The sequence below is a fragment of the Pseudomonas sp. FW215-R2 genome (genome assembly GCF_058789255.1).
The window spans coordinates 1-114,217 of the sequence record NZ_JBYTBO010000022.1 but is presented as its reverse complement, the minus strand read 5'-3'; the positions used below and the strand labels follow the sequence as shown (position 1 = coordinate 114,217).

The following is a 114,217-nucleotide window of genomic DNA, read 5'->3' as shown; positions in this document are numbered from 1 at the left end:
CACGGGGTGGCGAGGAAGGTGTTGCGGTAGCCCTGGTGGAAGTCGTCCTTGTTGTCGGTGGTGTCGCTGGTCACCGATTCTTCGAGGACTTGCGGCTGTTTGCCTTCGTGGAAGATTTCGGTGAGCAGCCACAAGTCGTTCCACTCACTGCGCGGGTGGTCGGACATTTCCATGAAGTGGCCGCTGACCAGTCTGGTCTGGTCGCCGCGACCTTCGGCCTGACGGTAGTCGGCGCGGTGGCGTTCGAGGGCGCGTTGGCTGAGGAACTTGCCGCGTGCGCGGTCGATGAAGCGGCCGGGGTAGTCATAGTCTTCGAGATCCGGTTCAGCGTCTTTGCTATCGAGAGCGCCATCCGGCTTGTACGCTGCTTCCATTTGCAGGCGCGGTTTTTCGAAGTCGTAGTCGCGGCGGGTGGTACGGCTGGTGCGGGTTTCCAGGCGCAGCCGGAAGCCTTTGATCACCGGCTCTTCGGCGACCATGCCGCTGCCCTGTACGTACGCAGTGGGCTGGCCGAGATTCGGGAACACGGTCTGGTCATCGCCGAACACCAGCAGGTGGCCTTTCGGGTTGTGCTGGAAGTGGTAGTGAATGCCTTCCTCTTCGCACAGGCGCTGGACGAAGTGCAGGTCGGTTTCGTCGTACTGCACACAGTAATCGCGATCCGGGCAAGGCTGGCTGAGCTGGAAGCTGTAGGCGTTGCCCTTGATGCCGTGCTCGTCGAGGATCAGTGCGATGATTTTCGGCGCCGACATCTGCTGGTAGATGCGCTGGTTGGTGCGGTGATGCAGGTATTGCAGCTGCGGCACCAAGGAGACTTTGTAGCGAGTCAGGCGCTTGCCGGCATCGCCCTGGGCGACGCGGTAGATCTGGCCGTGGATGCCCGAGCCTTGTGGATCGAGGGCGAGGAACGCCTGTTTGTGCAGGAGTTTTTCCAGGTCCAGATCCGGGTTTTCGCTGACCAGTTCCAGGTCGAAACGGAACGGCTGGCTGATGCCTTCGGTGCCGGTGAACGACAGGACTTGCAGGTCGCCCACGTAGTCTTCAACGGTCAGGCTGAAGTGCGTTTCGTTAGCTGGGTTGAACATAAAGTGCTCCCTGTTCGAATGTCATCCGTTACGCCCGCAGTCGCAAACGCTGCAGCCAGGACGAGGTGGCGCCCAAGGCGTCACGCAATTGTTCAGCAGAAATCGTGCGTTCTGTCGCGTCAAAGGCCAGCGCGGTACGCAGCGCGGGCCAGCAGTGTGTCGGCAGATGTGCCGGGGCTTGCAGTTCGCGATCCAGATGTTCGTCACGGGCCTGGGTCGAGGACAAGCGGCGGAACGGGTGTTTGCCGCCCGCCAGTTCATAGATCACGCAGGCCACGCCGTACACGTCCGCGCTGGCCGACAACGGTTGGCCCTCAAGCAGTTCGGGGGCAGCGTAGCCCGGGGTCCAGGCGTTGAAGCGCTCGCGGCTCAGGTGCGGCAGGCCGGGCAGGATGCCCTCCTCGGCTTGCCCGAGACCGAAGTCGAACAGGCGCACGCCGTCTTCGCAGAGCATGACGTTGCTCGGCTTCATGTCACCGTGCAGCACGCCGCGACGGTGGGCGTAGGCCAACGCGTCGAGCAGCGGCAGCGCGATGTCGCGCAGTTCTTTCCACGGCAGGCCCAATGGCCGCTCGCAGAGCAGTTTGTCCAGGGTCAGGCCACGCATGAGTTCCATGGTGATGAAGGCCCGCTGGCAATCGGTGTCCACTTCGAACGTGTGCGGTCGCAGCACGTTGTCGTGGCGCAGGCGTCGGGTCAGGGCGAACTCGCTGTAGAGCAAGGCACTGGCGTCCGGCGACTCGGCAAATTCTTCGCTGAGGATTTTCAGCGCAATGTAAGGATCGGGATCGCCGAACTGTTCGTGCAGCAGATCCCGGGCCCGGTAAACCGCACCCATGCCACCGGCCCCGAGCAGACGCTCGAGGTGATAGCGGCCGGCAAGTACGTCCGGCAGTGCACCGATGCTGGCCTTGGTTGGCGCCAACAGAGGCTCTGCCTTGTTTTCCTTGGCGAAGGCGAAATAGGTCAGGTTGTTGGCCTGCTCTTCACTCATCAGCAAATCATCGACTGAGGATTCGAGTTCAGTCATTGGCGGATCACCACGGCAGTCAGATTGTCGCGAGCGGCACCCCGCAGGGCGCCGTCGAACAGACGTTCCAGCGCCACATGTGGCGCCGCCAGGCTGAGAGCGTTGCCGAGGGCATCGCTGCTCAGGCCTTGATACAAACCATCGCTGCACAGCAGGAACACATCGCCCGGATAGACTTCGAGCTCCAGCACATCCAGCGTCAGTTGTTCCGCCGCGCCGACCGCCCGGGTCAAGGCCTGGGCTGCCGGGTGCGCCGCTGCCTGTTCGACGCTCATCTGTTGCTCGTCGATCAGTTGCTGCTGCAGCGAATGGTCCTTCGACAGCTGATACAGACGCTGCCCGCGCCACATGTAGCAACGACTGTCGCCGGCCCAGATGCAGGCCGCGCGATTGCCGTCCACCAGCAGCGCCACGACGGTGCTGCCCATGATGCTGTCGTGACGCCCGGCGGTGACGGTCAACTCTTGCCCCAGGCGCCGGTTCAGCCAGTGCAGGCACTGGCGGATGGCTTTGAGGCGTTCGTCGAAGTCTTCGTGCTGCGGCAGTTCAGCCAGGCTGGCGACGATCAACTGGCTGGCGATGTCGCCACCCTGATGACCGCCCATGCCGTCCGCGACCACCCACAGCCCATGCTGCGGGGTGTCGAGGAAGGCATCTTCGTTGCGCGACCGCACCTTGCCCGGGTCGGTTCGCGCCGCGCTGCGCCAGGGACTGGCCACCAGCATCAGAGCTGCACCGGCATACGGAAGGTGCGCATCACGCCCATGTCGAACGGGTTCGGTGTGCGCTGGCTGGTCAGCAGGTAGTTGGCGCGCAAGCCACCCACATCGGCTTTCAGCACCAGCACATCGCGACCGGTCAGGTACTCGGTCTGCATCAGGTCGAACAGACGGAACAGCGACCACGGGCCGGAGTTCTTCTCGATGCCGATCGGACGACCGGCCATCTTGTCCATGACCAGGCTGGTGCGACCGTCTTCAGCATCGGTCGGCCACTTGAAGTTCATCGGCAGGATCGGACCGTGGCGGTATTCCATGGTCTTGTCGCCGAACTTGAACTCGGAACGGCTGACGGCCGGATCGAGGGTGTACGGCTCCAGCTTGAACTGCACGGTCGGCTCGGCCGGGTTGATCGAGAAGAAGCTCTGGCGAATGTTCAGCGCCGCAGCCATCTGATCGAGGAAGACCTTGGACACCGGCAGGCTGCGACCGTCGATGCTGCGCATCCGGTAGCTGCCCGGATCACCGCTGACGAATGGACGCATGTAGCTGTCGAAGAAGCGGTCGATGGTACCTTGAGCCCGGAAGAACTCGCGGAAATCGCTGATCGCCACGTCGCTGGTGCTCGACGCGCTGAACGGGTAACGCTGGTTGATGGTCTTGCCATACACGCTGTACAGCTCGCTCTGATAACGGCCGTTCAGGTATTGGTAGGCATCGTTGAGCACCAGGCGCCACGAGTCTTCGGCCAGCACGTTGAACCACACGCTCAGCGGACGCGGCAGACGACCCGACGCATTGCGCAGGTTGGTCAGCGCATCACGCTGGCCGCTCATGCGGGTCTTGGCCAGTTCGAACGCGGCTTGCTCCGGCGTGCTGGAACGGGCAAGGCCCGCCAGTTGCAGTTGCAGGTCGTTGAGCGCGGCGAATGCCGGAGTCAGGTCAGCGGCCGGGCCGTTGTTGTCGTCGAGCAGCTTGTGCAGCGGTTCGAAGCGACGTTGCAGCGACTTCTTGGCGGTGTCCGGCAGATTCTTCGCCACGTTCATGGCCGAAGCCTTGTCCGCGACGGCGGAAGCGAGTTTGCCGACCTTGCCCAGTTTGCCCTTCTGCCCCGCCAGCGCATCGGCGGCGTCACCGGCTTCATCCACCGGCTCAGGGGCTGCCTGGAAACGGGTGTTTTCGCGCACTTCGGTCAGCAGCGCCAGCACCGGCGAGTTGGCCGACGTCAGGCCCGCCAGTTGCTCGGCGCCTTCACCGGCATCGCTGATCGGCGGCAGTGCCACCTGGCCAACGGCCTCGCTCCAGTAGTTGGCGTAGTCGCGGAAGTACAGCTGCTCCAGCTCGACCATCAGGCGACGCAGATCCATGTCGCTGATGCCGGCGCCTTCGCCCAGCACCCAGTTGTCACGCAGGATGTCGGTCACCAGCGCCGAACCCTGCACAGAGAAATACTGCTGATAACCGGTCTGGGTGTAGAAGCCCGGGATCACGTATTCGGTGCCAATGAACAGCGAGCCCTGCGGGCCGAGGTGCTGGCTGAAGCGATAGTCCGGCAGGTTGCGCGCCTGCTCACGGAGCATGCGGTAAACCACGTTTGCCAGCGATTCACTGCGCAGAACCTGACGCGCCTGAGTTACCAACTGCTCGTTGAGCGGGTAGATAAACGGCAGCTTCAGCAGACGCTCCAGGTGCGCGTTCAAACCGTTCTGCACGGCGGTGTTGCCGGTGTAGCGCTGCGACCAATCGGTGGCGACCCAATCCTTGAGCCAAGCCGCGTCACGACGATCCTTCATGTTCAGCATCAGGTACGCGCGCAGGCTGTTGATCAGCTTTTCGCGGTCCTTCATGTTGGCGCGGATCTGGCCTTCGAGCATGGTGGCGACGCGCGGCAGCAGTTGCTTTTCAAGCTCGCGCTCGTACGCCTCCTTGACCACTGGATTGACGTCCTGGCCCTGATACAGACCGACGCGCTCGTGGTACGCGGCGTCGCCCTTCTTCGGGAACACCTGAGTCGCGGCGTAGCTGGTGTCGAGGGTTTTCAGCGTACCCATGGCGTCATCGCGCGGCGACAGTGCCGTGCGTTGCTGGGTCCAGTTCTGCGCCAGATTGCGCAGGTTTTCCAGACGCTCATAGTTGGCCGAGAAACCGCCAGCCCAGAGCATGCCGAACAGCGCCAGCGCGCCCAGTGCACCGACGTACAACGCACGCTGGCCCCAATGGATACGGCTGCGTTCGCGCTTGTCCAGACCGGCCAGATCGGCCTCCGGGAAAATCACCCGGCTGAGCAAGTGGTGGATGAAACGCGAACGACCGCTGCGCAGGGTCGGCAGCACGCCGGCGCTCATGCCCAGACTTGCGCCGATACCGGCGGTGGTCGAATCCATTTCGTGGGTCAGGTGCGGAGCGCTGGTCAGGTAGAAACCACGCAGTTGCGTCGCTCGCTGATAGCGGTTGCCGGTGAACGCCATGTCGACGAACAGGCACAGGCGCTCGCCGATCTGTCCCATTTGATGCGGGAAATCGAGGATGCGGCCACGGCGCTGGGTGTCGCGCTCGGAGTGCATGCGCATGATCACCTGGCTGTTGAGGCGACGCAGCAGCTCTTCGAACTCGCTGCGCAGTACAGCCACGTCGGTGCCGACCTGATCCTTGCGGAAACTGGTACCCAGCACCTGATCGCTTTCTTCGCGGGTCAGTTGGTCGAAGAACTCGTCGAAGCCCAGCAGCTTGTCAGCCTTGCTCAGCACCAGATACACCGGCACGTCGACGTGCAGTTTCTGATAGACGTCTTGCAGACGTGCACGTACCTGGCGAGCCAGAGTGTCGATGTCCTGCTCGCTGCCACTGGTGAGGGTTTCCACCGGAATGGTCACCAGCACGCCGTTCAGCGGACGGCCACGACGACGCTTGCGCAGCAGTTCCAGCAGAGTGGTCCAGGCGCTGCCGTCGACTTCCGAATCCGGCTGGGTCAGGTAGCGGCCGGCGGTGTCGATCAGCACACCGTGGTCGGCGAAGTACCAGTCGCAATGACGGGTGCCGTGGGTGTCGCGGGTCAGCTTGCGGTCGATCTTGTTGATCGGGAATTCCAGCCCGGAGAAATCCAGCAGGCTGGTCTTGCCGCTGGCCTGCGGGCCGATCAGCAAGTACCACGGTAGGTCACTGCGCCAGCGCTCGCTGCGGCCGCGATACAGGCTCGAAGTCTTGAGGGTTTTCAGGGCGTCCTTGAAACGCTCCTTCAACTCTTTCTGCTCTTCTTCGATCAGGTCGTCACGACGGATACGGTCCTGGCCGTCTTCGGTTTCTTCGACGGCTTTCTTGCGGATACCGGCGCGCCAGCTGACGAAGACCATGGTCAGGCCCCAGATCAGGAACAGCACGCTGATGGTCAGCAACCGGGAGGTCGAACCTTCCCAGAACTTGTAGTCATCCACCGCCAACAGCGGGCCGACGAACCACACCAGCAGCGCCACGAACAGCACCAGCAGCAGGGTCCAGACCCAGGTCTGGCGCAGGAAGGCGCCGACTTTCTTGAAAAACTTTTTCATCACACGTCCCTGTTTACGGCTGCGACTGCGGCTGGACCGCGGCCGGATCAAGCGGCTGATAAGGTTGCAGCACGGTGTCGCGCTGCTCGCCCAAGACCCAAGCGAAGCCCGAATACATCATCACCAGGCAGACGAAGGTGAACAGCACCACCATCCACGCCGGCACGATGCGCACCAGGTTGCGGCGCTGATCGTTGAGGCCTTCCCACTGCGGCGACAATTCGCGCGGCACGTCACCACGCAACTGACGGATCTGCCGGTACAGGGCGTCGCGGATGCCTTCGAGTTCCAGCATGCCGCGCGCCTGTACGCGGTACTTGCCCTCGAAACCGAGGGACAGGCACAGGTACATCAGCTCCAGCATCGGCAGGTGCTTGACCGGGTTTTTCGACAGCCGATCGAGCAGCTGGAAGAACTTCTCGCCACCGAAGGTTTCGTTGTGGAAGCTGCTGAGCAGGCTCATCTGCGACCACTCGCTTTCGTTGCCCCACGGCGTGGTCACGACGGCTTCGTCGACCACGGTGCAGAGCACGTAACGCGCGGCCATCACCTGGCTGCTTTCGGCGCCGTTGTGCAGGGCGCGCACTTCAAACAGCTTGAGCCCGGCGGTCAGGCGCTCGTTGAGCGCGTAGAGGTCTTCGCGGGTTTCGCTGTGCTTGAGGCGCACCACTTCCGACAGCAGTTCGGACGACGCGGCCACCAGCGAATTGAGGCTGATGTTGAAGGCTTCCGCCGGGCGCAGGCGCGCGGCGTAGATCATCCGTTCTTCCAGTTGTTCGAAGCGCGGTGGCGCAGCGAAGTCGGTCAGCGGACTCGCCGCCGGGCCATGGCCCTGACGGTCGAGCAGGACGGTTTTGTCGTCCTGGTTGTGTTCCATGTCCTTGATCATGTCGGTCAGTTCCTGATGGCCCAGAATTTCAGTTCAAGCTCGGCGAATTCGCCGGACACATGGAACGCGAAGCCGCCGGAGCGCTCGAGTTGTGCCAGGTCTTCGGAACTGAGTTCGAGGATGAAATAGGTTTTGTTCGAGTGGAACGCGATCTGCCGTGGGGCCACCGGCAACGGTTTGACCTTGATCCCCGGCAAGTGCAGGTTGACCAGTTGGCGGATGCGCTCCACCGGGCCGACCTTGAGGTGCGCAGGCAAGCGGTTGCGCAGTTCTTCGGAGTCGCAGTTGGCACTGGCTGCCAGCACGAACGACGCCGAGCCCAGCAGTTTGTGGTCGTGCAGCGGCGACACGATGATCCCGTACTGACGTGCTTGCAGGATCAGCTCGATGGCGTGTTGTTCCAGCACCATCGACAGCACCTGACGGATCGACTCCATCAATTTGCGGAAGCTCGCACCCTGGTCGGCGTGGGAGTAGCGGCTGTCCAGACGCGGGCGTTTGCTGTCGCTGGAGAAGGTCGCCAGATCGCCGAGCATGGTCAGCAGCGTGCGGTACAACTCTTCCGGGTGAACCTGCTCCAGGCCCAGGTAGTGGCGCAGCAGCAGTTCGGTGCGGTTGATCAGTTGCAGCATCATGAAGTCGCCGATTTCCGCGCCGCCGACCTTGCCGTTCGAACGAATACGCTCGGCAATGGTGTCGCCCCGGTGACCGAGCATGCTGATCACTTCTTTCAGGCACGACAGCAGGTAGCTGGAGGCGTGGGCCTGAATGTAGGTCGGCACGAAGTCCGGGTCGAGGCTGATCACGCCGTCCGGCGTGGTGTCGAGCACGTCGCAGATCTTCAGCTTCACGTAGGCCTGGTCGCTCTGCTGCTCGCCGAGCAACAGCTTGAAGTCCGGGCGACCGCATTTGACCTGGCTCGCCGAATCGTCGCCGGCGTTGGAGTCGGCCACTTCGGTTTCGTAGGCGGTATAACGCGCGAGCACGTCGGACTGCTCCGGGCGACGGGCCTCGATGTGGTTACCGGTAACCAATGGCAGTGCCAGGTAGATCGGCATGTTGCCGGTGTTCGGCGGCACGTCCAGCGCCAGCGGTTCGGTGTTGCCACCGAGTTCGAACAGGCTGCCGTCCGGCAGGATCCCCGAGGCTTCACTGATCACCAGTTTGCCCATGTTGAGGAACTGCAAGTCGATCTCGAGATTCAGGAAACCCCAGGTGTAGCCGCCCAGCAACTGGGTGCGGGTCTTCATCTGGTGATCGTAGTAGCGGTCGTTGTGCTGGAAGTGCTGCGGACGCAGCAGCATGCCTTCCTGCCAGATAACTTTATGGGTATTCATGATCAGTCATCCGCCTTGGCGAGCACTTCGTTGGTTTTGCGGATACCGGCCTGGTCCAGCGTCAGATCGGCTTCGGTGACTTCCAGCGGCGTGATCGGGAACGTGTGGCGCCACTTGGTTTCCGGCAGGTCACGGTAGGCGGCGAGGATGCCGATGTAGCGGCTGCCCTCCTCCACGCTGAGTTTCAGTTCCACGGTTTCACCCGGGCGCAGTTCGAGTTCTTCGCTGGCAACCAGGTCCGGGTTGAGGGATTCCTTGGCGCGCTCGTAGAGGCTGAAGAAATCGGCGTTCTCGAAGGTCACCGGGTGCTTGAGTTCGAACAGGCGCACCACGATCGGCGACGGACGCCCGTTGAGGTCCGGGTTCAGTTGATCGCTGCCGGTGATCTTGAGGTTGATCTTGGTCACTTTCGAATACGGCGACATCGACGAGCAACCGGCGAGCAGCACCAACAGGGTGAGCGCGGTCAGCGTCTGGAAAAAAGCGGTCGAGCGGCGAGACATGCGCATCATCCTTGGTGGTCGGTGTGGAGGGTGGAGATCAGGCGGATCTGTTCTTCGTAAGCCTGGGCGAAGTCGCGGGCCAGCAGGCGCTCGCTCCACTCATCGTCCTGACGCAGCGCGTGGTGGTAGCGGTTGAACGCTCTCCAGCGGCCACCGGAAGTGGCGAGCAACGGCTTGTTGTCGCGCTCGAAACGCAGGGTCAACTGCTCCGGCGAGAAGTGCTCCAGGGTGCCGCGCACCGCCGCACGGCTGGCGGTCAGCAGCGCCACCTGATGCGCCTGCAAGTCGCGGAACGCACGAGAGATTGCCTGCTCGGCCGGCAAGTGGCCCGGCTTGTGCGGCTGCAACAGGATGTCCAGCGCTTCGCTCGGATCGACGGCGAATTTCAGCGGATTCTTGTTGGTGCCTTGCACGGTGGTCTGGGCCAGACGCAGTTCGTTTTTCAGCTCGGAGCGGGTGCGCAGGCTCTGTTGCAGACCGCCGATGCTCTGGCGCAGCAGGCGTGCGGCATTGACCGCCAGCGCCTCGCGCTCGTCATGGCTCAGGCCTTTCAGATCGACACCCAGCGCTGCACCGAAGTGATCCCAGAAACCCTGTGGCTGACGCTCGACCTCTTTCGGAGCCGGCGCAGGTTCAGGCTTGGGCTCGACGATCAGCTCCGGCACCATCAGGCTTTCCATGTCGATGCGCGCATAGTCGGCGCGCTGACGGGAGTCTTCCGGGTCAGTGACCGGCGCGAGCATTTCCTCGAATTCCGAGTACACGCGCTCTTGCTGCTCCAGCGACTTCAACGGATCGAGGTCGAGGAACGCGTCGTCCGGAATGATGGTGCCGGCGGCCCGTGGCAGGCCCGCTTCACCGTCAAAGGTCGCCGGGTCGCGCACCAGACGCGCGCGAATCTCGAAGTCGCCCAGCACGTAGGTGCTGCCGTGCTCGATGCGCACCGGTTCGCCCTTGTGCAGACGAGCGCCGCTGTCGCCGTCCTGAACACCGTTGCTGCTGGTGTCGGTCAGGAAGAACGTGCCCTCGCGATAACTCACGATCGCGTGGTGGTTGGACAAGTGACGCTTGCGGTCAGGGATGATCCAGTCGCAGTCCTCGCCCCGCCCGATCACGCCGCCGGCCTGTTTGAAGGTCCGCTGGCACAGCTCGGTGGGCACGAACTGCTTGGTGTTCAGCATTTCGAAAACCAATTCCATGTTTGATGCTCCTTGCGGTCACTTGCCGCGATTGACCGCCTGCGGATCACCCAATGGGCGGTAATCGTTATCGTTGAATTTGTAATTGCCGCTACAGCCGCCGAGGCCGCATAGAACGACGAGGGTCAGCAGGACAGCGTGCCAGTGACGAACAGACATCAGAGGGTCTCCAGGTGTAGACAAAGCACAAAGCGCCGACCCTTTCGGGCGGCGCTGATATAAGCGGACGAGGTGAAACCGACGGACTTTTGCCTACCCATCGAAGTCACCCAGATTGATGTTCAAACGGCCAAGCCGGTAAAGCAGCGTGCGCCGGGGCAAGCCCAGTTCCCGGGCGGCGAGCGTCTGATTGCCGTCGTTCTTGCGCAGGCAATCGAGAAGCAGATTGCGTTCGACCGCTTCCAGTCGTTCGCGCAGATTGAGGCCGCAGTGGTCTTCCGGCGCCGGTGCCGGTTCCAGTCGCAGCGAAAAATGCTCGGCCAGCAACTCACCGCCCTCGCACAACAGCACTGCCCGTTCGACCAGACCTTTGAGTTCGCGCACGTTGCCGGGGAAGGTGTAACCGGACAGGTGATCCAGCGCCGCTTCCGACCAGCGCACCGGGTCTCGTTGCAGAAATGCGCAGGCCTTGTCGGCGAAGTGCTTGGCCAGATCGAGGATGTCGCCTTCGCGCTGACGCAGGGCCGGCAACTCGATCGGGAATTGCGCGAGGCGGTAGTACAAGTCCTCGCGGAATTTGCCTTCGCTGACCAGCACCGACAGATCGCGGTGCGTTGCGGCGATGATGCGCACGTCGATCTTGTGGGTGTCGTTGGAACCCAGCGGACGAATCTCGCCTTCCTGCAACACGCGCAGCAATTTGGCCTGCAACGCCAGCGGCATGTCGCCGATTTCGTCGAGCAACAGCGTCCCGCCATTAGCCGCGTCGAACAGCCCGGCGCGGTCGCGATCGGCGCCGGTGAACGCGCCTTTGCGGTAGCCGAACAGCTCGCTTTCCAGCAGGTTTTCCGGGAACGCCGCGCAGTTCTGCACGATGAACGCCTGGGACCGGCGCGGGCCGCAATCATGGATCGCCCGCGCGACCACTTCCTTGCCGGTGCCGGTCTCGCCGCGCAACAGCACGGTGTACGGGCTGTGCAGGACTTTGCTGATCAGCGAGTAGGTCTGGCGCATGGCCGCGCTCTTGCCGATCAGGCCGTAGCCGCTGGCACTCGGCAGGCTGCGCACGATCGGCGCCGCTGCATCCTGCGGTTGCCGCAGACGTTGCAGCAAATGCAACTGACCGAGCACGAACGAGCCGAGCTGACCGAGGGAATCGGCAAACCCTTGCAGGTTGATGTGGCGACGGCTGGCGCACAGCAACAGGCCTTCGACCGCCTTCTGCCCGTTGACCAGCGGCACGCACAACAGCGACTGCCACGGCGTGGACGACGCCGGCAGAAAACTGGTTTCTTGCAGGCTGCCGCCCAGGTCGTCGAAGCACACCACGCGGTTCTGGCACAGGGCGAACTGCAACAGTTGCTCGCCGTTGTAATCCGCCGGCAGGCTCGCCGCACCACGCGGTTGCAGCAAGCCGTCGAGGCACTCGGCGTTCATTCCGAGGCTGGTGTGCGTGGCGTCGAGCAGGTACAGCTGCGTCAATTCGCAACCGCTCAACCCTGCCACGCCCCGCACGAAGTCACCCAGCAGCGCAGCACCGTCCGCCGAGCGCGACAGGCCGGCGAACTGCGCCAGCAAGGCTTCGGCATAGAGCAGTGGCTGCGGCACTTGAGTGAACATCACACTCACCTCAGGCGAACTCGCAGGTCACGCTGGCGTCGCCGTCGAGCGTCGCATGCACGCGCTTGAGGCTTTCACCGGTGGCCATGGCGTCGAGCAAGCGGTCGGCCACCAGCGGCAACACGTGCTGGTCGAGCAAGTGGTCGATCAGGCGCGCACCGCTTTCGCTCTGGGTGCAGCGCTCGGACAGGTGATCGACGAGGTTCTGGCACCAGCTGAAATCCAGCTGACGACGGTTCAGGCGCTCGCCCAGACGACCGAGTTTGATCTCGATCAGCTCGCGCAGCACCGGGCCACCGACCGGGTAGTACGGCACCACTTTCATCCGCGCCAGCAGCGCCGGTTTGAAGTGTTTGCTGAGCACCGGGCGAATGGTTTCTTCCAGCACTTCGGCGGTCGGGCGCGCGCCGTCTTCGCAGAGGTCGCTGATCTTGTCGCTGCCCAGGTTCGAGGTCATCAGGATCAGCGTGTTGCGGAAATCGATCTCGCGCCCTTCGCCGTCGTTGGCCACGCCTTTGTCAAAGATTTGGTAGAACAGGTTGAGCACGTCCGGGTCGGCCTTCTCGACCTCATCGAGCAGCACCACCGAGTACGGCTTCTGGCGCACAGCTTCGGTGAGCATGCCACCCTCGCCGTAACCGACGTAGCCTGGCGGTGCACCGATCAGGCGGGAAACAGTGTGCTTCTCCTGGAATTCGGACATGTTAATGGTGGTGATGAAACGGTCGCCGCCGTACAACAGGTCGGCGAGTGCCAGAGCAGTTTCGGTCTTGCCGACGCCGCTCGGGCCCACCAGCAGGAACACGCCGACCGGTGCGTCAGGCTTGTTCAGACCGGCAGCGGTGGCGCGCATCGAGCGATCCAGTGCGTGGACGGCTTGTTCCTGACCACGGATGCGGGTGCGCAGGTCAGTGGCGAAGCTTGCGACTTTGGCGTTGTGTTCGCGGGCCAGTTGCGCCAATGGCACGCCGGTCCAGGCGCTGATCACTTCGGCCACCAGACGCGGGCAGACCTCGAAGCTGACCAGACGCTCCTTGACCTGAGCGGCGGTCAGAGCGCTGTGGGTTTCGTTCAATTGTGCTTCCAGCGCTTCGACGCTGAGGGCTTCGTCGACTTCGGCGGCGTGGGTTTCGATCACGGTGCCTTCGGCGTCTTCCTCAACGGTGACAACCGGCTCGACCGCAGCGGCTTCACGGGCCTTGGCCAGTTGCTGACGCAGTTCCAGCAGGCGCTCGGCCAGTTGTTTCTGCTCGGTCCACAGGGTTTCCAGTGCGACCATTTCGTCTTCGGCTTCGTCCAGACGCGCTTCCAGTGCATCCAGCGCTTCGTGGTCGATCAGCAGACCGGCTTCGGCATCGCGGCGCAGGGCCTGGCGCTGACGGCCACCTTCAGCCAGTTCGCCACGCAGGCGCTCCAGGCTTTCCGGGGCAGCGGCGAGGCTGATGCGAACGCGGGCGCACGCGGTGTCGAGCACATCGACCGCTTTGTCCGGCAGTTGGCGACCGGCCAGGTAACGGGCGGACAGTTCCGCTGCCGACACCACCGCATCATCGCGCAGGTAGATGCCGTGGCTCTTCTCGTAGACCTGAGCCAGGCCACGCAGGATGGTCACTGCTTCGCTCACGGTCGGTTCGTGCAGCTGAACCGGTTGGAAACGACGGGCCAGTGCCGGGTCTTTCTCGAAGTATTTCTTGTACTCGGCCCAGGTGGTCGCAGCGATGGTGCGCAGTTCGCCACGGGCCAGCGCCGGCTTCAGCAGGTTGGCCGCATCGGAACCACCGGCATTGCCACCCGCGCCGATCAGGGTGTGGGCTTCGTCGATGAACAGGATGATCGGCTTCGGCGAGGCTTTGACCTCGTCGATCACGCCTTTCAGACGACGCTCGAATTCACCTTTGACACTGGCGCCGGCCTGCAACAGGCCCATGTCCAGCGACAGCAACTCGACGCCCTTGAGCACTTGCGGCACTTCACCGGCAGCGATGCGCGAGGCCAGGCCTTCGACGATGGCGGTTTTACCGACACCGGCTTCACCGACCACGATCGGGTTGTTCTTGCGGCGACGGGCGAGGATGTCGACCATCTGGCGGATCGCGCCATCGCGGCACAGCACCGGGTCGAGTTTGCCGTCGCGGGCCTGTTGGGTCAGGTTGTGGGTGAAGCGCTCCAGCAGCGATTCGCCTTGGGCAGCCGGTTTACCGTTGGCCGCTGCTTGCGGCTGTTGCGACAGGGCAAATTCTTTCAGGCGATCGATGTTCAGTTTGGCGAGCAACGGCTGGTAGCGACTGCCGGCGTAGCGCATCGGGTTGCGCAGCAGCGCGAGGATCAGCGCCGCATCTTCGACCGAGGTCTGGCCCAGTTCAAGGTTGGCCACCAGCAGCGCGTCTTGCAGCCACTGCACCAGCTCCGGCGCGAACACCGGGTTGCGCGAAGCGCTGTGTTCAACCCGCGATTGCAGGGCGGCGCTCAGTTCGCCAGCGTCCACATCGGCATCTTGCAGCGCGCGGGAGAGCAGACCGTTCGGGCGCTCCAGCAGGCCCAGCATCAGGTCTTCGACCAGAATCTTGCTGCCGCCACGAGCGACGCAGCGCTCGGCCGAACGCTCCAGATCGCGACGGGTTTCGGCGTCCAGCGCCTGGATGAGTTGTTGCAGGTCTACGTTGATCATGGCTCACGTCCTTAATGAATTTTGCTGCCGAGTGTCACCACGCCGTCTGCTTTCTCGCAGCCCAGCCAACTGGTCCACCCCAGGCGACAGTCGTTCTTCTCGCCAATGCGCAGTTCGCGGATTTCTTCCGGGCGCAGCACCAGGCGAATGTCGTAATCGAGCGGGTCACGCAAGGTGAACCGCACCAGCGCGCAGAGCGGCTGGTAACCGAAACCGATGGGCAGGAATTCGTGGAAGCGTTCCCAGTCGAGTTCGGTGATGTGAATGCGGAACTTGCCGCTGCGGTCGCGCACGTGTTCGCCCAGCACCAGGTCTTCACCCAGCACGCTGTTGGCGAAGCCGAGGCGGTTGCGTTGCTCTTCGAGGATTTCCACGCGGCGCTCGATGCACTGCTCGATGACCAGGTCTTCGTGCTTGAAGTAGTAACGCAGCACCGCTTCGATCAGCGCCGCCGAGTGCGCCCGCAGGCTGAGCAGGCCGAGGTACGGCAGCAGGCGTTTCCAGTTCAGTTCCTTGGCCCGGCGGATCTCGTCGCCGCCGAGGCCGATCAGGGCGAACAGCTGCGACGAGAACGGGTCAACCGCACCGCTCTGGAAGCTCGCGCGATAGCGATACTTGCGCCAGATCGGCAGCAGCAGGCGTTGCAGGCGATGGTGGAACAGGTCGAGGAAATTGCGCGTCGGGTTGCCGTCTTCACTGTCGCCCAGGGCTTGTTCGCCGTAGAACGCCGGCAGCGGCGAACCGGAACCGACCAGGCCGATCAGGTTGAAACGCAGGCGCGCGCGCATCTGCCCGTGTTCTTCGAAAAACTCCACGCGATCGACGTCGCTGCCGGGAAATCCCAGGCTCGGGTTGGCCTGGAATTCCAGCTGGTCGTACAGATCGTCTTCGCTCAGGTACGGGTGCGCGTCGCGCAGCCGGTCGATCACCAGCAGCACGGCCTGAAACAGCGAGTACTCGCGTATTACCCGGGTCAGCCCGCTTAAAGCAGGGGCTGCAGACCCATACGTGGTGTCCATTGGTACACCTCTCCCTGTGTGCTTTTTACCCGCAGCTCGTGGAACGAATTGAGACTGGCGTAAAGCGCGAAAAACTCGTTGAGAACCGAGGCGAAGACGAACAGGTCGCCTTCACCGATATACCCTTCCGGGTCGATGGTCAGTTCGGTACGCAAACCGCGCACCGGCAGACCACGGTGCAGCCGGTCCACGTGGTGATGCTTGATCAGTTTCAAACCGCCGAGCAGGCGCTTGCTGACCTTCTCCGCGTGCTGGTCGTAGTAGCGCGGCAGGTCGTAGGTTTCGAGAATAACCTTCAGTGCATTGACGTCGGCCAGCGACAGATAGTTAAGCGACATGTTGCTGATCAGCTTCCACAGGAAGTCACGGTTCAGCGGCGGCGCGAAACTGGAAGTGGCCGGGGTGATGTTGCGGAAACTCAGGAACTCCGGCGTTTCTTCGCAGGCCATGCAGATCTGCCCGAGCTTGAGTTTGCGCGGCAGGTTCTGGTTGGTGCAGACCAGCTCGATCGACAGGGTTTCGTGGGCTTCGGTGTGGCGGATACCGAAGCTCAGATAGGTGTCGAGGCCGTCGTGCAACAGCGACGAACGCTGGCGGATGCTGTAATGCGGACGGCTGTTGGGCACGTCAAAACTCGGGTCGTGCTCGAAGGATTCGAACGGCACGTATTCTTGATAACCGAGGCCGCCGGGCTTCCAGCCGGTCACGGTTTCCACCGAAAACACGCCGCAGTTTTCCAGGTCGAATTCCGCCGGCAGCAGCAGGTATTCATCCTGTTTGCCGTCGAGGCGGATCGGCAGCGCGTCGTGCTTGAACAGGTTGACGATCGGCGTGCAGAACAGCTTCACGTTATCCAGGGTCGGACGCATGCGCATGATGCCGCTCTTGCGGATGTCGAAGCGCAATTCCAGGCCGCGCATCTGCTTGAGGGTGTCTTCCGGCAGCGCCTTGAGAATGTCCAGACCGTGGACATCGACGAACAGGAACTTGTCCTGGAAGGCGAAGTATTCCTGCAGGTAGCGATAGCCCCGGAAGGTGTTCAGCGGATACGGGATCAACGCTTCTTCTTCGGCAAAACCCACTGGCTTGACGCGGTCGCCCGGAATCTTGAACGCCATCGGCTTGCCGCTCACGCCATCGATTGGCTTGCCGGCACCGTCGAGCGGGATCAGTTCGATGCCATCGAGGTTGCGCAGCAGGCTCAGGTAGAGCATCTGGCTGATGTAGCGCTCGCCGGCAAAGTGCAGGCGCAGCTTGCTCAGCTCCAACTCGCCGAGGTGGCCGTCGGCACTCATCTCCAGGCGCAGGCTGAGCAGCGAACCGTCGCCCTTCACCGAGTAGTTCAGCGCGGCCAGATCCAGCGCCATGACTTCGGTCGGGTAGCAGGTGCGAAAGCGGCAACGCACGTCTTCGATCGGCACGCTCTCGATCGGCGTATCACGCTCGACCTTCAGCGCCGGCCCGGAACGCTTGAGCGGATCGAACTGCAGAATGCTGAACGCCGGCAGCGGGCGCATGTAGTTCGGCCACAGCAACTGCATCAGCGAATGGCTGAGCTCCGGCAACTCGTCATCGAGCTTCTGGCGCAGCCGCCCGGTCAGAAACGCAAAGCCTTCCAGCAACCGCTCCACGTCCGGATCCCGCCCGGCCTGCCCCAGGAACGGCGCCAACGCCGGACTACGCTCGGCGAAACGGCGGCCCAGTTGGCGCAGTGCGGTGAGTTCGCTTTGGTAGTAGTGGTTAAAGGACACGGGTTACCTGCCTGGTAGTGGAACTCATCAAAAAAATATCCTGTAGAGCGCGACCGTCACGCCGGCACAGCAGTAACCGGCGATCAGGAGGTACGGCACGAGCAGAATCCAGCCGTAGGCCATGAAAGCATCGTTGAACGGCCCGGCGACCAGACTGCACAAGCCATAAAGCATCCAAGGCACCGCGTAGAAAGGGATGAACTTCAACGGCGCCAGCCAGACTATCCGCAGCGCCTGCTGCTCATTGCGGCTCTTCGCGGCCCGCGATACCCACAGCGCAAACAACAGCAGCCCGGGCATACCGAACCACAACAGATACACCCAGTGGGTCTCGGACGAATCGAATGTCGAATATTCGCCAATCCACAGGCCATAGGATGAAAACGCCAGCATGAGCAGCAATGGCGACCACAAGGCAGCCATGAAGAAATTCAGTTGCGCGCGGCTAAGCAGCATCAGCGATGTATTCATGCGGGAGGCACCGATGAGTAGTAACCGCCGGCGATTTCGATTGTGACCAGCGAAACCAGAACCATGAACGTCAGTGCTCGATGCAACCATGACTGGCGCAGACGTTTGCTGATCGCCGTGACGATCAACATAAAACTCAGGATCGCGATGCCGCCGAACAGATTGCTGTCGGCGATGAACATCAGATACATGCGCATCTCGTCGGATACCGCGATCATGGGCAAAACACTCCATCCTTGAGAATCCAGCTGCGTTGCAGTCCATCGCGCTCGCGTTTGGCACCGAGCAAGGCGTGGCGCATTTCATCTGCGCTGACGAGGCGCTCACGCTCCGGCCCTTTCACAGAGAGCGAATAGCGACCGCTGATTTGCTCGTCGACGTCTTCACCGTAGGACTTGTAGCTGGCAACACTGACTCGCTCGCCCGGTGCAACCAGACGCGGCGTGATCGGCGGCAACCAGTTGGTCGAATGCTGCGGTTGCACTTCAAGCGGTACGCCACAGGTGTTGACGAGGTAAATGTCGTTTATATAAACCAGCTGCGTCGTGCAGCCCCCGAACAACAGGCCAACCGCCGACAGCGATGTCATGCAGGCGCTGAATTTCACTGAACACGCCCTCCCTTGCTCGTCGTGACCGGCACGTACGAATCAACGAAGAGGTATTCACCGTCGAAAGCGCTGACCCGATTCATCGTCAACGGTTTGCCATCGTGAGTGGCGAAGCGCACCCAGCCTTCCTTGACGAGACTGCCGCCCTCTGAGCGCACCTCAATGAAGTAGTCCGGTGGACTCGACCGGGTAATTTCGATGAAGTCGCCACCATCCTCGGCACCACGCCAAACCGCGTCGGGATGACCGGGCAATACCGGTTTTTTCGAGTGACTCCAGCTCAATTTGCTCACGACCATCACGACCGCGATGATTGCCAATGCTCCGATCAGGCTCAGCAGGTGGTTGAGCCATTTCCATACGCGCGGCCAAGGCATCATGGCGTGCACCATGTACGCACATCGCGCTTGTCGAAGCCTGTGCACTGGTTGTTTTTGGCGATCAGGCGCATTCCGGCACCCACCAGTCTTCATAACCCTGCGTACCTGGATACAGCACCGTCGCGCCTCTGAAATCCGGAGGCTCAACAAAAACTTCAGTCACCCGAAAATTCCATTCGGACGATTCCAGCAGCGTGCCGTCAGCGGTGTACACGCGGAAAAAGTACTCACTGGCGAACAACTCGAACACACTCCCGATCAATCCCAGCTTGTGATAGCCAGGCGCGTAGGTTACGAGATAGCACTCGCCCGAATCGTTCGAGTGCCGGGTGATGGGCTCTGCCGTTACACCACCGAAAATCTTCAACCCAAGCAAAACAGTACAACTGCACACACCGACCAGCGCGGCCACCAACAGCATTCGCGATGTCGCTCGACGCGGATGAATCGTAAGCGGTTGCGCCCCAGTCTGCCGGCGCCAGCGGGTGTACACCGAATTTATGGCGCTGGTCAGCAGGATCGCGCCAACCGTCAAACCACCCGTAAGTGCGCAGTACGCCAAACCTCGGATGGGATACTGCGGCAGCAGGTAAAACAGGATCGTCAGCATCATGAAAATCACCAGGCCAAACGCAATGGCCTGGCGCTGAATGAAGACCAGAATCAGATTCAGAGAAACGAAAAAGTAGAAAATCAGGTACATCGCCATGCCAATGGCAACGCCACGCGAGGTCAGCCCACCGACCAGCTGTTTATAGGCGGGCACGGCATAGCCATTCAGGACGATATAAATCACGCAGGCCAGCACATGCACGGCCAGACCGATGACTCGACGGCTATTCATACGCAACCCCGGCCATGGCTTTATCAGCACTCAGAATCTGCGTTTGCTGAAGGTAAATAACGCCTTCACCGGCGAAGAACATCACGCTGTCGGCAGTCAGTGGCTGGCTGTTCTGGTCTCCATATTTCAGCCACCCCTGATCCCACAACGAGCCGTTTTCATTGCGGATCTGCACGAAATAATAGGGAGGTTCCGATCGGCTGATTTCTACGAACTGGCCACCGTCGGCACCCCCGCGCCAACGCGCGTTCGGGTGTTCGCTTAGCACACGCGGCTGCGCTTTGGAGAAATCCATGTAGCTGACAATCATCCCGAGCGCCACGCAGGCGAGCGCGCCCATCACCATGAGGAGGCGCTGCAGCCACATCAGTGCGAGGCGGCCTGAGCGGGTCATGCGACCACCTCCTGCGAAGGACGGGCAGGCAACGTCCGCCCCGTCAGCAGGCGGTTTTCCCAACGCAGCTCAATGACCTGCGTGAGCAGAATCGCCAGCAACGTGACGCCACCTTGGGCCACGGTGTAGAACAGCGCACGCAAGGGGTTGTGGGGCACCATCATGAACAAAATCCAGGCAACCATCAGCGCGAGCAAAGCGAGTTTGCCCCACAGGCTGGGGAGAACGGCGGCCAGTGCATTCACCCCGAAAAAAATATAAATGAACGTGTAATGCGCGATACCGATGCCCACGCCACGCGTGGTAAAGCCGCCATTGAAGGCTTTATAGGCATCGACCACAGCGTCGTTCAGGAACGTGTACGCAACACATCCTGCGACGTGGAAAGCCAGGCACATGGCAACGCGGACGTAGGTGTTCATTCCGGTTTCATGTTCCCGGAAAAAAACAGCGACAGTCTCCCCGCCGAACGACCCGCCACCGACGCCAAGGTCACACCCCTGAACTCATCATGTAATAAACCCCGATGGCAAACATCAGCGGAATAGCCATCACACACAGAAAATTCAGCACTTGATGAATCCTGTTGTTGCGAAACTTCGGAAACAGCCCCAGCAAACCAACAACAAAACAAACAAGGGCGAGATCGCCAAAATAGTTATCATCGATTAAATCAAGGAAATACCTTTCCATCTCTTTACTCCTTATTGAACTCGAGAAAATTCCAACGATAAAGTTCAAAGATGGAAAGATAATTCTCCTTCACGACTCCCGTACCTGGATTATGGTAGGTCCAGGATTCCCCAGTCTTTTCAAAGTACCCTTTTTGAACGGGAACACCTGCATACAGGATGCTCTGAGGATCAGCCATATTCATCCCGAGGGCGGTCACAATCCAGGTGAATGGTCGAACGATGGGCAAAGCGGCGTTGCCCTGACGGATATCAATCCTGTCATCAGCTACTTCAAGGGCTAGCTGAATGTGGTGAGCGATGCCCTTATCTTTGTCTTTTGCCTGAGCCAGAATATCGCCTGACATCAGCTCTGTCGGAGACGCGACTACAACGGTGTTGACATCGACTTTCTGCATGTCGCGAGCGCCATAGCTCTTCATCACCATCTCAGCGAAACCATACTGATCGGAGGTGTAATCGGAATGCTGACCTGGATTGTAATTCTCCATATTCCGGTATGTTCTAACACCCGTTGTCAATTTAACGGGAAGTCCGTACTTCTGCGCAAACTCCGACAACACCCTGATCGCAAAATCCTCACAGGTGAATTCATTATTTCTCGTCTCTCCGGCCGAGTTCTTATATTGGGAACTCATTAGCCGCTCAACGATTGCAGGTACTTCTTTATGGTAGTTGGCGATGTATGTTTCATCCCAATGCTCAGTGGTTGCCCAAAAAACCTTGAGAACAACTTCCTTGCCTGCCTGTTCGGCTTTCGGAGTGAGCGCCACCGACCTCATGGTCAACATCGAAAGTACTTCAGCACTCACTTTTCGAGCTCCTTGACTGCCGGGTGAAAATCAAAACTTTCACCTTCTTTACCACCGACCAGTTGGCTTCTACCCATTGCATCGGTTCTACCCGTAATGACTTCTCCTTTGGCGTTTCGGATGCAGTAAGGGATACCTTGCAATGGATTGCCGTCCTGATCTTTCATCACTACGTGTTGTGTGTGAGAGAACAGCATCAGCGGCAACGGCGGCACAAACGGCACCGGCGAATGCGAGTTACCAATAATCACCGTGCCGGAACCCGCCGTAACCTTGTTCCCATGCGTACCTTCGGAATCGACGGTAGCAGCTGACTTGCCGTTGATTTTTACAGTTGTGGCCAAACCGCCGACCAGCGCACCACCACACGCGGAGGCATCGCCTTCGCGGGCGGCCGCGAGGCCGTCGAAGAACACGTCGCCGGAACCGGCGGCGATCGGGTTGGTGCCGTGGCCGGGAAGCGGGCAAGCGGTGGGGTCGGATACGCGTGCTGCAGGTTTGCCAGACATCGGTGTTCTCCTTAGTTGACCTTGGCTTGATGACTGTTCATTTCTTGACCACACGCTGGAATATTCCAGCCTTCGTAACCCGTCGCTGTCGGGTAGATCGCGTGACCGTACACCCACTGCGAGCGTTCATCGGTGGTGAACTCGTTCTGCCAGAGCAACCATTCGGACGATTTCAGCAGCGTGCCGTCTTTTGCGTAGACCCGGAAAAAGGCTTCGCTGGCAAACAGCTTGAAGATCATTCCCGGTATGCCGACGGCCGAATACTGCGGAATGTAGGACTGGATGTAGCAAGTACCGGCGTCGTTCCAGTCCGTGGAGTACACGTGTGCAAGCCGAGACGCCGCCGTTTTCACGTAACAGGCAGCTGCAACCAAGGCAACGAAAGCCAGGGCAAGCAGCAGCAACGCGCTACGCCCCCACTTCACCCACGAGGAGGAACTCACGGCGCTTCCTGCCAAGGTCGCGAAATCTGCTGTTCGACCATCCAGCGAACGCTCAACGCCAACAGGCTCATGACACTTGTCAGGGCGCTATAAGCCATCGCTCTCACCGGGTTGTCAGGCAGGAAATAAAGCATGATCACGCCCACCATCACCGCGATCAAACCAAGCTTTATCGAATGCCAGGGCATAAAAAAAACTGCAGCATTGACCACAATAAAAAAATAAAACGTCAGCTCAGCAGTGATGCCAGTCCCGACACCTCGATCAGTAAAACCGCCCATATGCGCTTTATAAAAAACAACACCAAAATCATGGACGAAAAAATACAGCGCACCGACCAGCAGGTAGACAGGCAAACCCACGATGACTTTTCTCACCGGCATTCTGGAATTACCCAACTTTCCCAGCCCTCAGAGCCCGGATATAAAATCATCTCGCCTTGAAACTCCGGGGCAGCGCCTGGGTCGCCTTCCCTCATCCACAGATACCACTCCGACGTTTTCAAGAGCCGACCGTCTGTTGCGTAAACACGGTAGAAAAACTGACTGCTGAACAGTTCGAAAATACCGCCCATCACGCCCAGGAACGCGTAATCAGGTGCATATCGGGAGATATGGCATTTACCGGATTCACTTTCATAGATTTTCAATGGCTTTGCAGTCAGCGAACTGAGCACTTTCAATACGATGAACATCACCAGAAACAAGGGAACCGCCATCAGGAGAACGAACCCGGATTTTCTGGTGGAACGTGCAGCGGGTTTGCCAGACATCGGGGTTCTCCTTAGTTGACCTTCACTTGACCGCTGCCATCCAGGCGCGCGGCGAAACTGACCTGACGCTTGAAACCCTCGACTTCCAGCAGGCCTTCGATGCTGAAGGCCAGGCGAAGCTGATCGTGGTCACGCGGCAGGGAAATGACACGCACGTTGCTCAGGCGCGGCTCGTAGGCTTCGATGAAGCTTTCGATGGCCAGGCGGGCCTGACTCAGGGAGTCGTGCAGGCTCAGGCGCATGTCATTGAGATCGGGCAACCCGTAGTCGGACAGCGTTTGCACGCTGCCGGCCCGGGTGCTGAGCATTTTGGCCAGATGGGCAGCCACCGACGCCATGGCAGAAGCCTCGAGGCTCCTGCCCTTGCGTAGTTCCGCGTCGCCGTTGAGGCGTTCGAAAAGGCTGCCGTATCCGTCCATGAGTCGCTCTTACTCTTTGTCCAGCTTGCCAACCAGCGACAGGGTGAAATCGGCACCCATGTACTTGAAGTGCGGGCGCACGTTCAGGCTGACGCGGTACCAGCCCGGCTCGCCTTCAACGTCGCTGACGATCACTTGCGCAGCGCGCAGCGGACGACGGCCACGCACTTCGGCGCTCGGGTTTTCCTGGTCGGCCACGTACTGGCGGATCCACTTGTTCAGTTCCAGCTCGAGGTCGGTACGCTCTTTCCACGAACCGAGTTGCTCGCGCTGCAGCACTTTCAGGTAGTGAGCCAGGCGGTTGACGATCATCATGTACGGCAGTTGGGTGCCGAGCTTGTAGTTCAGCTCTGCAGCCTTGCCTTCTGCGCTGATGCCGAAGAACTTCGGCTTCTGCACCGAGCTTGCGGAGAAGAACGCCGCGTTGTCGGAGCCTTTACGCATGGTCAGGGAGATGAAGCCTTCCTCGGCCAGTTCGTATTCACGACGGTCGGAAACCAGAACTTCGGTAGGAATCTTGGTCTCGATTTCGCCCATGCTTTCGAAGTGGTGCAGAGGCAGGTCTTCAACGGCGCCGCCGCTCTGTGGGCCGATGATGTTCGGGCACCAGCGGAACTTGGCGAAGCTGTCAGTCAGCTTGGTGCCGAACGCGTAAGCGGTGTTGCCCCACAGGTAGTGCTCGTGGCTGTTGGCAACGTTTTCCTTGTACACGAACGATTTGACCGGGTTTTCTTCCGGGTCGTACGGGTTACGCAGCAGGAAACGCGGAACGGTCAGGCCAACGTAGCGGGAGTCTTCCGAGGTACGGAAGCTCTGCCATTTGGTGAATTGCGGGCCTTCGAAGTGATCTTTCAGATCTTTCAGGTCCGGCAGACCGGTGAAGCTTTCCAGGCCGAAGAATTTCGGGCCGGCAGCGGCGATGAACGGCGCGTGGGACATGCAAGATACGCTGGCCACGTACTGCATCAGTTTCACGTCCGGCGAGCTTGGGGACAGGTAGTAGTTGGCGATGATCGCGCCAACCGGCTGACCACCGAACTGGCCGTATTCAGCGGTGTAGATGTGCTTGTACAGGCCCGACTGCATCACTTCCGGCGAATCTTCGAAGTCGTCCAGCAGGTCGTCCTTGGAGACGTTGAGGATTTCGATCTTGATGTTTTCGCGGAAGTTGGTGCGGTCGACCAGCAGTTGCAGGCCACGCCACGACGATTCCAGCGACTGGAAGTCCGGGTGGTGCAGGATTTCGTCCATCTGACGGCTGAGCTTGGCATCGATCTCGGCGATCATGCGGTCAACCATGGCTTTCTTGACCGGCTCACCGTTGTTCTGCGGCTTGAGCAGCTCTTCGATGAACGCCGACACACCGCGCTTGGCGATGTCGTAGGCTTCGTCGTCCGGCGTCAGGCGGGTTTCGGCGATGATGCTGTCGAGGATGCTGTATTCGCCGTTTTCGGCGGCGTTCTGTTGTGCTGCGCTAGTGCTCATTGTGTTGGCTTCCTTGGCTGCTGGAGTCTCAGGCGTCCGGGGCTGCGGCGTTCAGGCCCAGCTCACCGAGTACGCGACCGCGGGATTCATCGTCGGCGAGCACGCCTTCGATGGCTTTACGGAACGCAGGTGCGTTACCCAGCGGGCCTTTGAGGGCCACCAGCGCGTCGCGCAGTTCCATCAGCTTTTTCAGCTCGGGCACTTGCTCGACCAGGCTGGCCGGGTTGAAGTCCTTCATCGAATTGACGCGCAGTTGCACGGCCAGTTCGTCAGCTTCGCCATCTTCCTGCAGACGGTTCGGTACGCTCAGTGTCAGCTGCAGCTCTTGCTTGGCCAGCACTTCGTCGAAGGTCATCTTGTCGATGCTGATCGGCTTGCGATCCTCGATCTTGCGATCGTCCTTGCGGTGGGTGTAGTCACCGATTGCCAGCAGCTTCAGCGGCAGTTCAATCTCTTCCTGAGCACCGCCGGTGGCGGGTTTGAAGGTGACGTTGATGCGTTCCTTGGGGGCTACCGAGCCTTCTTTGGCCATGGCTTTTCTCCTTGCGGTTGTGGCCCTGGGGCCTATTCGAGTACCACTTCGAGATCGAGGTGGCACAGCCTGCGATAAATCTCTTCCTTGCGTTCACGTACGGCATGGTTCTGCGGTAACAACTCGCAGCAACTGTGCAGCAGGTGCAGCACTTCCAATGCAAGATCGGGCTCCCAGGCGTGCAGGCCTGAGTCCTGTAATGTCTGATCGAGGGTTTCGAGCTGGTTCTTGGCGAGTTCGTATTTCTTGGCCAGGAAGCACAGCCGCGCGAGGGCGAACTGCCAGAAGAAGCGTTCGCGGCCGCCGTGCGCCGACTGCAGGCCCTGCTTGAGGATCTGCACCGCCGGTTTTAGGCCTTCCTTGCGCAGGATCGGCTGGACTTCTTCCAGCGCCTTTTCCCAGGCCGGCTGAGTCTGGACGTCATCGGACTCGACCTTGCGCGGCGCGCTGGCGCTTTGCAGGTGCGGCATGACGTTGCCGGCGATCCACGCCCGGGTGGACGGATCGGCGAACGGCGCGCCGTCATGGAATCGCAACTCGATGATGCCGGGCAGGCGCTGAACCAAAAGCGCGAAGTGGATTTCCACTTCGCGCATGGCGAGCTCGGCGTTGAGGTTCTGGAGGCATTCCCAGACCATTCGTTGGCCATCGAACCAGAACGGCGCCTTCGCCAGGCTCGCCTCCAGTTCCACCAGCAGGTCGGCGTATTTGCCCTGGTCAAAACGGTCCTGATACTGCTTGAGCTTGTCGACCGGCAACCCGCGCAGCATGGTGATCTGCTCGGCGTTGCGCTCGGGCACCGCGTCGATCGTCATCCACAGCAAGGTGCGGTTGAGGCGCAGGGCGCGCAGGTCGGTAGCCTTCTGCTTGAGCCACCAGGCGCACAACGGACGGGCGCTTTCCTGCTGGGCACGCAGGGCCTTGTGGGCTTCTTTCTCGTTGTCGATCGGCGCGCCGGGCGCCAGCAACTGGCTGGCGGCCTGTTTGACCTGCGCCACCGCCGCGCCCACAACACCGGGGGCCGGCTGGTTGTCGGCGGCGCGCTGGATCATGGTTTTCAGGCGGCGGGAGAGCGGCAGCAGCAGCGGCGCATCATCGCCCAGATGTTCGGTACAGGCCGCATCGAGACCGGACAGATGCTCGGACAACTGCCGGAACATCGGCAACTGTTCCTTGATCGCGATGTTCTCGGTGATCACCTGCTCCAGACGCGGCACCAACCAGCCGATGGCAGCAGCCCGGGTGCGGGGTTTGAGCGGATGGACCTCGGCCCAATTATTTTCCGACAAGTGGTGCAGCAAACCGAGGCCGGCGAGCAGCCCGGGGAAGGATTCACGCTGGTACAACGACCAGGCGAGCCAGGCCCCAACGCGCAAATCCTTGGATTGGGTACGCAGCAGGTTTTCGCTGTTTTCGCGGATTTTCAGCCAGTCGATCTGCCCGCTTTCGTGCATCGACGAGGCTTTGGCCAGCTCGCTTTCCAGGGCCTCGAATTCGCTCGAAAAACGAACGTCTTCGCCCGCGAAATTCTCTTTGGAAACAGAGACTTTAGCGAGTTCGAGGTAATGGGCGGAAAGTTTGCTTGAGTAGGACATCCATGGCCTTTATTTGGATTACGGTCGTGCGCCTATTGGAGTTGCTGCGGCGCGGGGACAGTATCGAAGAGCAGTGAGAAGACTCATCCAATTGAGTGTGTGCTCTTTCAAGTGCGCGCATCGTAATCACAATGATGGCCACTAGCAAGCATCCGATTAAACAACAAGACGAACTGTTCATTGGGGTGTGTAGGAGATCGCCCTATATGTGACAGGGGTTTCCCCGATATCGGTTTATATTTCACATTTTCGGCCTCCAACCCCGTAAGCATTGATCTAGAGCGCCCAGCAAAAGCCAGCAACAGTGATGGCACGCCCGTTCCATAAATACGGATGAAAGCATGACAAAACCGGAAAAAATTTGAAGTAGGACGCTTCCGAAAATACACCCTCATCTATTAACAAATGAATGGCGACAACTGCGGACAATAAAAGTGCCATCAAATTGATGGCAATTCATATGTTGAATATTGTTGGAATACCTGCTCAGACAGGATTATCGCGCGGGTTCTTTATCGCCTGGAATCACTTTCCCACAGGCATTTCCCACAACCCTGAGGTTGTTTTACAACACGGAATACTCCGACTTAATCCAGGGACTCTTCTTACATAAATTTGTTTCATGCCTTGTTAGCGTGCCGGGCAATGTTCGCGTGCGCAGACCAGGGAGGGTTTTGACATCACGCCAAATTTCCCTCTCTGCTTAAGGACAAGCGTATGTCTGGAGCTGTCAGTTCTGCGCGCTTTACGCTGCAGATCCCCGCCGTTCGCAACGACTTCAAGGTACTGGCTCTCGAAGGCTCCGAGGCCGTCAGCACGCTTTATGCCATCAAGGTTGAACTCGTCAGCGAGGTCCCTGACTTCGACGTGGAAAGTTTGCTGGGGCAGCCGGCGTTCCTGCGATTCGGGCTGGACGGCGAAGGTATTCATGGGCGCATCGAGAATGTGCAGGCCGGTGAGTCGGAAAAGCGACTGTCGCACTATGGCCTGACACTGGTTCCAGAGCTTCACTATTTGCAGTTCAGTCACGACCAACGGATTTTCCAGAACCAGACTGTCCCGCAGATCATCACGCAAGTGCTCAAACGGCACGGCATCCTTGCCGATGCGTTCAGGTTCCATGTCCAGACCTTGCCACCACGTGCGTATTGCACCCAGTACGGTGAAACCGATTTCGAGTTCATCCAGCGGTTGTGCGCCGAAGAAGGTATTGCGTGGCATCACCAACACTCGGCCGAGGGGCATCTGCTGCTGTTCACCGATGACACGGTGTTCCTGCCAACTCTGCGTGCGACTCCCTATCGGCAGGATTGTGGGATGGTGCCCGAGCACCCGGTGGTCAGCCGGTTTTCGCTGCACGCCCGAACACGCACCAGTCATGTCACACGCCGCGATTACGACCTGAAACGCCCGCATCTCTTGCTGGAAAGCCGCTTCAGCGCCGGGTTCACGCCGCGACTTGAAGACTATCGCTACCCATTAGCGATGGAGAACGAAAAGCGCGGCAAACAACTTGCCCGTCAGGCCCTGGAGCGCCATCGCGCCGACTATGAAACGGCCGAGGGCCAGAGCAACCAGCCGACCCTGCGCTGTGGTTACTTGTTCGAGCTGACCGAACACACCCGCAAGAAATGCAACGGCCTTTGGCAGTTGCTTGAAGTCACCCACACCGGGCGACAACCTCAAGTGCTGGAGGAATCGGCCACTAACGAACTCAAGCCCACCGACGGTTTCACCCAGGGATACCGCAACAGCTTCCGCGCCATTCCTGCCGATGTGGTTTTCCGCCCGCCTCTGCCTGCACACCGGCCACCGCTGGTGAGCCAGACCGCGCGGGTGACCGGGCCAAAAGGTGAAGAGATCTACTGCGATGAATTCGGTCGCGTGAAGATCGAATTCCCCTGGGACCGGGCCGAATTGAACAGCGAACGCAGCAGTTGCTGGGTACGCGTGTCGTCGAGCTGGGCTGGAAACGGCTTCGGTGCCGTCACCCCTCCCCGTGTCGGGATGGAAGTGGTGGTGACCTTTCTGGAGGGCGACCCCGACCATCCGCTGATTACCGGCTGCGTGATCAACAGGGTCACGCCCGCGCCTTACAAGCTGCCCGAGCACAAGACCCGAACCGTGCTGCGCAGTCGCAGCTCACCCGACACCGGCGGCTACAACGAACTGACGCTTGAAGACCGTGCCGGCCAGGAACTGGTTTATCTGCGCGCCCAACGTGACATGGAGCGGCAGATTCTCCATGACAGTCGGCTGGAGGTTGGGCGGGATCGATGGGAAAACATCCAGGGCAGCAGCCAGACGACTGCCGGAAAAATCATCGCCGTCGAGGCGGGCCAACAGGTGCAGATCAAGGCCGGCGCCAGCGTGGTACTGGATGCGGGCGCCTGCATCACGCTGAACGCGGGCGGTCATCACATCGTGATCGATGAGGGCGGGATCTTCAGCAGTACCGAGATTGTGACGGGTGGAAAGTTATCCGCAGGTGAAGCAACTGGACTTCCAGCGGCCGAAATGGCGGCGGCCCTGGCCGCTGGACAGGCGGCTGCCTCTACTCAAGCTCCGGAGAACGGCGAACTCGAAGAAGAGGAAGAAGAAGTCGAGTTGGAGGATGAAAAGCCTGCCGGGATTACGTTGCGGATCGGCGTGTTTTTCGATGGGACGGGGAACAATCTGTTCAACAGCGAGCAGGTGAAAGGTTGCTATGCGCGGGATGTGAATCTTGAAGAGGAAGCCGAGGACATTCAACAGTTCTGCCAGATGCATGGGTATGACGGACAGGGCAATGTGCCGGATAGCAGTTATGGGAATGACACTAGCAATGTGGCGAAGTTGTATAGGTTGTATCGCGATGACCAAGGACGGCGACTGGCAGAAGAAGAAACCATCTGGCACCTACCGATTTACTTTGATGGCATAGGTACGAGTGCCAATGAGGACGACTCGGTGTTTTCGCAAATGACCGGCACAGGTGCACAAGGTGTATTGGCGAGAGTCAAGCAAAGCCCAGCGAGCATCATTGCCGGGATTCGCGTTTTTGAGCTGGCAAACCCGACCTTGAAAGTGGAATCCGTTCAGTTCGACATCTTCGGCTTCAGCCGCGGTGCCGCTGCTGCGAGACACTTCGCCAATGAAGTAATGAAAGGCGAGCAAAGCCCGCTGGCGCAATTACTTCCCGCGGGCTCGTCACTGTTCCTTGAGAGCTTCTCCTGGCGGGCCAACATCGATGTCAGCATCAACTTCATCGGCATCTTCGACACCGCTGCCGCCATAGGAAGCATGGCTGACGGCGATTTCAGCGTCCATGACGCCAACAACCCCGGAGTCAATCTGTATCTGGCGCCGGACATTGCAAAGAAAGTTGTGCACCTGGTTGCCCGGGACGAACGCCGCCACAACTTTTCGCTCAACAGCGGTGGAAGCGCCGACATTGTGTTGCCGGGCGTCCACTCCGACTTGGGCGGCGGGTACTTACCGAATCTTGTTGAACGGGTACTGCTGAGCAAGCCGCGCTGCAGTCGCGACGTGGATTTTGATACCCCCTCGTCGTCGACCAATGCTTATCGATTGGCCGAGCAAGAACTCGGCAGGCTTCAGGACCAACTGCATCTCTATGGGCTGACGCTTCAAGTCAAAACCTGGGCGGTGGAAACGGTCAGCAACGTCAAGGGCGATCGGCGCAAATCAAAGAATGTGTATGCGGCGGTTTACAGCGAACGAGTCGTGCGCAATGACCTGTCCCTGATATACCTGCGAATCATGCGGGAGCTGGCGAGCCGGCACGGGGTCGAGTTCGAAACGATTAGCCAAGAATCTCAGAGTTACCCGTTACCGGAAGAGCTCATAGGTATCGCTCGAAAAATGATGACGTTTGCGCTGGGTGAATCCCGCAGTCTCGATCTGAGCCTGAACGAGCATGCGCTACTCGCTCAACGCTACATTCATCTGTCATCCAACTGGAATGCTGCGAAGGGACTCAACGAAACCGGGCTGAGCATCCTGTTTATCAACCGCCCCGCCGATCAGTCTGTTCGTGTGGTGCACCCCAATGCGTGAGAACTCGTACATGCTCAAGATTGGCTTTGCATTGATATTCATTGTGTTGCTGGGCGGCTGCACATCCGGTGGTACAAGATCGCTGCCTTATGACGGCTGGATGCTCAGGTTTTTCACACCCGACTACATGGAGGCCTGGATCGAAAATGCTGACGTCGTGGACGTCAACAAACGCGTGTTTCTGGACGCAGCCGGAGGAGTTCCAGCCTTTGCCTATCCTCGACCGTACAGCAAAGGCGTGCCCACCACTTTCCGTGGGCAGGCACCAGGATGGCCGGAACATCCGGTAGGCAAAGGTCGACGTGTCACGGGGGCCGCGCTGCCCTATCTGGTCTTCGTCCGCTGGCAGTCTATGGCCGAACCACAGACTTACAAAGCCTTCATAAAAATCCCGGACTCAGTGCGCCAGATCATGCTCAAGGGTGAGAGAGTTTTCTGTCGGGCTGACGGCAAGTGGATCACGGATTACCGAAATATGATGGTCATCGGCCTCGCGCCAGGCGGCATCGCCAAGGTCTGGCTGGGCGGCCAGTGTCTTTTGTCGACCGAAGTCATGCGGGTCCAGGGCAAGATCGATCCCAAAGGTCCCTACGGTGGCAAGACCAACGGAAGACACAGGCAGCTCTATGAAGAATCCAAAGCCTACATCGAAAAATACGGCATCCCCTACGATTCCTGGTGACCACCCGATTGTCAGGCACCGTCTACCGCCAGCGACCACAATAAACTCACTGCAACTCATCACTGATACGGACATTGGCAAATGGATGAAAACAGAAGGCCCATCAAGACGCGCTCGGCGGGCTGGGCGAAACGCTTCACGGATGAACTGGTCAAGCGGGACATTTCCCCCAACCAGATCTCTGTCATCAGCATGCTCTTCGCGCTGTTCGGTGCCGTGACGCTGAACATCGATAACGGCGTGGCCGGTTCGATCCTGTGCATCGTCGGCATTCAATTGCGGCTGTTGTGCAATCTGTTCGACGGGATGGTGGCGATCGAGGGCGGCAAGCAGTCGGCCATTGGCAGCCTGTACAACGAGTTTCCGGATCGGGTGGCGGACAGCCTGCTGATCGTCGGGCTGGGTTTTGCCATCGGGCAGTCCGATCTTGGCTGGTTTGCCGCGCTGGCCGCCGCGTTGACGGCGTATGTCCGGGTCTTCGGCGGTTCACTCGGGCTCACGCAAAGCTTCATGGGGCCGATGGCCAAGCAGCACCGGATGGCAGTGATGACGGTGGCCTTGGTGTTGAACGTGTTCGAAACCAGTTACTACGCGACGCACTACGCTTTGCTGATCGCGCTGGTGATCATCGCCCTTGGCTCAGTCGCCACCTGCGTGACGCGAACCCTGGCCATCGCCAGACAACTGAAGGGGAACGCCCATGTGGATCAGTAATGCACTGATTTCGGTGTTGCGCTTCTTGATCGGCGTGACCGCCCGCTGGGAAAGCCCACCGGACCTCTCGCGCCAGCGCATCTATTTCGCCAACCACACCAGCCACATGGACACCCTGGCGATCATCGCCGCGCTGCCTCCGGAAGCCCGGGTGAACGTGAAGCCGGTGGCCGCCGCCGACTACTGGGGCAAGAACCGCTTCCTGTCGTACATCTCGCAGAAAGGCCTGAATGCGGTGCTGATCGAACGCAATCCGGCGCCGGGCGTCAACGTGCTGGAACCGATCTTCGACGTGGTGCGCGCAGGTCATTCGATCATCATCTTCCCCGAAGGCACCCGCTCGACGCAGGCGTTGCCCGGTGAGTTCAAATCCGGAATCTTCCGTTTGGCCGAGACCTTCCCCGAGGTCGATCTGGTGCCGATCTACCTGGAAAACCTGCATCGCTCGATGCCAAAAGGCAAACACGTACCTTTGCCGATCATTTGCACGATCCGCATCGGCGACCCGCTGCAACGGATTGCAGGCGAGGAGAAACAGGTGTTCCTGGAGCGGGCGCGTGACGCCATCGTGAGGTTGTCGAAATGAGTCTGGAAACCAAGTTCCTGTGGTTCTTCGCGGCAATCGCCGGGTTGCTGGCGGTGGCTTCGCTGATTGGCGGCGTACTGGCCAGACGCGCAAAGAGCGAAAGCTCGATCGCAACCATCGAAAACCTCAACCAGCGTGTAAATGCCTGGTGGGGGATGGTCATTATTTTCTTCGTGTCCTGGCTGCTCGGCCCCAATGCGACGGTGGTGTTGTTCGGTTTCATTTCGCTGTTTGCACTGCGTGAGTTCATCACGCTGACGCCCACGGCGCGTGGTGATCATAACGCGCTGTTTTCGGCGTTTTTCATTCTGATCCCGCTGCAATACCTGCTGATCGGCACTCATTGGTATTCGATGTTCACCCTGCTGGTACCGGTGTACGCCTTCCTGCTGCTGCCGGCGATTGCCGTGCTGAGCCAGGACACCGAGGGTTTTCTGGAGCGCACGGCGAAGATTCAGTGGGGCGTGATGATCTGCATCTACTGCATCAGCCATGCGCCCGCGCTGTTGTTGCTGGATCTGCAGGGATTCCAGGGCCAGAACGCACTGCTGCTGTTCTACCTGGTGTTCGTGGTGCAGATGAGTGACGTGCTGCAGTACGTGTTCGGCAAGCTCTTCGGTAAACGCAAGGTGGCGCCGCTGGTGAGCCCGTCGAAAACCGTAGAGGGGCTGGTCGGTGGCGGGCTCTCCGCCACGCTGATCGGTGGCTGCATGTTCTGGATGACGCCGTTCAGCTTCTGGCAATCGCTGCTGATGTCGCTGGTCATTGTGGTGATGGGTTTCCTCGGCGGCCTGGTCATGTCCGCGATCAAGCGCAGCCTGAGCGCGAAAGATTGGGGCACGATGATCAAGGGCCACGGCGGGATGCTCGACCGGATGGACTCGATCTGCTTCGCCGCACCGATTTTCTTTCACCTGACCCGGTACTTTTTCTCGGTCTGAGCCGTGCAATTGCTACAGGCACAAAAAATGGGCACCCGACCGCAATCGGTGTGCCCATTTTTTCATTACGGTTCTCCCCGTGATTCAGGAGTGCGCCGCAATTATGGATTGACGCTGTCTTTCAACGATTTGCCTGGCTTGAACGCAACGGTGTTGCTGGCCTTGATCTTCACCGGCTCACCGGTTTGCGGGTTTTTGCCGGTGCGGGCACCGCGATGGCGTTGCAGGAAGGTGCCGAAGCCCACCAGCGTGACGCTGTCCTTGCGATGCAGGGCGCCGGTGATTTCTTCGAGGACGGCGTTGAGAACGCGGTTGGCCTGCTCTTTGGTCAGATCCGCTTTTTCAGCGATTGCAGCGGCGAGTTCTGGTTTACGCATTAGTGAAGCCCCTTTGAGTCGGTTTTTTGTTGTTATGTCCGTGCTGTTCTCGTTGGAACAGCGCCCAAGGCGCCGCAGGCTCTACTCTGCGGCAGACGGGAGTGAGGATGGCACGCGGTTAAGGGCGGCGCCAGTCTCCCCGCGACCTTTGTGGGGGCAAAAGCGGGGTGATTCCGACAGAACGACCAGTATTTACGCCAGCAAGGCCGGAAGCTGTTTGTTCAGCGCGAGTTTTTCCATCACCGCCGCGCCCGTCAGTGCATAACCGAGCAATTGCCCTTCTGCGTCGTGACACAGCGCCTTGACGTCGCCGCCCTGCCCTTCGACCGTCCAGACGCCTTCGCGGCCCCGTGGCGGCGGCGAAACCACCAGCGGGCAGACCGGCGTTTTAACCGTGATCGGCATCGGTCCGTAGTTGACCGCCGTCGGGTTGCCGGCCAGGGTCTGTGCCAGCGCTCGCGCACAACTCATGAGGGGCATTACGTACAAAAGATTCAGCCCGTCGACCTCGGCGCAGTCGCCCAAGGCGTAAATGTTGGCGTGAGAGGTTTGCAGATGGCGGTCGACCATCACGCCGCGATTGGTCTGGATACCGGCGGCTGCCGCCAGATCGATCCGCGGGCGCAGACCGATGGCCGACACCACCACATCGCAAGGGACAACCTGGCCGTCGGACAGGTGGGCTTCCAGTCCATCGGCGACTTTTTGCAGTCGGGTCAGCACCGGGCCGAGGTGGAAACGCGCACCGAGGCTTTCCAGCCCGGCCTGCACCGCTGCCGCAGCGGCCGGGTGCAGCAGGGTCGGCATCACTTGCTCGCACGGCGCAACCAGTTGTACCTCATAACCGCCGAGGATCAGGTCGTTGGCGAACTCACAGCCGATCAGGCCGGCACCGAGCAGCAACACCCGACGCTTGCCCGCCGCCGCCGCGCGAAACCGTGCGTAGTCTTCGAGATCGTTGATCGGGAACACAAGATCCGCGCCATCGCCTTCAATCGGCACACGCACGGTTTCGGCGCCCCAGGCGAGGATCAGGTCGCGATAGCTCACCGCTTCCTCACCGATCCACAACCGCTTGTGGCCCGCGTCGATACCGCTGATGCGGGTGTGGGTGCGAATCTCGGCCTTCAATTGCTCGGCCATGGCGCCAGGTTCGGCCATGCTCAGGCCGTCGGCGTCCTTGTTCTTGCCAAAGCCGGTGGAGAGCATCGGCTTGGAGTAGGAACGACCGTCATCGGCGGTAATCAACAGCAGCGGGGTTTCGCCATCGAGTTTGCGAAACTCGCGGGCCAGGTTGTAACCCGCCAGCCCGGTGCCGACGATTACGACAGGTGCGCTCATGCCTTACTCCTTGTGGGTTCTCAGTTGATTTCGATCATTTCGAAGTCCATCTTGCCGACACCGCAGTCCGGGCACAGCCAGTCTTCCGGCACGTCCTGCCACAGGGTGCCCGGCGCGATGCCGTCGTCCGGCCAGCCATCGGCTTCGTTATAGATCAGGCCGCAGACCACACATTGCCACTTCTTCATTCAGGTACTTCCTCAGGGTTCAGGCTTTAGCCGGCGCGGACGGTCGATGGTGCAGCGCTGCCGTCCGGCTCAGGGCGTTTTGTACTGATCGTACCGGCCAGATGCAAGCCTGTTCGGCGCAATGGCGGCCCGGATCAATCAAACTCGCGGTTCGCCATGGTAAGCTCGCCGCCTCATTTGCTGCCAATAATGACTCATTGTGCAACTCAAAAACGCCCCGCTGTGGCGCCTGCAAAGCCACCTGAACCCCCTCCCCGACACGTCCACGCTCGACTGGCTGTTCGACGAAGGCTCCCTGACCCGCCGCCTGACCCGCCTGTCCGATGACGGCTTCAGCGTCACGCCGCTGTTCGAAGGCTGGCAGACCCTGCGCGACGACGAATGCGCGGCGCTGGAGCTGGCCGAAGGCAGCGAAGGCTGGGTGCGCGAGGTGTATCTGCGCGGGCATGGCGAGGCCTGGGTGTTCGCCCGCAGCGTGGCGTCGCGCAGTGCCTTGCAGGGCGATGGATTGCATATGGATGAGTTGGGCAGCCGCTCGCTGGGCGAACTGCTGTTCTGCGATCACGCGTTCCAGCGGCGCGCCATCGAAGTCTGCCATTACCCGGAACACTGGCTGCCCGAGGATTCCCGGGCTCCCGGACTGTGGGGCCGCCGCTCGCGTTTCGACCGTGGTGCATTGAGCGTACTGGTGGCGGAGATTTTCCTGCCTACGCTGTGGGAAGCCGTCCGCACCCGTCCGGAGAACTGCTGATGTATCAAAGCCTGCTCAAATCCCTGAATCGCCTGAACCCGCGTGCCTGGGATTTCATTCAGTTGACCCGGATGGACAAGCCGATCGGCATTTACCTGCTGCTGTGGCCGACGCTCTGGGCCCTGTGGATTGCCGGCAAAGGCTCGCCGTCGCTGGCCAACATCGTGATTTTCGTCCTCGGCGTGGTACTGACCCGCGCCGGCGGTTGCGTGATCAATGACTGGGCCGACCGCAAGGTCGACGGCCATGTGAAGCGCACTGCCGAACGCCCGCTGGCCGCCGGCCGGATCAGTTCGAAAGAGGCGCTGGTATTCTTCGCCCTGCTGATGGGCGTGAGTTTCCTGCTGGTGCTGTGCACCAACGCCGCGACGATCTGGTTGTCGCTGGGTGGCCTGGCGCTGGCGTTCACCTACCCGTTCATGAAGCGCTACACCTATTACCCGCAGGTGGTGCTGGGCGCGGCGTTTTCCTGGGGCATGCCAATGGCGTTCACCGCCGAAACCGGTGAACTGCCGGCGACGGCCTGGCTGCTGTGGATCGCCAACCTGCTGTGGACGGTGGGTTACGACACCTATTACGCGATGACCGACCGCGACGATGACCTGAAGATCGGCGTGAAATCCACGGCGATCCTGTTCGGCGAAGCGGACCGGGTGATCATCCTGACCTTGCAGGCCCTGTCGCTGGGCTGCCTGTTGCTGGCCGGGTCGAAGTTCGAGTTGGGAATGTGGTTCCACCTCGGCCTGCTGGTGGCGGCCGGGTGCTACGCCTGGGAGTTCTGGTACACCCGCAATCGCGACCGGATGCGCTGCTTCAAGGCGTTTTTGCACAACCACTGGGCCGGACTGGCGATTTTCGTCGGGATCGTGCTGGATTACGCGTTGCGCTGACCTCAAAGCATCGCGGCCCGAGGCAATGCCTGCGGGCCGCGATCCAGCTCACTGCCAATGGCTTACTTGTGCTCGTGAACCACGTGCCACACGTCCTTCATGCCATCGCCTTTCATCTCTCCAGGCTTCTCGTCCTTCATGAAGGTGTACAACGGCTTGCCGTCGTAGGCGTATTGCATCATGCCGTCATCACGTTTGATGACCGTCCATTTGCCTTCGGCCTTGGCGCCCGCCGGAGCCATCATCGGTGGCCAGTTCTTGGCGCAATCGCCGTTGCACATCGACTTGCCGCCAGCGTCCTTGTCGAACGTATAAACGGTCATGCCTTTGTGATCGACCATCATGCCGTCTTTCATCATGGCCGGCTCGGCCGCCATCGCCAGTCCAGGAAGAGTCAGGGCGGCAGCCATCAGCAAAGCCTTAAAGGAAGCAGTCATTTGAGTCATGGAAACCTTCTTTTGTGGTTGTCAGGATTCGGACTTAGAGCTTAGTTCAGGATCTGCACAATCGCCGCTGGACTAAAATACTGTCACACGACTGCAATAATTCCGTTATCTAATGCGGCGCAAGACAGTTAAATGACAAGAGGATTAAGGCATGGTTGGCAGGAGCATTCTGATCGTCGACGACGAAGCGCCCATTCGCGAAATGATCGCCGTTGCGTTGGAAATGGCCGGCTATGACTGCCTCGAGGCAGAGAACTCGCAGCAGGCGCACGCCATTATCGTCGACCGCAAACCGGACCTGATCCTGCTCGACTGGATGCTGCCCGGCACCTCCGGCATCGAGCTGGCCCGCCGCCTCAAGCGTGACGAGCTGACCGGGGACATCCCGATCATCATGCTCACCGCCAAGGGCGAAGAAGACAACAAGATCCAGGGTCTGGAAGTCGGCGCCGACGACTACATCACCAAACCGTTTTCCCCACGCGAACTGGTAGCACGCCTCAAGGCCGTGCTGCGTCGCGCCGGTCCGACCGATGGCGAAGCGCCAATCGAAGTCGGCGGCCTGCTGCTCGACCCGATCAGCCACCGCGTGACCATCGACGGCCGTCCGGCCGAAATGGGCCCGACCGAATACCGTCTGCTGCAATTCTTCATGACCCACCAGGAACGTGCCTACACTCGTGGCCAGTTGCTGGACCAGGTCTGGGGCGGCAACGTCTATGTTGAAGAGCGAACGGTCGACGTGCACATCCGACGCCTGCGCAAGGCGCTCGGCGACGCCTACGAAAATCTGGTACAAACCGTGCGCGGCACTGGCTATCGGTTCTCCACCAAGGCCTGAGCCGAGCGCCCTCCCCGCAGACAAGGACCGCATTTTCCGTGAACCAAAACTGGCATGGCACCCTGATTCGCCACATGCTGTTGCTGGTCACCGGCTGCCTGGTGATCGGCCTGATCACCGGCTACTACGGCTGGAGTCTGGCGGCGGGACTGGGCCTGTACCTGGTCTGGACGCTCAAGCAACTGCTGCGTTTGCACGAATGGCTGCGCCTGCACCAACCCGATGAAGCACCGCCCGACGGCTATGGCCTGTGGGGTGAAGTATTCGACAGCATCTACCACCTGCAACGCCGCGACCAACGGGTACGCGGACGCCTGCAAGCGGTGATCGACCGCGTTCAGGAATCCACCGCCGCGCTGAAAGACGCGGTGATCATGCTCGACAGCGACGGCAACCTGGAATGGTGGAACCGCGCCGCCGAAACCCTGCTCGGCCTGAAAACCCCGCAGGACAGCGGCCAACCCGTGACCAACCTGGTTCGCCATCCGCGCTTCAAGGAATACTTCGAGCAGGAAAGCTACGCCGAACCGCTGGAAATCCCCTCGCCGACCAACGATCGCGTACGCATCCAGCTGTACCTCACGCGCTACGGCAACAACGAACACTTGATGCTGGTGCGCGACGTCACGCGCATCCATCAGCTGGAACAGATGCGCAAAGACTTCATCGCCAACGTCTCCCACGAGCTGCGTACCCCGCTGACGGTGATCTGTGGCTACCTGGAAACCCTGCTCGACAACGTCGAGGAAGTGAACCCGCGCTGGAGCCGCGCCCTGCAGCAGATGCAGCAACAGGGCGGCCGCATGCAAACCCTGCTCAACGACTTGCTGCTGCTGGCCAAACTGGAAGCCACCGATTACCCGTCGGACAACCAGCCCGTGCACATCGACACCCTGCTGCAGTCGATCAAGAGCGATGCGCAGCAGTTGTCAGGCTCGAAGAATCAGCGCATCACCCTGGAAGCCGACACCAGCATCCTGCTCAAGGGCAGCGAGGCGGAACTGCGCAGTGCGTTTTCCAACCTGGTGTTCAACGCCGTCAAATACACCCCGGCCGAAGGCAATATCCGCATCCGCTGGTGGGGCGACGACCAGGGCGCGCACCTGAGCGTGCAGGATTCGGGGATCGGCATCGACAGCAAACACCTGCCGCGCCTGACCGAACGCTTCTACCGCGTCGACTCCAGCCGCAACTCCAACACCGGCGGCACGGGCCTGGGCCTGGCCATCGTCAAACACGTGTTGCTGCGCCACCGCGCACGGATGGAGATCAGCAGCGTGCCCGGCCACGGCAGCACATTCACCTGCCATTTCGCCCCGGCGCAGGTCGCCCAGGCACGGGTCATCAGCGCCGCTGAGTAATGCCGGACTAGGCAATCGCCAGGTCAGCCGCTACATTGGCTGACTTGCGCCTGCCTTTCAGGCGCGATTTCTTCTCTCTTACGAATCACACGGAACCCGCAAAACTCCATCATGGACCCTTCCCCTGGCTTGTCCCTCGCTACCATTTTCGCCGATTTCGGCATGATTCTTTTCGCTCTGATCCTGGTTCTGCTCAACGGCTTCTTCGTTGCGGCGGAGTTCGCCATGGTCAAACTACGCTCGACCCGGGTCGAAGCCATCGCTGAACAGCACGGCTGGCGCGGGCACATCCTGCGCACGGTGCACAGTCAGCTCGATGCTTACCTCTCGGCGTGCCAGCTCGGTATCACCCTCGCCTCCCTCGGCCTGGGCTGGGTTGGCGAGCCGGCGTTCGCGCACATTCTCGAGCCGCTGCTGAGCGCGGTCGGCGTGCAGTCGGCCGAAGTCGTCAAAGGCATTTCGTTCTTCACCGCGTTCTTCATCATTTCCTACCTGCACATCGTGGTCGGCGAACTCGCACCCAAATCCTGGGCGATCCGCAAACCCGAATTGCTGTCGCTGTGGACGGCGGTGCCGCTGTACCTGTTCTACTGGGCCATGTACCCGGCGATCTACCTGCTCAACGCCAGCGCCAACACCATCCTGCGCATCGCAGGGCAAGGTGAACCCGGCCCGCATCACGAGCACCATTACAGCCGCGAAGAACTGAAACTGATCCTGCACTCCAGCCGTGGCCAGGACCCGAGCGACCAGGGCATGCGCGTGCTGGCCTCGGCGGTGGAAATGGGCGAGCTGGAAGTGGTCGACTGGGCCAACTCCCGGGAAGACTTGATCACCCTGGAGTTCAACGCCCCGCTGAAAGAAATCCTGGCGATGTTCCGTCGCCACAAGTTCAGCCGTTATCCGGTGTACGACAGCGAGCGCCAGGAGTTCGTCGGCCTGCTGCACATCAAGGATCTGCTGCTCGAGCTGGCGGCGCTGGATCACATCCCCGAGTCGTTCAACCTCGCCGAACTGACCCGTCCGCTGGAGCGCGTATCGCGACACATGCCGCTGTCGCAGCTGCTTGAGCAGTTCCGCAAGGGCGGCTCGCACTTCGCCGTGGTCGAAGAGGCCGACGGCAACATCATCGGCTACCTGACCATGGAAGACGTGCTGGAAGTGCTGGTCGGCGATATCCAGGACGAACACCGCAAGGCCGAACGCGGCATCCTCGCCTACCAGCCGGGCAAGCTCTTGGTACGGGGCGATACGCCGCTGTTCAAGGTCGAGCGCCTGCTGGGGATCGACCTGGATCACATCGAAGCCGAAACCCTCGCCGGGCTGATCTATGAAACCCTGAAACGGGTGCCGGAAGAGGAAGAAGTGCTGGAAGTCGAAGGTCTGCGGATCATCATCAAGAAGATGAAAGGCCCGAAGATCATTCTGGCCAAGGTACTGATGCTCGACTGACGGGGATTACCGCTTGCCCAACGCAAAGTTGGGCAACGCCCCCAGCGGCTGGTTGAACTGATACGGAATCGACACCAACCCCCCACCTGTATTGCGCTGCACCACGAAGTGCAGGTGCGGGCCGCTGCTGTTGCCGGTATTGCCGGACAGCGCCAGCGGACTGCCCACCGCCACTCGCTGCCCTTCCCGCACACCCACCGAACCTTGCTTGAGATGCAGATACACGCCCATCGTGCCGTCGTCGTGCAGCACCCGCACGAAATTGCCGGAAGGATCGGTGCCGCGCCCGCTCTGGGAGTTCTCGGTCTTCACCACCACACCGGCCCGCGCCGCGATGATCGGCGTACCGACCGGCATGGCGATGTCCATCGCGTATTTGTTCTTCGGCCCGTAATGGCTGTAGTCGCCATTGGCACCCTGACTCAGACGGAATGGCCCGCCCCGCCACGGAAACGGATAGCGATAACTCTGAGCCGCGCCAGCGGGGTCACCGAGGGAATACTGGAACATCGGGGTGTACACCAGCGGCTTGCCGCCGGACACCGCCGTCAGCAACGCCAGCCGCGTATTGCTGCGCGCCGGCAACACCCGACGGATCGTTTCCGCGGGAGCGCCACGCACATTGCTCATCCCGGTAAACGCCAGTGCAACCTCGACCGGCGCATACAGGTCGTTGCGCACGAACACCACGTCCGTGCCCTTCTGCTTCTTGATGTCGAGATAGACCTGGCGTTCGAGGCGCTCGACCATCCGGTCCTGAAACACGAACACCTGGGAGCCTTTGCTCGGACGGTCGCTGTACGAAACCACTCCGTTGGCATCGGTGGATTTGTAGATCGTCATGGCCACAGTCGAGGTGGAGGCCATGAGCAGACCACAGAAAAACAGCAGGCGCAGGGGCATGGGCAAAAGTTCTGTCGAGTAAGGCCTGGGAATGAGCCTAGCAGCTGAAGCAGACCAGGCTAGTCGACAGATGTTTCAAATTTGGCACAGCACAAAACAAAAGGTCGCAGCCCAGGGCAGCTCCCGCATCGGAATACCATCCTTTGCGGGGCTGCCCCAGGCTGCGACCTTTTTGGCCGCGACGCTTACGCGCCCGGAACGAAGTGCTTCTGCGCCGTGCCGCGTGCGATCAGGCGGGAGATGTAGTCGAGCTTCTGCGCGTCCTGGTCGACGAAACGGAAGGTCAGTTGCAGCCAGTCGCTGTCGGCTTTCTGCTCATGCGCCACGATGGCGTGCAGGTAGCCGTTGAGGCGGGCGATTTCGGCGTTGTCGCCCTGCTCCAGATCGAGCACGGCGCTGTCGAGGATCTGCGGCAGGGTGTCGGTGCGTTTCACCACCAGCAGCGCTTCCTTGATGCTCAGGGCCTTGATCACGCATTGCTGGGTGCCGCTTGGCAGGCGCAGCTGGCCCTGACCACGACCGCTGGCCGGAGCGGCGGAGGCTGCCGGTGCTTTCACGGGCGGGCTGTTGAGCAGGCCACGCTGTGGCGCGGCGGCAGGTGCCGGGGCCGCGGCAGCAGGCTTGGCGAATGGATTCACAGGTGCTGCCGCCGGTGCGGAACCGATGACCGCGGCCTTGCCGCCCGTCAACGCGCTCAGGGAGTCGTTGCCGAACGCCGAGTTCATCTTGGTCGGGGCGCTGTTCATCAGAGTGTCGAGCTTGCCGACCTTGTTCAAGGCCTGCTTGACCTTGGTCAGCAGTTGCTCGTTGGTGAACGGCTTGCTGACGTAGCCGGAAACGCCGGCCTGAATCGCCTGCACCACGTTTTCCTTGTCGCCACGGCTGGTGACCATGACGAACGGCATGGTCTTGAGATTGTCCTGCTCACGGCACCAGGTCAGCAGTTCGAGGCCGGACATTTCCGGCATTTCCCAGTCGCACAGAACCAGGTCGAACGCTTCCTTGGCCAGCATGGCCTGAGCCTTTTTACCGTTGACGGCGTCCTCGGTGCGGATCCCCGGGAAGTAATTACGCAGGCACTTTTTCACCAGGTCACGAATGAACGATGCATCGTCCACGACCAACACACTGATCTTGCTCATCCAACACCCCTATTAAAATCCCGGCAAGCATAACGCTGGCTGATGGCACATTGCCAAAACTCTTCAGTCACGCCGGGACTTTTCGTTCGCGGGTGCTGCTTTTTAATTCGCTTTTTAACTCGGTTCTGCCTTCTGAAAAGCAGAAACAAAAACGCCCGGCCAAAGGGCCGGGCGCTTTTCTCAGGCAATCTTACTTATCGTCAGCATCGCCCGGAACATTAGCGGTTTCACCACTTGTTCCTTCAACTTCTTCCTTCATGCGCTTGAGGCCCATGTGGCGCACGTCGGTGCCGCGCACCAGGTAAATCACCAACTCGGAGATGTTGCGTGCGTGATCGCCGATCCGCTCCAGCGAACGCAGCACCCAGATAATGCTCAAGACCCGCGAGATAGAGCGTGGGTCTTCCATCATGTAGGTCGCCAGCTCGCGCAGGGCAGTCTTGTATTCGCGGTCGATGATCTTGTCGTACTGCGCCACCGACAACGCCAGATCGGCGTCGAAGCGGGCAAACGCGTCCAGCGCATCGCGGACCATGTTGCGCACCTGGTCGCCGATGTGACGCACTTCGACGTAACCGCGCGGCGCTTCACCTTCTTCGCACAGCTGGATCGCACGACGGGCGATCTTGGTCGCTTCGTCGCCGATGCGTTCCAGGTCGATCACCGACTTGGAGATGCTGATGATCAGACGCAGGTCGGACGCCGCCGGTTGACGACGGGCCAGAATGCGCAGGCATTCTTCGTCGATGTTGCGTTCCATCTGGTTGATCTGGTCGTCGATCTCGCGCACTTGCTGGGCCAGACCCGAGTCGGCCTCGATCAGCGCGGTGACCGCGTCGTTGACCTGCTTCTCGACCAGCCCGCCCATGGCCAGGAGGTGGCTGCGCACTTCTTCCAGTTCGGCGTTGAACTGCGCGGAAATGTGGTGGGTAAGGCCTTCTTTACTAATCATGTTGGCGTCCTTGGAGCGTCCGGTAAGGTGCGGCGGGCCGCAGCGTCAATTCAGTGAGCGACAACCAGTGTCTGCTAGCCGTAACGACCGGTGATGTAGTCTTCGGTCTGCTTCTTGGCCGGATTGGTGAACAGGGTATCGGTGTCGCCGAATTCCACCAGTTTGCCCATGTACATGAACGCCGTGTAGTCGGACACCCGCGCCGCCTGCTGCATGTTGTGGGTCACGATGACGATGGTGAACTTGGACTTGAGCTCGTAGATCAGCTCTTCGACTTTCAGGGTCGAGATCGGGTCGAGGGCCGAGCACGGTTCGTCGAGCAGCAGCACTTCCGGCTCCACGGCGATGGTACGGGCGATCACCAGACGTTGCTGCTGACCACCGGACAGGCCGAGTGCCGAGTCATGCAGACGGTCTTTCACTTCGTCCCACAGGGCCGCGCCTTTCAACGCCCACTCGACGGCTTCGTCGAGGATGCGTTTCTTGTTGATGCCCTGGATGCGCAGGCCGTAGACCACGTTCTCGTAGATGGTCTTCGGGAACGGGTTAGGCTTCTGGAACACCATGCCGACGCGGCGACGCAGCTCGGCCACGTCTTCGCCCTTGCGGTAGATGTTGTTGCCGTAGAGGTTGATCGCGCCTTCGACGCGGCAGCCATCCACCAGGTCGTTCATGCGGTTGAAGGTACGCAGCAGCGTGGACTTGCCGCAGCCGGACGGGCCGATGAAGGCGGTCACGCGCTGTTTCGGAATGTTCATGCTGACGTCGTACAGCGCTTGTTTCTCGCCGTAGAACAGGCTCAGGCCCGGCACTTCGATGGCCACGGTTTCCTGTTCGAGGTTCAGGCTCTGCTTGTCGCGGCCCAGGGCAGACATGTTGATGCCGTGGGTATGTGTTTCGTGCTGCATGGGAGGCTCCCTGTGCTAACAAATTCGGTTCGGTTGGCTGCCGGGAATCAGGCCGGCAGCCCTTCAATTCTTGTAACGGCGATCAGCTGTCCAGCGCCTTGTACTTCTCGCGCAGGTGGTTACGAATCCACACCGCCGACAGGTTGAGCACGGCAATCACCAGCACCAGCAGCAACGCGGTGGCGTACACCAGCGGTCGTGCGGCTTCGACGTTCGGGCTCTGGAAGCCGACGTCATAAATATGGAAGCCCAGGTGCATGATCTTCTGGTCCAGGTGCAGGTACGGGTAGTTGCCATCCACCGGCAGCGACGGCGCCAGTTTCACCACACCCACCAGCATCAGCGGCGCCACTTCACCGGCGGCGCGAGCCACGGCGAGGATCATGCCGGTCATCATGGCCGGGCTGGCCATCGGGATCACGATCTTCCACAGGGTTTCAGCCTTGGTCGCGCCGAGGGCCAGCGAGCCCTCACGCACGGTGCGAGGAATCCGCGCCAGACCTTCTTCGGTGGCCACGATCACCACCGGCACCGCCAGCAGCGCCAGGGTCAACGAAGCCCACAGCAGACCCGGCGTACCGAAGGTCGGTGCCGGCAGCGCTTCCGGGAAGAACAAGCGGTCGACCGAACCACCCAGCACGTAGACGAAGAAGCCCAGGCCGAACACGCCGTAAACGATCGCCGGAACACCCGCGAGGTTGTTCACCGCGATCCGGATGATCCGGGTCAGGGCGTTCTGCTTGGCGTACTCACGCAGGTACACCGCCGCCAGCACGCCGAACGGGGTCACGATCATCGCCATGATCAGGGTCATCATCACGGTGCCGAAGATGGCCGGGAAGATCCCGCCTTCGGTGTTCGCTTCACGCGGATCGTCGGACAGGAATTCCCAGATCTTGCTGAAGTAGAAACCGACCTTGGTGAAGGTGCTCATGGCGTTCGGCTGGTAGGCGTGAACCACCTTGCCCAGACCGATTTCGATTTCCTTGCCGTTGGCATCACGAGCGGTCAAAGCGTCACGGTTGAACTGCGCGTGCAGGTCGGCCAGACGGGCTTCAACGTCTTGATAGCGGGCGTTCAGCTCGGCGCGCTCGGCATCCATGTCCGCTTGCGCGGTGGCGTCGAGTTTGCCTTCCAGCTCCAGTTTGCGACCGTGCAGACGAATGCGCTCGAGACCGGCGTTGATCGCGCCGATGTCGGTTTTTTCCAGCGACTTCAGCTGCGCGGCCAGGCCGTTCACACGGTTGATCCGCGCTTGCAGTTCAGGCCAGGCCGCTTCGCCTTCGGCGATGACCTTGCCGTCCTGTTTGACGTTGACCAGGTAGCCGTAGAAGTTGCCCCACTCGCGACGCTCGATCGCCATCAGCTCTGGCGGCGTAGTCTGGTTGGTCAGCCACTCGCCGACGATCCAGGTGAAGTCGTTGCCGTTCAGGTCACGGTTGCCGACCTTGATCAGCTCGCGAGTCATGAATTCCGGGCCGGCGTCCGGCACCGGCAGACCGGCGCTCTTCAGACGTGCACGCGGCACTTCTTCCTTCTGCACCACTTCGCCGATGACCAGGTGATTGCCCTGGCCCGGGACGTCGTAGCTGGCGTGGATCAGATCCGCCGGCCAGAAGTGACCCAGACCGCGCACGGCAATCACCGCCAGCAGGCCAATGGTCATGATGACCGCGATGGACACCGCGCCACCGCTGATCCAGACGCCCGGGGCGCCGCTCTTGAACCATCCATTCAGGGAGTTCTGTTTCACAGACTTCTACCTTTCTTAAAGCGACGAGTATTTCTTGCGCAGACGCTGACGAATCAGTTCCGCGAGGGTGTTCATGACGAAGGTGAACAACAGCAGCACCAGCGCCGAGAGGAACAGCACGCGGTAGTGGCTGCCGCCGACTTCCGACTCCGGCATTTCCACCGCGACGTTGGCTGCCAGGGTGCGCAGGCCTTCGAACAGGTTCATTTCCATGACCGGGGTGTTGCCAGTGGCCATCAGCACGATCATGGTTTCACCGACCGCACGACCCATGCCGATCATCAGTGCCGAGAAGATGCCCGGGCTGGCGGTCAGGATCACCACGCGCGTCATGGTCTGCCACGGCGTGGCACCGAGAGCCAGCGAGCCCAGGGTCAGGCCGCGCGGCACGCTGAACACGGCGTCTTCGGCGATCGAGTAGATGTTCGGGATCACCGCAAAACCCATGGCCAGACCGACCACCAGTGCGTTGCGCTGGTCGTAGGTGATGCCCAGGTCGTGGGAGATCCACATGCGCATGTCACCGCCGAAGAACCAGTTCTCCATGAACGGGCTCATGTACAGCGACAGCCAGCCCACGAACAGGATTACCGGGATCAGCAGCGCACTTTCCCAGCCATCCGGGACTTTCAGGCGGATCGACTCAGGCAGGCGGCTGAAAGTGAAACCGGCGACCAGGATGCCGATCGGCAGCAGCATCAGCAGGCTGAAAATGCCCGGCAGATGCCCTTCCACATACGGCGCGAGGAACAGGCCGGCGAAGAAGCCGAGGATCACCGTCGGCATCGCTTCCATCAGCTCGATCACCGGTTTGACCTTGCGGCGCATGCCCGGGGCCATGAAGTACGCGGTGTAGATCGCAGCAGCAACGGCCAGTGGCGCAGCCAGCAGCATCGCGTAGAACGCGGCTTTCAGGGTGCCGAAGGTCAGTGGCGACAGGCTCAGTTTCGGTTCGAAATCGGTGTTGGCAGCGGTCGATTGCCAGACGTATTTAGGCTCGTCGTAGTTCTCGTACCAGACCTTGCTCCACAGCGCGCTCCACGAGACTTCCGGGTGCGGGTTGTCGAGCAGCAGCGGTTGCAGCTTGCCGCCGGCCTCGACGATCACACGGTTGGCACGCGGCGACAGACCGAACAGGCCCTCGCCTTCGACCACTTGATCGACCAGCAAGGTGCGGTGCGCGGTGCTGTGGAACACGCCGAGCTTGCCGCTGGCATCCAGGGCCAGGAAGCCCTTGCGACGTTCTTCAGCGGTGATTTCAACGATCGGCGTCTTGCCCATCTGGAAGGTACGGATCTGCTTCAGGCGCAGTTCGCCATCGGTGTCACGAGCCATGAACCACTGGGCCAGGCCACCGGTGGAGTCACCGACGATCAGCGAGATACCGCCCACCAGCTGGGTGGAAGCGGTAACTTGCGCGTCGGCGTTTTCCAGCAGTTTGTAGCGACCGTTGAGGCTCTTGTCGCGCAGGCTGAACACGTCGGCCTGGGCACGGCCGTTGATCACGTAGAGCCATTGCTGACGCGGATCGACGAAGATGTTTTTCACCGGCTCGGTCATCTGCGGCAGATCGATACGCTTCTGCTCGTTGGTGACTTCGCCGGTCATCATGTTTTCTTCGCTGGTCAGCGACAGCACATTGAGTTGCGAACCGGTGGAGCCGACCAGCATCAGGGTCGAGTCGGTGGCGTTGAGGCTGACGTGCTCCAGTGCACCGCCGCTCTCGTTCAGCGCAATCGGCGTCTCGCCGTACGGGAACTCGACCGCCGGGGTGATGGTTTTCTTGCCATCCGGGTAGCTGACTTTATAGGTGTGACGGAACACCAGCGCCTGACCGTTGGACAGGCCCACGGCCACCAGCGGATGACCCGGCTGGTCTTCGCCGATGGAGGTCACACTGGCGCCTGCCGGCAAAGGCAGATCGACGCGCTTCAATTCAGCGCCGCTGTCGATGTCGAAGAACAGCGCCTGGCCCTTGTCGGAAACGCGCATGGCCACCTGATTCTGCTCTTCGAGCGAAATCATCAGCGGCTTGCCGGCGTCCTGCATCCAGGCCGGGGTGATTGCATCTTTCGCGGTCAGGTCAGCGCCCTTGAACAGGGGCGCGACGACGTAAGCGAGGAAGAAGAAGATCAGGGTGATGGCTGCCAGCACCGCCAGACCGCCGACGAGGACGTACCAACGGGTGAAGCGATCCTTGAGCGCGCGAATGCGGCGCTTGCGTTGCAACTCAGGCGTATTGAAGTCAATGCGCTTGGGAGGGTTCGTAGTCATTTTGGAATTGGCCAGATCATTCATGCGCACACCCTAGCGATCCTGTATGACAGAAAGATGACAATGCAGTGACGCACCAAATCCGCCGCCAGCAGGGCACTGGCAGTGGATAAAAGAATTCGGGGAGTGTGGGAGCCGGGCCGCTTGCGGGCCGGGCCCCACACGTGAGTCAGGCGGGGTTCACCCCTGACTCAGTTTGTTACTTTTTTGCGACTTCAGCGCCGCCTTCCTGCAGGCCCAGGTCAGCCAGTGCTTTTGCAGCAACCTTGGCCGGCAGTGGGATGTAGCCGTCTTTCACTACCACTTCCTGGCCCTGTTTCGACAGAACCAGTTTTACGAACTCGGCTTCCAGCGGGGCCAGAGGCTTGTTCGGGGCTTTGTTGACGTATACGTACAGGAAACGGGACAGCGGGTACTTGCCGTTCAGGGCGTTTTCTTCGGTGTCTTCGATGAAATCGGTGCTGCCTTTCTTCGACAGAGCAACGGTTTTCACGCTGGCGGTCTTGTAGCCGATGCCCGAGTAACCGATGCCGTTCAGCGAGGAGCTGATCGACTGCACGACCGAAGCCGAGCCTGGTTGTTCGTTGACGTTAGGCTTGTAGTCGCCTTTGCACAGGGCTTCTTCCTTGAAGTAGCCGTAGGTGCCGGATACCGAGTTACGACCGAACAGTTGAACCGGCTTGTTGGCCAGGTCACCGGTCACGCCCAGGTCACCCCAGGTTTTCACTTCGGCTTTGGCGCCGCACAGACGGGTGGACGAGAAGATCGCGTCAACCTGTTCCATGGTCAGGTGCTGGATCGGGTTGTCCTTGTGCACGAATACAGCCAAGGCGTCCACGGCAACCGGGATAGCGGTTGGCTTGTAGCCGTACTTCTGTTCGAAGGCCGCCAGTTCGGTGTCCTTCATCTTGCGGCTCATCGGGCCCAGGTTGGAGGTGCCTTCGGTCAGCGCAGGTGGCGCGGTGGCGGAGCCAGCGGCCTGAATCTGGATGTTTACGTTCGGGTATTCTTTTTTGTAGTTCTCGGCCCACAAGGTCATGAGGTTGGCCAGGGTATCGGAGCCGACGCTGGACAGGTTGCCCGACACACCAGTGGTCTTGGTGTAGCTCGGGATCGACGGGTCAACAGCGGCGAACGCGTTGGCGGTCGCAACGCCAGCAGCGACAAAAGTCATTGCCGCCATCAAACGCTTCAGTTTCATGCCTTACTCCTAGCAGATAGGGGGTGTTAAGTCGGGGCCAAGTATCAGCAGGCCGTGTGAACACTCTATGGCTGAAATATGACAATTGGATGAAAGGCCAGCATCCCCTGTCGGAGGGCTGGCCTTTCAGTTGTAACCGAACGTGTGAGGCTGATTCAACGGCGTGAATTACCGGCCCTTGCTCCACAACCAGGCGCCGACCAGGATCCCCATCCCGCACAGCACCGCCACGTAATAGGCAGGCCCCATCGCACTTTCTTTGAGCAGCAGGCTGACCACCATCGGGGTCAGGCCGCCGAAGATGGCGTAAGCGACGTTATAAGAGAAGGACAGACCGCTGAAACGCACCACCGGCGGGAACGCCTTGACCATCACGTACGGCACCGCGCCGATGGTGCCGACCAGAAAACCGGTCAGCGCATACAGCGGGAACAGCCAGTTCGGGTGATCGGCGAGGCTGTGATAGAAGGTCCAGGAGCTGATCAGCAAACCCAGGCAACCGAACACGAACACGCGACCGGCACCAAAGCGATCGGCCAATGCACCGGAAATGATGCAGCCCAGGCTCAGGAACACGATCGCCAGGCTGTTGGATTGCAGCGCGGTGGTCGGCGAGAAGTGATAGACCGTCTGCAGCACGGTCGGGGTCATCAGGATCACCACGACGATGCCGGCGGACAGCAGCCAGGTCAGCAGCATCGAAATGGCGATCGCACCGCGATGGTCACGCAGCACCGCGCGCAGCGGCACTTCTTCGGCCAGGGCCTTGCGCTGTTGCAGCTCGGCGAACACCGGGGTCTCGTGCAGCCAGCGGCGCAGGTAGACCGAGAACAGGCCGAACACGCCACCGAGCAGGAACGGGATCCGCCAGGCGTAATCCGAGACTTCCACTGGCGTATAGATGCTGTTGATCGCGGTGGCGACCAGCGAGCCCAGCAGGATGCCGGCGGTCAGGCCGCTGGTCAGGGTCCCGCAGGCGTAACCAATGTGCTTCCCGGGTACGTGTTCGGAAACGAAGACCCACGCCCCCGGCACTTCGCCGCCAATCGCCGCGCCCTGGATGACGCGCATCAACAGCAGCAGGATCGGCGCCCACATGCCGATCTGTGCATAAGTCGGTAGCAGGCCCATGATCAGGGTCGGCACCGCCATCATGAAAATGCTCAGGGTGAACATCTTCTTGCGCCCCAGCAGGTCGCCGAAGTGCGCCATGACGATCCCGCCCAACGGCCGTGCGAGGTAACCGGCGGCGAAGATGCCGAAGGTCTGCATCAGGCGCAGCCACTCGGGCATGTCGGCCGGGAAGAACAACTTGCCGACCACGGTGGCAAAGAACACGAAAATGATGAAATCGTAAAACTCCAGCGCGCCCCCCAGGGCCGATAGCGACAGAGTCTTGTAGTCATTGCGGGTCAACGGTCGTGCGGGTTGGTCGGGCTGCGCGAGGCTCGAGGGCGCTGTGGTCATGGCAAGGTCTTCTCTTATAGTCGGATCTGCCGCCACAACAACGCTGGCTGTGGCTCGGGCAGGTTCGGCACCATAGCAAATTGTTCGAAAAAGCACATAGAGGCGCGTTTTTGACGGTCGAAATGAGAACCGGACGGTCGTCGCGGAGTCTACCGACCGATATACTCGCAATCTTGCTCCCGCTTGTAGGGGGTTGCTGTGCGAAAACGTTGCTGTCATCCGACGCTGTGAGAACGTAGCGAGCGAAAGCAAGACAAGGAAAAAACAGGCGAGGACGCGGAGTTTACGGGTTGTAAATGAGCAGTCCGAGCCTGTTTTTGACGCTGGATTGCTGAGCGCAGTAGTTCTCACAGTGTCGGCAGTCGGTTTCGCAGAGTTTCCCCTTTAGTTGCCTTATGGAAAACGTGACGAACGTAGTATGTTCGGTGCTGAATCGTTTTTCCTGAAGACGGCTACCACCAGCAATACCCAACGAAGAGTCACGGGTCAGAGGCACCCCCGGCATGATAGAGCTCGAACAAGAAGATCCGATCCCGCAAGGCGACCTGGCCCTGCAAATCACCGCGCTTCCTCGCGAAACCAACGGCTTTGGCGATATTTTCGGCGGCTGGCTGGTGGCGCAGATGGACCTGGCCGGCACTGCAATGGCCAGCCGCGTCGCCGGTGGCCGTGTCGCGACCGTTGCCATCGATCGCATGGCGTTTCTGGTGCCGGTGGCTGTCGGCGCGCAATTGTCCTTTTATACCCAGACCCTGGAAATCGGCCGCAGCTCGATCCAGATGATGGTCGAGGTGTGGAGCGACGACCCGCTGTCCAGCGAGTGGCGTAAAGTGACCGAAGCGGTGTTCGTGTTCGTTGCCATCGATGGCAGCGGTCGCACCCGTTCGGTTCCGCCACGCGCACGTTAAACCTCGCGGCCGTTTGAAGGTCGATAGTCGTCCCAAGTTGCTGATTCGAGAGTTGTCCCATGAACACGCCCAACGTTGAAGCCGTGAAACTGGATGAACTGAACTGCTGGCGCATCCGCCACGGTCAGGCCGAAGTGCTGGTCGCCCAGCAAGGCGCGCACATCCTCAGTTATCAGGTGGACGGCCAGCCGCCGCTGATCTGGCTGAACGACAAGGCCGTGTTCAAGACCGGCAAGAGCATCCGCGCCGGCGTGCCGGTGTGCTGGCCGTGGTTCGGCGTCTTTGCCCGCAACCCGCAGAGCGTGCAGACGATGCGTGTCAGCGAGGAACCGGCCGCCGCCCACGGGTTTGTCCGGGCGATGGATTGGGAACTGGGCGGTATCGAAACCGAGGGCGAAAGCCTGAAAGTGGAGTTCAAGCTGCCCTACCCGGAAGGTGGTTTCCCGGGTTGGCCGCATCAGGTCGATCTGACCCTGACCCTGCGCCTCGACGATCAACTGCACATCAGCCTGACCAGCCACAACCGTGGCGCCGACACCGTCAGCATCAGCCAGGCGCTGCACAGTTACTTCGCCGTCAGCGATGTGCGCAACGTGCGCGTCGAAGGCGTGGACGGCCTGGATTACATCGAGACCCTGGATGACTGGAAGACGCACAACCAGCAAGGCGACCTGCGTTTTGCCGGGGAAACCGACCGCATCTACCTCGATGCTCCGCCGCAACTGAGCATCGTCGATCCAGCCTGGGAACGACGCATCGTGCTGACCGCTACCGGTTCACGCACGGCGGTGATCTGGAACCCGTGGATCGACCGCGCCGCCGCGTTCAGCGACATGGACAACGATGGCTGGCAGCGCATGCTGTGCATCGAGACGGCGAACGTGATGGACGATGTGGTGACCCTGGCACCGGAGGCCAGCCACACCATGGGTGTCAGCGTCGGCAGCCAGCCACTCTGAAAACAAAAATCGCAGCCCAAGGGCTGCGATTTTTTTTGCCGCTCGGAATTACAGATCCTTTTCCTGCACCACCCGCACCTTGTCCGCCTCCAGCGCATACGCCGCATCGGCCAGGTCATTGCTGACCTTTTCGATCTTCAGCGTGCCGGTCACCCACAGCGGTGTATAGATGTCGTCCAGCTTCAAACCCTTTGGATAACGCACCAGCACCAGTTGGTTCGGCGGCGGTGGCGGCACGTGGATGCACGCGCCCGGGTACGGCACCAGGAAAAACAACGTGCTGCGGCCCTTGGCGTCGGACTCCAGCGGCACCGGATAACCGCCGATGCGGATGTGTTTGTCGTTCATCGACGCCACGGTCTTGGTCGAGTACATCACCGCCGGCAAACCTTTGGCCTGCTTCATCCCGCCCTTCTCGGTGAAGGTGCCGGTGGCTTCCGGGGAGTTGTGGTCGATTTCAGGCATGGCCTCGAGGGCTTTCTGATCCGACTTGGGCATCAGTTCCAGCCAGTCGGTTTCCGGCAGATCGCCGGCGTGGGCCAGACCGCTGCCCAGCAAAAGGAGAGTCAACAGAAGACGGCGCATGAAGATGCTCGCAGGAAGGAGGAAACAGTCAATCGCCGAGCATTCTAGCCCTCTCCACCGGTTTGGCAGAGAGGGCTTTGTCGCTTTGGATCAGTTCTTTTTGATCAGGCCGTAGATCACCAGCAGGATGATCGCGCCTACCAGCGCACCGATGAAGCCTGCACCCTGGCCCGCGTGATAAATGCCCAGGGCCTGACCGCCGTAAGTGGCTGCCAGCGAACCGCCGATGCCCAGCAGGATGGTCATGATCCAGCCCATGCTGTCATCGCCCGGTTTCAGGAACCGTGCCAGCAGGCCAACGATCAGGCCGATAAAAATGGTTCCGATAATTCCCATGGCATTTCCCTCTGATTGATTGGCTATAGCCTAGCCAGACTTTGGCATCCTGCCATCAGAGAACGGCGGCCCCTAATGGTTCCGCCGCTGCCACATGAAACTGTTGTTACTCGGCGATCAGCGCTTCGACCTTGAGGATCTGCTGCTCGAGCGTCGCCTTGTCCTTGCAGCGCAGGTTGGCGTGACCGACCTTGCGCCCGGCCTTGAAAGCCTTGCCGTAGTGATGCAGGTGGCAATCGTCGATGGCGATGACTTTTTCAACCGGCGGAACGACACCGATGAAGTTGAGCATCGCGCTCTCGCCGACCTTGGCGGTCGAACCCAGCGGCAGACCGGCTACGGCCCGCAGGTGGTTTTCGAACTGGCTGCACTCGGCGCCTTCGGTGGTCCAGTGCCCGGAGTTGTGCACGCGCGGGGCGATTTCGTTGGCCTTGAGGCCACCGTCGACTTCAAAGAACTCGAATGCCATCACGCCAACGTAGTCCAGCTGCTTGAGGACGCGGCTGGAGTAGCCTTCGGCCAGGGCCTGCAACGGGTGATCGGTACTGGCGATCGACAGCTTGAGAATGCCGCTGTCGTGGGTGTTGTGCACCAATGGATAGAACTTCGTCTCGCCATCACGGGCGCGCACGGCGATCAGCGACACTTCGCCGGTGAACGGCACGAAGCCTTCCAGCAGGCAGGCCACGCTGCCCAGCTCGGCGAATGTGCCGACCACGTCTTCAGGCTTGCGCAGGACTTTCTGGCCCTTGCCGTCGTAACCCAGGGTGCGGGTTTTCAGCACGGCCGGCAGACCGATCGAAGCGACGGCGGCGTCCAGATCGGCTTGCGACTGGATGTCGGCGAACGCCGGGGTCGGGATCCCCAGGTCCTTGAACATGCTCTTCTCGAACCAGCGGTCGCGAGCGATGCGCAGGGCTTCGGCGCTCGGGTAGACCGGCACGAATTGCGAAAGGAACGCCACGGTTTCAGCCGGGACACTTTCGAACTCGAAGGTCACCAGATCGACTTCATCGGCCAGCTGACGCAGGTGATCCTGATCGCCGTAATCGGCCCGCAGGTGTTCCCCCAGTGCAGCGGCGCAAGCGTCCGGCGCAGGGTCGAGGAAAGCGAAGTTCATGCCCAGCGGGGTGCCCGCCAAGGCCAACATGCGACCCAACTGGCCGCCACCGATTACACCGATCTTCATCTCAACAACCTCAGGCAATACGTGGGTCTGGATTGTCCAGGACGCTGTCTGTCTGCTCGGCACGGAAGGTCTTCAGTACCGCGTGGAATTGTGGATGCTTGGCGCCCAGGATGCTCGCAGACAGCAAGGCTGCGTTGATCGCGCCCGCCTTGCCGATGGCCAGGGTGGCAACCGGGATGCCGGCCGGCATCTGCACGATCGACAGCAGCGAATCGACGCCCGAGAGCATCGCCGACTGCACCGGTACGCCCAGCACCGGCAGGTGGGTCTTGGCCGCACACATGCCTGGCAGGTGGGCTGCGCCACCGGCACCGGCGATGATCACCTCGATGCCGCGGCCTTCAGCCTCTTCGGCGTACTGGAACAGCAGATCCGGGGTGCGGTGGGCAGAAACCACCTTGACCTCGTACGGGATGCCGAGCTTTTCCAGCATATCGGCGGTGTGGCTAAGGGTGGACCAATCGGACTTGGAGCCCATGATCACGCCAACCAGTGCACTCATCGTCGCGCCTCTTCTCTCTGGGCGCCCGCAGGCGCGTCAAAAACAACAAGCCACGCAGAATGCGTGGCTTGTTGTAGGAAAAATGGCCGGACGAACCGGCCGAAGGCCGCGCAGTATACCGCAAAGAAAGCAATAAACAGCCCCCGATGCGACCATCTGTCAAATGAGCCAAAGCCCCGGTTTTATTGACTCAGAGGTCAGCGCCAGCGCATTCAGGAAGATTGTGCCGCACCGCCTTCAAGCTTGCGCCACAACAACCGTACATTGGCCTTGCGCACCAGCGCGCAGCGGTACAGGCGAATTTCCAGCGGCACGTGCCATTGCGGGCCGCCGCACACCACCAATTCGCCACGGGCGAGCTCATTGCGCACGCTCAGTTGCGGCACCCAGGCAATGCCGAGGCCTTCGAGGGCCATGCTTTTCAGGCTGTCGGCCATGGCGGTTTCATAAATAGTGGTGAAGCGCAGCGCACGCTGGCGCAACAAGCCGTTCACCGAGCGCCCGAGAAACGCCCCGGCGCTGTAGGCCAGCAACGGCACACTGGCCTCGCCTTCAAGATCGAACAGCGGTTTGCCATTGGCATCCGCCGCGCACACCGGAAGCATTTCGGTCTGCCCCAGGTGCAGCGACGGGAAAATTTCCGGGTCCATCTGCATCGCTGCGTCCGGGTCGTAGAACGCCAGCATCAGATCGCAGCCACCTTCACGCAGCGCGTGCACGGCATCGCCGACGTTGGTCGCCACCAGCCGCGTGGCGATGTTCAGGCCTTCGTTGCGCAGTTGCGCGATCCAGCGCGGGAAGAAACCGAGCGCCAGCGAGTGCGCCGCCGCCACTTGAATCACTTCGCCCTGCCCGCCTTCCAGATGATGGAGGTGGCGCAGCACTTCGCCGAGCTGTTCGACCACCGTGCGCGCGGTCACCAGAAACAGTTGCCCCGCCGCCGTCAGTTCGACCGGCGTGCGCGAGCGGTTGACCAGCGTCAGCCCGAGCGCCGCCTCCAGGCTGCGGATCCGCCGACTGAAGGCCGGCTGGGTCACGAAGCGCCGTTCGGCCGCCTGCGAGAAGCTGCGGGTGGCGGCCAGAGCACTGAAGTCCTCGAGCCATTTGCTTTCCAGATTCATCACGTCCTCCCGGACACGCACCAAAACAGGTCACACGTCTGCCGCGCACGCGGCGTCACACGGGCATTATGCCGAATGTGCATAGGGCAGTGTTTAACAGCATTGGCCCAAAATTTCCCACAAGCCTAGCATTCGCAGCGTTCCGGCACAGACCGGGTCCATATCGAGATGATTTCTATCATGTCCTCCGCTGCATCATTCCGCACAGAAAACGACCTGCTTGGCGCCCTCGAAGTCCCTGCTCAAGCGTATTACGGCATCCAGACCCTGCGAGCGGTGAACAACTTCCGTCTCTCGGGCGTTCCGATTTCGCACTACCCGAAGCTGGTTGTCGGCCTGGCAATGGTCAAACAGGCCGCTGCTGACGCCAACCGTGAGCTGGGTCACCTGAGTGAAGCCAAGCACGCTGCCATCAGCGAAGCCTGTGCACGTCTGATCCGCGGCGATTTCCACGAAGAGTTCGTGGTCGACATGATTCAAGGTGGCGCCGGTACCTCCACCAACATGAACGCCAACGAAGTGATCGCCAACATTGCTCTGGAAGCGATGGGTCACCAGAAAGGCGAGTACCAGTACCTGCACCCGAACGACGACGTCAACATGGCGCAGTCGACCAACGACGCCTACCCGACCGCGATCCGCCTGGGTCTGCTGCTGGGTCACGACGCGCTGCTGGCCAGCCTCGACAGCCTGATTCAGGCATTCGCGGCCAAGGGTCAAGAATTCAACCACGTCCTGAAGATGGGTCGTACCCAGCTGCAAGACGCCGTGCCGATGACCCTGGGTCAAGAGTTCCGCGCTTTCGCCACCACCATGGGCGAAGACCTGGCCCGTCTGAAGACGCTGGCCCCGGAACTGCTGACTGAAGTGAACCTGGGCGGCACTGCGATCGGCACCGGCATCAACGCCGACCCGCGCTATCAGGCCCTGGCCGTACAGCGTCTGGCACTGATCAGCGGTCAACCGCTGGTTCCAGCCGCCGACCTGATCGAAGCCACCTCCGACATGGGCGCCTTCGTGCTGTTCTCCGGCATGCTCAAGCGCACCGCGGTCAAGCTGTCGAAGATCTGCAACGACCTGCGCCTGCTGTCCAGCGGCCCGCGTACCGGCATCAACGAAATCAACCTGCCGGCGCGTCAGCCAGGCAGCTCGATCATGCCAGGCAAGGTCAACCCGGTTATTCCGGAAGCCGTGAACCAGGTGGCATTCCAGGTCATCGGTAACGATCTGGCGCTGACCATGGCAGCCGAAGGCGGCCAACTGCAATTGAACGTGATGGAGCCGCTGATCGCCTTCAAGATCCTCGACTCGATCCGTCTGCTGCAACGCGCCATGGACATGCTGCGCGAGCACTGCATCGTCGGCATCACTGCCAACGAAGCGCGCTGCCGCGAACTGGTCGAACACTCGATCGGCCTGGTCACCGCACTGAACCCGTACATCGGCTACAAAAACGCCACCCGCATCGCCCGTATCGCCCTTGAAAGCGGCCGCGGCGTGCTGGAACTGGTGCGCGAAGAAGGTCTGCTCGACGAAGCCATGCTCGCCGACATCCTGCGCCCGGAAAACATGATTGCTCCGCGTCTGGTGCCTCTGAAGGGCTGATCCGACGCGTTACTTGTAGCACCGCTCACCAGGTCGAGGGACTAGACACCTCTCACCTTTTGAGGGCTTGGAGATCATTCTCCAAGCCCTTTTTTTTAACTATTTGAAAGGACAAACGTCTTCTGTGGGAGCCATCCCGCAAAAGCCCGACGCCGGTAACGTCGGGTGTTTCAAAGCCTCGTTTCGTCGCTTGCACCACAACCGTGCAGACGGGCGCCGCACTGATCGGTATAGTGCCGCCCCTCTTCGCGTGAGCGGTCGTCGGTAACGAGGCCATAACCCATGCGAAACCCGAACTAATAACAAACCCGCGAAATGGAACCGGGACGAAACCCTCGCCTCGCCTGTCGTGCCGAACGCACACCGGTGTAACGCGATGTTTCCGACCATCCAGTATTTGCTTACACAAAAAACAGCGAGGAAAAATCCATGCTCGAAGTCATCAACGACTTCCTCTCAGGGAAAGTACTGATCGTGCTCATTGTCGGGCTCGGTAGCTACTTCACGATTCGCTCGCGTTTCGTTCAATTGCGTCACTTCTTCCACATGTTCGCGGTGTTCCGCGACAGCCTCAAAGGCAGCGCCGGGCAACTCAGCTCGTTCCAGGCCCTGATGCTCAGCCTCGCCGGCCGCGTCGGTGCAGGCAACATCGCCGGTGTCGGCATCGCCGTGACCCTCGGTGGTCCGGGTGCGGTGTTCTGGATGTGGGTGACTGCACTGGTCGGAATGTCCAGCAGCTTCTTCGAATGTACCCTGGCCCAGGTCTACAAGCGCGCCGATGGCGACGGCCTGTACCGTGGTGGCCCGGCCTACTACATCCAGCACGGCCTGAAGCTCAAAGGCATGGCGGTGGTGTTCTCGATCCTGTTGCTGGTCACCTACGGCTTCGCCTTCATTGGCCTGCAGTCCTACACCGTGACCCACTCGCTGCAAAACGCCTTTGCGTTCGACCCGCAACACACCGGTATCGTCCTGGCAGTGCTGCTGGCCATCACCTTCATCGGCGGCATCAAGCGCATCGCTTCGGTGTCCGACCTGCTGGTACCGATCAAGACCCTGGCCTATATCGGCGTGACCCTGTACGTGATCGGCACCCAGATCGAACACGTGCCAGCCATGCTGGAAACCATCTTCAAGAGCGCCTTCGGTCTCGACCCGGCCTTCGGCGGCCTGCTCGGCAGCGCGATTGTCATGGGCGTGAAACGTGGCGTATTCGCCAACGAAGCGGGCCTGGGCAGTGCGCCGAACGTCGCCGCCGTGGCCGCCGTGAAGCACCCGGGCGCTCAGGGCGTGGTTCAGGCTTTCAGTGTGTTCCTCGACACCTTCGTGATCTGCACCTGCACCGCGCTGCTGATCCTGCTGTCGGGCTTCTACACCCCGGGCTTCGAAGGTGACGGCATCGTCCTGACCCAGAACTCGCTGGCCGCCGTGGTCGGTGACTGGGGTCGCATGTTCGTCAGCGTCGCGCTGTCGCTGTTCGTCTTCACTTGCATCCTCTACAACTACTACCTGGGCGAGAACAGCCTGCAGTTCCTCACCCGCAACCGCGCTGCGCTGATGACTTTCCGCGGCCTGGTGCTGGCGCTGGTGGTCTGGGGTTCGATGCAGGATCTGTCGACCGTGTTCGCCTTCGCCGACATCACCATGACCTGCCTGGCCTTCGTCAACCTGATAGCCCTGGCCATGCTGTTCAAGGTCGGCATGCGCGTGATGCGTGACTACGACGAGCAGCGCCGCGCCGGCGTCAGCCAGCCAGTGTTCGACTCCAGCAAATTTACCGATCTGGACCTGGACCTGAAGGCCTGGCCGACCAGCCCGTCGGTTGCTGCCAAGGCTGACGCTCAGCCGCAAGGCATCCCCGCAGCGCAACGCTGACCGGGTAAAAACCGGGCGCAGGTCTTGCGCCCGGCGTGACACAAGCGGCGGTCGGCGTCATGCTCGACCGCATGCTGTCTTCGTTCAGGAGAACTCCCCATGAATTCCTCGACCTACCCTGCCGCCCAGCACGTCATGGTGCTGTACACCGGTGGCACCATCGGCATGCAGGCCAGCGCGAACGGCCTGGCCCCGGCTTCCGGTTTCGAAGCGCGGATGCGCGATTACCTGCACAGTCAGCCTGAGCTGGTGGTGCCGCAGTGGCGCTTTCGCGAGATGTCGCCGCTGATCGACAGCGCCAACATGACCCCGACCTACTGGCAGCAACTGCGTGAAGCCGTCGTCGACGCCGTTGATGTGCAAGGCTGCGACAGCGTGCTGATCCTGCACGGCACCGACACCCTGGCCTACAGCGCCGCCGCCATGAGCTTCCAGTTGCTCGGCCTGCATGCCCGCGTGTGCTTCACCGGTTCGATGCTGCCGGCCGGCGTCACCGACAGCGACGCCTGGGAAAACCTCAGCGGCGCGCTGGTCGCCCTCGGCCACGGCCTGGCGCCGGGTGTGCATCTGTATTTCCACGGCGAGCTGCTGGCGCCGACCCGTTGCGCGAAAGTGCGCAGCTTCGGCCGTCATCCGTTCAAACGTCTGGAACGTCAGGGCGGCGGCGTGAAAGCCACCTCGCTGCCAGCCGCGCTGAACTACAACCAGCCCAAGCAACTGACCAGGGTTGCGGTGTTGCCGCTGTTCCCGGGCATCGGCTCCGGGATCATCGACGGCCTGCTCGACAGCGGCATTCAGGGTCTGGTGCTGGAGTGCTACGGCAGCGGTACCGGGCCGAGCGACAATCCAGAGTTCCTCGCCAGCCTCGGCCGTGCGCGGGATAAGGGTGTCGTCGTGGTTGCGGTCACGCAGTGCCATGAAGGTGGTGTGGAACTGGATATCTACGAAGCGGGCAGCCGCTTGCGTGGCGTTGGCGTGTTGTCCGGTGGCGGCATGACCCGTGAGGCAGCGTTCGGCAAGTTGAATGCTTTGCTGGGTGCAGGCCTTGAAACGGCCGAAGTGCGGCGCCTGGTCGAACTCGACCTGTGCGGCGAACTCATCTGATCGCAACAAGCTGTGGGAGCCCCTCTGCTCCCACAGCCCGGCATGCAACTTGCTGCCGTTTCCAGCATCCCAAGGCTGGAAGATCTTATGCTCCACTCCCACCTCACCACACTCAATGCGGTCTCGTTGATCCTCAACACGTTCAAGACCGAAGGCTTGTCCAGTGAAGCGCTGCTCGCCGGCAGCGGCATCAGCGCGGCGGACCTGAGCCGGGCCGACACCCGCATCACCACCAATCAGGAGATGCAGGTCTGCGCCAACGCAGTCGCGCTCAAGCACGACATCGGCCTGGAACTGGGCCGGCGCATGCACGTTTCCTGCTACGGCATCCTCGGTTACGCGCTGCTGACCTGTGCCACCTTCGGTGACGCTTTGCGCCTGGCGATCCGTTATCCGGCGCTGCTGGGAACACTTTTCGAGCTGAGCCTGGAGGACGACGGCGAACGCATCTGGTTCGTCGCTGCCGATTACCGCGAAAGCCCGGGGATGGCGGTGTTCAACGCGGAGTTCTGTCTGGTGTCGCTGAAAGTCATCTGCGATGACCTGCTCGGCCATCCACTGCCACTACTCGCCACCCGTTTCGAACACGCCGCGCCGGATTACCGCGACAGCTACGCCGAACATTTCAACGCGCCCCTGCACTTTGGTGCCAAGGACAACGCCTTTGCCTTCGACCGGCGCTGGCTCGATCAGCCGCTGCCGCTGGCCGACATCATCACCCACCAGGCCATGGCCGAACGTTGCCGCAAACAGAACACCGAGTTCACCGGCAGGCAGGCGTGGCTCGGGCGGATCCGCCAGTTGCTGACCGCACAACTCAACGCCGCACCGGGGCTGGAAGGTCTGGCGCAACAGATGAACTGCTCGCCGCGCACCTTGCGCCGGCATCTGAAAGACATGGGTTGCAGCTATCAGGAGCTGCTCGACGAACTGCGTTTCGAACGGGCCAAGCAGATGCTTTGCGAAGATCAACTACCGATCTACCGCATCGCCGAGACCCTGGGTTTCAGCGAGACCGCGAGCTTCCGCCATGCGTTCGTGCGCTGGAGCGGTGTGGCGCCGAGTCAGTTCCGCGCTTGAGATAAATCAGGCATCGCACAACTGACTGCACTACATTACGCGGCCCGCCCCCATTGCCGGTGTTTTTGCTTGATGCTTCTTTTCCGTCGCTATTCACGCCTTGCCTTGCTCGCTGCACTGTTCAACCTGCCATTGGCCGCGCAGGCCATCGAACTGAACTGGTGGGGGCTCCCGCCGCACTCGGTGGTTGACGCACCCGAATATGGCAAAACCATCATTCCGATCCCCGCCGCGGCTGAAACGCCCGGAGTTGCGAAACCTCTGACAGGCTTGCTCAGCAGCTTTCGCGGTCTGTTCTACCTGAACGTTTACAGCGATGAGAACTACCGCGAACGTGTGCACAAACTGGGACCGATCCCATTGCTCACCGCCGAAGAGTTTCACAGTTGCATCACCGAGTTTCAGTACATGAATCTGAGCTCGTCGGCCATGCGCACCGACATCGCGCCGGGTATCGTGGTCGATACCCTGAGTTTCGACTGTGTCAAAACCAGTGGCTGGGAAACCAAGCGCTACCTGCTGATCGACTGGCGCACGCCCGGTGAACCATTGATGGCGTTGGGACGGGTGCGCAACGATCACCTGCTGTCGTTCCAACCGCTGCAGGAAACTTCTGCAACCGTGCTCGACACCTGGCTCAAAGGCATCGAAGGAGCCCGGGACGCCATGCGTTACAGCGTACCCGATGCCCCTCTGAGTATCGAAGTCGATCCACAGCCCTACCAGGCTGGCGACGGCGCCCTGCAACTGTGGGAGCTGCACCAGCAACTGAGCAAGACCAGCGACAAAGGCCCTGGACTGAAGAAGGTCGATGAGCTGTTTTTGAACCAGGACTTTCGCCGAATCGGTGCCGATCAGAAAGACTTCCCCGGCCAGCTCAACGACATTGCTTACTGGAAAAGTGAACTGGCGCCAGACGAAGCTTCCCGGCAATGGCTGCTGGAAGTAGCACGTCGCGCACCACAACGCATTCCGGTCTATCTCAACCTCGCGGATCAGGCCTGGAAAGGCTATGAAAAAGCACCCGCCTACACGACCCAATACGCATTGGCGCAGGAGTATTACCGGATTTACTGCGGTCTGCGCCTGCAGCGAAATCTGAGCGTTCCGGAGCGCGTGGTTCAGAGGCTGGGACTAGCCCGGGCCGAACCTCAGGCCTGCCAGGCACAATGGCCATTGATCGAGGCCGTGGACCAGCAGGACGAACCGCGTGTACGGCAGTTGCTCGACAGTGGCCTCCAGGCCAAAACCCTGGCCGAGGACGGCCGAAGTGCCTTGTTGCACGCACTGGATGCGCCGAACTTCACCATCGCCCGCCTGCTGCTCGACCGTGGGGCTGAAACCAGCGGCATCAACGGCAGCGAGCCGCTGGTGATGCAAGCATTCAACAAAGACCTCAAAGCCGACAAGGATCCGCAACAGGGCCGGCGAACCGAGTTTCTGCTCAATGCCGGCGCCGCCATCGACGAGCCCGATGCGCGGGGTGAGACCCTGCTGATGCAACGTACATCGGGTAAAGATGACGAGCTGTTCAACTGGCTGCTCAAGCATCCTCAGAACCTCGATCGCCGACAAAGCAAAGAACAGAGAACCGCGTTGTACGAAGCGATCTACCGCAACAACTATTCGGCAGCAAAACGTCTGGTTGAAGCCGGTGCGCAACTGAATCTTGTCTACCCTGCCGGACGTTGCCATGAACGAGACCGCCTGGATTCGGTTCTGTACCTCCTCGCCAGCCAGGCCCCCAGAGGCGACATGGATCGAGAGATCGACCACCAGCAGGTCCTTGAGCTGTTCACGCTGATGCTGGAAAAAGGGGCCGACCCAACGCTGGGTGAGCCCTGTACGGACGATGCCTACAGCGCATTGCGCAAGATGCTGGAACAACGACAGCGTCCGGATTGGCTTGAGGTACTTGATCGCCATCAAGCCGCCATTGGCAAAACCGCGACTCGCCTCTGAATCCGAACGGCGCCCCTTCCTGGGGCGCCTTATCCGTCCAAGGGGCGAATTTCGGTCAGTTCTTTTGGCCATATCGATCCCCTTTTGGCCGCTCCTGACGTTCTCCGATTGGCCCCGCGCCGCAACACTGGGGTCAACCGAATCAGCCCTGCGGAGAACAACAAATGCTGACGATCTACTCTGACGATCACCACCTGCACCATGGCCGCTGCGAATTGATCGACGGCCAGCTCAAGCCTTGCTTCGAGATGCCGTCGCGCGCCGACCACGTGCTGCAACGGGTGAAAAACCAAAACCTCGGCCCGGTCGAAGCACCGAAGGATTTCGGCCTCGGGCCGATCGAGCGCATCCACAGCCGCGACTACCTCGACTTCTTCAAAGGCGCCTGGGCGCGCTGGACCGAATTCAACACCGACGGCGACTTGCTGCCCTACACCTGGCCGGCGCGCACCTTGCGTCAGGTCAAGCCGACCAGCCTGCACGGCCAGCTCGGTTATTACAGCTTCGACGGCGGCGCGCCGATCACCGCCGGCACCTGGCAAGCCGCGTACAGCGCAGCGCAAGTGGCGCTGACCGCACAAGCGGAAATCCAGCGCGGTGCGCGCGGAGCCTTCGCCCTGTGCCGTCCGCCGGGACACCACGCCGCCGGCGATTTGATGGGCGGCTACTGCTACCTCAACAACGCCGCCATCGCTGCGCAGGCATTCCTCGATCAGGGCCACAAGAAAGTCGCGATCCTCGACGTCGACTACCACCACGGCAACGGCACCCAATCGATTTTCTACGAGCGCAGCGATGTGCTTTTCACCTCGATCCACGGCCACCCGGAAGCGGAATTCCCGTTCTTCCTCGGTTATGAAGATGAGCGCGGCGAAGGGGCCGGTGAAGGCTTCAACTTCAACTATCCGCTGCCGGCGGGTTCCGGCTGGGATGTCTGGAGTGCGGCGCTGGATCAGGCCTGCCAGGAGATCGACAACTACGGCGCCGACATCATCGTCGTGTCGCTGGGCGTCGACACCTTCAAGGACGATCCGATCTCGCAGTTCAAGCTCGACAGCCCGGATTACCTGGCCATGGGCAAGCGCATCGCCGCTCTCGGCAAACCGACCCTGTTCGTCATGGAGGGTGGCTACGCGGTGGAAGAAATCGGCATCAACGCGGTGAACGTGCTCGAAGGTTTCGAACAATGAACAGACTCAAGCACTTCATCGCTCCCGCGCTTTGTGCGGCACTACTGAGCGGCGCCGCACACTCCGAAGAACGCACCCTGCGCGTCTACAACTGGTTCGACTACATCACCCCCAAGGCACTGGAAGATTTCAAGGCGCAGAACAGTCAGACCAAACTGGTCTACGACATCTTCGACACCAACGAAGCACTGGAGGCCAAGTTGCTGACCGGCAACTCCGGCTATGACGTGGTGGTGCCGTCCAACGTGTTCCTGGCCAAGCAGATCGAAGCCGGGGTGTTCCAGCCGCTGGATCGCAGCCAGTTGCCGAACTGGAACCACCTCGATCCGAAACTGATGAAGCTGATCGAGGCCAACGACCCGGGCAACAAGTTCGCCGTGCCTTACATGTACGGCACCATCCTGATCGGCTTCAACCCGGCCAAGGTCAAGGCTGCACTGGGTGACAACGCGCCGGTGGACAGCTGGGACCTGATCTTCAAGGAAGAGAACATCAGCAAGCTCAAGCAGTGCGGCGTCGCCCTGCTCGACTCGCCATCGGAGATCCTGCCGCTGGCCCTGCAACACCTCGGCCTCGACCCCAACAGCAAGAACCCGGCGGACTATGCCAAGGCCGAAGCCTTGCTGATGAAGATTCGTCCGTACGTGACCTACTTCCATTCGTCCAAGTACATGGCCGATATCGCCAACGGTGACATCTGCGTCGCGGTCGGTTATTCGGGCAGCTTCTCGCAAGCCGCCAACCGCGCCAAAGAGGCGAAGAACGGCGTGGTGGTCGACATGCGCCTGCCGAAGGAAGGGGCGCCGATCTGGTTCGACATGCTCGCCATCCCGAAAGGCGCGAAAAACTCGCAGGACGCCTACACCTTCATCAACTACCTGCTGCAACCGCAGGTGATCGCGCCGGTCAGCGACTTTGTCGGTTACCCGAACCCGAACAAGGACGCCACCGAACATGTCGATCCGGCAATCCGCAACAACCCCAACCTGTACCCGACGGATGCGGCGATGAATACGCTCTACACCCTGCAACCGTTGCCGCGTGATGCGGAACGGGCACGCACCCGGGCGTGGACCAAGATCAAGTCCGGCACCTGACGCGTAACAACTCACCAGACCCGCACCCGCGGGTCTTTTTTTGTCTGCGAGATCTATGTACCGCAGCGTGCCGTGGCCGGAATTTTAATGTGCCGGTTTTCCCCCATGGACACGACCATGACTGAACCTGCCGCCATCACTACGCCCAGCGTTTCCCCTCCCTTGCTGAAACAGAGCCGGCTGGTCGAACTGACCGGCCGGGGCTACTCGCTCCATCAAGTCGCCTCGGCGCTGTTGCGCGAAGCACTGATAAAAAGCCATCCCGACCAACACATCGATCCGGATCGCACGATGCTCGCGACGCCTCTGCGCGAAACCGATGACACACAGAACGCCACCGGGGTCTTTGCCTTCGAATCCCTGACCCATGCCTTTATCCAGCACTGTTTGAACAGAACCACGGCCGATTACATCGAAGGCGAGCACTTCCTGACCCGCACACCCGACGCCACTCCGCCCATCCTCCTGCCGGTGAGCATGGACGACGTCACCTCGCTGGTGAACGACCTTGCACCGTTTCTGTTCCTCGAATACCAGCAGCGCCAACTCGATTACTGGAATGAGTCCGCCGGCACCCAGCCGCGCTGGCAAGAACTGTCCGACCTGTTGTGTTCGGCCGCGAATGTGCAGACGGCCAGTGGCTGGGATGCCGACGAGTGCGCACTGGCGCGATTTGTTGCGCAGCATCCGGATCGGGCAGAACGCTCGACAGTGAACAGCGATTTCAGCGGGCTGAAAGCCTGCCTGATGGACATCGACCTGGTTGACGGCAAGGACAGCACGCACCTGCTCATTGCCGGCGCACTGGTGCTGACTGCCACCGTCAAACAGCGGCAACGGATCCTGATGTACACCGTTGCCGATGGCTATGAGTCCTTCGAGTCGCTGGTCGCGCTGGGCGAAACATTGCCACAGCGACTCGATCCCGAGCTGTCCGAGCGCTCCCTGAAATGGCGCCTGATCGAACCCGAAGGGCATATCTTCGACGCCGTTGCACAGGCGCTGATCAGCAATCAGCTTGGCGCGATCGAGGCACTGGACCCCGCCAACCAGTCGATCAGTGCCCATGCCTCCCCCGCAAGACAGAGCCGCGGCCGTTTCAATCCGCTCGAACGAGCCCGGCTCGACCAGTTGGAAGAGGCCGTTCCCGATTGGCTGCAAGCCGGCTCCCTCCATGATCTGCAGGACTACAGTCGCTACATTGCCGAGCTCGGCACCTTGCGTGACGACGTCGAGAAGGGTGTTTTCAGGGATGACGACATTCCCCTGATCAAGCCCTACGCCGAACGCCGCATGCGCGAAGCAATCATCGCCGACAAAAGCGCCGAGGGCGCCGCCGGACTGCCTCTGGAACACCTGCGGATCAGTGTGACCAACAGCCTCGAAACCGGTGGCTTCACCCTGCCCAATCCATTTGACCGAATACACGAGACCCTGGGTGAGTTCGCCCTGCAAAACGCCCCGCCCTACCAAGCCACGATCGCCTTCGATAATGACCGAGCCGTACCTGCCTGGCTGACTGTGGACTTTCTCACCACAATCGCGGAAAAGGTCGACATCGGCGGTCATTACCCGCAACTGATCAAACGCGCACTGATCGATGACCCGATCCGGGCGGGCGAGCAAAAGACCCGCTACATGCGCCAGCTGCCGACACTCCTGCCGATGCTTGCACTGGAATGCAAGCTCAAGCACCAGGGCGACGTCGATCAGCAAGGTTATGACTACGTCTGCCAATTGATGGATGCCATCACCCGCAAACTTCCAACAGCCGACCACTCGGTGACGATCCGTCCGTTGGCATTCGTCCCTCGCCGCCGCTTGAGCAGGCGTTCGGACGTTGTCGCCAACATGTTCATCATCTGTCCGCGAGACCATACCCAGGGCCCTTGCCTGTTGTACCGGCCGCTGCTGGACACACCGTTGATGCAGTTCGCCTCTCTGCAAAACCTGATGTACGCGCTGTATCAGGATGGCGAACTGCGCAATTCGGTACTGGCCTGGCTGGGCAGTGCAGCACTGAGTTTCGAGTACTCGCAGTACGCCTTCCCGGTCGGCCTGCCCTCGCCGTGGATCGTCACTCAACTGGCCACCGAACCGTTCATGCACCTTGACCTGACCGGCCCGATCGAACTGGCGGACACCCCCCTCGGCGGCGACATCCTTGCCTCGCTGTACACCGCCAACAGCCAGGCACTGGTCGATCTTGCAAACCGCCAGTCGCAGTCCAACAGCGAACGACGCTGGGCACTTCTGGCGGACAGCGGCTGGGCGATGTTCAGCGTTGCTGCGAACTTCATGAGCGGCGCGGCGGGTACCGCCGTCTGGGTCTGGCAGACCATCACGCAGATCCAGCAGGCGATCGATACCCATGAACGCGACGACACCCTCGTGGCCTGGCAATCCACCGCCGATGTTCTGCTGACGCTCGGCATCATCCTGACCCAACGCGTCGTGGCGCGACGCAACCGCTCGTGGCTGCCACACCAGAAGGAATCCCGCGAAACGGCCCGACTGTCGCCGGAGAAAGAGGAGTCCGCACCAGAAGTCACACCGTCAGTCACGCTCGACCCGGTTGCCATCACTGGCGAGGTGCCTGCCGGGCATCTCACTCAACTCGAACAGGGGACACTGCTGCGACCCGACTCCAGCGCACGCTTCATCGCGATGCTCGACCGCTTCAAGATCTCCGCACCTGACTTGAGCGGGAAACGAGCCTCACCGGTCACTCACCTGTACACCCTCGACGGCAAGACCTGCGCCCGGGTCGGCACGCGCTGGTTCCAGGTGATCGCCCGGGCAGACGAGCCGGTGCACATCGTCGATCCGGCCGATCCACTGCGTATCGGCATGGCGCTGACATACGATGAAACTACCGAGCAATGGCACTGGGACCCGAAACTGCGCTTGCGCGGCGGCATGCCGAAAAGCCGGATCGAGGCGTTCCGCCGCTCCAAAAAGCAGTCAATGGAGGCTGCCTGGTCTGAGCTGGAGCGATTTGAAGCCCGCGAAACCGAGGCGAAAACACAACTGCTGCGAGCGCTGGTGGCCCTTCCACGGGACACCAGCGAAGCCGGATTCGAGCACTCCGCGTCCATCTATCTGGACAGGGCCACGAAGCTGGGCAATGAGTACACCCAGGCGCTGGACCAACTCGAAAACTGGCGTCTGGCGGGTGGCGGTGGCTCGGTACACCAGGCCAGACTGATGAGCCTGACCCTGGGTCAGCACCGCTGTTTCGGCTCGTGGCTGCGGGTGAAAATGCGGATGTACGCCAAGACCACACAGATCTTTGTCGACAGCGCGAACCAACACACACTGGTACCGCGCAAGCAACAGATCGAAATCGCCACCGTCGCCACCGCGTTGAGCGACGAAATGATTGGCACCCTACAGACCCTGGATCGCTCGCTCCAGATATTGAACAGCCATTCAGCCAAGGCCAGAGAGGTGGCCACGAGGCTGGAATTGCTGCTGCCAGACTTCAACACACTCGATCTCAAGGCCAATGAAATCGGCATGTCCTACGAGCGCTGTGTGGAGGAGACGCCGGGAGCCGCCATGGACGCCGCCCGCGCCGCGATCGGGATCATCACGGCCACGGCTGCCGATGCCAGTCATGAGCTGATCCTGCTGAGTAAAACCGCGGTGATCGCGGATGGACAGCCGGCGCGGATCGAACGTTTATCGCAGTGGAACGACCTCTTCGCCAGCCTCGGTGAACGCGTGGAGCAATTGCCTGCGGCCCATCCCGGCCAGTTCGTCCAGGCCAGGCTCGACAGGATTCGCGAGCTGATCGGCGAGTTTCATGAAGTGGCCCGCGAACGCCTGACCACAGAATTGCCCGAACCGGAAGAACGACCCGCCCCCGTCAAGTCCCGGCCGCAGCCTTCAACGTCGCAGCCGAAAGTGAAGGTGAGCAAAAGTCGTCCACGCCCCGAAACAGGTGAGTCAGCCCCCATGGCCCAGAGCGGCGAGTCGGAGGCCGAGACATCGTTCGTCAAACTCACCGCGCAAAGACCCGAACCGACGGCGCCCGCCGATGACGAGGATATTGTTTCAGCGGCAATGGCGCTTGAAGCGAACATCGAGAGCTTCAACAGGAAAACCCGCGAGGACGCCAAGCGACCGGGGCGTATTCCCGCTGACATCCGCGACATGTTCGAACAGCAAGTCGACCGCCTCAAACAGATGGCCATCGACGTCGACAGCGCGATCACCCGAAGAAAAAATGCCAGGAAGGATCCTTGGCCCATCGCCTCCCTCATCCCAAGCCTGCGCGAAGGCGCAACCCGCACCCACGCCGACGGCATTGCGACCTACGCAGCCATGCTCAAACAACGCAAACCTCGGGAAACCTATTTCCACTGGCTGCACGACAACGGGCAGGTCAACGTGATCAAGGACCCACGCGGACGCATTCGCACCCGGTATCGCGGGGACTACTTTCAGGAGTACCGGATTCTCGACAAGGCCAACGCAAACAAACCGCTATGGGTCGCGCACTTTCATTACGACCAGCTCGGGGATGCGGATGAGCTGTACACCATTGCCCATCTGAAATTCGCCGATGCGTATCTGCAAACGCTGGATGACAAAACCCGCCAGACACTGGACACCTTCGACGCCGTCGACAATGCGCTACGGCGTATCGTCGATCCGCAGGTGCGCGACCTGTTCCTCAAACCACAGGCCGACGCTCGACCGAAAGATGATTAACTGCGCCAGACTTCGCGCAAGCGGGCCAGAGCCGACTCGATCGCCGGCTCCGGCACCGCCGCAAAACCCAGCACCAGACCGGCGCGCTGATCGATCGGCGTCGTCGAGTCCGGCAGCCAGTACTTGCTCAAGCCGTGGATTTCCACCTCGACGCTGGCGGCCTGTTCGATCAGTTGCTGTTCGCGGGCCACGCTGTCGACCGCCACCGTCAAATGCAGTCCGGCGGACACGGCCGGCAGTTCGCCGACACCCGCCAAACCCTGGGGCCAACCATTGATGAGCGCATTGCGCCGGCTGAGTGCAGCCCGGCGCATCCGCCGGATGTGCCGCTGAAAGTGCCCGGCCGCCATGAACTCGGCCATCACCGCCTGGGTGCTCACCTCGGAATGCCGGACATCCACTGCGCGACGTTGCGCAAACGCCTCCACCAACCCCGGCGGCAACATCAGATAACCCAGGCGCAGCGCCGGGAACGCGACTTTGCCGAAGGTGCCGACGTACAAGACGCGACCCTGGCGGTCGAGCGCAGCCAGCGGAGCCAAGGGGGCGCCGGTGTAGCGATACTCGCCGTCGTAATCGTCCTCGACGATCCAGCCACCGGTGCGCTCGGCCCAGGCCAGCAATTCCAGGCGTCGCGCCAGGCTCATCACCACCCCTGTCGGGTATTGATGAGACGGCGTGACATAAGCCACCCGACAATCTTCGGCGGCAGACAGCGCTGCGCAATCGATGCCCTCCTCATCCACCGCAATGCCGTGCAATCGACCGCCGGCCAGCGCGAAGGCATGCCCCGCTGCGCGGTAGCCGGGATTCTCGATGCCCACGCCGGCGCCAGGCTCCACCAGCAACTGTGCACAAAGGCTGATTCCTTGCTGTGCGCCACTGGTGATCACAATTTGCTCAGCGGAGCACTGCATGCCCCGCGAACTGCGCAAATAGGCAGCGATCAGTCCGCGCAGCCGCGCATCGCCCGCCGGGTCGCCGTAACACAGTTGCTGCAAATCGGGTTTACGCCAGAACGCCGCATTCAGCTTGGCCCAGACGTCGAACGGGAACAGATCGAACGCCGGAACACCCACCCTGAAAGCCCGTGGCGGACCACTCGGCGGCGTAGGTAAATGGTTCTGTTCAAGCCGCTGCATCGCACCGCTGTGGATAACTTTGCTGGATAAATCCCCAGTGGAATCGACCGGTTTTGTGGATAAGGCTGTGGGTAAGCCTGTTGAAAACCCTGTGGATACTTTTGTGGATAATTTTTTCGTCGGTGTCGTCGATTGGGGCAACTGCGCCACATAAGTACCGTCCCCGACCCGCCCTTCGATAAAGCCTTCGGCATACAACTGATCGTAAGCACGCACCACGCTGTTGCGGGAAATCGTCAATGCCGCCGCCAGATCGCGACTGGCCGGCAGGCGTGTGCCGCTGGCCAGGCGTCCGTCGAGCACCCGCAGGCGCAAGGCCTGATAGAGCTGACGGCTCAGGCCTTTGCGGCGATCGAGTTCGATGCCGGCAGGGTTGAACGGCAGCGACAGCGTGGTCGAATCGGGCATGGCAATGGACCTATGAAATTGGTCATCAATGGCTCTTACAACAGACCAATAGCCTGCCTACGATGCAGGCATTCGCCAAGGAAAATTTCTCCATGTACACGCCCCGCGCCTTTGCCATCGACGACTTGTCCCAACTGCACGAACTGATCCTCGCCACCCGCCTCGCCATTCTGGTGACTCACGGCGAACAGGGCTTGCAGGCCAGCCATGTGCCAGTGCTGCTGCATCGTGAACAAGGCCCGAACGGCACGCTGTACGGGCATCTGGCCAAGGCCAATCCACAGTGGAAAGACCTGCGCGACGGCGCCGAGGCCATGCTGATTTTTCCCGGTGCCGATGCCTATGTCAGCCCGGGCTTTTATCCGAGCAAGGCCGAGCACGGCAAAGTCGTGCCGACCTGGAACTACGTTGCCGTGCATGCCTATGGTCACGCCGAAACCTTCAGCGACGGCGGTCGACTGCTGGACATCGTCAGCACCCTCACAAATCGCCACGAGGCCGGCCGCGCCCAGCCCTGGTCGGTCGACGATGCCCCGGCCGATTACATCGACGGCATGCTCAAGGCCATCGTCGGGTTTGCCATTCCGATCGACCGTCTCGAAGGCAAGCGCAAGCTCAGCCAGAACCGCAGTCCCGAAGACATCGCCGGCGTGCGCGAAGGCCTGGCCGCCAGCCCCGACATCAACGATCAAACCCTCGCTCACTTGATGCGTTAAGGAAATCACCATGAGTCAGATCGACATTCGCCCGGTCAGCGCCGCCGATCACGCGGCCTGGCTGCCGCTGTGGCAGGCCTACCTGCGCTTCTACAACACTGAATTGCCGGACGCCGTCAGCCAAAGCACCTGGCAGCGTTTTCTCGACCCGAACGAACCGACCCACGCCGCCCTCGCCTGGGCCGACGGCAAAGCGGTGGGCATGGTGCATTTCATCTACCATCGTTCGAACTGGAGCATCGAAAACTCCTGCTACCTGCAAGACTTGCTGGTGGAGCCGCAAACCCGTGGCACCGGCGTCGGTCGTCTGCTGATCGAACACGTCTACGCCACCGCCAAGGCCGACGGTTGCTGCAAGGTGCACTGGCTGACCCACGAAACCAACGCCACCGCAATCCAGCTCTACGAACGCATCGCCGAGCGTCCGGGTTTCATCCAGTTTCGCAAAGCCATTTAAGGAGCCACGCGCATGACGATTTCTCTCGCCGACTGGAAAGGCGTGCCGCCGCCCTCCACCACCCTGATCGAAGGCCGCTTCATCCGCCTGGAAAAACTCGACCCGGCGCGCCATGGCGACGACCTGTTCAACGCCCTGCAAGGCCCGGGCGCCGACCCGAAACTCTGGGACTATTTGCCCTACGGCCCGTTTCCGGAGCGCTGCGCTTTCAATGACTGGCTGAACAACCATGCTGCCCACAGCGACCCGTACTTCTTCAGCGTCATCGACCGCGCCAGCGGCCAGGTGCAAGGCATCCTCAGCCTGATGTCGATCGTCCCGGCCCAGGGCCGCATCGAAATCGGCCACGTCACCTTCGGCGCGCCGATGCAGCGCTCGCCGAAAAGCACCGAGGCGGTCTACCTGCTGGCCAAGGAATCCTTCGCCCTCGGCTACCGTCGCCTCGAATGGAAATGCAACAACGGCAACGCCCGCTCCAAATACGCGGCCGAGCGGTTGGGTTTCAGCTTCGAAGGCGTGTTCCGCCAGCACATGGTTGTGAAAGGCCAGAACCGCGATACCGCGTGGTACTCGATCCTGGACTCGGAATGGCCGGCGATTGCGACCGGGTTCGAGCGCTGGTTGAGTGATGAGAATCAGATGGCGGGTGGGCAGGTGAAAGGGTTGGTTGAGTGCCGCGCTTAAAGCTCAATCGAAATCAAGTATGTTGCGTTGCGGGTTCAGCTGTTATCGCGTCGAACCCGCACCACACCCATCTTCAGCCCGAACGGGCGAAACACGGCGTTCAGCGATTTGAGCGTCTGATTACCCTCTCCATGTTCGATGTGCACCAACGTACGCACCGAAATCTTGCACATCCTCGCAAACTGGGTCTGATGCAACCCGGTCACCTCCACGCGCAAACGGCGAACGGCCTCACCGATCTCCACTGTTCCTTGAGCCAGTGCTTCTTGAATGCTTTCGATGAGCACGGTGCGCTCGGCGACAGTCATGCTCATTTCAGATCCCACTCTTTCAAACGTTGCTCCAGGTTTTTCAGGTGGACGCCCGGATGATTCATTGTCCGGTCAGGCAATCCACTGGCGCTTAAAATGTCCGGCAATTCGGCCAGGCACTGCGCATCTTCACGCAATCGCTCGAAAGATTCCGGCGCGTCGGACAACCCTGCCAATGGGTCATCCGGATCGGAAATGTCCGCCAATGCGCGGCATACGCCCCGCCAATCGACATCACCCGCCCTCTCCAGCTCTTTTGGCCATTTGGTCGTGCGAGTTACACCTTCGTCATCTATGACCATGGGAGCCAGGTCATAAATGGGGGCCAGACGATACGAGTCCACATCGCGAATGATTGCAGTGTTGCGACCGTGGTTATCCGAGTTGCCAAGAATTTTGTTGATCAGGTCCCGGCGTAAATAGTCCGCCACCAGCGCCGGAATCTGATCCGCTTGCCCCGCATTGCGCCACAGCTTGGCGAGCATACGAATGACATCCATATGATTCATAGCGCTTCCCGGCGTTGTCACCTCGGCCAGCGAGTAGATCGACTCCACGGCAAAACGCTCTACACCTTGCGCTGTCACCTGACGATCAAAACGCTGCATCCACAAGCTGGGCTTGTTCGCTTCCTCTAACGCCAGACCTTCTGCTGCGACTGTTTCGATACCAAGCGCCTGAAGCGCCTGGTAGTAGTGGAACTCGCTGCGCAGGATGTCTTGATCGGTTTGACCGCCTTTATTCCGAGCGAATTTCACAAACCAATGCTGGCGGACGTTTTCATCATCCAGCACTGCATCGGGGTACAAAAGACCGGCACGATCCTCAGCCAGAAGAATCTTGGGCGCTTCGCCTCCGGCCCCTGTCGCACCGCCAATCGCAGCCCCCATTTCGTAGGCGTATTCAAGAAACCGGTGGTCACGGCTGATGACCTCCTGGCGCTCAAACCCGATGGGCTTGCGCTCATCGACAACCTCGGCTGATTCTTTTATTCGCATGTTGCCGATCGGAGCCGGAGTGCAGCGTCCGAGCAGATAAAGATCGGCACTGATGTCTGCAGGTTTCTCCTGCCCCAGACGTGCGAGAAGAAACCTTTTAGCGGCGCCTGCCGGTGCAATGTCATGCACGAATGCAGGCGTGATGGATCGTCGACCTTCCCAATCCAGGGGATACCGCGCACTCACGGCCTTGGAAAAAGGAGATCCGATGGCCTCAATGTTTGAGACCAGGTACGCCGTCTCATAACCAAAACTGCAACGGCTTTCGAAACCGTTGTCGGGCGCGTCGAAACTCAACACCATCGCGTCGTGCCATTTGCCGGCGTCGAATATCTGCAATGTCAGGTTGTGCATGCGGTCATCACCTGCAATTAAATGCATTCCGTCAAAAAATTCGTCGATCTAAACTGCAATATAGTGCATTCATGAAGAACGATGAGGCACCTTATCTGCAATAAAGTGCAGATAAGACATCTGAACTTCGCGATAGATGCAAAATAATGCAGATGCAGCCGAGTTCGTCACAGACATCATTCTGTAAAAACCCTCCGCTATACAGAACGCCCCGCTTAGAACAAAAAGGACGTTCTCACCATGTCGTTCCCGCCTCAGCGCCTGTCGCTTGCCACCGCCCTGTTGATCGCCACCGGCGCCGCCCACGGCAAGACCGTGCAAATCGACACCGCCACCACCGCGTCGCAGACATTGGGCGGCAACGACACCCTGACGATTTCGGCGCCGGGCAGCATTACCAACAGCGGCAAGGCCGTGAGTCTCAAGGATGGCACCAGCGGTGTCGGCGTGATCATCGACAACGCCGGCAAGATCATTTCCAGCGGTGGCCGGGCCATCGACAGCAGTGGCGATCTGACCCAGGCGCGCAATTACGCCATCTACAACCGCAGCGGCGGACAGATTCTCGGCTCCAACGACGCGATTCGCATCGACAGCAACTTCGTCAGCGGCAGCCTGTTGATCGACAACAGCGGCACCATTCGCTCGACCACCGGCCAGGGCCTGGATCTGGATCTGGATGCGTTGCGCAGCGACGGGGTGAAAACCACCATCATCAACCGCGCAGGCGGGCTGATTCGCGGCGACGCCAGCGACGGCATGAAGACCGGCGCCAACGCGACCATCAGCAACTATGGCGAGATCTCGACCGGTGACTCGCACAACGCCGACCAGAAGTTCGACGGCATCGATATCGACACCGCAACCGGTGTCAGCGTGACCAACTACGGCGTGATTTCCGGCGGCCGACATGGCATCACCACCGACCTCGGGGCGACGCTGGTGAACTACGGGCAGATCACCGGGCGCAATGGTTCCGGTTTCGGTTCCGACGGCGACGGCACGGTGATCAACCACGGCACCATCACTGGTGCGTATTCCGGGTTGCAGCCCAACGGCGACGGTGACGGCGTGGACATCGACAAAATCGCCCACATCGAAAACTACGGCACCATTCAAGGCGTTGGCGCCGGCGGTGTGGACAAGGGTGGTTTCGCCAACGGCAGTGAAGGCATCGCGCTGGGCGGCGGTTACATTCTCAACGCCAAGAGTGCCCTGATCAGCGGTGCCAACAGCGCCATTCTGGTGGACGACGGCAGCGGCGGTTCGGGACTGGCGGCCACCACGCTGGAAAACTACGGCACCATTCAAGGGCTCGACGGTTTCGGCGTGAAGTTCGTCGGTGAGTTCGCCGACAACGTGATCAACGGCGGCACGATCACCGGCAGCAACGGCCTGGCGCTGGACCTGGGCGGTGGCAACGACAGCCTGACACTGCGCAACGGCAGTCGTTTTGTCGGCGTGGTCGATGGCGGCACCGGTTACGACCGGGTAGTGATGGACGACGCGGCGGGCGGCAGCTTCGGTGCCAGCCGCAATTTCGAATGGCTGGAGGTCAAACAAGGCGCCTGGACCCTCACCGGTAGCGGCGATTTCAGCGACGGCGGTGCCGTGCGCAATGGCGCCACCCTGATCAACCAGGGCGGCATCGCCGGCAACCTGACCGTGGACGCCGGTGGTGTGTATGCCGGCGGTGGTTCGGTGAGCAACCTCAACGTGAATGGCACGTTGCGTACTGACACCCGGCTCGGTACCGCAACCATCGTGCACGACTTGAACATGGGCAGCGCATCCACCCTCGCCTACGGCGTCAACGCCGATGGCAGCAGCGCGCCGGTCCAGGTCGGCGGCACGGCCAACCTCAATGGCGCGACACTGGCGGTCAATCCCGGCAGCGGCACGTATCCGTGGCAGAGCCATTACACGGTGCTGCAGGCTGCGCGGGTCAACGGTACGTTCGGCGCGGTCACCAGCGACTACGCGTTCCTCACGCCAACCCTCGCCTACACGCCGACTCAGATCGACCTGACCTACACCCGCAACGACGTGGCGTTCAATGAATTCGCCGCCACCGGTAACGGCAGCAACGCTGCCAACAGCCTGGCCTCGATGGGCAAGAACAATGCGCTGTACAACGCCTTGCTCAACACCACTCAAAGCAGTGCAGGCGCAGCCATCGAGCAACTGGCCGGCGCCAGCAACGCCAACCTGACCAGCGCCACCCTCGGCGCCAGCAGCCAGGTCGGCAGCAGCATGCTCTCGGCGATGCAACAGATGGGCGGCAGTCCCGGCTTGATGGTCGGCCTCGATCAGCGCGACACACCGATCCTCGCCGCCAACGGCGTACCGGCCGCAGCCCGAAACCTGAATGATCCCAATGCTCAGGGCCGGCTCTGGCTGCAAGCCATCGGCGGCTACGGCAAGCTCGATGGCGAACATGGCAATGGCAGTCTGGAACAACGTACCAAGGGCAGTGTACTCGGTGCCGACTGGGCGCTGAATCCGCAATGGCGACTGGGCTTGCTCGGTGGTTATTCGAAGACCGATCTGGACGCCACCGGCGTCGATGGCAATGTCGAAAGCTGGCACGCCGGGGTCTATGCCCAGCATCAAAACGGCCCGATAGCCTTGCGTCTGGGCGCGGCCTACAGCGGTCATCAGGGCGAGAGCAAACGCACGGTCGCGTTCAACGGTTTCAGCGACCGACCCAAAGGCGATTACGACGCCAACAGCCAGCAAGCCTTCGCCGAACTCGGCTACGCCATGGGCAGCGGGCGGCTCAGCGCCGAACCGTTCGCCAGCCTCGGCTATCAGCGCTATCACCGCGACCGCTATCAGGAAAAGGGTGGCGCGGCGGCGTTACAAGTCGACAGTCAGACTCAGGACAACTTCAGCAGCACCGTCGGTCTGCGCCTGGCGCACCTGAACTCGCTCGAAAACGGTATGAGCCTGACCCCGCGCATGGCGGCAGGCTGGAAACACACGTATGGCGATGTCAGCAGCTCGACCCGTCAGGCGTTCGTCGTCGGTGGCACCGCGTTCAGCGTCGATGGCAGCTCGCTGGATCGTGACAGCCTGGTCCTCGAAGCGGGACTGGATCTGGGCGTTTCGGCGCGGCATACGCTGGGGTTTGGTTACAGCGGCGAGATTGGTAGCAACAGTCGCAATCACGGGCTGATCGGGCAGTGGCAGATGAGTTTCTGAGGTTTCGCCAATCGATACTTCAGCGGGGGTTGTAGGCAAAGGCATCTGGTCGATCGGGTAAACCAGGGCAGGCTCATCACTCGCCACCGACCGGGCTACAAAAGCAGACGTCATCCCCTGCGCCCGGCTCGGAATCGCCCGGCATCGGTGTACCGGCCTCGACTTTTACAGTTTGGCCTCATCCTTCATGAGGCCAAACTGAATGCCCATTCAATGCAAATACAAGCTCCAACATCTTGTCCTGGCGGTTGCGCTGGCTATCGGTTGCGTAGAATTTTCACTGGCGGAGCAATCAGAACCCGACGCGCACGTCGATATCGAGGTGAAGGTCAAAAAGCCGCGCAAGAAGAAGGAAATACCTGCTCCACTCAGTCTCGCCGAAGAAATACCGCGTGAAGAAAGGATCGTTCCGACACCCGAAACAAGCCCCGTCAGCACTGAGGTTCCGGCAGTACCCGCGCACACATCCGATGACATTCAACCCAAGAAAGTCGCCACGACAGAGAGCGGCAGCGCGCTCGAAGAAAGCATCGAAAAACCAACGCCCTTACCGGAACCGGTTCTGGCCGAAACGCCCGCAGCTCAACAAACCCAAGTGGTTGACCAACCACCGTCAACGGATTCCCCTCCATCCGCCGGCAACGCAGCCATCGAAGCCCTGCTCGCTGCCGACGAAACCACGACCCCCATCGCCTACGATCAACTGGCCGGCGGCAGTAACGCCAACCTCGCCAAGGCAACCTTGAGCAGCGTCACGCCGATCGGCGCCAGCCTGCTCTCGGCCATGCACCCACTCGACAACATCCACGATACCCAAGGAAACGCACCTCGCCATGCAGCCGGAAGTGCCGACAGCGGCAGGGTCTGGCTGCAAGCCCTCGGACACGGCGGGAAACTGGATCGCGATGAGGAACCCATGCAGCACGCCACCAAGGGACTGCTACTCGGTGCGGACTGGCGCCTCGATGAAGCATGGCGCCTGGGATTGATGGGCGGCACCTCCGACACGCGCATCGACAGCAAAGAGCTGGACGGCGATCTCGACAGTTGGCACCTGGGCGCTTATGCCTTGCGCCAGACAGGTCCGTTGTCACTTCGGCTCGGTGCAATCTGGAGCAGCCATGAAGGCAGCACACGCCGCGAAGTCGCGTTCGGTCGCTTCCATGACCGGCTCAAGGGCAGCTACCACGCCAGCACCCAGCAAGCGTTCATCGAGTCGGGATACAACCTTGGCCGGGCCAACGTCAGCATCGAGCCGTTTGCCGGCCTCGGCTACCAACGCTACCAGCGTGACGGCTACACCGAGAAAGGTGGGGCTGCGGCGCTCAAGGTTCACGCCCAATCCCAAGGCAACTTCAACACCACTGTCGGCCTGCGCATGGCGAAAGTCAGCACGCTGGATAACGGCATGCGCCTCACGCCACGATTCAGCGCGGGGTGGAAACACGTTTACGGCGAAACCTACACCAGCACCCGCCAACGGCTGGCCACCGGCGGCCATGACTACACCGTTTACGGCGCCGAACTGGATCGCAACAGTCTGCAGCTCGACACCGGGCTGGATCTGGCGATCTCGAACAGCCACGCTGTGGGTGTCGGTCTGACCGGAGAAATCGGCACCGACAGTCGCAACCACGGCGTATCGGGCCAGTGGCGAATGGCGTTCTGAGCCCCGGTCGGGCGCTGCCGCTCACTGCGGCAGCGCCTGAAAGGCAAAAAAAAGGGGAGCACATGCCCCCCCGAGGTTTAAAGCGTTGTATCGAGGCCGTTATCTCAGCCTTCGATCTCGATCAGGATTTCGCCCGGGTTCACCCGGTCACCCTTGGCAACATGAATGGCAGTGACCTTGCCGGCAATCGCGGCCTGGACTTCGGTTTCCATCTTCATCGCTTCGGTGATCAGCACAGCCTGGCCCGCCTTGACGGTGTCGCCTTCCTTGACCAGCACATCGACGATGTTGCCCGGCATGGTGGTGCTGACGTGGCCCGGTGCCGAAGCCTGCTTGCGCTTGCTGCTGCCGCCACCGACGAATTCGTTGAGCGGTTCGAACACCACTTCTTCCGGCATGCCGTCGATGGACAGGTAGAAGTGACGCTTGCCTTCGGCCTTGACGCCGACACCGGTGATGTCCACGCGGTAGGTTTCGCCGTGGACGTCGATGACGAACTCGGTTGGCACGCCTTCGCCGCCGGCCGAAGCCACCTTGCCTGCTTCCGGGATCGGCAGCAGCACTTCCGGGGTGAGGGTGCCAGCGGCACGCTCTTCGAGGAATTTGCGGCCGATGTCCGGGAACATGGCGAAGGTCAGCACGTCTTCTTCGGACTTGGCCAGTGCGCCGATATCGGCACGCAGCTTGGTCATTTCCGGTTTGAGCAGATCGGCCGGACGTACGTCGATCACTTCTTCGCTGCCGATGGCCTGACGACGCAGCTTCTCGTTCACGGTGCCCGGCGCCTTGCCGTAGCCGCCTTGCAGGTAGAGCTTCACCTCGTTGGTGATGGTCTTGTAACGCTCACCGGCCAGCACGTTGAAGAACGCCTGGGTGCCGACGATCTGCGAAGTCGGGGTCACCAGCGGCGGGAAGCCGAGGTCTTCGCGCACGCGCGGGATCTCTGCCAGCACTTCGTTCATGCGGTTCAGCGCGCCCTGCTCTTTCAACTGGTTGGCCAGGTTGGAAATCATCCCGCCCGGTACCTGGTTGACTTGAACACGGGTGTCGACGGCGGTGAATTCGCTTTCGAACTGGTGGTACTTCTTGCGCACGGCGTAGAAGTACAGGCCGATTTCCTGCAGCAGTTCCAGGTTCAGACCGGTGTCGAACTCACTGCCCTTGAGGGCTGCGACCATCGATTCGGTACCCGGGTGGCTGGTGCCCCAGGCGAAGCTGGAGATCGCGGTGTCAATGTGGTCGGCACCGTTTTCAATGGCCTTCAACTGGCACATCGCGGCCAGACCGGCGGTGTCGTGGGAGTGGATGAACACCGGCAGCGATTGCTCAGCCTTGAGTGCCTTGACCAGTTCACCGGTGGCGTACGGGGTCAGCAAACCGGCCATGTCCTTGATCGCCACCGAGTCGCAACCCATGGCTTCCATTTGCTTGGCCTGGGCGACGAACGCGTCGATGGTGTGCACCGGGCTGGTGGTGTAGGCGATGGTGCCCTGGGCGTGTTTGCCGGCAGCCTTCACCGCTTCGATGGCCACGCGCAGGTTACGCACGTCGTTCATCGCGTCGAAGATGCGGAACACGTCGATACCGTTGACCGCGGCCTTGGCGACGAACGCCTTGACCACGTCATCGCTGTAATGGCGGTAGCCCAGCAGGTTCTGGCCGCGCAGGAGCATCTGCAGACGGGTGTTGGGCAGCGCGGCGCGCAGTTGGCGCAGGCGCTCCCACGGGTCTTCTTTCAGGAATCGTACGCAGGCGTCGAAGGTCGCGCCGCCCCAGACTTCCAGCGACCAGTAGCCGACCTTGTCCAGCTTGTCGCAGATCGGCAGCATGTCTTCGGTGCGCATGCGGGTGGCGAGCAGCGATTGGTGGGCGTCGCGCAGGATGGTGTCGGTTACGAAAATCTTTTTAGTCATTGTTCTATTCCTCACAGGCCTGCGTGGGCGGCGATGGCGGCGGCGATGGCCAGGGCCAGCTCTTCGGGTTTGCGCTTGATCGAGTAGTTGGTCAGTTCAGGATGGCTTTCAACGAAGCTGGTATTGAACTGGCCGCTACGGAATTCCGGGTTGCGCAGGATTTCCTGGTAGTACGCGGCGGTGGTCTTGACCCCTTGCAGACGCATGTCGTCGAGGGCGCGCAGACCACGGTCCATCGCCTCTTCCCAGGTCAGTGCCCACACCACCAGTTTCAGGCACATCGAGTCGTAGAACGGCGGAATGGTGTAGCCGGTGTAGATCGCCGTGTCGGTACGAACGCCCGGGCCGCCGGGGGCGTAGTAGCGAGTGATCTTGCCGAAGCTCGGCAGGAAGTTGTTCTTCGGATCTTCAGCGTTGATCCGGAATTGCAGGGCAAAACCGCGATGCTGGATGTCTTCCTGTTTCACCGACAGCGGCAGGCCGGAGGCGATGCGGATCTGTTCGCGAACGATGTCGATCCCGGTGATTTCTTCGGTGATGGTGTGTTCCACCTGCACCCGGGTGTTCATCTCCATGAAGTACACCTCGCCCTCGGCGAGCAGGAACTCCACGGTGCCGGCGTTCTCGTAACCCACGGCCTTGGCCGCGCGCACCGACAGCTCGCCGATGTAGGCGCGCTGTTCCGGGGTCAGTTGCGGGCTCGGGGCGATTTCGATCAGCTTCTGGTTGCGGCGCTGAATCGAGCAGTCGCGCTCGAACAGGTGCACCACGTTGCCGAAGCTGTCACCGAGGATCTGCGCTTCGATGTGTTTCGGATTGACGATGCATTTTTCCAGGAACACTTCTGCCGAACCAAAGGCCTTGGTGGCTTCGGAAATGACCCGGGGGAAATTCTGTTCGAGTTCTTCGCGGCTGTTGCAGCGACGGATACCGCGACCGCCACCACCGGAGGTGGCCTTGAGCATCACCGGGTAACCAATGCGATCACCTTCGGTCAGCGCCTCTTCAATGCCCGAGACGTTGCCTTCGGTGCCCGGCGTCACCGGTACGCCAGCCTTGATCATGCTGCGGCGTGCTTCGGTCTTGTCGCCCATGCGGCGGATGACTTCCGCCGACGGGCCGATGAATTTGATACCGCGTTCGGCGCAGATGTCTGCCAGCTCGGCGTTTTCCGAAAGGAAACCGTAGCCGGGGTGCAACGCATCGCAGCCGGTTTCCACGGCCAGGTTCACCAGCTTGCGCGGGTTCAGGTAACCGGCCAGCGGCTCGGCACCAATGCTGTGGGCCTCGTCCGCACGCTTCACATGCAAGGCATGTCGGTCGGCGTCGGAAAAAATCGCAACCGAGCGAATGCCCATCTCGGCGCAGGCACGCACGATTCGTACGGCAATCTCACCACGGTTGGCGATCAGGATCTTTGTTATCACTTGGAGGTTCCCTTGAGCCGGTGGTACCCACGACCTGCTAGACCCAGGTCGACGCGTGACCAAATGTTTCAATCTGGTCGCGCCTTCACACTAGCGCTCACAAGGGATTAACAAAAATGAATAAAAATTGGGTCAGGCATAAGTAAAGACTTATAGTCGTTGCACCAGCCAGCGGCCAGAGCCTGTAGAAAATGCGTAAGTCCTTGATGCGTATGACATTGCGTCAATTGCAGATCTTCAACGAAGTGTGTGATTTGCGCTCCTACAGCCGCGCAGCCGAGGAAATGTCTCTCACACAACCGGCCGTCAGCCTACAGATTCGTCAGCTCGAAGAGCTGATCGGGCAGCCGCTGTTCGATTACGTCGGCAAAAAACTCTACATGACCGAGGCGGCCGAAGCACTCCAGCGCGCCAGCCGCGACATCTTCGGCCGCCTGGAAAACCTCGACATGCAGCTGTCGGACATGCAGGGCTCGCTGCAGGGCCAGTTGAAACTGGCGGTGGAATCCAGCGCCAAATACTTCGTGCCGCACCTGTTTGCAGCGTTCAAACGCCAGCATCCGGAAGTGAATCTGCAACTGACGGTGGTCAACCGCGGCCAGGTGATCCGCCGACTCTCTGACAACCGCGACGATCTGGTGATCATGTCGATGGTGCCGCAGGACATGGGCCTGGAATTCCTCCCCTTCCTCAACAATCCGATCGTGGCGGCCGCGCGACCAGACCATCCGCTGGCACACATGGGGCCGCTGCGTTTGCAGGATCTGGAGCCCTACACCCTGCTGATTCGCGAACCCGGCTCGGGAACGCGACTGGCTTGCGAGGAGTACTTCAAGGAGAAGCGCGTGCACTTCACCCAGACCCAGGAAGTGGCATCGGCGGAAGCTCAGCGTGAATGCGTATTGGCGGGTCTGGGCCTGGCACTGTTGACGCGCCACGCCCTGAACCTGGAGCTGGCGACCGGCGGCCTGGTGGAGCTGCCGGTCGAAGAGTTGCCGCTGTTGCGCAGCTGGTGCCTGGTGCAAGCCAAAGCCAAACGGTTGTCACCGGTGGCCCACGCCTTCCTGGCGTTTATCCGCAGCGAACGGGTGCAGATCAGCGCGCTGGTTGAGCGCTTCGACGGGAAGCTGAAGGCGCTGCCTGCCAGTGATTGATGTCCTCGGGAAAATCGCCGATTTCGGCCTGAAGCTGGCGGAGTTCGAAGCGATCTTCGATAGCGCGGCGAAATTCCATGCGGCGCTGGTCTTCCTGCTGACGACGGGTTTTCGCGGCGCTGTTGCGTTCTTCGTAAGGCTGAGCCATTTCGAGTCTCCCAAGGCGATTACGGGAGTTTCACGATAGGCGCGAGGGATGACGGTTTGGCTGCGTCGGGGTTACAGGCAGATGAAGATTGCCTTCACCCCATGACCATCAGTCATCCAGCGCTTTCACCGATTTTGGCGACAAGCGCAAGCTGCGCAGGCTGCGTTTGACGCTCTTGAGGTGGTTGACCAGGCTCGGCCCGCGCGCCATGGCCACGCCCATCGCCAACACGTCGATCACCACCAGATGGGCGATACGCGAGGTCAGCGGCGTATAGATTTCGGTGTCTTCATGAACATCGATCGCCAGGTTGACGGTCGACAGCTCGGCCAGCGGCGTCTGGCTCGGGCACAAGGTGATCAGCGATGCACCGCTCTCGCGCACGAGGTTGGCGGTGATCAGCAGGTCCTTGGAACGGCCGGACTGGGAAATGCAGATCGCCACGTCGGTCGGCTTCAGCGTCACCGCCGACATCGCCTGCATGTGAGGGTCGGAATACGCCGCCGCAGTCAGCAGCAGACGGAAGAACTTGTGCTGCGCATCCGCCGCCACCGCGCCTGACGCACCAAAACCATAGAATTCGACCCGCTGCGCCTGGGACATCAGCGTCACCGCTCGCTGCAATTCCAGCGGATCGAGCTTCTCGCGAACCTCCATCAGCGTGTGCAACGTGGTGTCGAAAATCTTCAGGCTGTAGTCGGCGACGGAGTCGTCTTCATGGATCGCGAACTGACCGAAACTGGCACCGGCCGCAAGACTTTGCGCGAGTTTGAGTTTCAGGTCCTGAAAACCGGAGCAACCGATGGCGCGACAGAAGCGCACGATGGTCGGCTCGCTGATGCCGACGCTGTGGGCCAGGTCGGCCATGGAACTGTGCATCACTGCCGCAGGGTCAAGCAGCACGTGGTCGGCGACCTTGAGCTCCGACTTGCGTAACAGGTGACGTGACTGGGCGATGTGTTGCAGCAGATTCAAGGGGCTGGACTCTTGTTATGGAAAGATGTGCTTTGGCCAGATGCCAAGGATGTAGCAAGCTTGTAGTTATACTACATGAATCCGCATTTTGCCTGCTCAATGCGTAACTGGATCGCCCCGGATCAGGCGACATGCGCTGCATGTAGCCCTTTACCGGGGATTTTCCTGCTGGCGCAACAACCCGGCCAGACCGGCAGCCTCCACCGGACGGCTGATCAGATACCCCTGCACCTCGTCGCAGCCTTCGGCCTTCAAGAACTCAAGTTGCTCCAGCCGCTCGACGCCTTCGGCCACCACTTTCAAGGACAAGCCATGGGCCATGGCGATGATCGCGCGGGTGATCGCCGCGTCCTCGCTGCCCTCGCCCAACCCGCGGATAAAGGCCTGATCGATCTTCACGTAATCCACCGGAATCCGCTTCAGATAGCTCAGCGATGAATAGCCGGTGCCGAAATCGTCGATCGCCAGTTTCACCCCCAGATCCCGCAGCTGCTGGAACGTGGCGATGATGTGTTCGACGCTGTCGAGCAGCTGGCTTTCGGTCAGTTCCAGTTCGAGGTAGTGCGGCGCCAGGCCGGTTTCCTCCAGCACTTGTCGCACCAGGCTGACCAGTTTCCCCTGGCGCAGCTGATGCACCGACAGGTTCACTGAAACCCGGATCGGTGCCAGCCCCTGACGCTGCCATTCGCAGGCCTGCCAACAGGCCTGGCGCAACACGAACTCGCCAATCGGACCAATCAACCCAGTCTCTTCAGCCAGACCGATAAAGTCCCCCGGCGGCACCCGGCCCATGGTCGGGTGATCCCAGCGCACCAGCGCTTCGGCCGCGTTGAGACGGCCGGTCGCCAGACACAGTTTCGGCTGGTAGAACACGTTCAGTTGCTGGTCTTCGATGGCTTTGCGCAGCTGGTTTTCCAGCTGCAAACGCTCCAGCGTGCTGGCTTGCAGGCTGTCGGTGTAGAACTGGAAGTTGTTGCCGCCCAGATGCTTGGCATGTTGCATGGCCATATTCGACTGGCTGACCAGCGCGGAAATCTCCCGGGCGTTGTCCGGCAACATACTGATGCCCATCGAGGCGCTGACCACCAGTTCATGCCCCTCTACCGTCAGTGGCAGGCGCAGTTTGGCCGACAGCCGCGTGGCGACCCGCGCCAGGCTCGACAGGTTGCCATAGGCATCGAACAGCACCGCGAACTCGTCGCCGGACAACCGGGCAATGGTGTCGGCTTCCGGCAAGGCACTGACCAGACGCCGCGACATCCTTTGCAGCAACTGGTCGGCAATTTCATGACCGAGGCTGTCGTTGAGCAATTTGAAGCGATCCAGATTAATGTGCAGCAGCGCCAGACTCCGCCGCCCGCCCTGCCGCACGCGCTGATGGGCTTCGTGCAGGCGTTCGCGGAACAGCGAGCGATTCGCCAGGCCGGTGAGTTCGTCGTAGTGGGTCAGGTAGCGCATACGCTCTTCGGATTCGCGGCGCGCCGACAGATCGGCGAAGAAGCCAACGATATGACTCACATTTCCCCGACTGTCGCGCACCGCATTCAGTTGCAGCCACTGCGGGTACAACTCGCCGTTCTTGCGGGTCTCCACCAGTTCGCCCTGCCAGCTGCCGTGCTGCTCCAGCGCGTGGCGGATGGCAACGTAATGTCGGCGGGCATCGCGACTGCACGGCAGTTCAACGACGTTGCGCCCGAGCATATCGTCGATGTCGTAACCGGTGACCCGGCTGAAAGCCTGATTGATGGCGATCAGCGAATAGTTCGGGTCGAGGATCACAATGCCTTCGCTGGCGGCCTCAAATACCGTGGCCGCCAATTGCTGCTGGGCCTCCAGACTTTTGCTGACACTGATGTCGCGCCGGGTGCCGACCATGCGGATCACCCGTCCGCTGTCGTCGCGCTCCACCGCACGCCCCCGGTCTTCGATCCAGACCCAGTGGCCGTCGCCATGGCGCACGCGGTACTCGATCTGATAATCCTCGGTGCGCCCCTTCAAATGCTCGATCAGCGCTCGCTTGAGGGCCGGCACATCTTCCGGGTGCAAGCGTGGCCGCAGATGCCTCAGCAGCCCGGTGACGTATTCCGGGTCAATGCCGAACAGCTCCTGAATCTGCGTGTGGTGAACTTCGTCGGTCTGCAGATTCCAGTCCCACAGCCCCAACTCACTGGCCTTCAACGCCAGCGCCAGGCGCGCTTCGCTTTTGCTCAGGGCCTGATTGGCGGCGTCCAGCTCACGGCTGCGTTGGGCCACACGATCTTCCAGTTCGACCTGGGCTTCGCGCAATTTGCCCTCGGCGCAGCGGCGGTGCTCGATTTCTTTCGCCAACTCCTGATTGAGCTGTTCGCTGCGCGATTGCGCCTGTTGCAGATGCTCGATCAGGTGCTGATTCTGGAAGCGACGCAGCAAGCCACGGTCGATCAGCCGATTGACCTGCCACGCCACCACGCTCAGGGAGCCGAGCAAAATCAGCCCGAGCCAGCCCCAGCCACGCGCCTGTTCGTCACCGCCCCAGAACAGATAGCCGATGGCCGGCAGCAGGCACGGCAAGGTAAAGGAAAGAAAGGCCGGGATGCTCACGGCGTAGGCCACGCTGGCCGACAAGGTCGCGGCGCCGATCAGGCCGAACACCCAGGCTTGCTGCATGAAGTTGTCGGCCGGGACCAGGGCGATGCCGGCGCCGGCCAGGGTCAGGCCGGTCATGGTCGAACCGAGCAGGAACATCCGCCCCCAGATCGGCTGGGCCTGGCGATCGGGAATCGCCGAATCGAAGGCCGCGACCTGAATCACCCGCAGTGCCACCAGCGACAGCAGCCACACCATCCAGACGCTGACCACGAAGTAACGCTGCGGGCTCCAGAGCAAACCGGCGCAGACCAGACCATTGATCAACATGAACAGGGTGGGCAACAGCGAACCCTGATAAAGAAGGCGCGTGCGCTCGACCGCCATCTGGGTGGCGTAATGCTTGCGGATCACCCGGGGTTCCACAGAGGGGCCCGACAGGTCGAAGCTGAGGGTCATAGGCAACGTTCTTGTTCTTATAAGTGTGAGCATGCGCCCGGAAACGTGGACGGAGCATACACAAGCCCAACCACTTGCCAAACTGCTCCAGATCATAATTTCGCCGAAACTTTTCGGCCTCCCGACACCCGCGAAAGCCCCGAAGCGAGGCGGGCCAACGCCTGTAGCCGGTGACCGACCAGTCGTCATTGGCAGCACTTTCATCGGCTAATGCAAAGCTCGGTTTGCCCGGGCCTGCGGCGCACCCTAGAATGCCCCGATGCGCGATGATCTCTCCCTTCTGCTGAACTCCCTCAACGATGCCCAACGCCAGGCCGTAGCGGCTCCCGTTGGTCGTCAATTGGTCCTGGCCGGTGCCGGCTCCGGCAAAACCCGAGTGCTGGTGCACCGTATCGCCTGGTTGATCCAGGTCGAAAACGCCTCGCCCCACTCGATCCTGTCGGTGACCTTCACCAACAAGGCCGCTGCCGAGATGCGTCACCGCATCGAGCAATTGCTGGGAATCAACCCGGCCGGCATGTGGGTCGGTACCTTCCACGGCCTGGCGCACCGCCTGCTGCGGGCGCACTGGCAGGAAGCCGGGCTGAGCCAGACCTTCCAGATCCTCGACAGCGATGACCAGCAACGACTGGTCAAACGGGTGATCCGTGAGCTGGGGCTGGACGAACAGCGCTGGCCGGCCCGTCAGGCCCAGTGGTTCATCAACGGGCAGAAAGACGAAGGTCTGCGTCCGCAACACATTCAGGCCAGCGGCGATCTGTACCTGGCCACCATGCGCGGCATCTATGAAGCCTACGAGGCTGCCTGCCTGCGCGCCGGCGTCATCGATTTCTCCGAACTACTGCTGCGCGCCCTCGACCTGTGGCGCGACCATCCGGGCCTGCTGGCGCATTACCAGAAGCGTTTCCGGCACATTCTGGTGGACGAGTTCCAGGATACCAACGCCGTGCAGTACGCCTGGTTGCGTCTGCTCGGCAAGGGCGGCGACAGCCTGATGGTGGTTGGCGACGACGACCAGTCGATCTACGGCTGGCGCGGCGCGAAAATCGAGAACATTCACCAGTATTCCTCCGACTTCCCGGACTCGGTGACCATCCGTCTGGAGCAGAACTACCGCTCCACCGCCGGCATCCTGAAAGCCGCCAACGCCTTGATCGCCAACAACACAGGGCGTCTGGGCAAGGAACTGTGGACCGACGGCGGCGACGGCGAAGCGATCAACCTGTACGCCGCGTTCAACGAACACGATGAAGCACGCTACGTTGTCGAAACCATCGAAAGCGCGCTGAAAACCGGCCTGGCTCGCAGCGATATCGCGATTCTTTACCGCTCCAACGCCCAATCCCGCGTTCTGGAAGAAGCCTTGCTGCGCGAACGCATCCCGTACCGCATCTATGGCGGCCAGCGCTTCTTCGAGCGGGCGGAAATCAAGAACGCCATGGCCTACCTGCGTTTGCTGGAAGGTCGCGGCAACGATGCGGCGCTGGAACGAGTCATCAACGTCCCGGCTCGCGGCATCGGCGAAAAAACCGTCGAAGCGATTCGCGACCATGCCCGTCACAGCGATGTGTCGATGTGGGAAGCCATGCGCCAACTGGTGGCCAATAAAGGCCTGACCGGTCGTGCCGCCGGCGCCCTCGGCGCGTTTATCGAGCTGATCGAGAACCTCGCCGCCAAGTGCGCCGAGATGCCGTTGCACCTGATGACTCAGACTGTCATCGAGCAATCCGGCCTGATCGCTTACCACGAAGCGGAAAAAGGCGAGAAAGGCCAGGCCCGGGTGGAAAACCTTGAGGAACTGGTCAGCGCCGCGCGCAACTTCGAGAACACCGAAGAAGACGAAGACCTGACGCCACTGGCGGCATTCCTCGGCCACGCTTCGCTGGAGGCCGGCGACACCCAGGCCGACGAGCACGAAGACAGCATTCAGTTGATGACCCTGCACAGCGCCAAGGGCCTGGAATTCCCTTACGTGTTCCTGGTGGGCATGGAAGAAGGCCTGTTCCCGCACAAGATGAGCCTGGAAGAACCGGGACGTCTTGAAGAAGAACGGCGCCTGGCCTACGTCGGCATCACCCGGGCGATGCAGAACCTGGTGATGACCTACGCTGAAACCCGACGCCTGTACGGCAGCGAAACCTACAACAAGGTGTCGCGATTCGTACGGGAAGTACCGAAAGGCCTGATTCAGGAAGTGCGCTTGTCGAACAGCGTCAGCCGACCGTTCGGCGGCAACCAGTCGATGAGCGGCAGCAACTTGTTCAGCGGCGCCGAGATCCCGGAAACCGGTCTCAGCCTCGGCCAGGCCGTACGGCACTCGATCTTTGGCGACGGCGTGATCCTCAACTTCGAAGGCGCCGGCGCCCAGGCGCGGGTTCAGGTGAACTTCAGCGAAGGCAGCAAGTGGCTGATGCTGGGTTACGCGAAGCTGGAAGCGATCTAAAGTTGCTCATCGTTCCCACGTCGAGGCGTCTGCGTGGGAACGATCACACGGCAACGGTTCAATCCTGAAAGGTACGAAACATGGGCTCTGGCTTCTTTTCCTCCTGGACATTCTGGGCCCTGCTCTCGGCCACCTTCGCCGCACTGACGGCGATCTTCGCCAAGGTCGGCATCGAAAACGTCAACTCCGACTTCGCCACCCTGCTGCGCACCATCGTGGTACTCGTCAGTCTGGCCTTGATTTTGTACGCCACGGGCCAATATCAGTCCTTGGGATCGATCTCTGCCAAAAGCTATCTGTTCCTGCTGCTGTCGGGCCTGGGTACCGGGGCTTCGTGGCTGTGCTACTTCCGGGCATTGAAAGTCGGACCGGCCTCGCTGGTCGCCCCGGTGGACAAGCTCAGCGTGGTGCTCGTGGCGGTGCTCGGTGTGATCCTGCTGGGTGAGAAACTCGACCTGCGCCAATGGGGCGGCATCGGCCTGATCACGGCTGGCGTGGTGATGTTGGCGTTTCGACGCTGATCAATTCCCCACTGAACGTACCTACTTTTCCTACAGACAAAAGTACATGGCCTTATTGCCTCGACCGAGCTGAACGTAACCTGTCAGGCAAAAGCCCGAAACACTCTCTCGCTAGCCAGTGACATTTCAGCTGTGCAACATGGCGCGCGTGTCTCCACAAACGGGAATTCCCTTTATGAAACGTTTTCTTAGCATCGCCATGGCGTTGTGCATCGGCCTGACGATGAGCCTCGACGCCAACGCCAAGCGCTTTGGTGGTGGCAAAAGCGCCGGCGCTGCGCCGACGCACCAGACCAGCCAGATGGCTCCTTCTTCTCCAAGCGTCGGCGGCGCGGCAGCGACCGCGGGCGCTGCCGGTGCCGCTGGCGCCGCCGCCAAGGCCGGTGGCGCTTCCAAATGGCTCGGCCCTCTGGCCGGCATCGCCGCCGGTGGCCTGCTCGCTTCCATGTTCATGGGCGGCGGCTTCCAGGGCATGCAGATCTTCGACATCCTGATCATGGCCGTGATCGCGTTCGTGATCTTCCGCTTCATCGCCGCTCGTCGCCGCAAGCAGCAGGAGCAGTTCGCTCCGGCCGGCGCGCCGATGCAGCGTGAAGTGTTCGAGCAGAAGCCGGCTGCCATGGGTTCGATCTTCGGTGGTTCGGCCGCTCCGGCTGCCGCCCGTCCGGTGATCAACGCACCGGCCTGGTTCAACGAGCAGCGCTTCCTCGAAGCCGCCCGCAGCCACTTCCAGGCGTTGCAGCAGCACTGGGACGCCAACGAAATGGACAAGATCGCCGAGTTCGTGACCCCGCAAATGCTCGACTTCCTCAAGCGTGAGCGTGCGGATCTGGGTGATGGCTTCCAGTCCACCTACATCGACAACCTTCAGGTTCAACTGGATGGCGTGGATGATCGTGCGGACAAGACCATCGCGACCCTGACCTTCACCGGTGTGTCGAAAACCTCGCGTTTCGACCAGGGCGAAGTGTTCAGCGAAAGCTGGAACATGGAACGTCCGCAGGGCGACAACCAGCCTTGGCTGGTCGCCGGTATCCGCCAGAACGGCTGATCACCTCCGACGTTTTACCCGCAGCAATAAAAACCCCGGCCTCGGCCGGGGTTTTCTATTTCGCGGTTGCATCTATAGCGAGCTACTGTATAAACCGCCCCATATAAACCGCGCCATTCAAGCAAGAGGATCCCGGACGTGGAAGAAATCATCGAACAACTGCGCGAAGCCAACGAACCCGTACCGGTTCCCCTGGAGTTGCCTGACGAAGACCAACTGGTGGAAGTCGAAGAAGAGCTCTTCATCAACATCCCGTTTGTCTTCAAGGAATTTCTGCTGACCGTCAGCGACGTGGTTTACGGCAGCCTGGAGCCGGTGACCGTCACCGACCCGCAGTCCCACACCTACCTGCCGGATGTGGCGGCCAACGCCTGGGACGCCGGCGTGCCGCGCGACCTGATCCCGATCTGCCAGGACGGCGACAACTACTACTGCGTCGAAGAAGACGGCACCGTGGTGTTGTGGTCCGGCGAAGAAGAGCTGATCACCGAAGAGTCCTGGGAATCGGTCTGGCACTGGGCACGGGACGTCTGGCTGGAAAGCTGATCCCCCCAGCCGCCCCGCCGGATCAATGCCCCGACGATTCCTTGTGGTTGTCGAGGGTTTCCAGCAAGGCCACCTGCATCCGCGTGTGCACCCGGATGAACCAGCGCCAGAGTAGCGCCGCCACGGCGGCCGCAACCACGGCGACCAGCACCAGCAGCTTGTTGGTCGGCAAGATACTGGCCGACAAGGCTGCCAGCAGCAGGAAAATCACCAGCAGCGAGAGGATCGGGATCACTTCGGCGATCACCCGGCGCACTCGCTGTGTGTGACGCCCCGCCATCTCCGGCTTCACGCCCATCTCGGCCAGCAGCATCGACAGCGCCTTGAGCTTGCGATAGGCCGCGATCAGGAACGGCAGCGACAGCAGCAACGCCCCGCCCCAGATCAACGCCTTCTGCCAGCTCGGATCGCTGATCCAGTCCTGCAGCCACGTCGAGAGGCGCCCGGCAAAGAACGCGCCGGCAAAGAAGATCGCAATCACCAGCGCCAGATTGACCCCGACCTGCAACAGAATCCGCCGGATCATCGACGCCAGCATCGCGCCCTCGCCCTGCGGCTGAATGCTGCGCAGCCATTCGCCATACATCCCGAACACCCGCCCGAGACGCTGCGGCATGGCAGCAGACAGCTTGATCGACAGCGGATCGGCCGCGCGGATCAGGTACGGCGTCAGCAGCGTGGTGATGACCGAGACCGCTACGGCGACCGGATAAAGAAAGTTGCTGGTCACCTGCAGCGTCATGCCCAGCGCGGCGATGATGAAGGAGAATTCGCCAATCTGCGAAAGGCCCATCCCGACCCGCAGTGAGGTGCGTCCGTCATTGCCGGCGATAAACGCACCGAGGCCGCAGGACAACATCTTGCCCAGCACTACGGCGACGGTGATCACCGCAATCGGCCACGCGTATTGCAGAAGGATCATCGGGTCGAGCATCAGGCCGATGGCGACAAAGAAGATCGCGCTGAACAGGTCGCGAACCGGTTCGATCAGGCGTTCGATCTTCAGCAACTGCCGCGACTCGGCCATGATCGCGCCGATCAGGAATGCGCCGAGCACCATGCTGTATTCAAGCTTGACCACCAGCAGGCAGAAGCCGAAGCACAGGCCGAGCACAGTGATCAGAAGCATCTCGTTGCTTTCGAACTTCGCCACATAGGCCAGCAATCGCGGGACCAGCAGAATACCGATGACCAGCGCGACGATCATGAACAGCGAGAGTTTGCCGACCGTGGAAAACACTTCACCGGAGCTGACCGTGCCGCTGACCGCGATGCTTGAAAGCAGCGCAATGATGCCGATGCCGAGAATGTCCTCGACGATCAGCACACCGAAGATCAACTGGGCGAAGCGCTCGTTCTTCATCTTCAGATCGTTGAGCGCCTTGACGATGATGGTGGTCGAGGAAATCGCCAGGATGGCGCCCAGGAACAGCGAGTCCATGGTGTTCCAGTCGAACCAGCGGCCGATTTCGTAGCCGATCCAGATCATCAGGATGATTTCCAGGAACGCCGCGATAAACGCCGTGGCGCCGACCTTGAACAGCTTGCGCAGGCTGAACTCAAGGCCCAGGCAGAACATCAGGAAAATCACCCCCAGCTCGGCGAGGGTCTTGATGGTTTCTTCGTCGTGGATCAGGCCGAACGGCGGCGTGTGCGGGCCGATGATGAAGCCGGCGACGATGTAGCCGAGCACTACCGGCTGTTTGAAACGGTGGAACAGCACAGTCACCACGCCTGCGACCAGCATGATCACCGCCAGATCCTGAATAAAGCTGATGGCATGCATGGCGTGGGCTCCTTGAATGACGATGCTCGCGGCAGGCGTCTGAAAACGTCTGGGCGAGCTGAGTAAAAATCCGCTTTAGATGTAGGAATCGCCCTTGGGGTGGGCTTTTGCAGGGTAACACCGCGACTTCCGGCTGAAAGGCGGTGCAATATATGGAAACAGATCGATCCGGGCGTGACGGCGGCCAGTTGCCCGGCGTCCCGATAACGGTGGTTTTGAAAAGCGACCAGGCACCCGCAGAGGTGCTTCTTCCAGCAACCCTGCCTTGACCCGTGAGAACGTTATGGAACCCGGAAACGCCCAGCTGTCGATGACGGTACTGATGACCCCCGACATGGCCAACTTCTCTGGCAATGTCCACGGCGGCACCCTGCTCAAATACCTCGACGAAGTGGCCTACGCCTGCGCGAGCCGCTACGCCGGCCGCTACGTGGTGACCCTGTCGGTGGATCAGGTGATTTTCCGCGAGCCGATCCATGTCGGCGAACTGGTGACCTTCCTGGCGTCGGTCAACTACACCGGCAACACCTCGATGGAAGTCGGCATCAAAGTGGTCACCGAGAACATTCGCGAGCGCTCGGTGCGCCACACCAACAGCTGCTTCTTCACCATGGTTGCGGTGGACGATCAGCGCAAACCGGCCGCCGTACCGCCGCTGCAACCGCAGAACAGCGAAGACAAACGTCGCTACATGCAGGCCCAGCAGCGCCGGCAGATTCGCCAGGAGCTGGAAAAGCGCTATCAGGAAATCAAGGGCGACGCCTGAGTGACAGAGCGCTCGCGGGCCATGCCTGCGAGCGCTGCAATGATCAGAGGCTGATCGCTGTCGCCTCGAACTTCACCCGCGGATGAGCGATCCGGTCCTGCGCCCGCACCAGTTGCAGTTCATAGCTGGCGCAGGCCTGGGTTTCCAGCAGCACTTCATGCACCGCCGCTGCGGTGAATTCAAACGCCGCCACCAGACTGTCGCCGAGCAGCACCCGCGCCAGGAACAGGCCGGACGTCAGATCGCCCACACCGACCGGCTGACGTGGGAACGCCAGAAGCGGACGACGCAGGTGCCAACTGCCCTCAGCCGTCACCAGCAGCATCTCGAAGCCATCCGCCGGTTTCCCCGGGTAATCCAGATGTTTGACCAACACCGCCTTCGGCCCGCGCGCCAGCAGCGCGCGCGCCATCGCCAGGCAATCGAACAGCGACTGTGGCTTGCGCCCGGAGAAGCTGTCCAGCTCGAGCTGGTTCGGGCACATGAAGTCAGCCACCGCTGCGGCTTCGTCGAGCAGGAAGTCGCTGACTTCGGCCGGCACGCTGCAACCTTTCTCCGGATGACCCATCACCGGGTCGCACAGGTACAGGGCTTTCGGATTGACCGCTTTGATCCGCTCGATGCCACTGAGAATTGCCCGGCCCTGCGCCGCACTGCCGAGATAACCGGACAGCACCGCGTCGCAATTGCCCAATTCACCGATGGCGGCGATACCTTCAACCAGTTCCGGGATCCGCTGCGGTGCCAGCACTTCCCCGGCCCACTGGCCGTATTGGGTGTGGTTGGAAAACTGCACGGTGTTGAGCGGCCAGACATTGACCCCGACCCGCTGCATCGGAAAAACCGCAGCGCTGTTGCCGGCGTGGCCGAACACCACATGGGACTGGATGGCGAGCAGATGAGGCGTACGTTTCATTCGGGTTTTTCCGTAAAACGATTGAAATTCAAGCCGCGCAGTATGCGACGAAACGCAGCCTGTACGACAGACCGGCGACGCAGTTAAGCTGATGCCAACTTTTGGAGTTTCTTGTTGATGCTGACCCTGGAAAACATTTTCGTGCTGATGCTGTTCGCCGTTGCCGGCGCGTGGCTGTGGCACAACCACGGCCTGCGTGAGCGGGCGCTGGAACGGGTCAAGCAGCATTGCGTGAATGTCGGCGTCGAACTGCTCGACGGCAACGTGGCGCTGAAGAAGATCGGTTTCATCAAGGATGCCAGTGGCCGTCGACGTCTGGCCCGGGTCTACAACTTCGAATTCACCGTGACCGGCGAAACCCGTCACAACGGCACCATCACCCAGTTCGGCCCCCACAGCGCTCAGATCGAACTGGCGCCCTACCCGGCACCGTTCGACGACACCCCGCCGGTGGTGGAAGTGGCCAAGCCGAGCGCGCAAGTGATCGAGCTGAGCCAGTGGCGCCAGGAACACACCAAGTGGAAGCCTTGAGTCAGGCCGCTTGAATCCGACAGCCGGCCAATCCTGCCTGCAACTCGTCGATCGCCTGCGGCTGGTCGAAAATCAGCTCGATCCGTGAATCCTTGCGCCACTCGCTGGGCTGCCAGTCCAGTTGGGTGTTATCCAGCGCATTGGCTGACCGCCAGCCGTCCTGGCTGTGGATAACCAGCTTCGCCCGGCGCCAGTGCAGAGATTCCAGCCACTGAGTGATGCGAATCACGTCAAACGTCTGGCTTGGGTGCCAGCGCCAGCCGATGCTCCAACCGCCCTCCTGCGCCTGACTCAGGCAAATCGGCAAAACCGGATCGCTCCAGACGGCCGGCATCTGCGCCAGCCCCTTGGGCACGATCAACTTATCCACACCGGCTTGCGCTTGAGCCGCCACTCCTGGCAATTCGCTCAGGGGCAACGACGCCTGTTGTGTCCAGATCAGCCTGACCGGCGGTAGCTGGCGGACGATCCGCTCACGCTCGGATTCATCGAGGTTTTCTGCCTTGTTCAACACCAGCAGGCCGGCATTCGGGATCGCCTCCTGTTGAGCCGGCGGCAGTGTCTTGCCCGCCGCCAGTGCCTGGGCGTCCAGCACCAGAACGCAGGGCTGAACGGCGAGAACGCCTTGCCATGGCGCCTCGCTCAGTTGTTGCAGCAACTGCACCGGATGCCCCAATCCGGAAGGCTCGATGAACAGGCGATCCGGCTGAGACTTGCGCAATAAACGTCCCAGCCCGATCTGAAACGGCGCACCGTTCACGCAACACAAACAGCCCCCGGCCACTTCGCCCAGTGCGATACCATCGGCGTCCCGGGTCAACAGCGCAGCGTCGAGGCCGATCTGGCCGAACTCGTTGATCAGCACCGCCCAGCGCTCACCGGCCGGTCGCTGCGCCATGAGCTGGCGGATCAGGCTGGTCTTGCCGGCGCCCAAGGGGCCTGCGATGACGTGGGTGGGAATGTTCTGCAACATGATCAAGGTTTTCTGGAGGTCGGGAATGCGGTGGATGGGATGGTCGTTGCTGTTGGCGTTGGTGTCGGGCGAAGCACTGGCCCAGGCCTGTGTGGTGCACAGCCAGGCGGAACGCCTCGACGTGAAGGTCTGCCAGCAGAACCGCAACATCCCGGAGAAACTGTTCAATGACGGCTTCTGCAAACCCACTCTGGCGGGGCAGACAGTCGACGTGCAGTACGTCGATCAGTGCCCAACCGGGGCTTTTGGCGTGTGCAGCAACGCGCAAGTCGCCAATATGCCTTATCGCCAGGATATCCACTATTACGGCGTGCCCACCGATGCGGCCTATTTGAAGCCGTACTGCGAAAGCCAGAGCCAGGGCAACTGGCTCAAGCCTTGAGGCATCAGCCCAGCCAGTCGAGGGTCAGCATCAGACGCCGTTCACCCGAAGCCGGTTGCGGAGAACGATGGATCAGGCCGAAACCTTCGTTGCCGTGCCACTTTTCTCCTTTGAGCAGCGCCACTTCGCCGCTGACCAGTTGCTGAATCCGCGATTTTTCCTGCGGTTCGGCGAGTGGTTTTCCCAGTTGCCGGCGATCCATTTCCCCTTCCTTCAGCCACTCGCTGCCAATACCGGCGTAGGTGGTAATCAGCCGGACAGGCACATGATCAACGTGAAAACGCGGGCACATCGCCTTGTCCAGCACACGCAAGCGCAGGCCGATCCGCCGTGCCCCGAGCAGGCAGGCGAAGGCGCCGACCAGCCATTTCAGGTCGGCGATAAAACCTTCGTAGCCTTCCAGATCACGGAATCCGCCGGCCAGGCCAGTGAGGTCCGGTTCGGTGTCTTCGTCGTGTAATTCGAGGCTCAGCGCTTCGGCGTAGGGCTCATCCAATGAAAGCAACAATCTCGCGAAATCGGCGACATGCAGCGGAAGCTGCCGCTGCCAGACGGCAAGGTTGATTTCATCTTCCAGGATGCTCGCCAGCGCTTGTGGGGTCGGGCCGAGGACTTGCTGACGCGTTCTGTTTTGCAACGGTTTGAGGGCAAGCATCACGCGGCCTCGTCATGCCAAGGGCCGAACGGATCGGCCAGTAATCGCCATCCTTCAACACCGAGCGCCATCTCGGCATCGGTGAGCAGGCAGTCATCCAGGGCTGACTTGAGTTGTGCGAAATCGATGTTCTGGCCGATAAACACCAGCTCCTGACGACAGTCTCCTACGCTGGCGGTCCAGTTCTCCATGATCGCAGCGGTGCTTTCCTGATCCTGTGGCCACTGATTCTTCGGCACGAAACGCCACCAGCGCCCGGCGAAACCGTGGCGCATCAAACCGCCCGCCTGGGACCAGCTGCCGGCATCCGTGGGTTTGCTCGCGAGCCAGAAGAAACCTTTGGAGCGCAGCAGCTTGCCGTTCAGCCAAGGCCGATCGATGAAGTCGAAAAAACGCTGAGGATGAAAGGGTCGACGCGCGCGGTAAGCCGTGGACGCGATGCCGTACTCCTCGGTTTCCGGCACATGTTCGCCACGCAATTCCTGTAGCCAGCCCGGGGCGGTTGCGGCCCTGTCGAAGTCGAAGCGGTGGGTGTTGAGGATCTTCTCAAGCGGCACTTCGCCCATCACCATCGGGATGATTTCGGCGTTAGCGTTGAGCCGCTTGAGGATCGCCATCAGCTCTTCCCGTTCGCTGCTGCTGATCAGATCGATCTTGCTGATCAACAGAACGTCGGCGAACTCGATCTGTTCGATCAACAGATCGGTGATCGAACGCTCATCTTCTTCTCCAAGAATTTCGCCACGGGAAGCCAGGCTTTCGGCGGCCTGGAAATCAGGCAGGAAATTCAGGCCGTCGACTACAGTGACCATGGTATCGAGGCGAGCGATGTCCGTGAGGCTTTGGCCCTGCTCGTCGTGGAAAGTGAAGGTCTCGGCAATCGGCAGTGGCTCGGAAATGCCGGTGGATTCGATCAGCAGATAATCGAATCGACCTTCCCGGGCAAGTTTGGCGACCTCCTCCAGAAGATCTTCGCGTAACGTACAGCAGATACAGCCGTTGCTCATTTCCACGAGTTTTTCTTCTGCGCGGTTCAGGTCGACATCACGCTGAACTTCGCTGCCATCAATGTTGATTTCGCTCATATCATTGACGATCACAGCCACACGCAGATCGTCTCTGTTACGTAGTACGTAATTCAAAAGTGTACTTTTTCCGGCGCCGAGAAAGCCGGATAAAACGGTCACGGGAAGCGGGGAAGACATGGGGTAAACCTCATCAAACGGTAGCTAAACGCAGGAAACGCTCTCGGCGGCAGGCGTTCTTGGGCTTCGACGAGACCGTCAGAGAAGCAGACGCTTGAATACAGGAGCCACGGAAAGCCCGATCGAATTTATGTTATAGTATAACAATATTAAAGATCCACTTTCTTCTTGCCGGAAATGACAAAGGGCTGGAAGCTGGAAACACTTCGCCCTTGAGCCGCCTCATGAAAACTGCGCTGAAATGCTCACTCCTCGGTCTCGCCTTGCTGGCCTTCGACGTATGGGCACAAGTCCCAGGGCTCGCTACCTGCACGCGCAGCGCGAACCTGCTGGCGTGTGTCGATGCCAATGGCAATGCCTATAGCGTCAACACCGCCGGCAAGACGATTTACCTACGGGGTTTCGAGAAGATTGGCCAACGTTACTGGGCGCAAACCAACAGCATTTACGGGCAACTGACGTTCTTCACCGGGATCGCTTCCGACGGCGAAGCCTGGGTCGGCTACAACCGCCGGGTGGGCTGGACGACGATCAACCGCTTCTCCAGCTCCGGCGGAAGCACCGGGAAGTTCACCTGCAGCCGACTCACGGGCTGCTAGACACGTGCTTGTTGCCGCTCCTGCTGCCAGGCGATGTAGCTGTCAGCCGGTGGGTTTTTCTGGAAATAGCGCTGCAACCCTTCAAACAATCCATCAGCCACCGCTTGCTGATGGCGTGCCGTGACCAGCCGCTGACTGTCCCGCGCGTTGGAAATGAACCCGGTTTCCACCAGAATCGACGGCACATCGGGTGACTTCAGCACCGCAAATCCTGCTTGTTCCACACGCTTTTGATGCAGCGTGGTGATGCCCGCCAGACTCCCCAGCACCGTGCTGCCTAACTGCAAACTGGCGGCGATCGTGGCGTTCATCGACATATCGAGGATGACCCCGGCGAGCATCGGGTCCTTGTCCTTCAGATTCAGCAGGCTGGTTGCACCGAGCAGATCCGCGCCGTTTTCCCGCTGCGCCATGAAGCGCGCAGTGGCCGACGTCGCGCCACCTTCAGACAAGCAATACACAGATGCGCCAGAAGCGGTCAGACGCGGCGCGGCATCCGCGTGCACCGAAATGAACATGTCGGCCTTGTGCTGACGGGCAATATCAACGCGCTTGCGTAGCGGTACAAAGAAGTCGTCGTTGCGTACAAGCTTCACATCGAAGCCTTTTTCCCGCTTCAACCGACGGGCGAGCAGCTGTGAAATCGAGAGCACAACGTCTTTCTCACGCTCGCCTTTTGCACCGACTGCACCAGGGTCTTTACCGCCATGACCAGGGTCGACCACGACAATAATGTCTCGTTTTGGATGATTGGTTTTCCCGGGTGTTTCACGTGGAACGCTCGGCGCTGCCACTTTTGAATCGTTCAAAAGATCCAGAACCAGGCGATGCCCCTGCCCATCCTGAGGCGTCAGCAGGAAGGTATTGATCTGAACTGGGCGACTCAAATCCAGAACGATACGGGTATCACCCTTTCCAAAATGCCCTGAGCGGATGCTGCGAATAACCGTTTCGCTGAGCGCCAATTGACTGAAATCGCCACTCAAACTGGCACCACTCAAATCGATGATCAGACGATCCGGTGCACTCAGTGTGAACGTCTTGTAGCTCACTGGCCCGCTCAAATCGAAGACCAACCGAAGCTTGTCATCCGAACGCCAGAGGCGTGCATTGCGAATTTGTGTGGCGCTGACACTGAAAGGAAAAGCCAAAGCAGCGCTGGCCAACATCAGGTTAAGCAAATGGCGTCTGTGCATATGAAAGCCCGTTCATGAAAAAGGCATCGTGATTTGAATTGTTATAATGTAACATCAAATTCAATCAACACGATGGTACTGAACATGAATGCGCTGACGCTGCCGGATATCGCCGCGCAAGCCGCCCGCCAAGCTTTGCCGCTTGATTGGGTGGGAATGCGTGGCATCGCTCTACCTGTCTTTATCGAAGGCCAACGCCTGGCAGCAAAAGCCGATGCCGGTGTCAGCCTCGATGACGGCGAAGCCCGTGGCATTCACATGTCACGGTTGTATCTGGCGCTCGAAAGGCTGGAACAACAGAACCTCAATCCCGCACTTCTGCACCAGGTTTTGCAGCGTTTTCTCGACAGCCATGAAGGCCTGGCCAACAGCGCCTATTTGAATATCCATACGGATTTGCTGCTCAGAAGGCCCGCATTGGTCAGCCCATTGGCAGGATGGAAAACCTATCCGGTGACCATTGCAGCCACTCTGAAAAACACAGTGTTCCACGTGGAACTGAAAATCGAGGTGGCCTATTCCTCGACTTGCCCCTGCTCTGCCGCTCTGGCGAGGCAATTGATCCAGCAGCAATTCGTCGACGACTTCGCCAACAAGCCGTTGCAACATGCCGAGGTTCTGGCCTGGCTGGGCTCGACACAGGGGATCGTCGCAACACCCCACAGCCAACGCAGCACCGCGCAACTGCATCTGCACCTGGATGAATTCGTCGATGGTTTGCCTCTGACCTCGACCATCAACGATGCCGAAGCGGCCCTCGGCACCGCCGTGCAAACCGCCGTAAAGCGCGCCGACGAACAAGCCTTCGCCCTCGCCAATGGCCAGAACCTGATGTTCTGCGAAGACGCCGCGCGCCGCCTGAATCTGGCGCTGCGTCGCTCACCCGGCATCCGCGAATTCCACCTATGCGTGATCCACGCCGAAAGCCTCCACGCCCACGACGCGGTCGCAGAAAGTCACTGGCGCCGGGAGACCGCATGATTCGTTTCCAGTCCTTGAGTTGGGGATCACCCGGCCAACCCCTCACTCCGCCGCTGAGCCTTCAATTGGAACGCGGTAGCCTGACCGCCATCATCGGTGTCAACGGCAGCGGTAAAAGCAGCCTGCTGAAAGTCATCGCCGGACTGCAGAGACCTTTGGCCGGCGCCGTTGCATTAGGCGTCCCTCGCCAAAGCGGCTTGTCATTCCTCCCTCAGCAACAGCACCTGGACCGACAATTCCCGATCAGTCTTCAGGAATTGGTAGCCGCCGGTTTCTGGGGGCGTCGACTGTCAACGCAATTGCGCGCACAACGCCTCACCCAGGCACTTGAAGATTGGCACTTGAGTGGCCTTGAACAGCGCCCGTTGATGGCCCTCTCCGGCGGTGAACTGCAACGCGCCCTGCTCGCTCGACTGAGTCTCGCCGACACGCCTTTGCTGCTGCTCGACGAACCCCATGCCGCTCTCGATGAATTGGGTCAGGCATTGCTCTGGCAACACCTGCATACCTGGCATGAGCAAGGCCGGACACTGGTCATGGTGGGCCACGACCTCGCCGCTGTCCGCCAACACATTCCACAAACGCTGCTGATCAAACACAGCGGCTGCGTGTTCGGCCCCAGTGTCGAACTGATCCAGCAAACACCCAACGTGCAGGTGGCCTGATGCACGCCGCCGCGCATTTCTGGCAACCGTTCCTTGAGTTCGTGTTCATGCGCAGAGCACTGCTCGGCGGTTTGCTGCTGGCGTGCAGCACTGCGCCATTGGGCGTGTTCCTGATCCTGCGGCGCATGAGCCTGATCGGTGACGCCGTCGCTCACGGCATCCTTCCCGGTGCCGCCCTCGGCTTCTGGTTTGCCGGCCTGAGTCTTCCCGCGCTGACCCTCGGCGGACTCGGCGCTGGCCTGAGCATGGCCGGACTCGCCGCGTGGATCACCCGTCGCACTGGCCTGCGCGAGGACGCCAGCCTCGCGGCCATCTACCCGATCTCCCTGGCCAGCGGCGTGTTGATTCTGGGTATCGCCGGCAAACGTCTCGACCTGCTGCACTTGCTGTTCGGCTCGGCACTGGCGGTCGACGGACCGACCCTCAACGGCATGTTGGGCGTTTCGCTGCTGAGTCTGATTGCCATGGCGCTGATCTATCGCCCGCTCCTGCTCGACACCCTCGATCCGCTGTTCCTGCGCACCGTCAGCCGACTCGGCCCGATCGCCCATGGGGTGTTTCTGACTCTGGTGGTACTGAATCTGGTCATTGGTTTCCAGGCCATCGGTGCGCTGATGGTGGTCGGACTGATGATGCTGCCCGCCGCCGCTTCACGTTTCTGGAGCCGGCGCCTGCCAATCCTGATCGCCATCGCCGCAGTCATCGGTTGCCTGTCGGTGTGGCTCGGTCTGTTGCTGTCGTTCTACTACTCGCTGCCCAGCGGTCCGGCCATCGTGCTGGTCGCGGGCATCGGTTACCTGTTGTCCGTCGTGCTCGGGCCGGTACACGGCCTGCTGCGCCGCCCGCCCTTGCTCACATCCCAATGAGGTGTTTCCCGATGCGCGCTCTACTTGTGTTGTTCAGCCTGATGCTGTCGATGTCATTGTCGGCGGCGGAGAAACTGCCGGTGGTCACCAGTTTCAGCATCCTTGCCGACATGGTGCATCAGGTCGGCGGCGAGCATATCCAGATCACCAACATGGTCGGCCCGGACGCCGACGCCCACACCTACGAACCGACGCCGGACGATGCCAAGGCACTTCTGAAAGCCAAACTGATCGTCAAGAACGGACTGGGTTTCGAGCCATGGCTAGATCGACTGGTGACCAGCACCGACACCAAAGCCACCGTCATCAGCGCCAGCCACGGCGTGATTCCCCGCTCTCTGGATGAAGATGGCGAAACCGTTCCCGACCCTCACGCCTGGCACAACCTGGCCAACACCGAGCTGTATGTCGCCAACATCACCAAGGCACTGATCGCCGCCGACCCAGCGAACAAAGCCGACTACGAACGCAACAGCAAGGCCTACCTGAAACAGATCTACGCCCTCCTCGCCGAAGCCAAGGCCAAGCTCGGCTCCCTGCCGCCGGGCAACCGCAAGATCGTCACCAGCCACGACGCCTTCGGTTATCTCGGGCAAGCCTACGGGATCGACTTCATGGCGCCGCAAGGTCTGTCCACCGAGCGCGAACCTTCCGCCGCCGAAGTCGCTGCACTGATCACCCAGATCCGCCAGGCCAAGGTCAAAGCGGTGTTCATGGAAAACATCAAAGACGCGCGCCTGCTCAAACAGATTGCCGATGAAAGCGGCGCACACATCGGCGGCACGCTGTACTCCGACGCCCTCGCCGCGTCAGGTCCGGCCAGCACGTTCACCGGCCTCTTCGAATACAACCTCAACACCCTTTACGACGCCCTGAGCCAACCATGATCCGCAAAAATCCTTCCGGCGATCTGCCGCAAATTGCCGAGTCTGCCTACGTCGATAAAACCGCGATCATCTGCGGCAAAGTGGTGATCGGCGAAAACGTGTTCGTCGGCCCCTACGCCGTCATTCGCGCCGATGAAGTAGACGCTTCGGGCGAGATGGAGCCGATCACCATCGGCGCCAACTCGAACATCCAGGATGGCGTGGTGATTCACTCCAAATCCGGCGCGGCGGTGACCATCGGTGAGTTCAGCTCCATCGCCCACCGCTCGATCGTGCATGGGCCATGCAAGGTCGGCGACAGGGTGTTCATCGGCTTCAACAGCGTGCTGTTCAACTGCGTGGTGGGCAACGGTTGCGTGGTGCGGCACAACTCGGTGGTCGATGGCCGGGATCTGCCGGATGCGTTCTACGTGCCCTCCACCACCCGCATCGGGCCGGGCACCGACCTCTCGCAATTCCCGCCGGTGAGCGTCAGCGCTTCGGAGTTTTCCGAAGACGTGGCGCGCACCAACGTCGATCTGGTGCGCGGCTACAAAGCCCTGCAGAACGAGTTCTGATCCCATGAACAGTGTGCTGATTCGCAATGCGCGCCTGGTTGATGACGGGCATGAGTTCTACGCCGATCTGCTGGTCAGCCACGGTCGCATCGTCAAGATCGGCCGCAGCATAGAAGGTGAAAACGCCACACTGGAAATCGACGCCAACGGCCAATGGCTGTTGCCGGGAATGATCGACGACCAGGTGCATTTCCGTGAGCCGGGCTCGCCAACCAAAGGCAGCATCTACACCGAATCCCGCGCAGCCGTGGCCGGTGGCATCACCAGTTTCATGGACATGCCCAACACCAACCCGGCCACCCTCACCCTCGAAGCGCTGGCCGACAAAAAGCGTCGAGCGGCGATCAACTCGGTGGCCAACTACGGCTTTCACTTCGGCGTCAGTCACGACAACCTGGACACCGTCGCGGCGCTCAATCCAAGTGAAGTGGCCGGGGTCAAAGTGTTCATGGGGGCGTCGACCGGCAACATGCTGGTTGATGACCCCAAAACGCTGGAACGATTGTTCGCCGAGGTGCCGACGATCCTGCTGGCCCATTGCGAACACACGCCGAGCATCGAGGCCAACGCCGTCAGGTTGCGCGAGCAGTTCGGCGAGCATCTTCCACCCGACGCCCATGCATTGATCCGCAATGCCGAGGCCTGTTATCGCTCCTCTTCGCTGGCGGTGGATCTCGCCAAACGCCATGGCACTCGCCTGCACGTGCTGCACCTGACCACCGCTCGGGAACTGCAACTGTTCGAGGACAAACCTCTGGCGCATAAACGCATCACGGCGGAGGTTTGCCTGCATCACCTGCTGTTCGATGATCGCGACTATCCGGACTTCGGCAACCAGATCAAATGCAACCCGGCGATCAAAAGCCAGGCTGATCGTGATGCCCTGCGTCTGGCCTTGTCGAGCAATCGACTGGATGTGATCGGCAGCGACCACGCCCCGCATACCTGGGCGGAGAAACAGCTGTCGTATGCCCAGGCACCGTCCGGCCTGCCTCTGGTGCAACATGCGTTGCCGGCGTTGTTGGAACTGGTAGCGGATGGCGTGCTGCCGATCACCACGCTGGTGGCAAAGACCAGCCACCGGGTGGCCGACCTGTTTGCCATTCCGGATCGCGGTTATTTGAGGGAAGGTTATTGGGCGGATCTGGTATTGATTCAGCCAGAGCCCGAGGGTGTCGCGGTATCACGACAACCGATCCTGTCACAGTGCGGATGGACGCCGTTTGCTCGTCGAAGCTTTCGCCATCGGGTGAGTACGACGCTGGTGTCGGGACAGGTTGCGTGGCACGACAATCGGCTGCATGACGGGTGTCAGGGATTGCCGTTGCGGTTCATGCGCTAGAAAAAACCGCCCCCACACCGTTGTGGGGGCGGTTCGATTTTCAGGCTCTTGGTTTGACGGTGCCGCAGTCCTGGCCCAACCACACGGCGCGGGTTTCCAGACTGCCCTTCTGGTTGATGCCGATGGCATTGAACGTGCCGTTGGCGATGGTGGTGAACTCACGATCGCTGACGAACGTCGCCACACCGGTGCCCGAGGCTCGCGGACAACTGAAACGGAATTTCCATTGGTTGCCGTTGCGCTCGGTGATCTGCTGTTTGCAGCCCGACTGCGGGTCTGCCAGCGGAATATCGTTGGTCGCCACTTGCTGCGGCGTCAGGCAGGCACGGATGCCTTTGCCACCGATGTTGATCCCTTGCTTCTCCAGCGCCGCCCGCTGTTGCGGGGAGATCTGGCCCTGAATCTGGCCGAGGATCGATTGCACGTCCATGGCCTGATCATCGACCTTTACGTTGCTCGACGTCATTTCCCACAACCCCGGCTGCAGCATTTGCGCCTGAGCAACCAACGGCAAGGCCAACCCCAGACCCAGCGCCAAACCCAGCAGACGAACGTTCATTGAAAAACTCCTGATCAGTAGTGGCCGTTAGACGCCGGCCGCTTGTTTCGGTTCATGGCCTGCTTTCATGGCTAAAAAGAAAATAGCGACAACCGCAAAGGAACATGGTCTGTTAAGCATTGAATCTTCAGGAGCAAGGTTGCCCCATGGATTATTTTGGACCGCACATCTTCGGTTATCTGATCGCTCTGATACATAGTCTGGGCACGATTGCCGCCATCCATGCGGTGTTGACCGTCCGTACCGCGCAAGGCTCGATCGCCTGGGCGCTGTCGCTGATCTTCATTCCCTATCTCACCCTCATTCCCTACCTGGTGTTCGGTCGCAGCACCTTCGACGGTTATATCAAGGCCCGGCGTCAGGCCAACGAACAGATGCGTCAGGCCGTTTCCGAACTCAACTGGCGGCCGTGGGTAGAGGAAGCCCTGACCGCTCGCGCCTCGAATGCCTACGACTCACTACGGGCGATGCCGAAGCTGGGCCGCATGCCGTGCCTGGCCAACAATGAAGTGCAATTGCTGATCAACGGCACCGCCACGTTCGACGCGATTTTCCACGCAATCGACCAGGCTCGGGAAGCCGTGCTGATTCAGTTTTTCATCATTCACGACGATCGCCTCGGCCAGCGTCTGCGCGAGCTGTTGCTGAAGAAAGCCGCAGAAGGCGTCGCGATTCATCTGCTGTACGACCGCATCGGCAGCCACGCCCTGCCCCACAGTTACGTGCAGGCCCTGCGCGATGGCGGAGTCGAAGTTAAAGCGTTCGCTACCCGCAGCGGCTGGCTCAATCGCTTCCAGGTGAATTTCCGCAACCATCGCAAGATCGTCGTGGTCGACGGAATGATCGGCTTCGTTGGCGGGCATAACGTCGGCGACGAATACATGGGCGAAAAACTACCCCTGGCACCATGGCGCGACACCCACGTTCAGGTGCGCGGCCCGGTGGTCGCGTGTATGCAGGAGTCATTTGCCGAAGACTGGTTCTGGGCCGCACGTACGCTGCCGCCGCTGATCCTGCCGGACGTCTATCCGGAAGACGGCGTGCTCTGCCAACTGCTGGCCAGCGGCCCGGCGGATGCCTACGAAACCTGTTCGCTGTTCTTCGTCGAAGCCATCCATGCCGCGACTGAACGTGTGTGGATCACCAGCCCTTACTTCATCCCCGACGAAGCGGTGTTCGCCGCATTGCGCCTCGCGGTGCTGCGCGGTGTCGATGTGCGATTGCTGCTACCGTCGCGCCCCGATCACCGCATCGTTTACGCAGCATCGAGCCTTTACGCGTTCGAAGCGGTGCGCGCCGGGGTGCGGGTGTTCCGCTACGAACCGGGTTTCCTGCATCAGAAAGTGGTGTTGGTCGACAGCGAAATCAGCGCCATCGGCAGCGCCAATCTGGACAACCGTTCGTTCCGGTTGAATTTCGAAGTGATGTTGCTGACGGTCGACAGCGAATTCGCCGGCCACGTGGAACAGATGCTCAATGAAGACTTTGCCCAGGCCTACGAAATTGCCAAGGAAGAAGGCCGGGAGATCCACCGCCTGCAACAACTCGGCATGCGGATCGCCCGGCTGATTTCACCGATTCTCTAGCTCAAGGGTTATAGATGTCGTCGCGGGTCCACGGCAGTTCATGGCTGCCATCGGGGTGGGCCTTCACCGCAAGAATCTGGTGCAGATTGATCCAGCCCCGGGCAAACGCGTAGGCGCAACCGGCCAGGTACAGGCGCCAGATACGCAGGGCCTGATCCGGCACCAGTTTGCCGGCCGCTTCGAGGTTGTCCTCCAGCCGCTCGCTCCAGTGGTCCAGCGTGCGCGCGTAATGCAGACGCAGGCTTTCGACATCGACGACCTCCAGACCGGCCTCGCTGATCTCGGCCGAGATCATCGCCAGGTGTGGCAGCTCGCCATTGGGGAACACATATTTTTCGATGAAGTCCCCGGCACCGCGTCCCACCGGACGGCCATCGGTGTGCTTGGCGGTGATGCCGTGGTTCATCACCAGACCGCCCTCTTTCACCGCGCCGAACAGGGTTTTGCAGTACTCGGCCAGGTTGGCGTGACCCACGTGCTCAAACATGCCGACGCTCACCACTTTGTCGAAACGCCCGTCCTGCGGCAGATCACGGTAATCGAGCAGTTGCAGTTCGATCTGGTCTTCCAGGCCTTCGGCTTTGACGCGCTCCCGAGCCAGCGCCAGTTGTTCCTTGCTCAGGGTGATACCGAAGACTTTGGCACCGAACTCACGGGCGGCGTAACGCGCCAGACCGCCCCAACCGCAACCCACATCCAGCAAGTAGTCACCCGGTTGCAGGCGCAGCTTGCGACACAGGTGCCGGAACTTGGCCTGCTGGGCCTGCTCCAGGGTTTCGCTGCCGGTTTCGAAATAGGCGCAGGAATACGCCATGTCGCTGTCCAGCCACAGCTGATAGAACGCGTTGGACAGGTCGTAGTGGTAGGAAATGGCTTTGGCGTCGGTTTCCTTGTCGTGCACGGTTCGCACCGGCTGACTGTCTTCGTCCTCGTCGAGCAACGCGTTGCTCAACTCATCGCAGACCCGGATGACCTCGCTGATCGAGCCCTCGAGTTCGAGCTTGCCCTCGACGAACGCCGCCCCCAGCGCATCAAGACTTGGATGGGTAAACTGGGTCACCATCGACGGGTCCTTGACCACGATGGTGACGCTGGGCGTCGGGCCCAGATTGAATTCATGGCCGTCCCAGAGTCGCAGGCGAAGCGGAAGCTGCAGATTCTGTAAGGCCGGTGGAAGTTGCGCGAGCATGGAATATCCCCCTGGTTTCAGACGTCTGATCTGAGGGTAGACCATCCTTGAAAATTAGCAGGCTATCGATTCGATAGTCGCCACCTATCAGCCAACGTGGCTGCAACGGCACCGATCTCCGTGCTTCAGTGCGCCTTATCTGAAGACTTCAAGACCGGCGCACAGTTCGAAAAATGATCAATTCTGCTCGTTCAGCTTCAACAGGGGCTCCTGGAATCGCAACAAGCGACCGGCATTGCCCAACACCAGCAGTGTGCTGAGATTGTGCAGCAACGCTGCGATCATCGCCCCGGCGGCGCCCAGCCAGCCGAACGCGGCGAACACGACGATGGCCAGCGTCCAGCCCAGACCGATGATCACGTTCACCTGCAGCGTGCGCCGACATTGGCGGCTCAGGCGCACACAGGTGCCGAGCCTGCGCAGGTCGCTGCCGATCAGCACGATGTCGGCGGACGCCAGTGCGATGTCCGCACCGCCCGCCCCCATCG

The 114,217-nt window shown here is 60.9% G+C and carries 104 protein-coding genes and 1 pseudogene; 41 read left to right on the top strand and 64 right to left on the bottom strand.

Going from position 1 to position 114,217, the window contains the following annotated elements:
* The 30 genes from tssI (AC3WRD_RS25095) to tssA form a co-directional block, all read right to left on the bottom strand.
* A partial coding sequence (gene tssI, locus AC3WRD_RS25095) for a type VI secretion system tip protein TssI/VgrG (protein ID WP_146017963.1) occupies positions 1-1,085 on the bottom strand: 1,085 nt, incomplete at its 3' end.
* 28 nt (positions 1,086-1,113) lie between these two features.
* Complete coding sequence (locus AC3WRD_RS25090; protein ID WP_102620682.1) at positions 1,114-2,115, bottom strand: serine/threonine-protein kinase; 1,002 nt, start codon at positions 2,113-2,115, stop codon at positions 1,114-1,116.
* Complete coding sequence (locus tag AC3WRD_RS25085) at positions 2,112-2,840, bottom strand: PP2C family protein-serine/threonine phosphatase (protein WP_011336583.1); 729 nt, start codon at positions 2,838-2,840, stop codon at positions 2,112-2,114. The genes AC3WRD_RS25090 and AC3WRD_RS25085 overlap by 4 nt, the downstream gene beginning before the upstream one ends.
* Positions 2,840-6,379, bottom strand: a complete 3,540-nt coding sequence (gene tssM, locus AC3WRD_RS25080; RefSeq protein WP_102620681.1) for a type VI secretion system membrane subunit TssM — start codon at positions 6,377-6,379, stop codon at positions 2,840-2,842. Before tssM ends, AC3WRD_RS25085 begins: the two co-directional genes overlap by 1 nt.
* Positions 6,380-6,392: 13 nt before the next feature.
* Positions 6,393-7,268: a type IVB secretion system protein IcmH/DotU gene (icmH, locus tag AC3WRD_RS25075; RefSeq protein ID WP_007954389.1), complete on the bottom strand. Its 876-nt coding sequence runs from the start codon at positions 7,266-7,268 to the stop codon at positions 6,393-6,395.
* A gap of 5 nt (positions 7,269-7,273) precedes the next feature.
* Complete coding sequence (gene tssK / locus AC3WRD_RS25070) at positions 7,274-8,605, bottom strand: type VI secretion system baseplate subunit TssK (protein WP_096817226.1); 1,332 nt, start codon at positions 8,603-8,605, stop codon at positions 7,274-7,276.
* Between the two features lie 2 nt (positions 8,606-8,607).
* Complete coding sequence (gene tssJ, locus AC3WRD_RS25065) at positions 8,608-9,108, bottom strand: type VI secretion system lipoprotein TssJ (protein ID WP_102620680.1); 501 nt, start codon at positions 9,106-9,108, stop codon at positions 8,608-8,610.
* Positions 9,109-9,113: 5 nt separating this feature from the next.
* A complete protein-coding gene (gene tagH / locus AC3WRD_RS25060; RefSeq protein WP_096817222.1) occupies positions 9,114-10,307 on the bottom strand; it encodes a type VI secretion system-associated FHA domain protein TagH in 1,194 nt (397 codons plus the stop codon).
* Positions 10,308-10,325: 18 nt separating this feature from the next.
* On the bottom strand, positions 10,326-10,466 hold the full coding sequence (locus AC3WRD_RS25055; protein ID WP_003229566.1) for a hypothetical protein: 141 nt from the start codon (positions 10,464-10,466) through the stop codon (positions 10,326-10,328).
* Between the two features lie 93 nt (positions 10,467-10,559).
* On the bottom strand, positions 10,560-12,086 hold the full coding sequence (locus tag AC3WRD_RS25050; RefSeq protein ID WP_102620679.1) for a sigma-54 interaction domain-containing protein: 1,527 nt from the start codon (positions 12,084-12,086) through the stop codon (positions 10,560-10,562).
* A 10-nt stretch (positions 12,087-12,096) separates the two neighbouring features.
* On the bottom strand, positions 12,097-14,754 hold the full coding sequence (gene tssH / locus AC3WRD_RS25045) for a type VI secretion system ATPase TssH (RefSeq protein WP_102620678.1): 2,658 nt from the start codon (positions 14,752-14,754) through the stop codon (positions 12,097-12,099).
* Between the two features lie 11 nt (positions 14,755-14,765).
* Positions 14,766-15,773, bottom strand: a complete 1,008-nt coding sequence (tssG, locus tag AC3WRD_RS25040) for a type VI secretion system baseplate subunit TssG (protein WP_096817216.1) — start codon at positions 15,771-15,773, stop codon at positions 14,766-14,768.
* Complete coding sequence (tssF, locus tag AC3WRD_RS25035) at positions 15,737-17,524, bottom strand: type VI secretion system baseplate subunit TssF (RefSeq protein WP_096817214.1); 1,788 nt, start codon at positions 17,522-17,524, stop codon at positions 15,737-15,739. Before tssF ends, tssG begins: the two co-directional genes overlap by 37 nt.
* 27 nt (positions 17,525-17,551) lie before the next feature.
* The gene (locus tag AC3WRD_RS25030; protein ID WP_102620677.1) at positions 17,552-17,995 is read right to left on the bottom strand and encodes a hypothetical protein; all 444 of its coding nucleotides are present in this window, start codon (positions 17,993-17,995) and stop codon (positions 17,552-17,554) included.
* Positions 17,992-18,213: a hypothetical protein gene (locus AC3WRD_RS25025; RefSeq protein ID WP_096817211.1), complete on the bottom strand. Its 222-nt coding sequence runs from the start codon at positions 18,211-18,213 to the stop codon at positions 17,992-17,994. The genes AC3WRD_RS25030 and AC3WRD_RS25025 overlap by 4 nt, the downstream gene beginning before the upstream one ends.
* Positions 18,210-18,602 (bottom strand): hypothetical protein, encoded by a 393-nt coding sequence (locus AC3WRD_RS25020; protein ID WP_102620676.1) that lies wholly within the window; start codon positions 18,600-18,602, stop codon positions 18,210-18,212. The genes AC3WRD_RS25025 and AC3WRD_RS25020 overlap by 4 nt, the downstream gene beginning before the upstream one ends.
* The gene (locus AC3WRD_RS25015) at positions 18,599-18,985 is read right to left on the bottom strand and encodes a hypothetical protein (protein WP_096817207.1); all 387 of its coding nucleotides are present in this window, start codon (positions 18,983-18,985) and stop codon (positions 18,599-18,601) included. Before AC3WRD_RS25015 ends, AC3WRD_RS25020 begins: the two co-directional genes overlap by 4 nt.
* A gap of 61 nt (positions 18,986-19,046) precedes the next feature.
* Positions 19,047-19,829, bottom strand: coding sequence for a hypothetical protein (locus tag AC3WRD_RS25010; protein WP_256580562.1), 783 nt, complete (start codon positions 19,827-19,829; stop codon positions 19,047-19,049).
* Positions 19,822-20,223 carry a hypothetical protein gene (locus AC3WRD_RS25005; protein ID WP_256580561.1) on the bottom strand — a complete coding sequence of 134 codons (402 nt, stop codon included), beginning with the start codon at positions 20,221-20,223 and terminating at the stop codon, positions 19,822-19,824. The genes AC3WRD_RS25010 and AC3WRD_RS25005 overlap by 8 nt, the downstream gene beginning before the upstream one ends.
* Positions 20,220-20,645, bottom strand: coding sequence for a hypothetical protein (locus AC3WRD_RS25000; protein ID WP_102620675.1), 426 nt, complete (start codon positions 20,643-20,645; stop codon positions 20,220-20,222). The genes AC3WRD_RS25005 and AC3WRD_RS25000 overlap by 4 nt, the downstream gene beginning before the upstream one ends.
* A gap of 70 nt (positions 20,646-20,715) precedes the next feature.
* Positions 20,716-20,916 carry a hypothetical protein gene (locus AC3WRD_RS24995; protein WP_096817204.1) on the bottom strand — a complete coding sequence of 67 codons (201 nt, stop codon included), beginning with the start codon at positions 20,914-20,916 and terminating at the stop codon, positions 20,716-20,718.
* Between the two features lie 4 nt (positions 20,917-20,920).
* A complete protein-coding gene (locus AC3WRD_RS24990; RefSeq protein WP_102620674.1) occupies positions 20,921-21,727 on the bottom strand; it encodes a hypothetical protein in 807 nt (268 codons plus the stop codon).
* Positions 21,724-22,236 carry a PAAR domain-containing protein gene (locus AC3WRD_RS24985; protein ID WP_096817201.1) on the bottom strand — a complete coding sequence of 171 codons (513 nt, stop codon included), beginning with the start codon at positions 22,234-22,236 and terminating at the stop codon, positions 21,724-21,726. The genes AC3WRD_RS24990 and AC3WRD_RS24985 overlap by 4 nt, the downstream gene beginning before the upstream one ends.
* An 11-nt stretch (positions 22,237-22,247) precedes the next feature.
* Positions 22,248-22,679 carry a hypothetical protein gene (locus tag AC3WRD_RS24980; protein WP_096817199.1) on the bottom strand — a complete coding sequence of 144 codons (432 nt, stop codon included), beginning with the start codon at positions 22,677-22,679 and terminating at the stop codon, positions 22,248-22,250.
* Positions 22,676-23,062, bottom strand: coding sequence for a hypothetical protein (locus AC3WRD_RS24975; protein ID WP_102620673.1), 387 nt, complete (start codon positions 23,060-23,062; stop codon positions 22,676-22,678). Before AC3WRD_RS24975 ends, AC3WRD_RS24980 begins: the two co-directional genes overlap by 4 nt.
* A complete protein-coding gene (locus AC3WRD_RS24970) occupies positions 23,053-23,451 on the bottom strand; it encodes a hypothetical protein (RefSeq protein WP_096817195.1) in 399 nt (132 codons plus the stop codon). Before AC3WRD_RS24970 ends, AC3WRD_RS24975 begins: the two co-directional genes overlap by 10 nt.
* An 11-nt stretch (positions 23,452-23,462) precedes the next feature.
* A complete protein-coding gene (gene tssE, locus AC3WRD_RS24965; protein WP_007954373.1) occupies positions 23,463-23,870 on the bottom strand; it encodes a type VI secretion system baseplate subunit TssE in 408 nt (135 codons plus the stop codon).
* 9 nt (positions 23,871-23,879) lie between these two features.
* Complete coding sequence (tssC, locus tag AC3WRD_RS24960; protein WP_096817193.1) at positions 23,880-25,355, bottom strand: type VI secretion system contractile sheath large subunit; 1,476 nt, start codon at positions 25,353-25,355, stop codon at positions 23,880-23,882.
* A gap of 28 nt (positions 25,356-25,383) precedes the next feature.
* Positions 25,384-25,887, bottom strand: a complete 504-nt coding sequence (gene tssB / locus AC3WRD_RS24955) for a type VI secretion system contractile sheath small subunit (protein WP_096817191.1) — start codon at positions 25,885-25,887, stop codon at positions 25,384-25,386.
* A gap of 32 nt (positions 25,888-25,919) precedes the next feature.
* Positions 25,920-27,482, bottom strand: a complete 1,563-nt coding sequence (tssA, locus tag AC3WRD_RS24950; protein ID WP_102620672.1) for a type VI secretion system protein TssA — start codon at positions 27,480-27,482, stop codon at positions 25,920-25,922.
* Between the two features lie 717 nt (positions 27,483-28,199).
* Here tssA and tssI (AC3WRD_RS24945) point away from each other — a divergent pair.
* The 5 genes from tssI (AC3WRD_RS24945) (at position 28,200) to AC3WRD_RS24925 (ending at position 34,464) form a co-directional block, all read left to right on the top strand.
* A complete protein-coding gene (tssI, locus tag AC3WRD_RS24945) occupies positions 28,200-31,541 on the top strand; it encodes a type VI secretion system tip protein TssI/VgrG (RefSeq protein ID WP_102620671.1) in 3,342 nt (1,113 codons plus the stop codon).
* Positions 31,534-32,223, top strand: coding sequence for a DUF2931 family protein (locus AC3WRD_RS24940; RefSeq protein WP_102620670.1), 690 nt, complete (start codon positions 31,534-31,536; stop codon positions 32,221-32,223). Before tssI (AC3WRD_RS24945) ends, AC3WRD_RS24940 begins: the two co-directional genes overlap by 8 nt.
* Positions 32,224-32,304: 81 nt before the next feature.
* Positions 32,305-32,937: a CDP-alcohol phosphatidyltransferase family protein gene (locus AC3WRD_RS24935; RefSeq protein ID WP_102620669.1), complete on the top strand. Its 633-nt coding sequence runs from the start codon at positions 32,305-32,307 to the stop codon at positions 32,935-32,937.
* Positions 32,924-33,523, top strand: a complete 600-nt coding sequence (locus tag AC3WRD_RS24930; protein WP_102620668.1) for a lysophospholipid acyltransferase family protein — start codon at positions 32,924-32,926, stop codon at positions 33,521-33,523. The genes AC3WRD_RS24935 and AC3WRD_RS24930 overlap by 14 nt, the downstream gene beginning before the upstream one ends.
* Positions 33,520-34,464, top strand: a complete 945-nt coding sequence (locus AC3WRD_RS24925) for a phosphatidate cytidylyltransferase (RefSeq protein WP_102620667.1) — start codon at positions 33,520-33,522, stop codon at positions 34,462-34,464. The genes AC3WRD_RS24930 and AC3WRD_RS24925 overlap by 4 nt, the downstream gene beginning before the upstream one ends.
* A gap of 101 nt (positions 34,465-34,565) precedes the next feature.
* Here the strand turns inward: AC3WRD_RS24925 and AC3WRD_RS24920 are convergent, their stop codons facing one another.
* The 3 genes from AC3WRD_RS24920 to AC3WRD_RS24910 all read right to left on the bottom strand — a co-directional run bounded on the left by AC3WRD_RS24920 (position 34,566) and on the right by AC3WRD_RS24910 (position 36,370).
* Complete coding sequence (locus AC3WRD_RS24920; protein WP_003213368.1) at positions 34,566-34,841, bottom strand: HU family DNA-binding protein; 276 nt, start codon at positions 34,839-34,841, stop codon at positions 34,566-34,568.
* Positions 34,842-35,033: 192 nt separating this feature from the next.
* The gene (locus AC3WRD_RS24915) at positions 35,034-36,182 is read right to left on the bottom strand and encodes an NAD(P)/FAD-dependent oxidoreductase (protein ID WP_102620666.1); all 1,149 of its coding nucleotides are present in this window, start codon (positions 36,180-36,182) and stop codon (positions 35,034-35,036) included.
* A 20-nt stretch (positions 36,183-36,202) separates the two neighbouring features.
* Entirely contained in the window at positions 36,203-36,370 is a 168-nt protein-coding gene (locus AC3WRD_RS24910) for a rubredoxin (RefSeq protein ID WP_007954349.1), read from the bottom strand.
* 199 nt (positions 36,371-36,569) lie between these two features.
* On the opposite strand from AC3WRD_RS24910, the gene AC3WRD_RS24905 reads away from it, so the two are divergent.
* Positions 36,570-37,121, top strand: a complete 552-nt coding sequence (locus AC3WRD_RS24905) for a chorismate--pyruvate lyase family protein (protein WP_102620665.1) — start codon at positions 36,570-36,572, stop codon at positions 37,119-37,121.
* Entirely contained in the window at positions 37,121-38,011 is an 891-nt protein-coding gene (gene ubiA / locus AC3WRD_RS24900) for a 4-hydroxybenzoate octaprenyltransferase (RefSeq protein WP_102620664.1), read from the top strand. The genes AC3WRD_RS24905 and ubiA overlap by 1 nt, the downstream gene beginning before the upstream one ends.
* Positions 38,012-38,073: 62 nt before the next feature.
* Here the strand turns inward: ubiA and AC3WRD_RS24895 are convergent, their stop codons facing one another.
* On the bottom strand, positions 38,074-38,457 hold the full coding sequence (locus AC3WRD_RS24895; protein ID WP_096817176.1) for a COG4315 family predicted lipoprotein: 384 nt from the start codon (positions 38,455-38,457) through the stop codon (positions 38,074-38,076).
* 151 nt (positions 38,458-38,608) lie between these two features.
* Between AC3WRD_RS24895 and phoB the strand changes: the two genes are divergently transcribed.
* The 3 genes from phoB (at position 38,609) to AC3WRD_RS24880 (ending at position 42,111) form a co-directional block, all read left to right on the top strand.
* Positions 38,609-39,298, top strand: coding sequence for a phosphate regulon transcriptional regulator PhoB (phoB, locus tag AC3WRD_RS24890; RefSeq protein WP_003229608.1), 690 nt, complete (start codon positions 38,609-38,611; stop codon positions 39,296-39,298).
* 74 nt (positions 39,299-39,372) lie between these two features.
* Positions 39,373-40,659: a phosphate regulon sensor histidine kinase PhoR gene (gene phoR / locus AC3WRD_RS24885; RefSeq protein WP_219737120.1), complete on the top strand. Its 1,287-nt coding sequence runs from the start codon at positions 39,373-39,375 to the stop codon at positions 40,657-40,659.
* Positions 40,660-40,770: 111 nt separating this feature from the next.
* Complete coding sequence (locus tag AC3WRD_RS24880) at positions 40,771-42,111, top strand: hemolysin family protein (protein ID WP_096817174.1); 1,341 nt, start codon at positions 40,771-40,773, stop codon at positions 42,109-42,111.
* Positions 42,112-42,117: 6 nt separating this feature from the next.
* On the opposite strand, the gene AC3WRD_RS24875 is transcribed toward AC3WRD_RS24880, so the two are convergent.
* From AC3WRD_RS24875 to AC3WRD_RS24840, 8 genes are all read right to left on the bottom strand, one after another.
* Positions 42,118-43,014: a peptidoglycan DD-metalloendopeptidase family protein gene (locus tag AC3WRD_RS24875; protein WP_096817172.1), complete on the bottom strand. Its 897-nt coding sequence runs from the start codon at positions 43,012-43,014 to the stop codon at positions 42,118-42,120.
* A 185-nt stretch (positions 43,015-43,199) separates the two neighbouring features.
* The gene (locus AC3WRD_RS24870; protein ID WP_096817171.1) at positions 43,200-44,156 is read right to left on the bottom strand and encodes a response regulator; all 957 of its coding nucleotides are present in this window, start codon (positions 44,154-44,156) and stop codon (positions 43,200-43,202) included.
* A 190-nt stretch (positions 44,157-44,346) separates the two neighbouring features.
* The gene (gene phoU / locus AC3WRD_RS24865) at positions 44,347-45,108 is read right to left on the bottom strand and encodes a phosphate signaling complex protein PhoU (protein ID WP_007954334.1); all 762 of its coding nucleotides are present in this window, start codon (positions 45,106-45,108) and stop codon (positions 44,347-44,349) included.
* Positions 45,109-45,182: 74 nt separating this feature from the next.
* Positions 45,183-46,016 carry a phosphate ABC transporter ATP-binding protein PstB gene (pstB, locus tag AC3WRD_RS24860; protein ID WP_065258233.1) on the bottom strand — a complete coding sequence of 278 codons (834 nt, stop codon included), beginning with the start codon at positions 46,014-46,016 and terminating at the stop codon, positions 45,183-45,185.
* A gap of 82 nt (positions 46,017-46,098) precedes the next feature.
* On the bottom strand, positions 46,099-47,769 hold the full coding sequence (pstA, locus tag AC3WRD_RS24855; protein WP_096817169.1) for a phosphate ABC transporter permease PstA: 1,671 nt from the start codon (positions 47,767-47,769) through the stop codon (positions 46,099-46,101).
* Positions 47,770-47,784: 15 nt separating this feature from the next.
* On the bottom strand, positions 47,785-49,818 hold the full coding sequence (locus AC3WRD_RS24850) for an ABC transporter permease subunit (protein ID WP_173861303.1): 2,034 nt from the start codon (positions 49,816-49,818) through the stop codon (positions 47,785-47,787).
* A 424-nt stretch (positions 49,819-50,242) separates the two neighbouring features.
* Positions 50,243-51,244, bottom strand: a complete 1,002-nt coding sequence (locus AC3WRD_RS24845) for a phosphate ABC transporter substrate-binding protein PstS (RefSeq protein WP_085731336.1) — start codon at positions 51,242-51,244, stop codon at positions 50,243-50,245.
* A 168-nt stretch (positions 51,245-51,412) separates the two neighbouring features.
* Complete coding sequence (locus AC3WRD_RS24840; RefSeq protein ID WP_096817164.1) at positions 51,413-52,711, bottom strand: MFS transporter; 1,299 nt, start codon at positions 52,709-52,711, stop codon at positions 51,413-51,415.
* 503 nt (positions 52,712-53,214) lie between these two features.
* Between AC3WRD_RS24840 and AC3WRD_RS24835 the strand changes: the two genes are divergently transcribed.
* Positions 53,215-53,619 carry an acyl-CoA thioesterase gene (locus AC3WRD_RS24835; protein ID WP_003229628.1) on the top strand — a complete coding sequence of 135 codons (405 nt, stop codon included), beginning with the start codon at positions 53,215-53,217 and terminating at the stop codon, positions 53,617-53,619.
* 59 nt (positions 53,620-53,678) lie between these two features.
* A complete protein-coding gene (locus tag AC3WRD_RS24830; protein ID WP_102620661.1) occupies positions 53,679-54,578 on the top strand; it encodes a D-hexose-6-phosphate mutarotase in 900 nt (299 codons plus the stop codon).
* Positions 54,579-54,626: 48 nt separating this feature from the next.
* On the opposite strand, the gene AC3WRD_RS24825 is transcribed toward AC3WRD_RS24830, so the two are convergent.
* The 5 genes from AC3WRD_RS24825 to AC3WRD_RS24805 all read right to left on the bottom strand — a co-directional run bounded on the left by AC3WRD_RS24825 (position 54,627) and on the right by AC3WRD_RS24805 (position 58,311).
* Positions 54,627-55,163 (bottom strand): DUF3299 domain-containing protein, encoded by a 537-nt coding sequence (locus tag AC3WRD_RS24825; protein WP_096817160.1) that lies wholly within the window; start codon positions 55,161-55,163, stop codon positions 54,627-54,629.
* Between the two features lie 90 nt (positions 55,164-55,253).
* Positions 55,254-55,499, bottom strand: coding sequence for a GlsB/YeaQ/YmgE family stress response membrane protein (locus tag AC3WRD_RS24820; protein ID WP_096817158.1), 246 nt, complete (start codon positions 55,497-55,499; stop codon positions 55,254-55,256).
* Between the two features lie 106 nt (positions 55,500-55,605).
* Positions 55,606-56,688, bottom strand: a complete 1,083-nt coding sequence (locus AC3WRD_RS24815; protein ID WP_102620660.1) for a 5-(carboxyamino)imidazole ribonucleotide synthase — start codon at positions 56,686-56,688, stop codon at positions 55,606-55,608.
* A 10-nt stretch (positions 56,689-56,698) separates the two neighbouring features.
* A complete protein-coding gene (gene purE / locus AC3WRD_RS24810) occupies positions 56,699-57,190 on the bottom strand; it encodes a 5-(carboxyamino)imidazole ribonucleotide mutase (protein WP_007954291.1) in 492 nt (163 codons plus the stop codon).
* 212 nt (positions 57,191-57,402) lie between these two features.
* Positions 57,403-58,311 (bottom strand): LysR substrate-binding domain-containing protein, encoded by a 909-nt coding sequence (locus AC3WRD_RS24805; protein WP_096817154.1) that lies wholly within the window; start codon positions 58,309-58,311, stop codon positions 57,403-57,405.
* Positions 58,312-58,491: 180 nt separating this feature from the next.
* On the opposite strand from AC3WRD_RS24805, the gene aspA reads away from it, so the two are divergent.
* From aspA to AC3WRD_RS24765, 8 genes are all read left to right on the top strand, one after another.
* Positions 58,492-59,916, top strand: coding sequence for an aspartate ammonia-lyase (aspA, locus tag AC3WRD_RS24800; protein WP_096817152.1), 1,425 nt, complete (start codon positions 58,492-58,494; stop codon positions 59,914-59,916).
* Positions 59,917-60,345: 429 nt separating this feature from the next.
* Positions 60,346-61,791, top strand: a complete 1,446-nt coding sequence (locus tag AC3WRD_RS24795; protein WP_102620659.1) for an alanine/glycine:cation symporter family protein — start codon at positions 60,346-60,348, stop codon at positions 61,789-61,791.
* A gap of 99 nt (positions 61,792-61,890) precedes the next feature.
* Positions 61,891-62,895: an asparaginase gene (locus tag AC3WRD_RS24790; protein WP_102620658.1), complete on the top strand. Its 1,005-nt coding sequence runs from the start codon at positions 61,891-61,893 to the stop codon at positions 62,893-62,895.
* A gap of 87 nt (positions 62,896-62,982) precedes the next feature.
* Complete coding sequence (locus AC3WRD_RS24785; protein WP_102620657.1) at positions 62,983-63,975, top strand: AraC family transcriptional regulator; 993 nt, start codon at positions 62,983-62,985, stop codon at positions 63,973-63,975.
* 72 nt (positions 63,976-64,047) lie between these two features.
* Entirely contained in the window at positions 64,048-65,937 is a 1,890-nt protein-coding gene (locus AC3WRD_RS24780) for an ankyrin repeat domain-containing protein (protein ID WP_102620656.1), read from the top strand.
* A gap of 164 nt (positions 65,938-66,101) precedes the next feature.
* The gene (locus AC3WRD_RS24775) at positions 66,102-67,127 is read left to right on the top strand and encodes a histone deacetylase family protein (RefSeq protein ID WP_007954279.1); all 1,026 of its coding nucleotides are present in this window, start codon (positions 66,102-66,104) and stop codon (positions 67,125-67,127) included.
* Positions 67,124-68,224 (top strand): polyamine ABC transporter substrate-binding protein, encoded by a 1,101-nt coding sequence (locus AC3WRD_RS24770; RefSeq protein ID WP_102620655.1) that lies wholly within the window; start codon positions 67,124-67,126, stop codon positions 68,222-68,224. Before AC3WRD_RS24775 ends, AC3WRD_RS24770 begins: the two co-directional genes overlap by 4 nt.
* 117 nt (positions 68,225-68,341) lie before the next feature.
* A complete protein-coding gene (locus AC3WRD_RS24765) occupies positions 68,342-72,943 on the top strand; it encodes a dermonecrotic toxin domain-containing protein (protein ID WP_102620654.1) in 4,602 nt (1,533 codons plus the stop codon).
* On the opposite strand, the gene pdxR is transcribed toward AC3WRD_RS24765, so the two are convergent.
* Complete coding sequence (gene pdxR, locus AC3WRD_RS24760) at positions 72,940-74,493, bottom strand: MocR-like pyridoxine biosynthesis transcription factor PdxR (RefSeq protein ID WP_102620653.1); 1,554 nt, start codon at positions 74,491-74,493, stop codon at positions 72,940-72,942. The genes AC3WRD_RS24765 and pdxR overlap by 4 nt on opposite strands.
* 92 nt (positions 74,494-74,585) lie before the next feature.
* Between pdxR and AC3WRD_RS24755 the strand changes: the two genes are divergently transcribed.
* The 3 genes from AC3WRD_RS24755 to AC3WRD_RS24745 are packed head-to-tail and all read left to right on the top strand — an operon-like array spanning position 74,586 to position 76,350.
* A complete protein-coding gene (locus AC3WRD_RS24755) occupies positions 74,586-75,209 on the top strand; it encodes an FMN-binding negative transcriptional regulator (RefSeq protein ID WP_096817136.1) in 624 nt (207 codons plus the stop codon).
* 10 nt (positions 75,210-75,219) lie between these two features.
* The gene (locus AC3WRD_RS24750) at positions 75,220-75,666 is read left to right on the top strand and encodes a GNAT family N-acetyltransferase (protein WP_011336633.1); all 447 of its coding nucleotides are present in this window, start codon (positions 75,220-75,222) and stop codon (positions 75,664-75,666) included.
* Positions 75,667-75,678: 12 nt separating this feature from the next.
* Entirely contained in the window at positions 75,679-76,350 is a 672-nt protein-coding gene (locus tag AC3WRD_RS24745; RefSeq protein WP_102620652.1) for a GNAT family N-acetyltransferase, read from the top strand.
* Between the two features lie 35 nt (positions 76,351-76,385).
* On the opposite strand, the gene AC3WRD_RS24740 is transcribed toward AC3WRD_RS24745, so the two are convergent.
* Positions 76,386-76,664: a helix-turn-helix domain-containing protein gene (locus tag AC3WRD_RS24740; protein ID WP_102620651.1), complete on the bottom strand. Its 279-nt coding sequence runs from the start codon at positions 76,662-76,664 to the stop codon at positions 76,386-76,388.
* The gene (locus AC3WRD_RS24735; protein WP_102620650.1) at positions 76,661-78,013 is read right to left on the bottom strand and encodes a HipA domain-containing protein; all 1,353 of its coding nucleotides are present in this window, start codon (positions 78,011-78,013) and stop codon (positions 76,661-76,663) included. The genes AC3WRD_RS24740 and AC3WRD_RS24735 overlap by 4 nt, the downstream gene beginning before the upstream one ends.
* A 240-nt stretch (positions 78,014-78,253) precedes the next feature.
* Between AC3WRD_RS24735 and AC3WRD_RS24730 the strand changes: the two genes are divergently transcribed.
* Both AC3WRD_RS24730 and AC3WRD_RS24725 read left to right on the top strand, forming a co-directional pair.
* Positions 78,254-81,217, top strand: a complete 2,964-nt coding sequence (locus AC3WRD_RS24730; protein ID WP_102620649.1) for an autotransporter outer membrane beta-barrel domain-containing protein — start codon at positions 78,254-78,256, stop codon at positions 81,215-81,217.
* Between the two features lie 595 nt (positions 81,218-81,812).
* Positions 81,813-82,886 (top strand): autotransporter outer membrane beta-barrel domain-containing protein, encoded by a 1,074-nt coding sequence (locus tag AC3WRD_RS24725; RefSeq protein ID WP_310650453.1) that lies wholly within the window; start codon positions 81,813-81,815, stop codon positions 82,884-82,886.
* A gap of 104 nt (positions 82,887-82,990) precedes the next feature.
* Here the strand turns inward: AC3WRD_RS24725 and oadA are convergent, their stop codons facing one another.
* Together oadA and AC3WRD_RS24715 are read right to left on the bottom strand one after the other, a co-directional pair.
* Positions 82,991-84,799: a sodium-extruding oxaloacetate decarboxylase subunit alpha gene (oadA, locus tag AC3WRD_RS24720; RefSeq protein ID WP_096817122.1), complete on the bottom strand. Its 1,809-nt coding sequence runs from the start codon at positions 84,797-84,799 to the stop codon at positions 82,991-82,993.
* An 11-nt stretch (positions 84,800-84,810) separates the two neighbouring features.
* Positions 84,811-86,226 (bottom strand): acetyl-CoA carboxylase biotin carboxylase subunit, encoded by a 1,416-nt coding sequence (locus AC3WRD_RS24715; protein ID WP_102620647.1) that lies wholly within the window; start codon positions 86,224-86,226, stop codon positions 84,811-84,813.
* A gap of 191 nt (positions 86,227-86,417) precedes the next feature.
* Between AC3WRD_RS24715 and AC3WRD_RS24710 the strand changes: the two genes are divergently transcribed.
* Complete coding sequence (locus AC3WRD_RS24710; protein ID WP_096817118.1) at positions 86,418-87,380, top strand: LysR family transcriptional regulator; 963 nt, start codon at positions 86,418-86,420, stop codon at positions 87,378-87,380.
* On the opposite strand, the gene AC3WRD_RS24705 is transcribed toward AC3WRD_RS24710, so the two are convergent.
* The 3 genes from AC3WRD_RS24705 to AC3WRD_RS24695 form a co-directional block, all read right to left on the bottom strand.
* Entirely contained in the window at positions 87,322-87,528 is a 207-nt protein-coding gene (locus tag AC3WRD_RS24705) for a PA3496 family putative envelope integrity protein (protein ID WP_096817116.1), read from the bottom strand. The two genes, AC3WRD_RS24710 and AC3WRD_RS24705, sit on opposite strands and share 59 nt — an antisense overlap.
* 108 nt (positions 87,529-87,636) lie before the next feature.
* On the bottom strand, positions 87,637-88,503 hold the full coding sequence (gene hexR / locus AC3WRD_RS24700; RefSeq protein ID WP_007954250.1) for a transcriptional regulator HexR: 867 nt from the start codon (positions 88,501-88,503) through the stop codon (positions 87,637-87,639).
* 150 nt (positions 88,504-88,653) lie between these two features.
* Entirely contained in the window at positions 88,654-91,527 is a 2,874-nt protein-coding gene (locus AC3WRD_RS24695; RefSeq protein WP_102620646.1) for a GGDEF domain-containing phosphodiesterase, read from the bottom strand.
* 259 nt (positions 91,528-91,786) lie between these two features.
* Here AC3WRD_RS24695 and uvrD point away from each other — a divergent pair, with 259 nt between their 5' ends.
* From uvrD to AC3WRD_RS24675, 4 genes are all read left to right on the top strand, one after another.
* The gene (gene uvrD, locus AC3WRD_RS24690; protein WP_102620645.1) at positions 91,787-93,970 is read left to right on the top strand and encodes a DNA helicase II; all 2,184 of its coding nucleotides are present in this window, start codon (positions 91,787-91,789) and stop codon (positions 93,968-93,970) included.
* An 80-nt stretch (positions 93,971-94,050) separates the two neighbouring features.
* A complete protein-coding gene (locus AC3WRD_RS24685; protein WP_016984014.1) occupies positions 94,051-94,491 on the top strand; it encodes an EamA family transporter in 441 nt (146 codons plus the stop codon).
* 175 nt (positions 94,492-94,666) lie between these two features.
* The gene (locus AC3WRD_RS24680) at positions 94,667-95,542 is read left to right on the top strand and encodes a Tim44 domain-containing protein (protein ID WP_102620644.1); all 876 of its coding nucleotides are present in this window, start codon (positions 94,667-94,669) and stop codon (positions 95,540-95,542) included.
* A 138-nt stretch (positions 95,543-95,680) separates the two neighbouring features.
* Positions 95,681-96,088: an SMI1/KNR4 family protein gene (locus AC3WRD_RS24675; RefSeq protein ID WP_007995855.1), complete on the top strand. Its 408-nt coding sequence runs from the start codon at positions 95,681-95,683 to the stop codon at positions 96,086-96,088.
* A gap of 22 nt (positions 96,089-96,110) precedes the next feature.
* On the opposite strand, the gene AC3WRD_RS24670 is transcribed toward AC3WRD_RS24675, so the two are convergent.
* On the bottom strand, positions 96,111-97,874 hold the full coding sequence (locus AC3WRD_RS24670) for a cation:proton antiporter (protein ID WP_085708788.1): 1,764 nt from the start codon (positions 97,872-97,874) through the stop codon (positions 96,111-96,113).
* A 283-nt stretch (positions 97,875-98,157) separates the two neighbouring features.
* On the opposite strand from AC3WRD_RS24670, the gene AC3WRD_RS24665 reads away from it, so the two are divergent.
* The gene (locus AC3WRD_RS24665; RefSeq protein WP_003229693.1) at positions 98,158-98,640 is read left to right on the top strand and encodes an acyl-CoA thioesterase; all 483 of its coding nucleotides are present in this window, start codon (positions 98,158-98,160) and stop codon (positions 98,638-98,640) included.
* 43 nt (positions 98,641-98,683) lie between these two features.
* Here AC3WRD_RS24665 and pdxY read toward each other — a convergent pair whose 3' ends face one another.
* Positions 98,684-99,556: a pyridoxal kinase PdxY gene (gene pdxY, locus AC3WRD_RS24660; protein ID WP_085708787.1), complete on the bottom strand. Its 873-nt coding sequence runs from the start codon at positions 99,554-99,556 to the stop codon at positions 98,684-98,686.
* Between the two features lie 117 nt (positions 99,557-99,673).
* Between pdxY and AC3WRD_RS24655 the strand changes: the two genes are divergently transcribed.
* Positions 99,674-100,087: a DUF3301 domain-containing protein gene (locus tag AC3WRD_RS24655; RefSeq protein WP_102620643.1), complete on the top strand. Its 414-nt coding sequence runs from the start codon at positions 99,674-99,676 to the stop codon at positions 100,085-100,087.
* A gap of 1 nt (position 100,088) precedes the next feature.
* Here the strand turns inward: AC3WRD_RS24655 and AC3WRD_RS24650 are convergent, their stop codons facing one another.
* Entirely contained in the window at positions 100,089-101,060 is a 972-nt protein-coding gene (locus tag AC3WRD_RS24650) for a CobW family GTP-binding protein (protein WP_102620642.1), read from the bottom strand.
* Positions 101,061-101,085: 25 nt separating this feature from the next.
* Here AC3WRD_RS24650 and AC3WRD_RS24645 point away from each other — a divergent pair, with 25 nt between their 5' ends.
* Positions 101,086-101,442 carry an NADH:ubiquinone oxidoreductase gene (locus AC3WRD_RS24645; protein WP_102620641.1) on the top strand — a complete coding sequence of 119 codons (357 nt, stop codon included), beginning with the start codon at positions 101,086-101,088 and terminating at the stop codon, positions 101,440-101,442.
* A gap of 4 nt (positions 101,443-101,446) precedes the next feature.
* Here the strand turns inward: AC3WRD_RS24645 and AC3WRD_RS24640 are convergent, their stop codons facing one another.
* Complete coding sequence (locus AC3WRD_RS24640; RefSeq protein WP_102620640.1) at positions 101,447-102,097, bottom strand: DUF1826 domain-containing protein; 651 nt, start codon at positions 102,095-102,097, stop codon at positions 101,447-101,449.
* Positions 102,097-103,302: a zinc metallochaperone GTPase ZigA gene (gene zigA / locus AC3WRD_RS24635; RefSeq protein WP_102620639.1), complete on the bottom strand. Its 1,206-nt coding sequence runs from the start codon at positions 103,300-103,302 to the stop codon at positions 102,097-102,099. Before zigA ends, AC3WRD_RS24640 begins: the two co-directional genes overlap by 1 nt.
* Before the next feature lie 224 nt (positions 103,303-103,526).
* Between zigA and AC3WRD_RS24630 the strand changes: the two genes are divergently transcribed.
* Positions 103,527-103,901, top strand: coding sequence for a glutamine synthetase (locus AC3WRD_RS24630; RefSeq protein ID WP_096817097.1), 375 nt, complete (start codon positions 103,527-103,529; stop codon positions 103,899-103,901).
* Here the strand turns inward: AC3WRD_RS24630 and AC3WRD_RS24625 are convergent.
* Positions 103,898-105,097, bottom strand: a complete 1,200-nt coding sequence (locus AC3WRD_RS24625; RefSeq protein WP_102620638.1) for an N-acetylmuramoyl-L-alanine amidase — start codon at positions 105,095-105,097, stop codon at positions 103,898-103,900. The genes AC3WRD_RS24630 and AC3WRD_RS24625 overlap by 4 nt on opposite strands.
* Before the next feature lie 84 nt (positions 105,098-105,181).
* Between AC3WRD_RS24625 and folE2 the strand changes: the two genes are divergently transcribed.
* From folE2 to AC3WRD_RS24595, 6 genes are read left to right on the top strand one after another with little or no spacing between them, the layout of a single operon-like run.
* Positions 105,182-106,078, top strand: a complete 897-nt coding sequence (gene folE2, locus AC3WRD_RS24620) for a GTP cyclohydrolase FolE2 (protein ID WP_102620637.1) — start codon at positions 105,182-105,184, stop codon at positions 106,076-106,078.
* Positions 106,075-106,743, top strand: a complete 669-nt coding sequence (locus tag AC3WRD_RS24615; protein ID WP_102620636.1) for a metal ABC transporter ATP-binding protein — start codon at positions 106,075-106,077, stop codon at positions 106,741-106,743. The genes folE2 and AC3WRD_RS24615 overlap by 4 nt, the downstream gene beginning before the upstream one ends.
* Positions 106,743-107,609 carry a metal ABC transporter permease gene (locus tag AC3WRD_RS24610; protein WP_102620635.1) on the top strand — a complete coding sequence of 289 codons (867 nt, stop codon included), beginning with the start codon at positions 106,743-106,745 and terminating at the stop codon, positions 107,607-107,609. The genes AC3WRD_RS24615 and AC3WRD_RS24610 overlap by 1 nt, the downstream gene beginning before the upstream one ends.
* Before the next feature lie 11 nt (positions 107,610-107,620).
* Entirely contained in the window at positions 107,621-108,496 is an 876-nt protein-coding gene (locus tag AC3WRD_RS24605) for a metal ABC transporter substrate-binding protein (RefSeq protein WP_102620634.1), read from the top strand.
* Complete coding sequence (locus AC3WRD_RS24600; protein WP_085731299.1) at positions 108,493-109,053, top strand: gamma carbonic anhydrase family protein; 561 nt, start codon at positions 108,493-108,495, stop codon at positions 109,051-109,053. The genes AC3WRD_RS24605 and AC3WRD_RS24600 overlap by 4 nt, the downstream gene beginning before the upstream one ends.
* Before the next feature lie 4 nt (positions 109,054-109,057).
* On the top strand, positions 109,058-110,395 hold the full coding sequence (locus tag AC3WRD_RS24595) for a dihydroorotase (protein ID WP_102620633.1): 1,338 nt from the start codon (positions 109,058-109,060) through the stop codon (positions 110,393-110,395).
* A 40-nt stretch (positions 110,396-110,435) separates the two neighbouring features.
* On the opposite strand, the gene AC3WRD_RS24590 is transcribed toward AC3WRD_RS24595, so the two are convergent.
* Positions 110,436-110,954 (bottom strand): DUF3617 domain-containing protein, encoded by a 519-nt coding sequence (locus tag AC3WRD_RS24590; protein ID WP_096817084.1) that lies wholly within the window; start codon positions 110,952-110,954, stop codon positions 110,436-110,438.
* Between the two features lie 146 nt (positions 110,955-111,100).
* Between AC3WRD_RS24590 and cls the strand changes: the two genes are divergently transcribed.
* On the top strand, positions 111,101-112,540 hold the full coding sequence (cls, locus tag AC3WRD_RS24585) for a cardiolipin synthase (protein WP_102620632.1): 1,440 nt from the start codon (positions 111,101-111,103) through the stop codon (positions 112,538-112,540).
* A 1-nt stretch (position 112,541) separates the two neighbouring features.
* Here cls and cfaB read toward each other — a convergent pair whose 3' ends face one another.
* Both cfaB and AC3WRD_RS24575 read right to left on the bottom strand, forming a co-directional pair.
* Complete coding sequence (gene cfaB / locus AC3WRD_RS24580) at positions 112,542-113,729, bottom strand: C17 cyclopropane fatty acid synthase CfaB (RefSeq protein ID WP_096817081.1); 1,188 nt, start codon at positions 113,727-113,729, stop codon at positions 112,542-112,544.
* Positions 113,730-113,906: 177 nt separating this feature from the next.
* Positions 113,907-114,217: pseudogene (locus AC3WRD_RS24575) on the bottom strand (cation-transporting P-type ATPase); the annotation flags it as partial.

What these genes read in the sequence shown, in the direction of transcription:
- uvrD (WP_102620645.1), top strand. Translation starts at nt 91,787, where the DNA reads ATGCGCGATGATCTCTCCCTTCTGCTGAACTCCCTCAACGATGCCCAA.
- AC3WRD_RS24910 (WP_007954349.1), bottom strand. Translation starts at nt 36,370, where the DNA reads ATGAAGAAGTGGCAATGTGTGGTCTGCGGCCTGATCTATAACGAAGCC.
- AC3WRD_RS24880 (WP_096817174.1), top strand. Translation starts at nt 40,771, where the DNA reads ATGGACCCTTCCCCTGGCTTGTCCCTCGCTACCATTTTCGCCGATTTC.
- AC3WRD_RS25025 (WP_096817211.1), bottom strand. Translation starts at nt 18,213, where the DNA reads ATGATCGCGGTATCCGACGAGATGCGCATGTATCTGATGTTCATCGCC.
- AC3WRD_RS24930 (WP_102620668.1), top strand. Translation starts at nt 32,924, where the DNA reads ATGTGGATCAGTAATGCACTGATTTCGGTGTTGCGCTTCTTGATCGGC.
- AC3WRD_RS24845 (WP_085731336.1), bottom strand. Translation starts at nt 51,244, where the DNA reads ATGAAACTGAAGCGTTTGATGGCGGCAATGACTTTTGTCGCTGCTGGC.
- tssB (WP_096817191.1), bottom strand. Translation starts at nt 25,887, where the DNA reads ATGGCCAAAGAAGGCTCGGTAGCCCCCAAGGAACGCATCAACGTCACC.
- phoB (WP_003229608.1), top strand. Translation starts at nt 38,609, where the DNA reads ATGGTTGGCAGGAGCATTCTGATCGTCGACGACGAAGCGCCCATTCGC.
- AC3WRD_RS24630 (WP_096817097.1), top strand. Translation starts at nt 103,527, where the DNA reads ATGAAAACTGCGCTGAAATGCTCACTCCTCGGTCTCGCCTTGCTGGCC.
- tssJ (WP_102620680.1), bottom strand. Translation starts at nt 9,108, where the DNA reads ATGTCTCGCCGCTCGACCGCTTTTTTCCAGACGCTGACCGCGCTCACC.
- AC3WRD_RS24750 (WP_011336633.1), top strand. Translation starts at nt 75,220, where the DNA reads ATGAGTCAGATCGACATTCGCCCGGTCAGCGCCGCCGATCACGCGGCC.
- phoR (WP_219737120.1), top strand. Translation starts at nt 39,373, where the DNA reads ATGCTGTTGCTGGTCACCGGCTGCCTGGTGATCGGCCTGATCACCGGC.
- AC3WRD_RS24780 (WP_102620656.1), top strand. Translation starts at nt 64,048, where the DNA reads ATGCTTCTTTTCCGTCGCTATTCACGCCTTGCCTTGCTCGCTGCACTG.
- AC3WRD_RS24870 (WP_096817171.1), bottom strand. Translation starts at nt 44,156, where the DNA reads ATGAGCAAGATCAGTGTGTTGGTCGTGGACGATGCATCGTTCATTCGT.
- phoU (WP_007954334.1), bottom strand. Translation starts at nt 45,108, where the DNA reads ATGATTAGTAAAGAAGGCCTTACCCACCACATTTCCGCGCAGTTCAAC.
- AC3WRD_RS24625 (WP_102620638.1), bottom strand. Translation starts at nt 105,097, where the DNA reads ATGCACAGACGCCATTTGCTTAACCTGATGTTGGCCAGCGCTGCTTTG.
- AC3WRD_RS24920 (WP_003213368.1), bottom strand. Translation starts at nt 34,841, where the DNA reads ATGCGTAAACCAGAACTCGCCGCTGCAATCGCTGAAAAAGCGGATCTG.
- AC3WRD_RS25085 (WP_011336583.1), bottom strand. Translation starts at nt 2,840, where the DNA reads ATGCTGGTGGCCAGTCCCTGGCGCAGCGCGGCGCGAACCGACCCGGGC.
- AC3WRD_RS25010 (WP_256580562.1), bottom strand. Translation starts at nt 19,829, where the DNA reads ATGAATAGCCGTCGAGTCATCGGTCTGGCCGTGCATGTGCTGGCCTGC.
- AC3WRD_RS24615 (WP_102620636.1), top strand. Translation starts at nt 106,075, where the DNA reads ATGATTCGTTTCCAGTCCTTGAGTTGGGGATCACCCGGCCAACCCCTC.
- AC3WRD_RS24830 (WP_102620661.1), top strand. Translation starts at nt 53,679, where the DNA reads ATGAACACGCCCAACGTTGAAGCCGTGAAACTGGATGAACTGAACTGC.
- tagH (WP_096817222.1), bottom strand. Translation starts at nt 10,307, where the DNA reads ATGGAATTGGTTTTCGAAATGCTGAACACCAAGCAGTTCGTGCCCACC.
- AC3WRD_RS24735 (WP_102620650.1), bottom strand. Translation starts at nt 78,013, where the DNA reads ATGCACAACCTGACATTGCAGATATTCGACGCCGGCAAATGGCACGAC.
- AC3WRD_RS24655 (WP_102620643.1), top strand. Translation starts at nt 99,674, where the DNA reads ATGCTGACCCTGGAAAACATTTTCGTGCTGATGCTGTTCGCCGTTGCC.
- AC3WRD_RS24590 (WP_096817084.1), bottom strand. Translation starts at nt 110,954, where the DNA reads ATGAACGTTCGTCTGCTGGGTTTGGCGCTGGGTCTGGGGTTGGCCTTG.
- AC3WRD_RS24745 (WP_102620652.1), top strand. Translation starts at nt 75,679, where the DNA reads ATGACGATTTCTCTCGCCGACTGGAAAGGCGTGCCGCCGCCCTCCACC.
- AC3WRD_RS25090 (WP_102620682.1), bottom strand. Translation starts at nt 2,115, where the DNA reads ATGACTGAACTCGAATCCTCAGTCGATGATTTGCTGATGAGTGAAGAG.
- tssG (WP_096817216.1), bottom strand. Translation starts at nt 15,773, where the DNA reads ATGGACACCACGTATGGGTCTGCAGCCCCTGCTTTAAGCGGGCTGACC.
- cfaB (WP_096817081.1), bottom strand. Translation starts at nt 113,729, where the DNA reads ATGCTCGCGCAACTTCCACCGGCCTTACAGAATCTGCAGCTTCCGCTT.
- ubiA (WP_102620664.1), top strand. Translation starts at nt 37,121, where the DNA reads ATGTATCAAAGCCTGCTCAAATCCCTGAATCGCCTGAACCCGCGTGCC.
- AC3WRD_RS24775 (WP_007954279.1), top strand. Translation starts at nt 66,102, where the DNA reads ATGCTGACGATCTACTCTGACGATCACCACCTGCACCATGGCCGCTGC.
- AC3WRD_RS25030 (WP_102620677.1), bottom strand. Translation starts at nt 17,995, where the DNA reads ATGAATACATCGCTGATGCTGCTTAGCCGCGCGCAACTGAATTTCTTC.
- AC3WRD_RS24835 (WP_003229628.1), top strand. Translation starts at nt 53,215, where the DNA reads ATGATAGAGCTCGAACAAGAAGATCCGATCCCGCAAGGCGACCTGGCC.
- AC3WRD_RS24915 (WP_102620666.1), bottom strand. Translation starts at nt 36,182, where the DNA reads ATGAGCGCACCTGTCGTAATCGTCGGCACCGGGCTGGCGGGTTACAAC.
- AC3WRD_RS24740 (WP_102620651.1), bottom strand. Translation starts at nt 76,664, where the DNA reads ATGAGCATGACTGTCGCCGAGCGCACCGTGCTCATCGAAAGCATTCAA.
- AC3WRD_RS24650 (WP_102620642.1), bottom strand. Translation starts at nt 101,060, where the DNA reads ATGTTGCAGAACATTCCCACCCACGTCATCGCAGGCCCCTTGGGCGCC.
- AC3WRD_RS24765 (WP_102620654.1), top strand. Translation starts at nt 68,342, where the DNA reads ATGACTGAACCTGCCGCCATCACTACGCCCAGCGTTTCCCCTCCCTTG.
- AC3WRD_RS24770 (WP_102620655.1), top strand. Translation starts at nt 67,124, where the DNA reads ATGAACAGACTCAAGCACTTCATCGCTCCCGCGCTTTGTGCGGCACTA.
- AC3WRD_RS24730 (WP_102620649.1), top strand. Translation starts at nt 78,254, where the DNA reads ATGTCGTTCCCGCCTCAGCGCCTGTCGCTTGCCACCGCCCTGTTGATC.
- AC3WRD_RS25000 (WP_102620675.1), bottom strand. Translation starts at nt 20,645, where the DNA reads ATGAACACCTACGTCCGCGTTGCCATGTGCCTGGCTTTCCACGTCGCA.
- aspA (WP_096817152.1), top strand. Translation starts at nt 58,492, where the DNA reads ATGTCCTCCGCTGCATCATTCCGCACAGAAAACGACCTGCTTGGCGCC.
- tssK (WP_096817226.1), bottom strand. Translation starts at nt 8,605, where the DNA reads ATGAATACCCATAAAGTTATCTGGCAGGAAGGCATGCTGCTGCGTCCG.
- AC3WRD_RS24925 (WP_102620667.1), top strand. Translation starts at nt 33,520, where the DNA reads ATGAGTCTGGAAACCAAGTTCCTGTGGTTCTTCGCGGCAATCGCCGGG.
- AC3WRD_RS24935 (WP_102620669.1), top strand. Translation starts at nt 32,305, where the DNA reads ATGGATGAAAACAGAAGGCCCATCAAGACGCGCTCGGCGGGCTGGGCG.
- tssC (WP_096817193.1), bottom strand. Translation starts at nt 25,355, where the DNA reads ATGAGCACTAGCGCAGCACAACAGAACGCCGCCGAAAACGGCGAATAC.
- AC3WRD_RS24610 (WP_102620635.1), top strand. Translation starts at nt 106,743, where the DNA reads ATGCACGCCGCCGCGCATTTCTGGCAACCGTTCCTTGAGTTCGTGTTC.
- AC3WRD_RS25050 (WP_102620679.1), bottom strand. Translation starts at nt 12,086, where the DNA reads ATGTTCACTCAAGTGCCGCAGCCACTGCTCTATGCCGAAGCCTTGCTG.
- AC3WRD_RS24710 (WP_096817118.1), top strand. Translation starts at nt 86,418, where the DNA reads ATGCGTAAGTCCTTGATGCGTATGACATTGCGTCAATTGCAGATCTTC.
- pdxR (WP_102620653.1), bottom strand. Translation starts at nt 74,493, where the DNA reads ATGCCCGATTCGACCACGCTGTCGCTGCCGTTCAACCCTGCCGGCATC.
- AC3WRD_RS24605 (WP_102620634.1), top strand. Translation starts at nt 107,621, where the DNA reads ATGCGCGCTCTACTTGTGTTGTTCAGCCTGATGCTGTCGATGTCATTG.
- AC3WRD_RS25055 (WP_003229566.1), bottom strand. Translation starts at nt 10,466, where the DNA reads ATGTCTGTTCGTCACTGGCACGCTGTCCTGCTGACCCTCGTCGTTCTA.
- AC3WRD_RS24840 (WP_096817164.1), bottom strand. Translation starts at nt 52,711, where the DNA reads ATGACCACAGCGCCCTCGAGCCTCGCGCAGCCCGACCAACCCGCACGA.
- oadA (WP_096817122.1), bottom strand. Translation starts at nt 84,799, where the DNA reads ATGACTAAAAAGATTTTCGTAACCGACACCATCCTGCGCGACGCCCAC.
- cls (WP_102620632.1), top strand. Translation starts at nt 111,101, where the DNA reads ATGGATTATTTTGGACCGCACATCTTCGGTTATCTGATCGCTCTGATA.
- AC3WRD_RS24815 (WP_102620660.1), bottom strand. Translation starts at nt 56,688, where the DNA reads ATGAAGATCGGTGTAATCGGTGGCGGCCAGTTGGGTCGCATGTTGGCC.
- AC3WRD_RS24790 (WP_102620658.1), top strand. Translation starts at nt 61,891, where the DNA reads ATGAATTCCTCGACCTACCCTGCCGCCCAGCACGTCATGGTGCTGTAC.
- AC3WRD_RS24670 (WP_085708788.1), bottom strand. Translation starts at nt 97,874, where the DNA reads ATGCATGCCATCAGCTTTATTCAGGATCTGGCGGTGATCATGCTGGTC.
- tssI (WP_102620671.1), top strand. Translation starts at nt 28,200, where the DNA reads ATGTCTGGAGCTGTCAGTTCTGCGCGCTTTACGCTGCAGATCCCCGCC.
- purE (WP_007954291.1), bottom strand. Translation starts at nt 57,190, where the DNA reads ATGAGTGCACTGGTTGGCGTGATCATGGGCTCCAAGTCCGATTGGTCC.
- AC3WRD_RS24820 (WP_096817158.1), bottom strand. Translation starts at nt 55,499, where the DNA reads ATGGGAATTATCGGAACCATTTTTATCGGCCTGATCGTTGGCCTGCTG.
- tssE (WP_007954373.1), bottom strand. Translation starts at nt 23,870, where the DNA reads ATGGACGGATACGGCAGCCTTTTCGAACGCCTCAACGGCGACGCGGAA.
- AC3WRD_RS24825 (WP_096817160.1), bottom strand. Translation starts at nt 55,163, where the DNA reads ATGCGCCGTCTTCTGTTGACTCTCCTTTTGCTGGGCAGCGGTCTGGCC.
- AC3WRD_RS24600 (WP_085731299.1), top strand. Translation starts at nt 108,493, where the DNA reads ATGATCCGCAAAAATCCTTCCGGCGATCTGCCGCAAATTGCCGAGTCT.
- AC3WRD_RS24985 (WP_096817201.1), bottom strand. Translation starts at nt 22,236, where the DNA reads ATGTCTGGCAAACCTGCAGCACGCGTATCCGACCCCACCGCTTGCCCG.
- AC3WRD_RS24850 (WP_173861303.1), bottom strand. Translation starts at nt 49,818, where the DNA reads ATGCAGGACGCCGGCAAGCCGCTGATGATTTCGCTCGAAGAGCAGAAT.
- AC3WRD_RS24995 (WP_096817204.1), bottom strand. Translation starts at nt 20,916, where the DNA reads ATGGAAAGGTATTTCCTTGATTTAATCGATGATAACTATTTTGGCGAT.
- AC3WRD_RS24785 (WP_102620657.1), top strand. Translation starts at nt 62,983, where the DNA reads ATGCTCCACTCCCACCTCACCACACTCAATGCGGTCTCGTTGATCCTC.
- AC3WRD_RS24685 (WP_016984014.1), top strand. Translation starts at nt 94,051, where the DNA reads ATGGGCTCTGGCTTCTTTTCCTCCTGGACATTCTGGGCCCTGCTCTCG.
- AC3WRD_RS24695 (WP_102620646.1), bottom strand. Translation starts at nt 91,527, where the DNA reads ATGACCCTCAGCTTCGACCTGTCGGGCCCCTCTGTGGAACCCCGGGTG.
- AC3WRD_RS24595 (WP_102620633.1), top strand. Translation starts at nt 109,058, where the DNA reads ATGAACAGTGTGCTGATTCGCAATGCGCGCCTGGTTGATGACGGGCAT.
- AC3WRD_RS24875 (WP_096817172.1), bottom strand. Translation starts at nt 43,014, where the DNA reads ATGCCCCTGCGCCTGCTGTTTTTCTGTGGTCTGCTCATGGCCTCCACC.
- AC3WRD_RS24640 (WP_102620640.1), bottom strand. Translation starts at nt 102,097, where the DNA reads ATGCTTGCCCTCAAACCGTTGCAAAACAGAACGCGTCAGCAAGTCCTC.
- pdxY (WP_085708787.1), bottom strand. Translation starts at nt 99,556, where the DNA reads ATGAAACGTACGCCTCATCTGCTCGCCATCCAGTCCCATGTGGTGTTC.
- AC3WRD_RS25005 (WP_256580561.1), bottom strand. Translation starts at nt 20,223, where the DNA reads ATGACCCGCTCAGGCCGCCTCGCACTGATGTGGCTGCAGCGCCTCCTC.
- tssA (WP_102620672.1), bottom strand. Translation starts at nt 27,482, where the DNA reads ATGTCCTACTCAAGCAAACTTTCCGCCCATTACCTCGAACTCGCTAAA.
- AC3WRD_RS24970 (WP_096817195.1), bottom strand. Translation starts at nt 23,451, where the DNA reads ATGTCTGGCAAACCCGCTGCACGTTCCACCAGAAAATCCGGGTTCGTT.
- AC3WRD_RS24705 (WP_096817116.1), bottom strand. Translation starts at nt 87,528, where the DNA reads ATGGCTCAGCCTTACGAAGAACGCAACAGCGCCGCGAAAACCCGTCGT.
- AC3WRD_RS24940 (WP_102620670.1), top strand. Translation starts at nt 31,534, where the DNA reads ATGCGTGAGAACTCGTACATGCTCAAGATTGGCTTTGCATTGATATTC.
- folE2 (WP_102620637.1), top strand. Translation starts at nt 105,182, where the DNA reads ATGAATGCGCTGACGCTGCCGGATATCGCCGCGCAAGCCGCCCGCCAA.
- AC3WRD_RS24795 (WP_102620659.1), top strand. Translation starts at nt 60,346, where the DNA reads ATGCTCGAAGTCATCAACGACTTCCTCTCAGGGAAAGTACTGATCGTG.
- AC3WRD_RS24895 (WP_096817176.1), bottom strand. Translation starts at nt 38,457, where the DNA reads ATGACTCAAATGACTGCTTCCTTTAAGGCTTTGCTGATGGCTGCCGCC.
- tssH (WP_102620678.1), bottom strand. Translation starts at nt 14,754, where the DNA reads ATGATCAACGTAGACCTGCAACAACTCATCCAGGCGCTGGACGCCGAA.
- AC3WRD_RS24755 (WP_096817136.1), top strand. Translation starts at nt 74,586, where the DNA reads ATGTACACGCCCCGCGCCTTTGCCATCGACGACTTGTCCCAACTGCAC.
- AC3WRD_RS24680 (WP_102620644.1), top strand. Translation starts at nt 94,667, where the DNA reads ATGAAACGTTTTCTTAGCATCGCCATGGCGTTGTGCATCGGCCTGACG.
- icmH (WP_007954389.1), bottom strand. Translation starts at nt 7,268, where the DNA reads ATGATCAAGGACATGGAACACAACCAGGACGACAAAACCGTCCTGCTC.
- AC3WRD_RS24665 (WP_003229693.1), top strand. Translation starts at nt 98,158, where the DNA reads ATGGAACCCGGAAACGCCCAGCTGTCGATGACGGTACTGATGACCCCC.
- zigA (WP_102620639.1), bottom strand. Translation starts at nt 103,302, where the DNA reads ATGTCTTCCCCGCTTCCCGTGACCGTTTTATCCGGCTTTCTCGGCGCC.
- AC3WRD_RS24975 (WP_102620673.1), bottom strand. Translation starts at nt 23,062, where the DNA reads ATGCCGGTGAGAAAAGTCATCGTGGGTTTGCCTGTCTACCTGCTGGTC.
- tssM (WP_102620681.1), bottom strand. Translation starts at nt 6,379, where the DNA reads ATGAAAAAGTTTTTCAAGAAAGTCGGCGCCTTCCTGCGCCAGACCTGG.
- pstB (WP_065258233.1), bottom strand. Translation starts at nt 46,016, where the DNA reads ATGCAGCACGAAACACATACCCACGGCATCAACATGTCTGCCCTGGGC.
- AC3WRD_RS25015 (WP_096817207.1), bottom strand. Translation starts at nt 18,985, where the DNA reads ATGATGCCTTGGCCGCGCGTATGGAAATGGCTCAACCACCTGCTGAGC.
- AC3WRD_RS24805 (WP_096817154.1), bottom strand. Translation starts at nt 58,311, where the DNA reads ATGAATCTGGAAAGCAAATGGCTCGAGGACTTCAGTGCTCTGGCCGCC.
- AC3WRD_RS24645 (WP_102620641.1), top strand. Translation starts at nt 101,086, where the DNA reads ATGCGGTGGATGGGATGGTCGTTGCTGTTGGCGTTGGTGTCGGGCGAA.